This window comes from Terrabacter ginsenosidimutans (assembly GCF_039539425.1).
GTDB lineage: Bacteria > Actinomycetota > Actinomycetes > Actinomycetales > Dermatophilaceae > Terrabacter > Terrabacter ginsenosidimutans.
Window position 1 is genome coordinate 279,991 of the sequence record NZ_BAABDC010000003.1, and the last position, 113,519, is coordinate 393,509.

The window sequence follows — 113,519 nt, forward strand, 5'->3', positions numbered from 1 at the left end:
TGGGCCCTCGACGAGGAGCTCGACACGCTCCTGCAGGCGGCGATCCTGCAGCGCCCGGGCTTCACGCTCCGCGGCGGCACCAACGAGATCCTGCGCGGCGTCATCGCCCGCGGCCTGGGGATGCGCTGATGACCGACCGACCCGACCAACACGAGCCCCGGCAGCCTCACGAGCTCGCCGCGCCGACGACCCCGGACCCTGACCTCGTCGACGTGCTCACCGGTCTCTTCGCCGACTACCGCGCGACGCGCTCGACGCCCACGGCCGTCGTCGACCTCGACCGCAGCCTCTGGCGGCGGCTCGAGGACCTCGGGCTGACGCGCCTGACCGGCAGCGAGTCCTCCGGCGGCAGCGGAGGCGGGTGGGTCGACGCGGCAGCGCTGCTCGGGCTCGCGGCTGCGGCCGCCGCACCGGTGCCACTCGCCGAGCACGACGTGCTCGGCGGATGGCTGCTCGAGGCCGCCGACCTGCCCAACGACGGTGGCCTTCGGACCGTGTGCCGTCCCGACCCGTCGGGGGTCGCCCTCAACGTCACGTGGGCCCGGGAGGCGAGCAGCATCGTGGCGCTGTGGGAGGACCGTGACCAGTGGCGCGTCGCCGACGTGCCCGTCGGTCGCGTGGCCATCGAGGAGCGCCGCAACCTCGCCGGGGAGCCTTGCGACACCGTCGAGTTCGACCTCGACGACCTCGAGACCGGCACCGTCGTCGCGCACGAGATCGGCGAGCAGTTCCACCTGCGCGGTGCGCTCGCCCGGTCCGCGCAGGTCGTCGGCGCCATGGAGCGCGTCGTCGAGGTCGTCCTCGAGCACGTGCGCGCGCGCGAGCAGTTCGGCCGACCGATCGGCCGCTTCCAGGCCGTGCAGCACCTGGTCGCGGACATCGCGTCCGAGACCGCGCTGGCCCGCGCCGCCACCGACGCCGCCGTCGCCCGGGCCGCCGCCTCCGACTGGCAGGACCCGGGCATGCTCTTCGCCGTCGGGGTTGCCAAGTCCTGCGTCGGGCACGCCGCGTCGGTCGTCGTCCGCGGCTCGCACCAGGCGCTCGGCGCGATCGGCACGACGCTCGAGCACGAGCTGCACACCCTGACCAAGCCGATCCTCGCCCGCCGCAGCGAGTACGGCTCGCTCCAGGACTGGGACGAGACCCTCACGGCGCTCGCGTCGTCCGCAGGTCGCGACCGACTCTGGACCCTCATCACCACCGGCCGCGCCAAACCCAGGAGGTCCGACGCATGACGGGCATGTCCGAGATCCGCTACGACGTGACCGACGGCGTCGCGCTCATCACCCTCGATGCCCCCGAGCGCCGCAACGCCCTGTCGGTCGAGATGTCGCGCGAGCTCATCGACGCCGCGCGCACGGCCGAGGCGGACGACCGGGTCGGCGCCGTCGTCGTCACCGGCGGCGCGCACTTCTGCGCCGGCGCTGTCCGCAGCGTCCTCGCCGACACGGGCCGGGACCCCGTCGAGGACGAGGCCTACCGCAACCTCGAGACCGTCTATGCCGCCTTCACGACGATCGGCTCGATCGCCGTGCCGACCGTGGCCGCCGTCCGCGGCGCCGCCGTCGGCGCTGGCCTCAACCTGGCCCTCGCCACCGACCTGCGCATCGTGTCGCGCACGGCTCGGCTGCTCCCAGGCTTCGCCCAGATCGGCATCCACCCCGGCGGGGGCCACTTCACCCTGATCAACCGGGTCGCCGGGCGGGAGGCCGCCGCAGCCCTCGGGCTCTTCGGCGACGAGGTCGACGGCGAACGGGCCGTCTCGCTGGGACTGGCCTGGGCGGCCTACGACGACGCCGCCGTACAGGACGAGGCGATGGCGATCGCCGGACGCGTCGCGAGGGACCCCGCGCTCGCCCGCCGGACGGTCGCGAGCTTCCGCCGCGAGACCGCTCCCGGGGGCCTGCCGTGGGACGTGTCCGTCGAGCTCGAACGGTCCCCGCAGATGTGGTCGCTGCGCCGCAGACACGAGGCGTGAGGCCCGCCTCACAACCGTTCCGGCATTTCGGCTTCGTGGGGGTCGTGGTGCAAGGATGGGGAAGTTGCCCGTCCTCGACCGCGAAGGAGCACCTGTGCTGGCGTCCTACCGACCTCTCTTCGAGGTACCGGGGGCACGCGTCTTCATCGTCGGGGGGCTGATCGCCCGCACGGCAGGTTCGATGTTCGCGGTGTCCGTGGTCGCGATGGTCGCGGCACGCACCGGCTCCTACGCTCTGGCCGGCGCCGTCGTGGCCGTCGGCATGGTGTCCCTGGCACTCTTCGCGCCGATCCTCGGCCGCCTCGTCGACCGCTACGGCCAGCGCCGCATCGCCATCCCGTTCTTCCTGTGGTCCGGCTTCTGGGCGGTCATGACCCTGCTCACGTCGCTACGTGGCTGGCCCTCGTGGCTGCTCTTCATCACCTTCCCGATGTGCGGCGCCATCCCGAACCTGGGCACGATGGCCCGCGCGCGGTGGTCGCACATCTTCGCCGACGACGCGAAGAACCTGCATGCGGCCATGTCGTTCGAGCAGGTCATGGAGGAGGTCACCTTCGTCATCGGCCCGGTCCTCGCGATCTGGCTGTCGACCACCCTCTTCCCCGAGGCCGGCTTCGCCTTCGCGACCGTCGCCTACACGGTCGGCGTCCTCGTCTTCATCTCGGCCCGCTCGACGGAGCCCCCCGTCGTCCCGCACCACGAGCGCCCGACTGCGCACGCGTACACCGTGCCGGGGCTGGTCCCGCTCGCCTTCATCATGGTGATGACGGGCGCGATCTTCGGCGTCAACGAGGTCGTGACGCTCGCCGTCTCCCAGGACCTGGGCGCGCCGAGTGCTGCGGGCGCCATCCTCGCGTTGTATGCCGTGGGGTCGGCCACCGCGGGTCTGATCTTCGGCCACGTGTCCCACGGCCGCAGCCTCGTCAAGCTCCTCGTCGCCGGCACGCTTGGAATGGCGGTGCTCGAGATCCCGGTCCTCTTCGCCGGCAACCTGTGGGTCCTCGCCGGCCTCATGCTGGTGGCCGGGATGGCGACCGCGCCGACCCTCATCACGACGATGAACCTCATCGAGCGCATCGTCCCCAAGGCCCAGCTCAACGAGGGCATGACGATCGTGCTGACCGGCATCATCGTCGGCGTCGCGGCCGGCTCCGCCGTCTCGGGTGTCGTCGTCGACCACGTCGGGGCCCAGCACGGCTACTGGGTGGCCATCATCGCCGGCAGCTTCGCCTTCGTCATGGCGCTCGGCACCCGCGCGTTCCTGACGCGCCGCGAGCTGCACGACCTCCGCTGACCGGCCCGCAGCCTTCGCCCACGGGATGGAACGGCGGATGGTGCTGCCCCCGGTGGGGTGATCCCCACACCGGACGCAGCACCATCCGCCGCACCATCTGCCACCCCAGCTGAGGGCCTGAACGCCGAGACCCCGCAACGGCCGGGTGGGCTGGGACGCGAGCACACGGCATACGAAAGGGCCACCTCCCGTGACGAGAGGTGGCCCTTCGACGGTGGTGCGCGACGGTCAGTGAGCGGCGGGGGCCACCACGACGTCCTCGTCCTTCGCCGCCGCCTGACCTGGCTTGGGGCCCAGGTCGATGTTCGGCAGGAAGAGCGTGGCGATGAATGCGAGCACGAGCACGCCGGCGGCGACGATGAAGACGACCGACATCGCGTCGGAGAAGCCGACGAGGAACGGCTTGGCGAGCGCCGGGTCGAGCTGGTTGATGAACGAGCTGTCCGACAGTGCCGCGCCGCCGACGCCCGCACCCGAGCCGCCGGACTGCTGCGCGGCCTGGAGCTGCTCGATGAACGCCTTGTTGGCGGCCGGGTCGCCGCCGGTCGGGTTGCGCAGGGCTGCCTGGAACGCCGGGGTCGGGGCGATCGCCGCGAACGCCTCGGAGATCTTCGTGCCGGCCTGCGAGAAGAGGATCGACAGGAAGACGGCCGTGCCGAGCGTGCCGCCGATCTGGCGCGTGAAGGTCGCGGACGACGTGGCCACGCCCATGTCGCGGCGGTCGACGGCGTTCTGCACGGCGAGGGTCAACGGCTGGAAGTTGAAGCCGAGGCCGATGCCGAAGAAGAACATCACGATCATCGTCTTCCAGAGCGGGGTGTCCGCGCCGACGAAGTGGAAGGCGAAGAGCGACAGGACGAGGATCGCCGCGCCCATGATCGGGAAGTGGCGGTAGCGCCCGGTCCGGGAGATGAGCTGACCGGAGACGATCGAGCCGGCCATGATCCCGAGGGTCATCGGGAGCAGCTGGAGGCCTGCCTGCGTCGGCGTCGAGCCCTTGACGATCTGCAGGTAGAGCGGGATCGCGGCGAGACCGCCGAACATGCCCATGCCGATGAAGACCGAGGCGACCGACGACGACGCGACGGTGCGGTTCGTGAAGAGGCGCAGCGGGATGAGCGCCTCCTCACCCATGGAACGCTCGACGAGGAAGAAGGCGACGAGACCGGCGAGGCCGATGGCGTAGCAGGTGATGGAGGTCGGCGAGCCCCAGCCCCACGCGCGGCCCTGCTCGGCCACGATGAGCAGCGGCACGAGGGCGACCGAGAGGCTCAGGGCACCCCAGTAGTCGATGCGGTGGTCGAGACGTGTGTGCCTCAGGTGCAGGGTGCGCGTCACGACGATGAGCGCGGCGACGGCGATCGGCACGTTGACGAGGAAGACCCAGCGCCAGCCGGTGACGCCGAGGAGCGTCTCCTGGCCGGCGAAGAAGCCACCGATGACCGGGCCGAGCACGCTCGAGGTGCCGAAGACGGCGAGGAAGTAGCCCTGGTACTTCGCGCGCTCACGCGGCGGCACGATGTCGCCGATGATGGCGAGGGCGAGCGAGAAGAGGCCGCCGGCGCCGATGCCCTGGACGGCGCGGAAGGCCGCGAGCGACGGGATCGACCACGACAGCGTGCAGAGCATCGAGCCGATCGTGAAGATCGTGATGGCGAAGATGAAGAGCTTCTTGCGGCCGTAGATGTCGCCGAGCTTGCCGTAGAGCGGCGTCGTGATCGTCGCGGTGATGAGGTAGGCCGTCGTGACCCACGCCTGGCCGGCGAGGTCGTTGAGGTCATCGGCGATGACGCGCATGGCGCTCGCGACGATGGTCTGGTCGAGCGCGGCGAGGAACATCCCCATCATGAGCCCGACGAGGATGGTCACGATCTCCTTGTGGGAGAGCACCGGTCGCGCGTCGGGGCCTGCACCGGCTGGTGCGTCCGCGGTCGCGTCGACGCGTGGCGGCTCGGCGGTGGTGTCGGACATGTCAGTCTTCTTTCTGCGTCTGGTGTCTGGAGTCGAAGGGCATGGGGGGCGTCGGCGCACCGCGGGCCCGGAGGTTGGCGTCGAGCGCGTCGCCGAGCTCGCGCAGGCGGTCGACGAACTGCGTGGTCTCGGGGCCGTCCCACTCGGAGAGGAGCCCCTGGAACCACGCGGCGCGGCTCGCCTGGATGCGCCCGACGGCGTCGTGGCCGTGGTCGGTGAGGGAGACGACCCACGCGCGTCCGTCGCTGGGGTCTGCGCTCTTCTCGAGCAGCCCGCTCGTGACGAGCGAGCTGACCTGGCGGCTCACGGTCGAGACGTCGTTGTGGAGCGTCGTGGCGACGTCGGAGATGCGCACGGTGCCCGCGCCGGCGACGACGAAGAGCACGGGGTATGCCGTGACGTCCACGCCGTCCTCGAGGCGGGGTGCGCTGTGCTTGGCCGCGACGAGCAGCTTCTGGACGCGCAGCAGCCCGAGGAAGACGGCGTTCGCCTCGTCCTCGCTGACTGCCATGGATGCTCCTCGTTCGCGGGTAGTTGCTTGCAGCATGCAAGTATCTTTCGGAGAGCGCGTCACGTCAACTCACCTGTCCAACGTTTGTGCAATGTGGGACGATGTCGCCATCAGGGCGGCTCGTGTGGTTGTCTGTGGTCGCGCCTCGGGGGAGGTGTGAGGTTGACTGATGCGTCCGGACCGTCCAGCAGGGTGCGGGGCCCGGGTGTGCGATGCAGAGTGCAGGAGTGCCATGACGAGCGACGTTCCGATCGACCCGACGGTCAACGACGCCTTCCGACAGATGTCGGCGCTGATCTATGCCGGCGCCGACTCGGGCTCCATCCACCAGTCGCTCGTCGAGGCCGCCAGGCGGCTCGTCGAGGGCTGTGACCGGGCCTCACTGCTGGTGCGCACCCGCGACCGCTTCGTGACGGCCGCCAGCACCGACGACATCGCCCGCCGGATCGACCAGATCGAGCTCGAGATCGGTGAGGGTCCCTGTGTCGACGCCATCGTGTCCGAGGCCTACCAGCACGATGCCGACCTCACCGACGCCAAGACCCCGTGGCCGCGCTTCACCGAGCGCATCGTGGCGGAGACGCCGGTGCGCTCGGCCATCGGCTACCGCCTGCTCCTCGACGGCGACAAGGTCGGGGCCCTCAACCTCTTCTCCGACACCCCCGGCGGACTGACGTCCAAGTCGGCCGACGTCGGCGCCGTCATCGCCTCGTTCGCCTCGGTCGCGCTGATGGCGATCCGGGCTCGCGAGGAGGCCGCCACGCTGCGCCAGGGCCTGCAGAGCAACCGCGAGATCGGCAAGGCCGTGGGCTTGCTCATGGCCGCGCACCACATCAGCGGCCAGGAGGCGTTCGAGCTGCTCCGGAGCACCTCGCAGGAGCTCAACATGAAGCTGACCAAGGTCGCCTCGCAGGTCATCGAGGGCCAGGAGTCGCAGTTCAGCGCGTCGAGCTGAGCACCCGCGAGCGACGAGGGTCCCGAACGACGAGGGTCCCGAACGACGAGTGGTCCCGACCCGCCTTGCGGGCGTCGGGACCACTCGGATCAACGGCGGGTGGGTCAGGCCGAGGCCATGCCCTCCGCTGACAGCTGACGTCGCAGCTCGTCGAGGGTGCGCCGCAGGAGGCGGCTGACCTGCATCGCACTCAGGCCCATGGACTCGGCGATCTCGGCCTGGGTCATGTCGCCGCCGAACCTCAGCTGCACCAGTTGCTGGTCGCGAGCGGGCAGCCGCTCCAGCGCGGTGCGCACGACGATGCCCTCGTCCAGCGCCGGGTCGGAGCTGGAGTCGCCACGGGCGTCGAGCAGGTCGAGCACGGGCCGTCCGCCGTCCGCCGTCGTCGAGTCCAGCGAAGCCGGGCGGAGGTTGGTCGCCGCCACCTGGGCCTCCCTCACGGACTCGAGCGAGATGTCGAGCTCGGAGGCCAGCTCGCCGGCATCCGGGTCGTGGCCGAGCCGCTGCTCCAGCCGTGACCTGGTGTCGGTGACGAGCTGCCGGCGCTCCTGCAGCTCCCGAGGGGGCCGCACGAGCCAGCCGTGGTCACGGAAGTGACGGCGGAGCTCACCGGTGATGGTGGGTGTGGCATACGCGCCGAACTCGGTCGGCTTGGACAGGTCGAACCGCTTGATGGCCTTGAGCAGTGCCAGGAAGGCCACCTGCTCGAGGTCCTCGCGGTCGAGGCCCTTGCCCGAGTAACGGTGGGCGAGGGAGCGTGCGAGCGGCATGTGCAGCTTCGTCACGGTCTCGAGAGCCGAGGTGCGCTCGGACTCCGAGTCCGAGGTGCGAAGGGTATGGATGAACTCTCTGGTTCGCGCATCCTTGCGCGGACCCACGGATGGGTCAGTCATTTCAACTCCGATGGATCGGATCCCCGATGCGGCGCTGGCTTGACCGACTCCTTATGACGCTAGGGCGTTGGGCCCATATACACAAGGCGGGTTATGGCGCCGTACGACCCGGTTTGGGTGTATACGCAGGCGCGATCCGCACCGACCCCGTGGCGATTCCCGGAGCGGTCCGACGGGTCGTCTCCGAGCTCGTGCGGCGTCAGTGCGTCACGACGACGAGGGCCTCGAGCACCTTGCGCGCGATCTCCTCGTCCCCCGTCACGGAGTAGTGGATCTCGTCGACCGAACGGCGTCCCGCGGCCCGGCGCGTCAAGGCGTCCGTCGTCAGGTGGATCGACGTGACGTCGAGCTGCTCCTCACCCTCGGGTCGGTCGTTGCCACTGAAAAGGGCCTCGCCGTAAGGGCGCCCGTCCTCACCGGTGACGATGCGAACGCCGCCGCGCGCCACGACGGGACCACTCACGTCGAGCACGACGGCGTGCCCGGCGCCGATGCCGGCGACTCGTGAGGCGATGCGGGGGAGGGCCGCGAGGATGTCGGCGGTGAACACGGCGGCGCTCGCGGAGTCGAGGTTGCCGGGGCGGTCGAGCGCGGCGCGCAGGTCCTGCTCATGGACCCAGGCGTCGACGATGCGGCGGTGCAGGTGCTCGCCGAACGTCGTGTCGGGTCCGAAGAAACCACCGATGACCGTGTCGATGTCGGCGTCGGACGCCCGCAGCTCGGCGACCCGCTGCGGGTGGAACTCGGCCAGCTCGGCCACGACGTCACGCCCGGTCAGGCCCCGCCGGGCCTCGACGTCCACCTCGACGAACCGGGCGAAGTCGCTGTGGACGTGCGGGTAGTCGGGCACCTCGACCTTCGGCCGTGGGAGGCCGGCGAAGGACTTCTCGGCTCCGACGACGTGGGCGATCTGGTCCTTCACCGTCCATCCGGGGCACTCGGTCTGGATCTCGAAGTCCTCGTCACGGCAGGAGTACCCGAGGTCGATGATCGACTGCACGGAGTGGTCGAACGCGTCGATCAGTCCGGTGCGGTCGTCGGGGGCGGCCGGGTGCATGGGCATGTCATCAGAGTACTTACCCTTGAGGCATGCCAACCCTCGAGCGAGACGGTCTCACCGGTCTGCGGACCGGTTCGGGCCCCTCGGGTCGGCCCTCTGCCTCCCTGGTGGTGGCCGGTGTCGTCACGATCGGACTCGTGGCCAGCGTGCTCGCCGCCCGCTACACCGGCGCGGCAGACCCCTTGCCCGGAGGGCTGACCGATGCGGGCCCGGTGGTGCGGTGGTCGCTGCCGCTCGTCCGGGTGGTCCACGACGTCGCAGCCTCCCTGACCATCGGGTCGCTCCTGCTCGCGGCGACCATGATCCCCGGACGCAGCCCGGCCGAGAGCGCCGCGCTCGACGAGCCGCGCCGCGCTGCCGCCTTCCGTGTCGCGACGGCGGCGGCGTTCGTCTGGGCGGTCGCGGGCGCCGTGGGGGTCGTCTTCACCTTCGCCGACGCCGCCGGACTGCCGCTCACCGATCCCGACTTCGGCAACCAGCTGATGGGCTCGGTCTGGTCCATCGAGACCCTCCGGGTGGGGCTCATCAGCACCGTGGCGGCGTTCGTCGTCGCCTCCGTGGCCGCGGTTGGTCGCTCCCGCGCGGTGGCGCTCGCCCTCACGGCCGTCTCGGCCTTCGGTCTGCTCGTCCTCGGCCTGGCCGGCCACGCGGGCGGCTCTGCCGACCACGAGACGGCCGTCAACGCCATCGCCGCGCACCTGTTGAGCGCGGCCGTCTGGGTCGGTGGGCTGCTCGCCCTCGTGGTGCTGCGCCGACCCCTCGGGGACGCGCTCGGCGTCGTCGCCCGGCGCTACTCCTCCGTCGCCCTCTGGTGCTTCGTCACTCTCGGCGTCTCCGGCGTCATGACGGCGACGACCCGTCTCGGTTCGTGGTCGGACCTCGCCACCCCGTACGGCGTGCTCGTGCTCGTCAAGGTGCTGGCCTTCACCGCGCTGGGAGTGGCCGGCGTCTGGCACCGCCGGGTGACCCTGGACCGCATCGACGCCGTCACGGGCGACGTGCGAGGTCGGCTCTTCGTCCGCCTCGCGGTGGTCGAGACCATGGTCATGGGGCTCGCGTTCGGGGTCGCTACGGCGCTGGCCCGCAGCGAGCCGCCCGTGCCCGAGACCGTGTCCGACCCCAGCCCGGCCCTGTCGCTGACCGGCTATCCCGCTCCGGCGGCACCGACGGCCCTGTCCTGGCTCACCGCCTGGCGCGTCGAGTGGCTCTTCCTGGCGACGGGCCTGCTCGCGGTCGGTCTCTACGTCGCAGGGGTGGTGCGGCTGCGGAGGCGGGGTGACGCGTGGTCCGTGCTGCGCACGCTCAGCTGGGTCGCGGGCTGGCTGCTGTTCCTCTACGCCACCAACGGGGTGCTCGGCATCTACGGCCGGGTCGCCTTCTCGTGGCACATGACGTTGCACATGGTCGAGGCGATGGTCGTCCCGATCTTCCTCGTCCTGGGAGCCCCGGTGACGCTGGCGCTGCGCACGGTGCGGCCACGCTCGGACGGCACTCTCGGTCCGCGGGAGATGCTTCTCGCGCTGGTCCACTCCCGGTTCCTGGCCGTGGTCGGCAACCCCGTCTTCGCCGCGGTGTTCTTCTTCATGAGCCTCGTCGTCTTCTACTGGACCGGCCTCTTCCAGCTGGCCCTGGAGACGCACACGGGGCACCTGCTCATGACGGCGCACTTCGTCCTCGCCGGCTACCTCTTCGCCTGGGTGCTCGTCGGTGTCGACCCGGGGCCGAAACGGTGGAGCCCGGCGCTGCGCCTCGTCGTGCTCTTCGCGACGATCTCCTTCCACGCCTTCTTCGGTGTCGCGATGATCAGCGGCACGACTCTCCTCGGCGGTGACTTCTTCCCGACGATCGACATCCCGTGGGTCACCGACCCGCTCGCCGACCAACGTTACGGCGGCGGCGTCGCGTGGGCCATCGGAGAGCTGCCGAGCCTCGTGCTCGCCCTGACGGTCGCCCTGCAGTGGTTCCGAACGGACAGTGCGGAGTCGGTGCGGCAGGACCGCCGTGCCGACCGTGACGGCGATGCCGAGCTCACGGCATACAACGAGCGGCTCGCCGCCCTCGCGAAGCGCGACGGGAACTCCTCCCGCTGATCGGCACCACCTACTACCCGTTGTAGGATTGGTGGCGGAGGAGGGGACATGCCGCAGCGAATGCCGAACCCCCAGTGCCCGATTCGGATCGGCGAGCCGTGCACGTTGTGCTTCCCGGGAGCACGCGGACCGCACGACTGCGGCCTCGTCTACCTCGTCCAGAGCGATCCGGAGCAACGGGAGGAGCTCGCGGCCCGGCGCCGCGAACACCTCGTGACCCGGGTCCGCTGACCCGGGCGTGGCCCCGGCCTACCCCCTGGGGTCGGGGCCACGCCCGCGGTCGGTCATGTGAGAGTTGGGTCATGAAGGTTGCCCTCATCCAGCTTGCCTACGGCGACGACGAGTCGGTCGCCGACCGCACCGCCCGCGTCACCGAGCTCGTGCGCGCCCAGGCCGGCCACGACCTCGTCGTCCTCCCCGAGCTCTGGGCGGCAGGCGGCTTCGACTACACCGCGTGGGACGAGCGGGCCGAGGCCGTCGACGGACCCGTCGCTCAGGCGCTCGCCGCCGCGGCTCGCGACGCCCGCGTCACCCTGCACGGCGGGTCGATCGTCGAGCGCGCCGAGCCCACCGAGCCCCACGGCCGTGGACTCTGGAACACGAGCCTCGTCTTCTCGCCCGAGGGCGAGCTCGTCGCGAGCTACCGCAAGATCCACCGCTTCGGCTTCGGCGAGGGCGAGCCCAGCCTCATGGACGCCGGTGAGGACCTCGTCGTCGTCGACGTGCCCGTCGCAGCCGGCGGCAGCGTCCCGGTCGGCCTCTCCACGTGCTACGACCTGCGCTTCCCCGAGCTCTACCGGCGCCTGCTCGACCGCGGCGCCGAGGTCTTCGTCATCCCCGCGGCCTGGCCGCGCAAGCGGGTGGCGCACTGGACCCTGCTCGGACAGGCTCGAGCGGTCGAGGACCAGTGCGTCGTGCTCCAGTGCAACACCGCGGGCACGCACGCTCGCCACGAGATGGGTGGCCACTCGCAGGTCGTCGACGCCACCGGGAAGGTTCTGGCCGCTGCCGGCCTTGACGAGAAGGTGCTGAGCATCGACATCGACACCGCGGCGACGCCGGAGTGGCGCCGCACCTTCCCCGTGCTGACCGACCGGAGGCTCCCGTGAGCGCGGGCGTCGACAGCGGCTCGCTGCGTTCCCGCGTCAGGGTCCGCGCCCCCGAGCTCGTCGGACGTGGCTGGCTCAACACCGGTGGCCGGTCCTTGTCGCTCGCCGACCTACGGGGACGCGTCGTCGTCCTCGACTTCTGGACGTTCTGCTGTGTGAACTGCCTTCACGTCCTCGACGAGCTGCGCCCGGTCGAGGCGCAGTTCCCCGAGGCACTGACGATCATCGGCGTGCACTCGCCCAAGTTCGAGCACGAGGCCGACGCCGACGCGTTGGTTGCCGCCGTCGAGCGGTATGCCGTCCAGCACCCCGTGCTCGACGACCCCGAGCTCGTGACGTGGAAGGCGTATGCCGCCCGCGCCTGGCCCACGCTCGTCGTCCTCGACCCCGAGGGTTACGTCGTCGCCTCGATGTCGGGCGAGGGGCACGGCCCCGGCCTCGCCTCGCTCGTCTCCGAGCTCATCGAGGAGCACGAGGCGAAGGGCACGCTCCAGCCCGGTGACGACCCCTACGTCCCGCCGCCGGCCCCCGACACGGCGCTGCGCTTCCCGGGCAAGGCCGTCGCCCTGCCGGACGGCTCCTTCGTCGTCAGCGACACAGCCGACCACGAGGTCGTGCACCTCGAGGACGACCTGCTGACCGAGCGCGCCCGCTGGGGTGGCGAGGGGGTCCTCAACGAGCCGCAGGGCGTCCTGCTCGCGACCCCCGAGGTCACGCAGCGGCTCGGGGTCGACCTGCTCGTCGCTGACTCCGTCAACCACCAGGTCAAGGGAATCCGCTTCTCGGATGGCTCGATCCACGTCGTGGCGGGCACCGGTGCGCAGCTGCGTGAGCGCTCGGGCGGCGGCCCGGCCCTCGAGCAGGCACTGTCGACGCCGTGGGACCTCGCCTGGCTCGGCGACCGGCTCGTCATCGCCATGGCCGGCACCCACCAGCTGTGGGCCTGGACGCCGGGCGAGACCCTGACGGACGGTCGTGTCGAGGTCATCGGCGGCACCTCCAACGAGGGGCTCGTCGACGGTCCGGCGCCTGAGGCGTGGTTCGCCCAGCCGTCCGGACTGGCGACCTCGGCCTCAGGTGACCGCGTCTGGGTCGCCGACTCGGAGACGTCTGCCCTGCGCTCCCTGACGACGACGGCCGACGGCGGGCTCATCGTCGAGACGCACGTCGGGACCGGCCTCTTCGACTTCGGCCACCGCGACGGTGACGCCGCCGAGGCGCTGCTCCAGCACCCCCTGGGCGTCACCGAGCTGCCCGACGGCTCGGTCGCGGTCAGCGACACCTACAACGGCGCGGTCCGCCGCTACGACCCGGCGACGGGCCAGGTCACGACCCTCGCGCAGGGCCTCGCCGAGCCCAGCGACGCCGTCGTGGAGCGGGACTCCCAGACCGGGGAGGTGCGCCTCGTCGTCGTCGAGTCGGCCGCCCACCGCCTCACGCGCGTCGCCCTGCCCGACGCCGCCCAGCGCGTCGACGGGCCCGCCCACCGGACCCAGCGGCCGCCGACGCCGCTTCCCGCCGGCGAGGTCGCGCTCGAGGTCACCTTCGTGCCGCCGAGCGGCCAGAAGCTCGACTTCCGCTGGGGCGACCCGACCCGGCTCGACGTGTCAGCCACCCCCGATGCGCTCCTCGTCTCCGGGGCCGGTCGTGCCGAGGGCCTGACCCGCACACTCGTGCTGCGCGACGGCATCGGGTCGGGCACGCTGCACATCTCGGTGCAGGCCGCGGCGTGCGACGGCGACCCCGAGACCGGCGAGGTGCCCGAGCACGCGGCCTGCCACCTGTTCCAGCAGGACTGGGGCATCCCGGTCACCCTCGACGCCACCGCCGATGCGACACTGACTCTCGACCTGAGGGGGGTCCAGGCCGGCGATTGACCGGCCGACGACGAGCGGACAGACCGAAGGACGAGGCGGCAGACGTGGCACGACAGACATCCGGTGGCGGCGGCCGCTCGGTCCTCTCGGCGGTGTGCGGGCTGCTCGCCATCGTGCTCCTGCCCCTGTCGCTCGTCGGCTTCTGGGCCTCGGTGCTGCTGACCCGCACCGACGTCTTCGTCGAGGAGCTGCGGCCCGTCGTCACCAAGCCGCAGGTGCAGGAGGCCCTCACCGACGGCATCGTCCAGGGCGTCCTCGGCGCGGTCGACCTGCGCCCCGCGATCGAGAAGGCGCTCGAGGCGCCGATCCGCACGCAGGCGGCCGCGCTCGTCGCGAGCCCGCAGGTCACGGCTGCCTGGACCACCGGCATCCGCGCGCTCCACACCCAGTTCATCGCCGTCATGGAGGGTCGAGCAGACACGCAGCTCGACGACCAGGGGCGGGTCTCCGTGCGCCTCACCATCCCCGTCCCGGCGCTCACCTCCACGCTCGAGCAGGTCGGCGTGCCGAACGCCGGCTCGATCGCCCCCGTCGTGACGATCCCGCTCGTCAAGGCGGCCGATCTGCAGAAGGCGCAGGCGGCATACCGGATCGCCGACGCCTGGGCGCCCGTCGTCGTGGCTGTCCTCGCCCTGCTGTCCATCGCGCTCGCCCGGCGCTGGCGCGCCGCGGCCACCCTCGTCGGCATCGGCTGGATCGTGACGGCCCTGGCGCTCGCCCTCGTCGTCATGGTGTCGCGCGAGCCGCTCATGCGACGCGTCGACCCGGAGGTGGCGCGCACCATCGCCGACGCCGCCTACGGACTTGCGGCACGCAACCTCTACTACGAGATCGCGATCGCGGTCGGGGCGGGCGTCGTCCTGCTCCTCGTCTCGGTCGTCACGCTCGCGTTCGGTCGGCGACGCACCCGCTGAGCCACCCGCCGGCTGCACCACTCGTGGGCGTTCGACGGCCTGCGGGTATGTGCCCCGCAGGTACGCGCCCAGAGCGTGCCCCCAGCCAAGGAGACCTCATGGGTATCGGACTCGGGATCTTCCTGCTCGTCGTCGGAGCGATCTTCTACTTCACCAACATCGACTCCAGCGTCCTCAACATGAGCAGCAGCACGGGCAACACGATCGGGATCATCCTCATGGTCGCCGGTGCACTCGCGATCATCCTCGCGCTCGTCCTCAACGCCCAGCGCGCCCGCACGCAGCACACGGTCGTCACCGAGCGCCGCGGGGCGCCCGATGTCGTCGAGCGTCGTGTCGACGGCGACGAGGTCGTCGAGCGCCGCGTCGAGCATCGCGACGAGACCCTCTAGACCGTCGAAGGGCCGCGAACCGGGCTCTCAACCGTCGAAAGGCCACGAACCGGACTCCGGCTCGTGGCCTTTCGACGTCTGGGGCGGGGAGCACGTCGCAGCACGTGAACCCTTGCGCGGGGAAGGCAGCCTGAGCAGGAGAACTCACCTGCCCGGGCGCCGTTCGTGCTTCGATGAGATGTGAGCCGGACCCGCCCTGAGGTGACGCCCCGCAGCGCGTCGGAGATCGCCGCTGCGACGCCCGCCGACCGGGACCGCTGGGTCGACGCCCTGCGCGTGGGCTCGCTCCTCGTCGTGATCCTGGGCCACTGGCTCATGGTCGCCATCACGCCGGACGGCCGGATCACCAACGCGCTCACCGTCGTGCCGTCGCTGCAGCCGCTGACCTGGGTGCTGCAGGTCATGCCGCTCTTCTTCCTCGTCGGTGGCGTCGCCCATGCGCACACGCTCGAGTCGCTCGAACGTCGCCGGCCGCAGGCCAGGGGGAGGTATGCCGCGTTCTTCCGCGCGCGGGCCGAGCGCCTGCTGCGGCCCACCCTCGCCTTCCTCGCGGTGTGGGTCGCCCTCGGTGTCGTCGCCGACCTGTCGGGTCTGACGTCGCGGCCCGGCGACGCCGGTCGTCTGGCCCGCGACGCGCTCGTCATGGTCCCGCAGCTGTTGTGGTTCGTCGGGATCTACCTCGGCGCGTGCGCCTTCGCCCCGCTGATGCGTGACCTGCACCGACGGTGGGGCCTCCGCGTCGTGCTGGCGCTCGTCGTGCTGGCCTGCCTCGTCGATGCCGTGCGCTTCGGCGGTGGCCCGGAGCTGGTCGGAAACCTCAACTTCGCGCTCGTGTGGTTGGCCTTGCACCAGCTCGGGTTCGCCTGGCGCGACGGGCTGCTCACGACCGGGCGCGGATGGGTGATGGCAGTGGTGGGCTTCGGCGCGATGGGACTGGCCATCACCTTCGGCCCCTACCCGACGTCGATGGTGGGCCTGCCCGGCGAGGCCGTCTCGAACATGGCGCCCCCGACGGCAGCCCTGCTCGCCCAGGGCCTTGGCATCTGCGGCCTCGCCGTCGTGCTGCGGCCCGTCATGGCGCGGGTGCTCGCGAGGCCGGGGGCGTGGCGAACGGTCGTCGTGGCCGGTCCGTATGCCATGACCGCCTTCCTCTGGCACCTCACCGCCCTGATGACGGTCCTGCTGGCGATGCGCGGTCTCGGGATCGGCCAGCCGCCCGTGGCGTCGTGGGCGTGGTGGCTGACCCGTCCGCTGCTCTTCGCGGTGCTCGCCGCCGTGACAGCGGTTCTCGTCGCCGTCTTCGTCAGGTTCGACCGGGGCCCCCGCGTGGCAGCTGCTGCCGTCGACGAGCAGCGGCGCTGGGTCGATCCCGTCGCCGCCGTGTCGGCCGCGGTGCTCTTCTTCGGGATCCTCATCATCTCGATCGTCGGCGTCGACGTGCTGGGCAACCGTCCCGTCTTCTTCCTCGTCGGGGACGTGACGCCCGTCGTCGGCTTCGCGGTCCTCGCTGCCGGGCTGCTCCTCCTGCGCACCACCCGCCCGCGCCGCAACACACCGAGCAGTCGTCAACCCCTGCGGTTGTAGCCGGCGCGGATGGCCACTGCTCGGTGTGTTGCGGAGGGGTGGGAAAAGTCGATGGCACGACGTCGACACCAGGCCCTACCGTCGAGCCATGGAGACGACGCTCATCGACGTGCACGACGACCGCGTGTGCGCCCGCGCCTACGACGTCATCATCGCGAGCAAGGGCCACGAGCGGCCGTGGAACGAGCCGCCGTCACTGGCGGAGACCCTCGTCGAGTGGCGTCACGTCGACAAGGCCGAGCCGATGGAGATGTGGGGCGCCCTCGACGGCGACCTGCTCGTCGGGGTCGCGACCCTCTGGCTCCCGATGGAGGACAACACGTCGATGGCGTGGTTCGACGTCCAGGTCGACCCGGCCCACCGCGGTCGCGGCGCCGGCGCGATCCTGCTCGAGCGCGTCGTCGACCGGGCCCGGGAGGAGGGGCGCACCACGATGGTGGTCGACTTCCTCGTGCCGGCGGACTCCGACGGCCACGGCTACCGCCGGTTCGCCGAGCGGCATGGCTTCCAGCTGAGCAACACCGAGATCATCCGCCACCTCGAGCTGCCCGTGGCCGACGAGGCGCTCGACCGGCACGCCGAGCACGGGCGCGTGAGGTGGGAGAGCGACTACCGCCTCGAGACCCACGTCGGTGGCGTGCCCGCGCGCCTGCAGGAGTCGCTCTGCGCGGTCATGAACCAGCTCGCCGTCGACGCCCCAACGGGCGACATCGAGTTCGAGGAGGAGTCGCTGACGCCGGCCCGCTACGAGGACTACCTCGAGCTCTTCCGGCAGCAGGGCCGCGTCCGTCTGACGACCGTCGCGGTACACCGCTCGACGGACGCCGTCGTCGCCTACTCCGACCTGATGCTGCCCTCGGGCGCGCCCGGGGTCGCCTGGCAGTGGGGCACGCTCGTGCACCGCGACCACCGGGGACACCGTCTCGGCATGGCGGTCAAGGTCGAGAACCTTCGCCGCCTGCAGACCGACCACCCGGAGCGTCGGCGCGTCGTCACGGGCAACGACGACACGAACTCGTGGATGGTCTCGATCAACGAGGACCTGGGCTTCCGGATCGTCGAGCTCTGCCCCGCCTACCACCGCTCCCTGGCCTGACGGCATACGCGAGGACGTCCTGGCGCAACGAGGAGGCGCCCGTCCCCACGATGGGGAGGGCGCCTCGTCGGGAGGGGTTGGCTCAGAAGGCCGACTCGGGCACGTCCATGAGGTCGTTGTCGGTGGCCTCGGCGATGGCGCGCTCGGCCGCGATCCTCGGCAGGACGTTCTTGGCGTAGAACGAGGCCGCCGCGACCTTGCCGCGGTAGAAGTCGGCGTCCTTGCCCGTGGCGCCGGCGTCGAGGGCCTTCTGAGCGACCTCGGCCTGGCGCAGCAGCAGCCAGCCGACGACGAGGTCGCCGGCGCCGAGGAGCAGGCGCGTCGTGTTCTGGCCGACCTTGTAGAGGTTGGCCGTGTCGCCGCCCGTGCGCGGGTCGCTCTTCATGAGGTCGCCGATCATGTGGCCGACGATGCCCTGGATGTCCTCGAGCGCCCTGCCGAGCAGCTCGCGCTCGGTGTCGAGCGAGCCGCCCAGGTCCTTGGCGAACTCCTGGATCTGGCCGGCGACGTGCTGCAGGGCCTGGCCCTTGTCGCGGACGATCTTGCGGAAGAAGAAGTCGAGGCTCTGGATGGCCGTCGTGCCCTCGTAGAGCGTGTCGATCTTCGCGTCGCGGACGTACTGCTCGATCGGGTAGTCCTGCAGGAAGCCCGAGCCGCCGTAGGTCTGGAGCGACTCGGTGCCGAGCAGCACCCACGCGCGCTCGGAGCCGAGACCCTTGACGAGCGGCAGCATGAGGTCGCTGATCTTGTTGGCGAGGGCCGCGTCGGAGCCCTCTTCGAGGGGGGCTGCCGGGTTGCCGGCCTGCGCCTGGCTCACGGCGTCCTGCTGGCTGGCGGTGTAGAGCACGAGTGCACGCAGGCCCTCGGCGTACGCCTTCTGGAGCATGAGGGAGCGGCGCACGTCGGGGTGGTGCGTGATGGTGACGCGGGGGGCCGCCTTGTCGGTCATCTGCGTCAGGTCGGCGCCCTGGACGCGCTCCTTGGCGTACTCCAGCGCGTTGAGGTAGCCCGTGGAGAGAGTGGCAATCGCCTTGGTGCCGACGAACATCCGCGCGTTCTCGATGACCTTGAACATCTGCGCGATGCCGTCGTGGACGTCGCCGAGCAGCGTGCCGACGGCGGGCGCGTGCTCGCCGAAGGTCACCTCGCACGTCGTGGACACCTTGAGGCCCATCTTGTGCTCGACGTTGGTGACGTGCGCGCCGTTGCGCTCGCCGAGCTCACCGGTCTCGAGGTCGACGTGGAACTTCGGGACGATGAAGAGCGACAGGCCCTTGGTGCCGGGCCCGGCACCCTCGGGGCGGGCGAGGACGAAGTGGACGACGTTGTCGACCATGTCGGACTCGGCCGAGGTGATGAAGCGCTTGACGCCGGTGATGTGCCACGTGCCGTCGGGCTGCTGCACGGCCTTGGTGCGGCCCGCGCCGACGTCGGAGCCGGCGTCGGGCTCGGTCAGCACCATGGTCGTGTGCCACGCCTTGTCGACGATGTGCTTGGCGAGCTTCTTCTGGTCGTCGTTGCCGAGGTGCCAGAGGAGGTTGGCGAAGGAGTAGCTCGCCGTGAACATGTGGACGGCCGGGTTGGCGCCGCAGACCATCTCGGCGACGGACCAGCGCAGCGAGGCCGGGACGACCATGCCGCCGAGCTCGGCCGGGACGTCGAGGTTGCCCCAGTCGCCGTCGACGTAGGCCTTGAACGACTTCTTGAACGAGTCGGGCATCGTCACGGTCTGGCTGACCGGGTCGTAGACGGGCGGGTTGCGGTCGCTGTCGAGCAGGCTGTCGGCCAGCTCGTTCTCGGCGAGGCGCGCGACCTCGCGCAGGATGTCCTTCGCCGCGTCGACGTCGACGTCGGCGTAGATGCCCTGCCCGAGCACCTCCTGCCGGTTGAAGACCTCGAAGAGGTTGAACTCGAGGTCGCGCACGTTGCTCTTGTAGTGGCCCATCCGGGACCCTCCGCGTTCTGTCGCTCGTCGTGCGTCCGCGTTGTCGGTGCGGGCGCGCCAAGTTACTGGCCGGTCACTTCCATGATGCTACTGGCCGGTAACGACCGCAAGAGGGGGAGGTCACAGTTGCGCCACGGGGGAGAGGCGGGTGCGTGAGGGCGTATGCCGGGTGGCGCGGACCGCGCCCGACGAGCACTCCCGGCCACCCGGCATACGACCATCGGGTTGCTCGGGGACAGCAGAAGGGCCCGGTCGCGATGACCGGGCCCTTCCGACTTCTGGAGCAGGCGGCACGAATTGCACGTACGTCTTCCTTCTGGAAGAAGGCTGTTCTGCTACTGAACTACGCCTGCGAGGCGTCGCCAACCGTAGCAACAGACGGGGCCCGACGTCCAAATGCGCCGCGCCGGGTGTCAGGACCCGTCGCGCACCCGGCGGGCGAACGCCGAGGACCGCGCCCGCAGCTCCTCGACGCGGCGCTCGACGAGCGCGAGCGGATCGAGGCCGCCCTCCATGCTGTTCGGCAGCCGCCGCACGTGCGCCGAACAGCGGAAGTCGGCGTGGACGAGCGTGCCGAGGCTGTTGCCCTCGCGGCCCGCGGCGCCCGCCCGCCTGGCGACGAAGAGGGACACCTCGCTCGTCGCGAACACGTCCTCGCACCAGGCGCACATCGTGCTCGCCTTGCGCGTGCGCTCCGAGGCCCGCAGGACGAAGCCGACGGGTGCGTCGTCGACGGGGACCACGGCATACGCCCGTTGGGGGTTGCTGCGGTCGACCCAGCCGAGGACGTCGAGCGTCTCCCAGTCGAGGTTCTCGAGGTCTGGTGGGAGGCTCGCCTGCTTGGCCTCGCGTCGGGAGGTGTTGACGAAGGAGGCGCGAATCTCGTTCTCTGTCAGGGGTTTCACGGTCTGTTCCTGTCGGTCGGCATGACCGGATGGCCCGGTCAGCCAGGGTGGGGGAGATGGCGTCGGACCGTGTCCGCTGAGCAGGCCATGATGGCCCCCACCTCTCCGCGGGCCTCCCCGCCGACGATCGACCTGCTCCCGAGCGGAGCGGCGTCCATGATGCGTCGATCCGACCGGAACGGTCCACCCATTAACCGGCGGCCTGTCCCGGTCAGGCACCGTCTGCCCCGGTTCGCTCTCATTTGACGTGGCAAACATTGCCAGAATTTGTCCTACCGCGATGCTTTCGTGACCTTCTCTGTCACATTCGATGAATGTTCATCGTCCGGGGTCTCCCCCGGACGGCCCGCCGGACGCCGAATCCTGTCCACCGGTGGGGCAGCCAAGCAATGACGGACAGGAGTGGGGGACCCACCTTCGGACCGGCCTGCCGGTCCTTGGGGTGAAGCCGCATCTGCGGCCGGGCAACTTCCGCCCGAACCCGACAGCTCACCTCACAGGCGTGGGAAGGACCAACCCATGTCCGCTTCTACTTCTGCACGTCGAATTTCCTTGCAGTCCATGGCAATAGCGCCACTTGTGACCGCAGCACTGCTGGTCGGGACTGTCGGCACCTCGCCGGCCCCGACAGCCTCCGCGCCGAGTGCACCGGCAGCATCAGCCGCCTCGGCCCTCCCGGCCCGAGCGTCGGTGAACCTGGCAGCGAAACCCGTCGCCTACGTCACCCCGGCGTCCATAGCCATCCCGCGCGGGCTCAAGGCCGTCAGGATCGCGGCCGCCCAGAAGGGCAAGCCCTATCGCTGGGGCGGCGCTGGGCCGTCGTCCTTCGACTGCTCCGGGCTCGTCTACTACATCTACAAGAAGAGGCTGCACGTCTCGCTGCCGCGCACTGCCAACGCCCAGCGACTGAAGACGATGCGCATCGCCAAGGCCAGCCTCCGGCCCGGCGACCTCGTCTTCTTCATGTCCGGCGGCCGCGCCTACCACGTGGGCATCTATGCCGGCCACGGCAAGATCTGGCACTCGCCGAGGCCTGGCCAGCGCGTCCAGCTGTCGAAGCTCTGGACGTCGCGCTGGGTGGCGGGGAGGGTGCGCTGACCCTGGCGGTGGTCGACTCGGGTGTTGCGGGACGAGGGGATCCCGGCTCGATCGGACCAGGCGGGAGCGCAGGGAACGCGGTCACGACGCGGTCCCTGTGCTCCCGTTTGGCGTAGACTGGACGTATCGATTTCGAGAGACTGCAGTTGCCGATCTCCCCCGGCGCTCAGGGCTGGCAGCGTGTGGGTCAGCGCATCTCAGACCAGCTGGTCTAGCGAGCGAGGGCGTGAACCATGGGCACACGAGGCGGCATCTGCGGGACCCGCTCCAGTGATGGATGACAACCGGGGTGAGTACGGACGCGCTCACGGCGACTGGCAGTCCGACGACGCGAGCCGCGTCGACCGACTCGCCGCACTGAGCCAGATGGTCGATTGCGAGCCGCCCGCGAGGGGACACTCGCCGGGCCTCATCAGCAGCCTGAACAGCCTCTGCTCCGTGGCCGTGCGCGAGGTTCCTGCGAGCGGTGCGGGTCTGAGCCTGACAGCCGGGCAGCCGGGTGCCGGCAGCGCGGCTGCCTGGTCCGGGCACAACGCCCAACGGCTCGAGGAGCTGCAGTTCAGCCTGGGGGAGGGCCCGTGCATCGAGGCGGTCGACGTGCGCCGGCCCGCCTTCGAGCCGGACCTCACCACGACGGGGTCTCGACGCTGGCCGCTCTATGCGCCGGCGGCCTGCGACCTGGGAGCCCGCGCGGTGTTCGCGGTGCCGCTCCAGATGGGCGCGGCTCGGTTGGGGGTCCTCGACATCTACCGCGACCAACCGGGATCGCTCACCGCAAAGGCCATGCGGGATGTCTTCATCCTCGCCGAGGTGGCCCTGGCACTGCTGCTCGAGAGCCAGCGCACCCGCAACCGGGCGTCCTTCGAGAAGGGCATGAACGAGGTCGTCGCCCATCGCACGGTCATCTACCAGGCCCAGGGCAAGGTCATGGTCGCCCTCGGGATCAGCCTGCCCGAGGCGTTGTCCCGGCTCCAGGCCCACGCCTTCAGCACGGGCAGGTCGCTGGCGGACGTCGCCCAGGACGTCCTCGACGGCACGACCGTCCTGGACAAGGACCCCGGCGGGTAACGCCCGCCCGCATGTCCCCCGCCCGGCGCGGTGGGCCATTCTCGAAACCGTCGCATTGCTCTGTCGCGTATGCGTGTGCGCCGGCCGCGGAAGGCGTACGGTCGATACAGCAAGCTGCCCTGGACCCGGTGGCGACATTCTCCCGGGAGTCCATCATGGAAGCCACGCCTCGCCGTCGTCCCCCCCTCCGGCTGGCTCGCTACCATCCTCCCGGAGTCGCGGACTCGTCTGATCATCCGGACGCGGTCTCCTGGGGAACGCCGGCTGCGGCGGGGGACGGGGCGCTGCTGCTGCTGGTCATGCACGAGGACCGCGGGTCGGCGTGGGTTCTCAGCCTCTCCGGTGAGGCCGATCTCTTCACCCAGGGGCTGCTCGAGGACCAGCTGGACACGGCTCTGGCGATGGGTCGGGAGTCGCTCGTCCTCGACGTCCGGCGGCTCACCTTCTGCGACGTCGCCTGCGCCCAGAGAGTGCTGGCCGCCACCCGGACGGGCTCCGCCACGCTGCTCGGGGCGAGCGGGGAGGTCAAGCGTGTCTTCGAGCTGCTCGATGCGGATGAGACCTTGCCGCGTCGCAACGTCGGCAGCGGCATCGGTGAGGGGTGACCGCGGGCGGCGCCGCCGACGCGCATCCGCACCATGACTGGCGCGGCCGGAGCGTCCACTTACCGCGATGGGGTCCTGCCGATACACTTGGGGTAGCAAGAGGTGAGCCGTTTCCCGGTTCCTCCATCCCTGAACCCGGAGTCGTGATGTCCACCATCCCGAGCGAGCGGGTCGCTGAGACCTTCGTCGAGGTGGCAGACACCTTGGTGGACGACTTCGACCTCGTTGACTTCCTGACCATGGTGACCGAGCGTGCGGCCGAGCTGGCCGGTGCATCGGCAGCCGGCCTCATGCTGGGCGACGAACGCGGCCAGCTCCGCTTCATGGCGGCCTCCCACGAGTCGGCCCGACTCCTCGAGCTCCTTCAGCTGGAGGGTGGACAGGGACCCTGTCTCGAGTGCTTCCGGCTGGGGCGGCCGGTGTCGCACGACGACCTGGCGAGCGCCGCCGACGTCTGGCCGCTCTTCTCGGCGGAGGCCGTCAGGCTGGGGTTCCACTCCGTGCAGGCGTTCCCGTTGCGTCACCACGTCACCGTGGTCGGAGCGCTCAACACCTTCGGCCCGGAGGCGCATCGACTGGACCCCGAACGCATCCGCGTCGTGCAGGCCCTGGCCGACCTGGCAACCATCGGCATCCTCCAGGAGCGGGCCATCCGGCACGGGGAGCTGTTGGCCGAGCAACTGCAGCACGCCTTGAACAGCCGAGTCACGATCGAGCAGGCCAAGGGCGCCCTGGCACACATCAGGTCCATCGACACCGATGCCGCGTTCAACCTGATGCGAAACCACGCGCGACAGAACCACAAGCGACTGGTTGATGTCGCGCTCGCGGTGCTCGAGGAACCGACCGGCATCCCTGAGCTCACGAAGCGATGACGCTGCGCGGGTGAGACCTGCTCATCCTGCCCGTCGTGGCGCCGCGAGGTCCTGACTCAGCTGACTCAGGCGACGGGTGTACGGCGCTGGGCACCGCCCGACGGAGACAGGCCATGGCCTCGGGGCTCGCAGACGGCCCAGGAGAAGTGTCGCGACCCGACGTTGAACTCCCCTCGACTCGCGCAGGGCTCGGCGGCCGACGGCGCCAGCGCGCGTCGTCGAGCCTTCTGGGGGTCTGCGTCCTGTGGGGGCCGTGGCGCGTCGTCCTCGACGACGATGCGGATCCGTGTCCGGTGCTGCGACAGCGAGAGGTGCAGGTCCCCGGCGCCCTCCAGCACGGACCGGCGCACCATCCGGCCGATCAGCGGGGACACCCTGGGGATCATCGGGGCCAGGCCCCAGTCGAGGCAGGCACGCGTTGCTGCCGACCGGGCATCCTCGGACGCGCGCAGGGCGGGGATCAGCTCCATCGTCAGGGATGACGCGATGCCCTCGACCCACATGTGCGGCCACACGGCCGGGATCGTCGGCCCCAGTCTCAGGTAGCGGCCCATGGGGTCGTGAGCCAGCTGGTCGCGCAGGGACGAGGACTCGGCGATGACTCCGATCGGAGTGCCGGGCCACCGGTGGACGAGATCTCCCGCGGCGGCCACGGCCCGGACCGAGTCGTCGTCGGCGTCGACGGGACAGCTGATGCGGGCCATCACGCCGGTGGGCGAGAGCGCCCACTCCCGCAGGATGGCCTCACCCACCGCGCTGAAGACCGAGGATTTGACCTCCGGCACGTCGATCAGGGAGAACTGGCCGAAGCGGAGGGTCTTGATCTCACCGTCAACGGCTGACGAGTCCGGGTGCGCCATCTGCTGAGAGGCGTTCGACATTCGCGGTTCCTGTCGCGACCGGCCGGGGTCCGGGGCCGGGTTACGGGCAGCCGAGGTCCAGGGCTGACGTCGTCCATCCATGCTAGGTCGGGATCGGAGCGCGCAGGCGAGAACGGCCGTCCTCGCCAAAAGAGCCGGTCGCAGCGAGGTCCCCGGTAATCTGGAAGCGCGGTGTGAGAGGTGCCCGCGCCCTCGTCCCATCGGCGAATCTCGGTGAGGCCAAAGAGGCGACGACATGGTGTACCAGAGAGCCCTGCTCAGGACGCTGTCTCGCTCGGCCGCGGCCCTCTCTCGTGGTGCCGACGTGCCCGCCGCCCTCGAAGACCTCGTCGAGTGCACCGTCGAGCTGTTGGAAGTGGCCGGGTGCTCCGTCGTCCTGGAGGAGGCCGGCCGGCTGCAGAGTGTCGCCGCCCGGGGCCGCACTGCGATCGAGCTGGAGCGCACGCCGGAAGCGCTCCAGACCGGACCCTGCCGCGACGTGATGACACGCGGCGAGGTGGTGGCGGTCCCCGACCTCGTGGCCGCGGCGAACCGTTGGCCGCGCTTCGGTGCGACAGCGGTCGGGCTCGGCCTTCGAGCCGTCGCCTGCCTGCCCGTGCGACGGGACGAGACCACCATGGGGACCCTCGACCTGTACGACCGTTCGATGCGTGAGTGGAGCGCGGACGAGCTCGAGGTTGCCCAGGTGCTGGCCGACCTGGCGGCCGGCTTCGTCACCAACGGGGCGCGACTCCGCGAGCAGGCCCTGATGAACGAGCAGCTGCAGGGAGCACTGGCGTCGCGGGTCGTCATCGAGCAGGCAAAGGGGTTCACGGCGAACGACCTCGGCGTCGGCGTCGACGAGGCCTTCGAGGTGATGCGTCGTCACGCTCGCGCCCACCACGCATCGGTCCAGGATGTCGCGAGCGCCATCGTCAGAGCCGGGTTCCACGTGCCGAGCCCACCGGACTCCGAGCTGCCCTGACGCGGTCAGCCGCAAGCCGGGAGACCTGCCCGACCTGCGGCTCGGTATCGGAGCGAGCGACGGGAATCGAACCCGCGTATCCAGCTTGGGAAGCTGGCGCTCTACCATTGAGCTACGCTCGCACGGGCCGCCGGAGGTGCCCCGACAAGGGCACGTGAGCGGCACGCGGCGCCAGTGTAGCCGACGCCGAGCCAGTGCCCAGACCGCGACCCCAGAGGCCGAAACCGTCATGGATCTCGTCAAGCAGACCGCCTTCGTCGAGCACGTGCGTCAGCGCGGCGGAGCGAGCGCGCAGGTCGCCGTGACCCTCGAGCAGTTCTTCGACGGCAACGACTGCGAGTGGTCCATCGCGCCGAACCGGCCCGAGGACATGCCCCTGGAGACGGTGCGGCGCGTGCTGCTCGAGCTGCGCGAGCACCCGGAGGTCCACGACGTGCGGGTCGAGCTCGACGTCCTGGAGTTCCAGGACTTCCCGGACGACGAGTGGCCTTTCGCCAGTGGGGTGGCCGTCATCACGACGCTGCAGCCGGAGGAGGTCGACGCGATGACGGTCGAGGCCGATACCGAGTGCAGCGGTGGGCCGGCCGCCCAGGCGGACTGGCTCGTCGACGGTCCGGCCGTGCCCGAGGGGCACCACTACGTCGGCGTGTGGTGGGACTGATGGGCGCCTCGGACCCGAGGGCCCACATGGTCACCGGCGCGCTCGAGCAGGTCACCGATGCCCTCTGCTACCACGGGGAGGGGCCTGTCTGGTCGCCGACCTGGGGCGGCCTGCGCTGGGTCGACATGCTCGCGGGTGACGTCCTCACCCTCCGCGAGGACGGCTCCGTCGACCGGATGCACGTGGGCGACGTCGCCGCGTTCGTGCGGCCGCGCACCGACGGCGGCTGGGTGGTCGCGACCGAGCGAGGGCTGGCCCGCGCCGACGAACCACACGGCATACCGACTCCGTGGTTCGACCTCTGGGACGACCCGTCCGTCCGGATGAACGAGGGCGGTGTCGACAGCCTGGGCCGGCTGTGGGCGGGGACGATGGGCTACGACCGGGTGCCCGGCACCGCGCGCCTCTTCCGGGTCGACCCGGCAGGCTGCGTCACGGTCGTCCTCCCCGACGTGACGATCTCCAACGGGATCGACCTGTCGCCCGACCGGCGCCGTGCCTACTACGACGACACCCCGACGGGTCGCACCGACGTCTTCGACGTCGTCGACGGCGAGCTGGTCAACCGACGCCCGTTCGTCACGCACGACGTCGGGCACCCGGACGGCCTCACGGTCGACAGCGCCGGCAACGTCTGGGTCGCCCTCAACGGCGCAGGTCGCGTGCGCTGCTTCTCGCCGTCGGGCGAGATGCTCGACGAGGTCGCGCTGCCCGTGCGCCTCACGACGGCCTGCACGTTCGGCGGCGACGACCTGCGCGACCTCTACGTCACGACGTCCCGCGAGAACCTCGACGACCCCGAGCCGCAGGCCGGCGCCGTCTTCCGGGTGCGCGTCGCCGTCCCCGGACAGCGGGTGCGCGCCTTCGCCGGGTGACGAGCGGCCGACGGCCACTGGGGGCGTATGCCGTGTGCCACCAACGGCGCCCACGGCTCGCGCGGGTGGTCCGGGCGTCACACGACGCGCGGTGATGCGGTGCTCGCCGAGCGGTGACGACGCATCCCGCCCCAGTAGCCGCGGCGTGGAGCCCGGGCCTCGGTCGGGGCCGGTTCGTGCATGCGGCGTCGTTCGGCACGGCGGATCTGTTCGGCGCGAGACGAGGTCGCGAGCTCGATCATGAGCTGTGGGTTGGGGTTGAGCGAGAGCATGATTCCTCCTGATCGGGTTCGAGCTGACACCTCCACGCTCGCCGTAAGCCGGTCACGGGGAATCAGGCAAAATCCTTATCTCTGGGGCTGCTCGCGAGTGACCCGGCCGTAACCCTCCGCGGTGCCGGGACCTTCGCGACAATCGGGAACGTGGGCGCGCGCGCGATGGTCGGCAGGGACGCAGAGCTCCACGAGCTCCGGCTCCTGGCCGCGGGCGCTCGCGAAGGAGTCGGTGGTGCAGCGGTCGTGACCGGCGAGGCCGGCATCGGCAAGTCCCGCCTCATCGCGGAGTTCGCGGCAGCGGAGCGCGCAGCGGGAATGGTGGTGGTGGTCGGGCACGGGGTCGACCTGACCGGTGGGCACCTGCCCTTCGCCACCCTCTCCGAGAGCCTCCGCGACGCGCTCCGGCAGCTGGGGGTGGAGGACCTCGGGCGGCTGGCGCCGGAGGCGTGCCGCACGCTGGGCTCGCTCGTGCCCGAGCTCTCGGCGCCCTCGGAGCTCCGTCGGCACGCCGAGCGCGCCGACCTCACGCCCGCTCCCGACCGGGTCGCGGTGCTCGGCGCCGCCATCCACCTGCTCGAGGCGATGGCCGCCCGTCGCCCGGTGTGCTGGGTCGTCGAGGACGTCCAATGGGTCGACCCCCAGACCCTCGACCTCCTGCGCGTCATGGGTCCAGCCGCCGAGAGCCGGCCGCTGGTGCTTGTCACCTCCTTCCGGACGCCCGTGCTGGAACCAGAGGCCGCGGCGGTGCTCTCGGACCTCGTCTCACGTGCGAACGCGCACCCCGTTCGGCTCGTCCGGCTGGACGAGGCGAGCGCCCGCCGACAGCTGCGCCGCGTCGTGGGCGCCGAGCTCGACCCAGCCGTCGAGGACCGGATCCTCAGTCTGGGTGAGGGGCTGCCGCTGTTCGTCGAGCACCTGGCGCACGAGGCTCGGGTCGGCACCTCATCCCTGCCCGAGTCGCTGGGAGCCATCGTCGACGGTCGGCTGCGTCGCCTCGGCAGCCGGGTGACGGCGATGCTCGAGGCAGCGGCCGTCGCGGACGGTCCCGTCGCCACCACGGACCTGACCCGTGTCGTCCAGGCCCAGGCCGCCGAGGTCGATCAGGCCGTCGACGACGCGGTGACCGCGCGGGTGCTCGAGCCGACCGAGGCCGGACGGCTGAGGTTCGTCCACGCGCTGGTGAAGGAGCTGGTGGCCTCGCGCCTGCCGCCGACGCGGCGACGACGCCTCGAGCGCGCGTGGGCGGAGACACTGGAGGCGGCGAGTCCGGCAGACCTCGCGACGGTCGTGGCGGTGGCCCACCACCGGATCGCGGCGGGTGACGCCGAGGAGGCGTTGGGCGGCTTCGCTCGGGCCGCCCGGCTGGCGGCCCGCGGCGGTGACAGCCGGCTCGAGACGTCGTGCCTGCTCCGGGTCCACGAGCTCTGGGGAGCGGTGCGTGATCCGGAGGCCGCCTGCGGCATGGGCATGGTCGACCTGATCTACCACCTGTGCGTCGCGGCCGTCGCCGCCGAGCAGCGCGAGGCCGTGGCCCAGGTCGTGGCCGCGGAGTGCGAGGGCCCTCATCTGGAGCTCGATGCGATCACCCGCCTGTGGCTGACCATGCGACTCGAACAGCTCGAGGGCCGGCCACCGGGCACCGTGGGTTCCCTCCGTTCGGGGGAGCAGACGACGCGGGAACGCGCGACGCTGCTGCTGGAGGCGCCGCAGGGGCTCGTCGCCATGGACGCCCTGCAGCTCGCAGGTCGGGAGGCGCGCCGCTTCGACGGGGCCCTCGCCGCGCGGCTGCATCGCCGCGGCTGGGAGATGGCGCGGAAGGTGGGCGGCGCGCGGGCCCGGCTGCGCTCGGAGGTCTTCGTGGGCTTCGACCACCTGGCCCGCGTCGAGCCCCTCGCCGAGGCGCGACGGTTGATGTCACTGGAGGACGAGTTCGCGGAGCTGCCGTTGGCCGACTGGTCCATCGTGCTGGAGTCCGTCGTCGTGGGCCTCGTCGACGCGGGCTGCTACGAGGAGGCGACCGTTCAAGCCGAGGCGGCTCTACGGCGCCTCCAGGACCCCGCGCTCTCCCCGCGCCGCTACGCCGGCATCGCCCTCGGCCTGGCGTCCGCGCGAGTGGAGCTGGGGGACTGGGCCGAGGCCGAGCGCTGGCTCGAGGTCGTCGAGTCGTCGTACGCCCCGGCTCGCGCCGAGGCCGCGGGTCTGCGGCTGCGCATCGCGGTGCGACGGGGATCGCAGCCAGAGCTCCCGTCCTACCTGGACCGCGTGGCGCCGGACCTGGACCGAGAGCTCGATTTCGTCGGTCAGGGCCACGGGCTCGCGGACCTCGTGGCCGCGTTCTACGCCGTCGGCGACGTCGACGCCGCCCGCCGTCGGCTCGACGCCCTGAGCGGTGATCCGCGCGACTGGTGGTTCGCTGCCGTGTGGCCGGCCGTGAACGCGGCGGCACGCTTCGAGGTGGCTGCCCAGGCGCGCACGACCGATGCCGTCGGTGCCCGGCTCGTCACCCGTCTGGACGCGCTCTGTGCCCGGTTCGAGTGGGTCGCCCCGGCGGCAGATGCGTTCCGGAGCGAGCAGGCAGCCCTCCTCGCGAGGTCTCGTGGCACCGACACCGTCGAGGACTGGGTCCGGGCGGTGGAGGCCTGGGCGGGGATCGGCCGCAGCTGGGACGAGGCGGTCTGCCGGGTCCGGCTCGCCGAGACCTGCTCGCTCGCCGGCGACCGGGACCGTTCGGTCGACGAGCTCCGCCACGCGCATGCCATCGCGTGCCGTCTGGGAGCGGGGCCGCTGGAGCGGGAGGTGCAGGTGCTCGGCCGCAGCTGGGGCGTCTCCCTGCCCACGGTCGGCCGGACCGAACCCCGCTCCACCCTCACCCCGCTCACCCCGCTCACGGCGCGGGAGCGCCAGGTCCTCGAGCTGGTCGCCGACGGCTCCACGAACGACGACGTGGCGAGGATCCTCGTCATCTCGCCCAAGACCGCCAGCGTCCACGTGTCGCGGATCCTCGCCAAGCTCGGGGCGGGCAACCGCACCGAGGCCGTGGCCATCGCCCGCCGTTCCGGGCTCCTCCCCTGAGCGGCGCTCGCCGCGCTCGCGTGCCGTATGCCGTATGCCGTATGCCGTGTGCCCCGGCCGCGCGGTCAGCCGGGCTGGGTCATCCCGCCGTCCGAGGACGGCCCGAACACCGCGACGGAGCGGGCGGGCCGCGGGAGGCGGCCGGACGGCATACCCGGCTCTGCCCCGTCGAGGCCCTCGTCGGGACGGGACCCCACGCCGAGGAGGCTGCGGGTGAGCCGCTGCGCGTCCGACATCAGCTCGTCGAGCGCGAGACCGAGGTGCTCGTCCGACGGCGGCTCGTCGCTGAGGGCCGCGGCCAGGACCGCGCGCCTCACGAGCTCCTTGGCGAACGACGCGGTCGTGCCCTCGGCTCGTGCGGCGGCGGCCGAGATCGCCTCGGATCCGAAGAGGTGGCCGCCGTAGAGGCGCAGCAGCTCGCGGCGCCCCTCGGCGTCGGGCAGCGGGATCTCGGCGGCGAGGTCGACCCGACCCGGTCGCTGCGACAGGGCGACCTCGAGGTCCTCGACGCGGTTCGTCGTCAGGATGAAGGCCACGTCGGCGTCGGCGTCGAGACCGTCGAGGGCGTCGAGCACCTCGAAGAGCAGCGGCGAGGCGCCCATCGGCGCGAAGGAGCGGTCCTCGGCCACGAGGTCGCAGTCCTCGAGGACGACGATCGCCGGCTGGTGCGCGCGGGCGACCTTGGCCGCGTCGTGGATGAAGCGGAGCGAGCCGCCGCTCAGCAGCACCGCCGTCGTGCCCGGCGTCGCGGAGAGCAGGTGGCGCACGGTGTGGGTCTTGCCGGTGCCGGGAGGCCCGTAGAGCAGCACGCCCCGCTTGAGGTGCTGGCCGTGGGCGACGAGGCGCTCGCGCTGCTCGCCCATCCCGATGACATGGTGGGCCACCCGGTCGAGCACGCCGTCGGGCAGCACGACGGCGGCCGCGTCGACCGTGGGGCGCTCGATGAAGGTCACGCCGGCCAGCCCTGGTCCGTAGGGGTCCGAGCCGAACGTCACCACCTGCCCACGGATGACGCTGCGCTCGTCCATGAGCTCCTGCACCCGGGCCATGAGGGCGTCCGACACGTCGCGGTCCTGGGAGAGCACCTCGATGGTGCCGGACTCGCGGCCGAACTGCCGGTTCATGCCCTGCTGGCGCACCGCGACCGCGTGCCCCTCGAAGGCGAAGAGCCGGATGCCGGAGGTCACGACCTGCCGCTGGTCGTCCTTGCCGGGGCCAGTGGGCATCCGGTCGTAGTCGACCTGCCCGACGGCCAGGCCGCCACCGTGGACGTGCTGCACGAGGTCGCCGAGCGACATGTGGTGCCGTGCGTCCCCGGCGATGCCGATGACCGTGGCGTCCGGGTCGGCCGCCATGACCTCGGACAGGGCGATGTCGGCATCGACGAGGCGGTGGGCCGGGACCGGCGCCGCGACGACGGCGAGCAGGTGCGGCGGGGTCCCGAGGTGCTCGCGCAGGGCGTCGGACAGGCGTTGACCGCCGCCGTCACCCGGCAGCTGCTCGAGGATCCGTCGCAGCACGGTGTGGAAGTCGGCGATCAGGGCGTCGTCGGCGCGGTTCGAGGGGTCCATGACGTGACGATAGGGCGCCGGAGACGTCCGCGTGGCAGGAGTCGCGGGGCGAAATCGGTGCGGCGTTATAGCCTCGTCCCGTGCTGCTCTCCGACAAGGACATCCGGGCCGAGATCGCTGCCGGGCGGGTCGTGCTCGACCCGTGGGACCCGCAGATGGTCCAGCCGTCGAGCGTCGACGTCCGGCTGGACAAGTTCTTCCGGCTCTTCGACAACCACAAGTACCCCTACATCGACCCCGCCGCCGAGCAGCCCGACCTGACCCGGCTCGTCGAGGTCACGCCGGAGGAGGACGGTTTCGTCCTGCACCCGGGCGAGTTCGTCCTCGGCTCGACCCTCGAGACGGTGACGCTGTCGGACGACCTCGCCGCGCGTGTCGAGGGCAAGAGCTCACTCGGTCGGCTCGGGCTGTTGACCCACGCGACTGCCGGTTTCGTCGATCCCGGCTTCTCGGGCCACGTGACCCTCGAGCTGTCCAACGTCGCGACGCTGCCGATCATGCTCTACCCGGGGATGAAGATCGGGCAGCTCTGCTTCTTCAGGCTCAGCTCGCCGGCCGAGAACCCTTACGGTTCAGGCACCTACGGCTCGCACTACCAGGGTCAGCGCGGCCCCACGGCGAGCCGGTCGTTCGCCAACTTCCACCGCACCCAGGTGTGAGCGCCACTGCCGGCGACGTGGGGAGCGTCCGTGGTGACCACTCCGGAATGCCGCTCGCGTCCCTCGTCTGGGACGCCCGGCCCGCCGGTGCGACGGCAGTCGCCCTCGTCATGCACGGCGGGGCCGTCGAGGGACTGGAGCCCAACCGGGCGTGGTCCCACAACGTCGCCCGGCTCGTGCCGTTCGCCCGCGCCCTGAAGCGCGTGCCGGGCCCGCTCGCCGTCGCGCGGCTGCGGTTCCGGGTCCGCGGGTGGAACGGCCATGCCATGCCCGTCGAGGACGCCAGGTGGGCGCTGGCCCAGGTGCGGGCGGCATACCCGGGCGTCCCGATCGCGCTCGTCGGTCACTCGATGGGCGGTCGCGTGGCGATGCACGTCGGGGACGACCCCGACGTGCGGCTCGTCGTCGGCCTGGCGCCGTGGGTCGAGCCCGGTGACCCGCAGCCGGGCGCCGGCACCCGCACCGTCCTGCTCCACGGCGACCGCGACGTCATCTGCTCGCTCGCGCGCACCCGCGCGGCGGTCGAGCAGATGCAGGCCCGAGGGCTCGACGCCTCGCTCGTCCGGGTGGCACGGGCCGACCACGCGATGCTCGTGCGGGCCCGGCTCTGGACGGCGCTCGTCACCGAGATCGTCCAGTCCACCTTCGCGAGCGAGCTCGGCAGCGCGTCGGAGCCGCGCTCCGGCCCGATCGGAGCGGTCGTCGCTCGCGTCGTGCACTCCGGCGGAGTCATCATCGACATCTGACCGTGAGGTCGTGGTCCGCGGCGTGGTGGGTGCTGGCGGGTACGTTGAGGAGCATGATCCGCTTCGAGGGCGTGACCAAGCGATACGCCGATGCGTCCGGCACCGACGAGGAGCAGGGGTCGGTCGCCGTCGACGACCTGACGCTCGAGGCGCCCACGGGCAAGATCACCGTCCTCGTCGGCCCCTCGGGGTGCGGCAAGACGACGACCCTGCGCATGGTCAACCGGATGATCACCCCGACGTCCGGCACGATCTCGATCAACGGCCGCGACACGGCCTCGCTCGACGTCGCCGAGCTGCGCCGCGGCATCGGCTACGTCATCCAGCATGCCGGCCTGTTCCCGCACCGCACGGTCCTCGACAACGTCACCACCGTCCCGCGCCTGCTCGGCACCGACAGGAAGACGGCACGCGAGCGGGCCATGGAGCTCATCGAGCGCGTCGGCCTCGACCCCGCGATGGCGAGGCGCTACCCGGCTCAGCTCTCCGGCGGCCAGCAGCAGCGCGTCGGTGTGGCCCGGGCGCTCGCAGCCGACCCGCCCGTCATGCTCATGGACGAGCCCTTCTCCGCGGTCGACCCCGTCGTGCGCGAGCAGCTGCAGAACGAGTTCCTGCGCCTGCAGTCCGAGCTAGGCAAGACCATCCTCTTCGTCACCCACGACATCGACGAGGCCGTCAAGCTCGGCGACCAGGTCGCGGTCCTGCGCGTGGGCGGCGTTCTGGCACAGCTGGCCTCGCCGGCCAAGCTGCTCGCCGACCCCGTCGACGACTTCGTCGCGGGCTTCGTCGGACGTGACCGGGGCTACCGCGCGCTGTCCTTCGCGGCCGCTCCCGAGCTCTCCCTCGCCGACGAGCCGACGGTGCGCCTCGGGGCGAGTGCCGACGAGGTGCGGGCGGTCGGGACGCCGTGGGTGCTCTGTGTCGGTGACGCGGGCGAGCCCGTCGGCTGGGTTCGTGCAGCAGCCGTCGAGTCCGAGGTGACGCGCACCCTGCTGCACCGTGGCGGCACGGTCGCCTCGACCTCCGGCTCCCTGCGCGCACTGCTCGACGCCGCCCTCTCGTCGCCGAGCGGACGAGGCGTCGTGGCCGGCGACGACGGCCGGCTCGTCGGCACCATCCGGGCTGCCGAGGTGATCCCCGCGATCGAGGCCCGTCGCGACGCCGCCCCGGCCGAGGGGGCGACCGCCCGGTGACCTGGGCCCTCGACCACATCGGCGACATCCTGTCGCGTGCCGGTCAGCACGCCTGGCTCGCCGGCCTGCCGCTCGTGCTCGGCCTCGTCATCGCCGTGCCGCTGGGCTGGCTCGCCGCGCGGCAGGCGCGCCTGCGTGCGCTGCTGCTGACCACGACGGGTCTGCTCTACACGATCCCCTCACTCGCCCTCTTCATCCTGCTTCCCCCGCTGCTGGGCACGAAGATCCTCGACCCGGTCAACGTCATCGTCGCGATGACCGTCTACACCGTGGCCCTGCTGACCCGCACCGTCGCCGACGGGCTGTCGTCGGTCGACAGCTCCACGCGGCAGGCGGCGATCGCGATGGGCTACGGGCCGTTCGCACGGTTCCGCGCCGTCGACCTCCCGCTGGCCGTGCCCGTCATCGCGGCCGGTCTGCGCGTCGCCGCGGTGAGCAACGTCAGCATCGTCAGCGTGGCCTCGCTGATCGGCATCTCTCAGCTCGGCTACTTCCTCACCGACGGCTACGCCCGCTCCTTCCCGACCGAGGTGTGGGTCGGCATCGTCGCGTGCCTGCTGCTCGCGCTCGTCTTCGACCTCGTCATCCAGGTCGTGTCACGGGTGCTCACGCCCTGGACGCGGGCGGTGGCCGCATGACCCTGACGCAGATCTGGGCCTGGTTCACCGACCCCGCCAACTGGCAGGGCACCGACGGCGTGCCCAACCGCGTGCTCGAGCACCTGCTCTACACCGGCCTGACCCTGCTCATCGCGCTCGTCATCGCCGTGCCCCTCGGCGCGTGGGTCGGTCACTCCGGCCGCATGCGGTGGCTCGTCACCGGTGCCAACGCGGCCCGTGCCGTGCCGACCCTGGGGCTGCTCTTCGCGGTGTCGATGTTCGTCGGGCCGCTCATCAAGAGCGACCTCGCCTTCGTCATCCCCAGCATCACCGTGCTCGTGCTCCTCGCGATCCCGCCCCTGCTGTCGGGCACGTATGCCGGCATCGACAGTGTCGAGCCCGCCGCTCGCGACGCGGCCCGCGGGATGGGCATGACGGGCTGGCAGGTGCTGGCCAAGGTCGAGGCCCCGTGCGCGCTGCCGCTCTTCCTCAGCGGTCTGCGCAGCGCGACCCTGCAGGTCATCGCCACCGCCACCATCGCGGCCTCGGTCAGCCTCGGCGGTCTCGGCCGCTACCTCATCGACGGGCTCGCCTCGCGCGACTACGTCCAGATGGTCTGCGGGTCGATCCTCGTCGCCGTCCTGGCGCTCGTCGCCGACGGCGCCCTGGCCCTGCTCGAGAACTGGGCCGTCTCCCCGGGAATCAGTGGACGGTCCAAGCGTGTTGCCCGTTTACGCGCCCGACACTCCGACCCGCACTCTCAACCAGACTCCGTCGGTGCAGACCGCCCGGACGCCGACCCGCGGCAGGCCGCGCTCGTCGGCTCCGGCAGCACCGGCCCCGTGGAGGCGACCGCCGCCACGGGCACCCCATCCGAAAGGGATCGATCATGACACGCACGCGCTTCCTCGCCGCGGGCCTGCTGCTCGCCGCCGTCGTGCCGCTGGCCGCCTGCGGTGGCGGCAGTGACCCGCTCGCCCCGGCCACGAGCCCCGCGGCGGGTTCGACCGGCGGCTCGACCGGGGCCGCCGGCTCGGTCAAGATCGGCTCCGCCGACTTCCCCGAGGCCGCCCTGCTCGGCGAGATCTACGCCCAGGCGCTCGAGGCCCAGGGCAGGTCGGTGACCCGCCAGTTCAACATCGGCAGCCGCGAGACCTACCTCAAGGCGATCACCGGCGGCGAGGTCGACGTGCTGCCCGAGTACACCGGCTCGCTGCTCAACTACTACGACAAGAACGCCAAGGTCGTCCAGCCCGACGAGGTCTACGCCGCCCTGCAGAAGGCCGTCCCGCAGGGGCTCACGGTGCTCGACAAGTCCACCGCAGAGGACAAGAACTCCCTCGCCGTGACGAAGGAGACCGCGAACGCGTGGTCGCTCAAGGCGATCCCCGACCTCGCGGCCCACCAGGCCGACCTCACGATCGGGGCCCCGCCGGAGTTCAAGACGCGCCAGCAGGGCCTCGTCGGGCTCAAGTCGGTCTACAACATCACGCCCAAGGAGTTCCGCCCGCTGCAGAGCCAGGCGACGGTCGAGGCGCTGAAGAACGGCCAGGTCAAGGCGGCCAACATCTTCAGCACCGACCCCTCGATCGTGGCCAACGGCTTCGTGGTGCTCGAGGACCCGCAAAGCCTCTTCGGTTCGGACAACGTCGTGCCGCTCGTGCGCTCCGACAAGGCCGACAGCGTCAAGGGCGTGCTCAACACGGTCTCGGCGAAGCTCGACACCATGTCGCTCGCCGACATGGTCAAGCAGGTCGTCGTCGACAAGAGGGACGCGAGCACGGTCGCCAAGAAATGGCTCGCCAACGTGGGCCTCGCCTGACAGGGCAGGCAACCACGACGTCGGGAATGACGGCGGGTCGATAATGGTTCTCATTGCTGTCACGAAGGTCCGTGACCCGAGACCGAAGGAGCACCAATGACAAAGCGCACCGACCTGCGCCCCGTCGTCACCCTGCGTTCGACCGCCGGCACCGGTTACAGCTACGTGACGCGCAAGAACCGCCGCACCCAGCCCGACCGCCTCGTGCTGCGCAAGTTCGATCCGGTCGCGCGAGAGCACGTCGACTTCCGCGAGACCCGCTGACACCGTCAGCACTGCGGCTCCCGCCGTGAGCTGCCCAGTGGCCACGTCCGACCCCGGACGTGGCCACTGGCGTATGCCGTGTGGCGAGGACCGTCGGGGTCGCCCGGTCCGTGATCACTCGGGGCCTCAGTGCCCCGGCGCGGCGGACCCGGCGAAGCGGTCCAGTGCCTCGAGCAGGATCCGCTCGCCCTCACTGCCGGGTCCGTGCAGGTCGTCCTCGACCACGTGCAGCTCGGCGAGCGGCAGGGACCGCGCCAGCTCGTGGGCGACCCGCAGCGGTGAGGCGATGTCGAGCCGGCCCCGCACGAGCACGGCCGGGATGTCGACGATCCGGTCGAGATGCCCGGTGATGGCGTCGTCGGGCAGGAACGCGTGGTGGCCGAAGTAGTGCGTGACGAGCCGGGCGAAACCGAGCCGGAAGCGTGCATCCGCGTAGCGCGGGCTCGGGCGCACCGGCCCCGACAGCGTCGCCAGCCGGTCCTCCCAGGCGCACCAGGCGCGGGCCGCGGCGTCGGCCACCAGCGGGTCGTCGTCGAGGAGCAGCCGGTTGACGGCGAGCGGCACGTTGGCCGGGTCGGCATCCGACGGCAGGGACGCGAGCAGCTCGTCGAACTCGGCCGGGTAGACCTCACCCATCGTGCGGGTCAGCCACTCGACCTCGTGCCGGCGGGTGGTCCCGACGGCCCACAGCACGAGCGCGCGGACCTGCTCGGGGTGCTGGACGGCATACGCCAGCGAGAGCGTCGAGCCCCACGACCCACCGAAGAGGACCCACGCGTCGATGCCGAGCTGCGCGCGCAGCCGTTCGAAGTCCGCGATGAGGTCGGCGGTCGTGTTGTGCTGCAGCGCTTCCCGCGTGTCACCGGCATGCGGCCGGCTGCGACCCGCGCCACGCTGGTCCACGAGCACGACGCGGTAGCGCTCCGGGTCGCAGAACGTCGTCCACCACGGTGAGGCGCCCGAACCCGGACCGCCGTGCACGACGAGGAGCGGTGTGCCGTCGCGGCGGCCGGACATCTCCCAGTGCACCTCGTGGCCGTCCCCGGTGACGAGGGTGCCGGTCTCGAACGGCTCGTGCGCGGGATGCACAGGGGACTCCTGGTGGTCGTCGGCAGGTCAGCCGGCATGGTTCGGCCCCGGCAGCTGCTGCCGGGGCCGGATCAGGATGCCATCGCGGCGGTCAGCGGGCCAGTGTCCGGGCCTGCTTCGCGGCGGCCGTGCTGGTCGTCGAGGAGGTCGACGTCGGGCTCGGCGTGACCCAGGTGGTCGGGGTCGGGGTCGGCGCGAGCGGGGCGAAGGCGGCGACGACGTCGATGCCGTCGCGCAGGAGCCTGACGAGGCGCTCCTCGGGGTCGTCGACGCAGGCCCGCGCGATGCCGTCGACGGCCAGCGCCACGACCTTGGCGGCGTTTGCCGGTCGGACCGCGGCAGCGTTGAAACCCATGCGCGCCAAGTGGATCCGTGCCCAGCGCTCTGCCGCAGGCGATGACGCGAGAGCGGCGCGGGAGGCCTTCGACAGTTGTCCGGGGGAGTGGCCGTCCTGCTCTGCGAGGATGCCCTCGGCGTTGAGGATCGCGAGGGCCATGACGTTCTGGCGCTCCTCGGCGGAGACGGGCAGGGCTGCGCGGGCGGTGGTCAGCACGAGCGCCGTCGCCACACGCGGGTCGTCGGGGTTGAGGCCGACCACCTCGGGGATCATCGTCACCAGTCGCTGCCGGTGCGTCTCGTCGAGCATGTCGTTGACGCAGCGCGCGAGTGTGGCGAGGACGGGGTGCGTGCACTCCGGGTGGTCGCTCCAACGCTCACCGGCCAGGAACGAGGCCATCTCCATGAAACACGCGCCCTTGCGGGGACTGCGGTGGCGACCGCGTGACAGAACCGGCACGCCGTCGGGCACGAAGGGGGCTCGTCGTGACATCGTCGCTCCTCGGACTTCGGAAGGAATCTGCGCGGGTTCCTTCATGGTGCGCCTCAATCCGCCACTTGACCACCCCTTCTGTCCAACCCGGCGGGACGCGTTCGGGCTGTGGGATCGGACGCAGTCCTGTCGCCGACGGCCGGAGTGTGTGCACAATCGGCGCATGTCCGCCGACGTCCGTCCCGAGTCCGAGAGCAGCGGGGTCCGCGCCCACGTCGCCGACTCGTGGCTGCGCTCGGCGGCCGCCGGCGTGCACGTCGACACCATCGACGCCCCGATCACGCTGCCTGCCGACGCCCTGCGCGACCACCGTGAGGCGCACCCGCTCGCGCGCGTCTTCCCGCTGCTCGACGACGTGCTCGGACAGGCCGCGCGCGACTGCGACGCCGTCATGGCGGTCTCGGACGCCTCGGGGCAGCTGCTCTGGGTGTGCGGCACGCCGAGCGTGCTCCGGCGCGCCGAGTCGATCGGCTTCGTCGAGGGCAGCAACTGGGACGAGCGCCTCGCCGGCACCAACGCGCCCGGCATGGCCCTGCGCCTCGACCAGTCCGTCAACGTCGTCGGGGCCGAGCACTTCCGCCGCTCCGTGCAGCGCTGGAGCTGTGCCGCCACGACGATCCACGACCCCTCCGACCAGACCGTGCTCGGCGTCCTCGACATCACGGGCGGCGACGACATCGTGGTGCCGCAGACGATGGCGATGGTCCGGGCCGCAGCGCGGATGGCTGAGTCCGAGCTCGCCCGGGAGATGCTCGTCAGCGGTCGGGCGCCCCAGCCGGCGTCGACGACCGCGCGCGGGCTCTCGGTGCTCATGGAGTCCCTCGGCCGCAACGACACACTGCTGACCGTCGACGACGGGCGTGGGCGACGCCAGACCGTGCGCCTCAGCCCACGCCACAGCGAGATCCTGCTCCTGCTCGCCTCGGCCCCGCGCGGCCTGTCCGGGGACGAGCTCGCGGTCCTGCTCTACGAGGAGGACAGCAGCGCCTCGACGCTCCGGGTCGAGATGGGGCGCCTGCGCAGCCTGCTCGGGGAGGACCTGCTCGCGTCGCGGCCCTACCGCCTCGTCGCCGAGCTCTCCGGTGACTGGCTCGGCGTCGAGGCGCACCTCGCCGCCGGCGACGTCGCGAGCGCGATGCGGGCCTACCGCGGCCCGCTCCTGCCGCGCTCGACGGCACCGGGCGTCGTCCGCCTGCGCGAGAGCGTCGGGGGCGACCTCCGCCGGGCCGTCCTCGGCAGCGGCCGCGCCGACCTCATGTCGGCGTGGACGCGCTCGGCGTCCGGCGCCGACGACTACGAGATGTGGCAGGCGCAGGCCCGGGTGCTTGGGCCCGGCTCGCCCCTGATGCCCCTCGTCCAGAACCAGATCCACCGCCTCGACCGCGAGCTCGGCACCCCCTGACGCGGGGCCATTGATGGCCTCTCGACGGTTCCAAACGTCGAGAGGCCACGTTCGGCCCCCTTCCGAACGTCGAGAGGCCACGTTCGGCCCCCTTGCGAACGTCGAGAGGCCACGTTCGGCCCCCTTCCAAACGTCGAGAGGCCACGTTCGGCCCCCATCCGAACGTCGAGAGCCACAAACCGGGCGTATGCCGTGACGCCACCACCCGGCATACGCCACGCAACGTGGTTGCAACGTTGCGCTGCCTACGGTCTCGACAACCCCTGGGAGGGGAACCACCAAGGATGTTGGGAGATCAACCATGACCGTCTACGCACCGCCCGGGTCGCCGGACTCGCTCGTGACCGTCCTCGACCGCTACGGCCACTTCATCGGCGGCAACTGGGTCGACCCGAAGAAGGGCCTCTGGTTCGAGAACGTCTCGCCCGTCAACGGCAAGCCCTTCTGCGAGGTCGCCCGCGGCACCGAGGAGGACATCGAGGCCGCCCTCGACGCCGCTCACGCAGCCGCCCCCGCCTGGGGCCGCACGAGCCTCGGCGAGCGCTCGCTCATCCTCAACCGCATCGCGGACCGCATCGAGCAGAACCTCGAGGCGCTCGCCGTCGCCGAGACCTGGGAGAACGGCAAGGCCGTCCGTGAGACGCTCGCCGCCGACCTGCCGCTGGCCGTGGACCACTTCCGCTACTTCGCGGGCGTCCTTCGGGGACAGGAGGGTTCGAGCAGCGAGATCGACGAGAACACCGTCGCCTACCACTTCCACGAGCCGCTCGGAGTCGTCGGGCAGATCATCCCGTGGAACTTCCCGATCCTCATGGCCGTGTGGAAGCTCGCGCCGGCCCTCGCTGCCGGCAACTGCGTCGTGCTCAAGCCGGCCGAGCAGACGCCGTGGTCGATCCTCAAGGTCGTCGAGCTCGTCGGTGACCTCCTGCCCCCGGGAGTGCTCAACATCGTCAACGGCTTCGGTGTCGAGGCGGGCAAGCCGCTGGCGAGCAGCCCTCGCATCGCCAAGATCGCCTTCACCGGTGAGACGACGACCGGACGGCTCATCATGCAGTACGCGTCGCAGAACATCATCCCGGTCACCCTCGAGCTGGGCGGCAAGAGCCCCAACGTCTTCTTCGACGACGTCGCGCAGGAGCGGGATGCCTTCTACGACAAGGCACTCGAAGGCTTCACGATGTTCGCCCTCAACCAGGGTGAGGTCTGTACCTGCCCGTCGCGCGCGCTCGTGCAGGGCTCGATCTACAGCGACTTCGTGCCGGACGCCGTGGCCCGCGTCGAGAAGATCAAGCAGGGCAACCCACTCGACACCGAGACGACGATGGGTGCCCAGGCGAGCAACGACCAGCTCGAGAAGATCCTGTCCTACCTCGACATCGGGCGTCAGGAGGGCGCCAAGGTCCTCACCGGCGGTGACCGCAACGTCCTCGACGGCGACCTCGCCGAGGGCTACTACGTCGCCCCGACCGTCTTCGAGGGCAACAACTCCATGCGGATCTTCCAGGAGGAGATCTTCGGACCGGTCGTCTCTCTCACGAGCTTCGACGACGAGGCCGACGCCCTGTCGATCGCCAACGACACGCTCTACGGACTCGGTGCCGGCGTGTGGACCCGCGACGGGTCTCGCGCCTACCGGATGGGCCGTGGCATCAAGGCCGGTCGCGTCTGGACGAACTGCTACCACCAGTACCCGGCGCACGCCGCCTTCGGTGGCTACAAGCAGTCCGGCATCGGCCGCGAGAACCACAAGATGATGCTCGACCACTACCAGCAGACGAAGAACCTCCTCGTCTCCTACTCGCCCGACGCGCTCGGGTTCTTCTGAGCGGGGCGGCCCCCGTGGCCATGACACCCCCCGAGACGGTCGCACCCGGTGAGCCCTCGGCTTCCCCCAGCCGGGTCGACCTCACCGGTGAGGCGGCGGACCTGCTCCGCCGTCTCACCGGGATCCACGGTCCGCTGATGTTCCACCAGTCGGGCGGCTGCTGCGACGGCAGCTCTCCCATGTGCTTCCCGGCGGGTGACTTCATCACGAGCGAGGCCGACGTGCTCCTCGCCGATCTCGTCGTCGACGGCGTGCCTGCGCCGATCGCGTTCTGGATGTCGGTGTCGCAGTACGGGTACTGGAAGCACACCCACCTCACCGTCGACGTCGTGAAGGGTCGCGGCAGCGGCTTCTCCGTCGAGGCGCCCGAGGGTGTGCGGTTCCTCATCCGCTCGAGGTTGTTCAGCGACGAGGAGAGTGCTGCGCTGGGGCTCGCGGCCCCGAAGGTCGGGCAGGTCCCACCCGGCTGAGGACGTGGCGACACGCCGGCCTCCCGCGGGGAGGCCGGCGCATCGCGTCGTCCGTGTGAGCTGCTCGGGTGCGGTGGTTACGGCGTCACGGGGTGAAGGCGCTCACCCGCGTCGACCAGTTGCCGAGAGCCGTCCGGGCGCCCGGACCGTGGCCCGCTCCGGCACACGTGCCGAGCAGGTTGTCGCCCGTGCCGCCGGCGAAGAACGGGCCACCCCAGGCGGTGTAGTCACAGGCTCCGGCGACGTACTCGCTCGCCAGCCACACCGTGCCGCCGTCGACCGATGCGGCGCCGTAGTCGCCCCACCGGGTCCGCGGCGGGTTGCCGACCTGGGCCTTGTAGCTGGTGAAGCCGTCCGCCGTCGCGTGCCCCGCACCACCGGGGGTGACGTTCCAGGCGCCGACTCCGGTCAGAGCGTCGATCGAGGCGTAGCCGGCACTGGGGTAGGTGCTGTCGCCGGTCGCGGTGAAGGCCATGACGCCGCGGCCGCTCTGCGTGATGCCCATGGCCGGGTAGGTGAAGTCCATCCCTGCCTGGCCGAGGTAGCCGGCGAGGGCGACCTTGGGCGACAGGCTGGCACCGCCGGGCTTGACGACGTACCAGGCGATACCGGCACGGTTCGACGAGCCGGCCGTGATCGCGGTGTCGAGGGCGCCCCACAGCTTGCCGTTCGCGTACGTGACCTGCTGCATGCGGGTGTCGTTCGAGTCGGGCGTGGAGACGACCTCGCTGGAGGGAGCGCCGACGAGGAGCCGGTAGCACCCGAGCTGGCCGTTGAACAGCTCCGTCGTCGTGTCACGGAGGCAGTGCCCCTGGGGCGTGGTGACCCCGGGCGACCCGCCCGAGCCGGGCTGGTGCTGCTTAGGCGGCAGGGCGTACGTGCCCACACCAACGAGCTTGTTGGCCAGCTGGACGTTCGGGCTGGCCGTGTTGAGCGAGCCGGTGTTCGTCATCGACCACACGACGATCTGTTGCGACACGTAGTTGCCGCCGGTGCCGGCCTTCGGGTGGGTGGCCTCATCGGCAGCGTTCGAGCTGAGGAAGTACTCGGTGCCGTTGTTGCTGAGGTTGAAGGACGTCGTGCCCGGCGACTGGGCCGGCCAGACGGTGAACCCGGGCTGGGTGGAACCGGTGTCGCTCGGGGCGGCCACCATGCCGGAGGTGTCGAGGTGCTGCATGGTGACCGTGGGGGCGCCCGCAGCGAGCTGGGCCTTGGACAGGGCGTAGATCTGCGCCCCGGCGAAGCCGTTCGCGTTCCAGGGGTAGGCGTTCGTCGTCAGGTAGATGCCGTTGGCGTCCGCGCCGATGTGGGGGTAGTCGCCGAGGTACGGTCCAGGGTTGACGCCACCGGTGTTCGTGCCGTCGTTGGTCACGTCGAGCTTGTAGATGTTCCACGAGCCGACCGGGTTGGACGTCTGCGACACCGCCAGGTCGAGGTGGTTGACGTGGCTCAGTGCGCTGGTCGTCCCGACGCGGTCGAGCGTGAGGACCACGAGGAAGAACCGCTGGGTGGCGGCGTCGTAGATGCAGGTCGGGTCGGTGAGCTCCGGTCCGAAAGCTCCTGTGGCGCGGTTGATCGCGGCGGGGTAGCCGAAGACCGAGTTGAGGTCGACGGCGTGGTGGACGTCGCGCGGGAAGCCGGACACGACGTTGCTCGCGGTGTTGTCGGGCAGCTGTGACGCGCCCGTCGAGTCGTACACGTTGAAGACGTCGTTGACGGCCTCGACGACGTGGCCGCCGCCGACGCACAGCGCCTGGTCGGGCGGCTCGATGCTGAACTGGTTGCCGCCGCGCGAGTAGCGCTGCTGGTAGTGGTTCAGACCCTCGAAGCCTGTCGTGAACGTCGGGTTCGACTTGCTGCGGGTCGCGTTCGCGACCGTGACGCCGTGACCGGCCGCGTGGCCCTGGGAGAGGGTGCGGTTGACGATCTTGGTGGTGGGGTCGGCCTCCGGGGAGGACTCGTTCTCGGGAGTCTGGAACTCCGGGTTCTGACCCGCGTCACCGACGTCGTACGACCCGGTGACGGGGGTGGAGGTGCCGGTGAGCGGCACGGACGGCGAGGAGGCGTTCGCCTGGGTGGTCGGCAGCAAGAGGGCTGCGACGACGAGAGCGGGTGCCGCGAGGGCACTGGTGCGCGCGAGAGGCGCGCGGCGGAGGGCCATGGAGCATTCCTTTCGAGGTGATGCCAGGCCGGGGCGCGCCACGTCGATCGGCGGGTCTCGGTCTGGCGTGCCAGACCGGAGTGGGGCCGACCGACCTTGGGCTATCGGCGGTCGCCTGAGAGCCGGGTCGTCCTCAACGGACACTGTGTCATCGCTGTGACCCGCCCGGGGCCGGAACGCGACGACCCGTGCCCGACGGCGTATGCCGTCTGCTCAGCTCGGCGGGGCCACCGTGGCGCCGCGCTGGCCGGATCTCGCCAGGGCGTCCGCGACGAAGCCGTTCGCCTTGAGCTCCTCGACGAGGGCGTGCAGGAAGGTGACGGTCTGCGCCGATCGCGAACGGGTCGTGCCGACAGCCTGCTCGATCTGCATGAACGACTCGTCGATCACCCGCACGTCGTCGCGGCTGGCGGCGAAGGCGGTCACGGGCTCACGGATCCCGGCACCGACCTCGAGGCCCTCGGCGACGAAGACGTCGACACCCTCGTCGCCGCGCACGATGGCGGCGCGCTGGAGCGTGCGGGTCAGGTGGAGGTCGTAGGCGGAGCCCTGCTTGACCCCGACGCGTACGCCCTCCCGGTCGACGTCGGCAGCGGCTGTGAGCGGCGATTCGGTGGGCACGACGAAGACGCCCTCGATGAGGACGTACGGAGCCGTGAAGGCGACGTCGGCGGCGCGTGCCGGGTCGACGGCGAGGAAGCACAGGTCGGCCGACCCGGTGGCCATCGCATCGAAGGACTTGCGTGCGGCGTCGAAGCACGCGAACGACACCGGCACCCCCAGCCGGTCGGCGACCTCACGAGCGATGTCGACCGTGACGCCGGAAGGATCAGACGGGCTGCCTTGCGCGAGAACGGGGTTGCCGAGGTTGATCGACGCGCGGAGCGTGCCGGTGGGTGCGAGGTCACGGGCGACGGCCGTCAGGTCTGCAGTCATCGGCTCACCCTAGCGGCTGCAGGGGACCATGCGTCCCGGCCCGACGGCATACGACCGCCGGGCCGGGAGGCGCGTGGTCAGGGGTAGTCGACGACCGTGACGGGCACGTCCGGGTTGGCGATGGTCGACGAGCCGCCGACGCCGTTGACGACGTTGCGGATGCCACCCTTGCCGGTGGACGGGTCGAGGAAGATCGTCAGCAGGTCGTGCAGGCGCACGCCGGGCGTCGTGGGCACCTCGAACGCGTTGGCGGCGAAGACGTCGACACCCTGGTTGAAGAAGCTGTAGGACCCCATGCCGGTTCCCGAGAAGCTCTTCACGCCGGAGCCGACGAGCAGGGCCGGGTAGCCCTCGTGCCCCGGGCTCGACATCCACGCGGCCTGGCTCGGCGGGTCGTAGGGCAGCTCGTTCTGGAAGAACGTGACGGACCCGTGCTCACCGTTCCAGATGACTTCGGTCTTCTGGTAGTGCTCGACGAAAAGCCCTGTGGCAGTGACGTGGTCGCCATTGACGACGAGACCGGTGTCGGCGGTGTTGCTCGTCCACCCGACGCCGTTGCCGTGGTCGGCCCGCCAGGCCCAGATGTCGTCGAGCACGACGTGGTCGCTGTTGACCTCGAGGCTGACGGTGGCCTTGCCGACGTAGGGCCCACCGATGCGGAAGAAGACGTCCTGCAGCGCAGTCGGGTCTGCGGCGTCGCTCCACCCGGCACGGCTGGGGCCCTGCCCCGCGGCTGCACGCCGGGTGCCGAGCTGCAGCAGGACGGGCGAGCTGACCGGCCCGGCGTCGAAGGTGATGCCGGCGATGTCGACACCCGGCACGTCGGCGACGCTCATCGCCACCTGGCCTGTGGTGGGGGTGAGGCTGGCCAGCCCGAGGCCCAGCACGACGGTGTCGGCCCGCTTGACCCGCAGGGTCTGGTCGAGGTGGTAGACGCCCGGCGTGAGCAGCAGGTTGCGACCGCGGGCGAGCTCGCGGTTGATCGCCTGCGCCGAGTCCGACGGCCTGGCGACGAAGAAGTCACTGATGGCGACCGAGCGCCCCGGCGTCGACCCGGAGGCCCACGTCGTGCCACTCGTGTCGCGGGCGGCTGCCGGCACGAAGACGCGGTACGCGCCGGCGTCGTCGACGTACAGGTAGGGCTTCTCGCGGCTCACGGAGGTCTTGGCGACGGTCGTGTAGGGGCCGCCGCACGCGGTGGCTGCGGGGAAGCACTCGGCGGGGGCGCCCTGGGTGCCGGAGAAGACCTGGTTCCAGACGCCGTTGGACCAGCTGCCGACCGTGCTGTTGCGGGTGAAGAACTGCTGCTGCGAGCCGTTGATGACGGCCCCGTCGAAACGTGAGTCGGCGATGAAGCCGCCGCTGGCGAAGGACGGGCCGGTGCAGTAGTCCATGAGCGTCGTCTGGCCCTTGACGTGCACCCGGCGCAGCGGCGCCGCCTGCGAGACGGCCCAGAACTGCCCGCTGTAGCAGCCGAAGTCCGGGGTGGTCACGTTGATCGTCAGGTTGGACATGGAGCGCCAGAAGTTGTTGAGCGCGATGCACCCGCTCGAGCCGCACTGGTTGCGCACGTAGACCGAGCCGTTGATGACGACGTCGCCCGGGTCCTTGCCGAGGCCGGCGACCTCCGTGTAGTAGCCGACCTGGAAGTTCAGCGGCTTGTCGGCGGTGCCGTAGGTGCCGGGCTTGAAGAGGATCGCGTGCCGCTCCGGCCCCATCTCGTTGGACACCTGGGCGGTGGCGATCGCGTCCACCTTGGCCTGGATGTCGGCGGTCGACATGGACGGGTCGAGCACGAGCGTGCCCGGACCGAGGTCCGGAGCGATGCCGGCCGCAGCAGCAGCGGTGGCGGACGATGTCGTGGGCGCCGCACCGGCCCCGGCGACGGCAATGGTCGGGACGGCCGCGGTCGCGACGGCCAGGGCCGCGAGGGCCAGTCGGTGGAGCCCGCGGGCGGACCACCCGCCTCGTTCTCGTCGTTGAGTCATGAGCCCGACCTTGGCGGGTGCGGCAACCGCCGTCAAGACTCCGTGAGAGCGTTCTCACGGTGTGGCGGGGCGATCGCCGGCTCATGACCCCGAGAGGCCTCCACGGCTGCCCTCGGCGGCCTAGGCTGGCGCGAGGGACATCGATGAGTGGGGGTTGCGCCATGGTCACACGTCGGAAAGCAATGGGGCTCGGGGTCGTCGTCACCGCGGCGCTCGCAGCGATGGCCGTTCCGGCCCAGGGCGCCCAGGGCGCATCGCCGCCCTACTCGGGGACCGCCACGGGGACGGTGTTCCTGCCCAGCCCCGTGCAGGAGCTCGGCATCGAGTCCCTCACGGACCAGAAGGACGCCGACTACCCGGCCCTGGCTCCGGCCTACCACCGGCGGACCCTCACCGACCTCGACGCCTCCGGAACGCTGACCGGCGCCTACGTGCGGGTCAAGAGCTCGACAGGGCGGGCGGCGACGTCGCTCGACGGAGCCTTCCCGGCCTGGCACCGAGACAGCGACCAGTTCGAGCAGGTCATGGCCTACTACTGGGTCACGACGGCCCAGTCGTACCTCCAGCACCTGGGCTTCGGGTCGACCCTGCGCCCGGTCAACCAGCGCCAGATCCAGGCGAGGATCGACCAGTACGGCGGCGACAACTCGTTCTTCCGCGAGGACAAGGCCAACATCACGCTCGGCAAGGGCGGCGTCGACGACGCCGAGGACGCCGAGGTCATCGTGCACGAGTACGGCCACTCGGTGCAGGACGCGCAGGTCCCGGGGTTCGGGACGAACCTCGAGTCCGGGGCCATCGGCGAGGGCTTCGGCGACTACCTCGCCGTGGTCGTCACGAGCTGGGCCGCGGGTGCCCCGACCCGCACGCCGGAGGCCTGTGTCGCCGACTGGGACTCGGTCTCGTACACGAGCACCGTCCCGCACTGCCTGCGCCGGCTCGACGGGACGAAGGTGTACCCGACGGACGTCCAGGGCGAGGTCCACCGCGACGGTGAGATCTGGTCGCGGGCGCTGTGGGACATCCGCGCTGCGCTCGGCGACGTCAAGGGCACGACGACGATCATCGAGGCTCAGTTCGCCTTCGCCAAGGACACCTCCTTCCGCGACGCGGCGCTTGCCACCGTCGGGGCGGCCCAGCGGCTCTACGGCACCTCGGCGGCCAACCAGGTGACGAAGGCCTTCGCCGCCCGCGGCATCCTCTGACCCGGGCTCACCCCCGTGAGATCGAAGGCCCCCTCCTCGCGGAGGGGCCTTCGATCCCGGTCGTGCGTATGCCGTCCGGCGGGCTCAGGCGACGGGCTCAGGCGACGGGCGCCGGCTCCGGGTCGGGCTGGGGCTCCGGTGTCCGGGTCTCGGCGCTGCCCCCGTCACCGTCGCTGCGACGCACGGCGGCGAGCAGCATCTGCGCGACGTCGACGACCTCGACGGCGTCGGTGGCCTTGCCGTCCTGGATGGCGGCGTTGAGGCCGTCGGAGAGCATGACCTTGCAGAAGGGGCAGCCGACGGCGATGCGCTCGGCGCCCGTCGCGAGGGCCTCCTCGGTGCGGTTGGTGTTGATCCGCGTGCCGAGCTTCTCCTCCATCCACATGCGAGCGCCGCCGGCGCCGCAGCAGAAGGACTTCTCCTTGCTGCGCTCCATCTCGGCGTACTCGACACCGGGCAGGATCTGGAGCAGCTCGCGCGGTGGCGCGTAGACCTGGTTGTGCCGGCCGAGGTAGCACGGGTCGTGGTAGGTGACCTTCGCGCCGGTCGAGGCTGCGCCGGTCAGGGTGCCGGCCGAGGACGCGTCGCCGGGGCGGGCGACGGGAGTCAGGCGCTTCTCGCGGACGAGTCGGTTGAGCAGCTGCGTGTGGTGCAGCACCTCGTACTGTCCGCCGAGCTGGGGGTACTCGTTCTTGATGGTGTTGAAGCAGTGCGCACAGGTGACGACGATCTTCGTCGCGCCGACCTCGTTGAGGGTCTCGACGTTCTGCTGGGCGAGCATCTGGAAGAGGAACTCGTTGCCGGCGCGGCGGGCCGAGTCGCCGGTGCAGGCCTCGCCGTCACCGAGCACGGCGAAGCTGACGCCCGCCGTGTCGAGCAGCTCGGCGACGGCACGCGTCGTCTTCTTGGCGCGGTCCTCGTAGGCGCCGGCGCAGCCGACCCAGAAGAGGTAGTCGACCTCGGAGAGGTCCTCGACGTCCTGGCCGACCTGCTTGACCTCGAAGGGGAGGTCCTTGGCCCAGTCCATCCGCAGGCGCGGCGCGAGACCCCACGGGTTGCTGTTCTTCTCGAGGTTCTTGAAGAGGCCGTTGAGCTCGGCGGGGAAGGCCGACTCGATGAGGTTCTTGTAGCGGCGCATGTCGACGATGGCGTCGACGTGCTCGATGTCGACCGGGCACTGCTCGACGCAGGCGCCGCAGGTCGTGCAGGACCAGAGGACGTCCTCGTCGATGACGGCGTCGGGACCGTGCGGGTTGTAGGCCGTCAGCGGGTGACGGATGTCGTAGCCGGTCTCGCCGACGAGCTGCTCGGTGGCGACGGCGCCCTTTGTGGCGTCGCTGAAGCCCTCGGCAGAGTCGATCCCACCCTTGCGGACCTCCTCCGAGGCGAGCAGCCACGGCGACTTCGCGTACGCGTGGTCACGCAACGTCATGACGAGCAGCTTGGGGGAGAGGGGCTTGTCGGTGTTCCAGGCGGGGCACTGGCTCTGGCAGCGACCGCACTCGGTGCACGTCGTGAAGTCGAGCAGGCCCTTCCACGTGAAGTCCTCGACCTTGCCGACGCCCAGCGCCGCGTCCTCGTCGAGCTCGTCGACGTTCTCGAAGTCGAGCACCTCGCCACCCACGCGGATCGGCTGCAGCTCCCCGAGGCTCGTGCGGCCGTCGGCGTGGCGCTTGAAGAAGATGTTGAAGAAGGCGAGGAAGCGGTGCCAGGCGACACCCATCGTCGGCTGGAGGGCGATGGTGATCATCCACGCGAAGCTGATGATGATCTTGATCGCGGCGATGACGACGATGAGGTTCTCGATGGCTCCGATCGACAGGCCCGTGAAGAAGTTGCCGATCCAGCCCGTCAGCGGGAAGTGCAGCGCGGTGTCCATCCCGGTGCCGGTCTTGCGGGCGAGGGTCCACTCCAGCGCACGGAGCAGTCCGATGCAGAGCGTGACGCCGAGGATCGTCAGCTCGACGTAGTAGGCCTGCCACCACGTGGACCCGAAGAAGCGGCTGCGGCGGCCGTCCTCGCCGGCGGCCGAACGCGGGTGGTTCTTCTGCCGGATCGCCATGAGCACGAGGATCGAGATGAAGCCCGCGAAGGCGAAGAAGTCGGTGACCCACTCGTAGAGGAAGAAGTGGCCGATGACCGGCAGCACGAAGTCCGGCGCGAAGAGCTGTCCGAACGCGTTGAGGAGCGTGAAGAAGAGGACGCCGAAGCTGACCATCGTGAACCAGTGCGCGATCGCGACGACCGGCAGGCGCGACATGCGGGTGTGCCCGAGGAACTCGCGCAGCAGCGTCCGGGTGCGGGCCCCCTTGTCATCGCCGCGGTCCTCGGGCTGCCCGAGCCGGAACGTCGCGAGGAAGTGGTTGACCGTCTTGACGAGCAGGGCGACGGCGACGGCGGTGACGCCGAGGCAGACGACGACGGCGACGATCTGGAGCGCACTCATGCCGGGGAGTCTACTGACGAGTTAACAACCGCCCCGTGAATGTGACGGCCGTCGCGGCGTGACGCTCGTCCCGTTTGGCCCGGTTGCTGACGCAGGGTCTGGGGGAAACCTGAGCGTACGCCGAGAGCGGTGCCATCCTGAAAGGATCGCCCGGCGTCTCGAGGGCTGTGACGCCGTGCGGCTCACACCTTGAGGAGGTACTCACATGTTGCACATCACTCGCCGACACCTCGCCCCGGTCGCCCTCACCGCCGCGGCCGCGCTCTGCGGCGCCGCACTCGCCCCGCCGGGCGCGGCGGCGCAAGCCACCGGGCATGGCGCTGCGAGCGCATCCGCCACGGACACGACCGTCCTTCGTGAATGGAACCTGCGTGCCCAGGGCATCGCCATCGGGCTGCGCCCGAGCGCGCACGGCCAGTCCCGCGGCATGGCGATGGTGCAGGGGGCCGTCTACGACGCCGTCACGGCCATCGACCGCGGCCACACGGCATACCTGGTGGACGTCCATGCGCTCGGCGTCGAGCCGTGGGCCTCCACCGACGCCGCCATCGCGGCCGCCTCGCACGGCGTCCTGCGCGCGATCACACCGAGCGGCCTGTGGGCCGACCTCGACGCGGCACTCGCGGCCACCCTGGCAGAGATCCCGGACGGCCCTGCAGAGAACGAGGGTGTCCGGGCCGGGAGGGCCGCGGCAAGCGCGATGCTCGCCAGCCGCGTAGGCGACGGCTTCATGGCTCCCTGGACCTTCGTCATCGGAACCGGAGCGGGCGACTGGCGGCCGGCGACACCGACGGCACTCGACCCGGACCCGTGGGTGGCGCGACTGCGCCCCTTCGTCATGCGTGCATCGGACCAGTTCAGGACCCAGGGTCCGAACGACCCGACGAGTGCCGAGTACACCAAGGAGTTCAACGAGGTGAAGTCGCTGGGTGCGTTGAACAGCACCACGCGCACCGCCGACCAGACGACGGCGGCGATCTTCTGGCAGTTCGCCCCTGCGGCTCTGTGGAACGGGCTCGGCCGGGACCTCATCGTCGACCGTCGTCTCGGGACCGCGGATGCTGCCCGGCTGCTGGCGATGATCGACCTCGCCACGGCGGACGCAGCGATCGCCTGCTGGAGCGACAAGTACCGGTGGAACGCGTGGCGTCCGATCGCCGCGATCCGCGAGGCGGACACCGACGGCAACCCTGACACCGTTGCCGACCCCGGCTGGCGCTCGCTCTTCGACCCAGCCACGCCCACCTCTCCGCCCTTGGCGACCCCGGCGTTCCCGGAGCACCCTTCTGGCCATGGCTGCGTCACGGGCGCGGCGGTGAACACCGTCATGAGCTTCTTCGGGACCGACAAGATCGCCGTGGACATGCGGTCCGGTCGCTTCCCCGGTGAACCGCGGCACTTCGAGCGGCTCTCCCTCATCACCAAGGAGGTCATCGACGCGCGCGTCTGGGGTGGCATCCACTTCCGCAGCGCGGATGTCCAGGGGACCGTCATCGGCCGCAAGGTTGTGCACTGGATGGACCGCAACTACTTCCAGACCGTCAGCTGAACCGGTCAGGGGCACCGAGGAAACCGGACACGCCGAGGGGGTCGTCGCGCCAGCGGCGGCCCCCTCGGCCGCGCCGCGCCTTGGTGGCTGCGCGGCGCGCAGGTGCCGGTGCTCGCCACCCGGCATACGCCCGGGGAACGCCCCGGTGTGCGTTCGGATCGTGGGCGCCGCGTGGCGCTGGATAACGACGTGTTGGAATATGTATAACGAAGACCCGGTTGTCGATGTTGACCGGGTCACCAGACCGATTCGCCGCACCCGCCGAAAGGGCCTTCGCAATGCCGATCTACGACGACGTGACCAAGCTGATCGGCAACACGCCGCTCGTGCGCCTCAACAAGATCACCGACGGCGCCGACGCGACGGTCGCGGCCAAGCTCGAGTTCTACAACCCCGCCAGCTCGGTCAAGGACCGCATCGGCGTGGCCATCGTCGACGCGGCCGAGGCGAGCGGGGAGCTGAAGCCCGGCGGCACGATCGTGGAGGCGACCTCGGGCAACACCGGGATCGCGCTCGCCATGGTCGGCGCGGCCCGCGGCTACACGGTCGTGCTCACCATGCCCGAGTCGATGAGCAAGGAGCGCCGCGCGCTGCTGCGCGCCTTCGGTGCCGAGCTTGTCCTCACCGATCCGTCGACCGGCATGAAGGGCGCCGTCGCCAAGGCCGAGGAGATCGCCGCCGAGCGCGGTGGCGTGCTCGCGCGCCAGTTCGCCAACGTCGCGAACCCCGAGATCCACCGCAAGACGACGGCCGAGGAGATCTGGAAGGACACCGACGGCCAGGTCGACATCGTCGTGGCCGGCATCGGCACCGGAGGCACCATCACGGGCGTGGGCCAGGTGCTCAAGGCGCGCAAGCCCGGCGTGCAGATCATCGCCGTCGAGCCCGAGGAGTCCGCGATCCTCAATGGCGGCCAGCCCGGCCCCCACAAGATCCAGGGCATCGGCGCCAACTTCGTCCCCGAGATCCTCGACACCGAGGTCTACGACGAGGTCATCGACGTCAACGCCGAGACGTCCGTGAAGTGGGCCCGTCGCGCCGCCACCGAGGAGGGCCTGCTCGTCGGACTGTCGTCCGGAGCCGCACTCGCCGCCGCCGTCCAGGTCGCGCAGCGTGAGGAGAACAAGGGCAAGACGATCGTCGTCATCATCCCGTCGTTCGGCGAGCGCTACCTGTCCACCATCCTCTTCGAGGGCCTCGTCGACTGACGTCCCTCCCACCGGCATCACCACCTAGGAGTCGTGCCCATGAGCACCGCACCACAGATCGACCACGAGCCACGGCCGGCCGAGAAGCCGTTGACGCTCGTGCGCGGTGAGGGCGGCGAGGACGTGCGCGTCGTCTCCGACGAGCGTTCGTATGCCGGCCCGCTCGGCCTCGTGCGCAAGCTCGCCGACCGTGCGCTCGAGGACGTCGACGGCGCCATCGCGCGCGACCCCGCGGCGAACTCGCGGCTCGAGGTCGTCCTGACCTCGCCGGGGCTGCACGCCATCTGGGCCCACCGCGGACTGCACGCGCTGTGGAAGCGCCCCGGTGGGCGGCTGCCCGCCCGGGTGCTCGCCACGATGACGCGCTCGATCACCGGTGTCGAGATCCACCCCGCGGCCCGGCTCGGACGGCGGTTCTTCATCGACCACGGCATGGGTGTCGTCATCGGCGAGACGGCCGAGGTCGGCGACGACGTCATGCTCTACCACGGGGTCACGCTCGGCGGCCGTTCGCTGCAGCACGTCAAGCGCCACCCGACGGTCGGCAACCGCGTCACCATCGGCGCGGGCGCCCGCGTGCTCGGACCCGTCCACGTCGGGGACGACGTGCAGATCGGCGCGAACTCCGTTGTCGTCAAGGACGTTCCAGCCGGCGCGGTGGCGACCGGCATACCGGCCGTCGTCCGCTTCCCGAAGCGGGACGCCACCAACCAGTGGCTTGACCCGGCGATGTTCATCTGACCCGACCGCACCGTCGCGGCATCCTGATGTGCTCCGCACCGTCGGAGCGTCCTGGCGGAGGGCGTGGGATTCGAACCCACGATGGGCTATGAACCCATAGCGGTTTTCAAGACCGCCGCACTCGGCCACTATGCGAGCCCTCCAGTGTCCGCGGAAGTCTATCCGCGGCGCGGTCCCTCGTCCGCATCGCCCCGGGCATGAAAAAAGGGGCCCCGGAGATCCGGAGTCCCTTTTGTTCTCATGGCGCCGGCCTCGACGGTGAGACCAGACGTGCACGCGCCCTCAGAGCAGGCCGAGCCTCTCCTCGAACGTCGTGCTGGAGTTGTACTGACCGACCGGCATGGTCTTGGACGGACGGTTCATGGCCGCGAAGAACGACACGATGTACGACATCTCTGTATTCAGTTTCCTTCTTGCTGAGCCCTGACGAACGTGTCGAAGGGCTCGGTGGTCGACCGTCATTGCGGGACGATCAGGACCGGCGGACCACCCGCGACCCTGCCGGGAGCATGGCCGGGTCGCGGGCGATGTCTGCGTCACAATGGTAACAGTTCGGCAACCATGGCCGAGACGCCCGTTGACCTTTGGCGGGGGCCGTGAGATACGACAGTGTGACCAGACATTCCGGCTCGGATCCCGCGCCTGACACCGCCGAGATCCTGAGCCGGCTGGCCCCGCTCCAGCTGCCGTCGGCGAGCCCGCTCGTCCTGCGCGGCAAGCGGTTCGACGCCGCGTCACCGGCTGTCATGGCGATCGTCAACCGCACCCGAGACTCCTTCTTCAGCGGCAACCGGCATGCCGACCTCGAGTCCGCCCGCGCGGCCTTCGTCGACGCGGTCGAGCTCGGCGCCGACCTCGTCGACGTCGGAGGCGTGCGTGCCGGTCAGGAGGGCGAGGTGGTCGATGCCGAGGAGGAGATCCGCCGGGTCGTTCCCTTCCTCCAGTGGGCCCGCTCGGAGCATCCCGACGTCCTCCTCAGCCTCGACACCTGGCGGTCGGAGGTGGCCCGCGAGGCCGACGGTGTCGTCGACCTCGTCAACGACACGTGGGCCGGCCACGACCGCGAGCTCGTCCACGTCGCCGCGGGCATCGGAGCCGGCTACGTCATCTCACACACCGGCGGCCTTCCGCCCCGCACCGACCCCGTGGACGTCACCTATGGCGACGACCCGCTCGACGTCGTGAGAGACGTCGTGCGCACCCTGGCCGACGGGGCGCTCGCGGCCGAGCGGGCCGGCATACCTCGTGAGCGGATCCTCGTCGACCCGACGCTCGACTTCGGCAAGACCACCGCGCACTCGCTCGAGGTGCTGCGGCACACGGCCGACGTCGTGGCACTGAACTACCCTGTCCTGCAGGCGATGTCGCGCAAGGACTTCGTCGGGGAGTCCCTCGACCTCCCTGCCGAGGAGCGCCTCGAGGGGTCGCTTGCTGCAACGGCCGTCGCCGCCTGGCTCGGGGCCACGGTGTTCCGCGCGCACGACGTCCGCGCGACCCGCCGGGTCGTCGACATGGTGGCCACGATCAGGGGGGACCGGGCGCCGCGACTGGCCCTGCGGGGCACCCGGAGTGACGGCGCGACGAACGGCTCCTGAACGCCCAACATCTGGTGGCATCCGAGGGGCTGAACGACGGGTATTCTGCTAGGTTCGTCGCGGTTGCAGTTGCAGTTCCTCGGCGTCGAGCAGGTGCCCGTCATCCGCAATGGTGGCGGGATTTCTTGTCGACAGCGGCGGGTTCGCCCGTCGAGTGGAGTCAAAGCGGCAGCTTGGGATGCGCGAGGTGCGTCGTTCCACACGCTAGAAGAAGGAAGAGTCACCCGTATGGCACAGGGCACCGTCAAGTGGTTCAACGCTGAGAAGGGCTTTGGTTTCATCGCCCAGGACGGCGGCGGCCCCGACGTTTTCGTCCACTACTCGGCCATCCAGTCGAACGGCTACCGTTCGCTGGAAGAGGCGCAGCGAGTCGAGTTCGAGGTCACCCAGGGTCCGAAGGGCCCCCAGGCTGACGCGGTTCGTCCGCTCTGATCAGAGGGATCTGTTCACCCTTAACGAGCGACACCGCTTCACCGCACAGTCGTTTGTGCGAAGGCCCCCCGGTCTCGACCGGGGGGCCTTCGTTTGCCCTGGATGCTCAGCGCCGAGGACGGCGGGACAGCCGACGGCGTATGCCGTGCGGCGCCGTCAGCACTGCTCGTACGGGGTCGTCGTGGGGCTGGGCGTCGACGGCGTCCGTGTCTTGGTCGACGAGGGCTTGGGCGTGCTCGTCGACGGCGTGGCCGCCGGCTTGGGCGGGGCGATGGCCTTCTTGACGAGCTGGCGCACGAGGGCGTAGTCGGGGTTGCCGGAGTAGACACCCTGGGTGGACGTGAGGGCGACGCTCGTGATCTTGGCCTTCTGCACCCGCTCGACGAGCTGCACGAAGGCAGGGAGGGACCTGGCCTGGATGTCGGTGTAGATCCGCTGCTTGAGGATCTTGGCGATCTCCGGGTAGCGCGACACCATCGAGGCGGGGTTGACCTGCTGCACGATGGCCTGCACGACGCAGCGCTGGCGCATCTGGCGGTGGGTGTCGTCGTCGGCCGCGCGGGTCCTGGCGTACCAGAGGGCGTGGTAGCCGTCGAGGTGCTGGCGACCCGGCTCGAAGTAGCCCTTGACGCCGAAGATGCGCCCGGAGGCGTCGTGCTGACCGCCGACCGTCAGCTTCGTGCCGTTGCCGCTCAGCTTGACGTTGACATCGAGTCCGCCCATGGCGTCGATGAGCTGCTGGAAGCCGTAGAGGTCGACGATGACCATCTGGTTCATCTGCAGGCCGAGGATCTCCTGCACCGCTCCGCGGATCTCCTGGCGGCCGGGCACCGAGCCTGCGGGGTAGGCCCCGGGGTGGGCCTTGGCATAGGCCTCGGCCTCGACGTAGAGGTTGGTCAGCATGCACTGGCCGGTGACGCCGGGACTGTTCTGCGAGCAGGTCGACTCCGGTTCGCCGAAGTGGCCCGACGGGTAGCGCGCGCGCAGCGGGCTGTTGGGTGCCAGGGGCGCGTAGAGCAGGTTGCGCGGCATCGAGATGAGAGCGGTGCGACCCGTCTTCGTGTCGATGCTGGCCACGATCATCGAGTCGGTGCGGATGCCCGTGCGGTCGGCGCCGGCATCCGAGCCGAGCAGCAGGATGTTGACCCGGGCCTGGTTGGCCCAGGGGTCGTCCCCCTCGGTGGTGACGTTGACTCCCGATCCCGCCGGGCCGCCTCCCGAGGCGGTGCTGCCGAAGACCTGGTTCACGGTGTCGGTCGTGATGAAGGTGTACTCGGCCACCTTGAACGTGGAGCCGGCGACGAGGAAGACGAGGACCGTCGTCAGTGCGGCCAGGGTGCGCGTGCGGGTGCGGTCCAGCCGCGTGGGACGGGACTGGACCGCAGTGAGGATGATCGAGCCGCACCAGAGGATCCCGATGACGACGAAGCCGACTGCGACCCCCTGCAGCAGCGACGGGCGCGCGACGAGGGACAGTGCGGCGTTGGTGATGCCGTCGCGCAGCACGACGTAGGCGATGACGACCCCGGTCAGCAGGAACAGCGTCAGGACCGCCCATCCGAGACGCCGGCTGCGCGTCTGGGTCAGACCTGCACCGGGTATGACCGTGCCGAGCGCGGTGAGGCCGAGCGAGCGACGGAAACCGGCCTTGAGCTGACGTCGGAGGGTCTCTCGACCGCTGGGCGCATCGTCGCGGCGTGGTCGCGGCGCGGTGGCGTCGGTCATACGATCCTCTCGGGCAGGGCAGTCGTCACCTGTCGTCCTGGGTGGGCAACCCTGCCATTGTGCACGGTGATCCTAGGAACTACCTCATCGCGCGTCGACAGTCACATGGGCGTGCCGATCAGGACCCGGTTTGGGTTGCGGTCCGCGGGCCGGTAGCCTGTGTCCGCCCGTGCATCCGGCGTCGCTTCAGCGGCCTCGTGCCCGGGCACGGAGGCGTCGCATAGTGGCCTAGTGCGCCCGCCTGCTAAGCGGGTTGAGGATAAAACCTCTCGCGGGTTCAAATCCCGCCGCCTCCGCCAACGAAGAAGGACCCCCGACACGCTTTTTCGTCGGGGGTCCTTCTTCGTTATCGAACGCGTGGGGCTCGTCAGCGACGGTGTCCCGCCGCCGACCTGAGCTGGGGGGGGGGCGACCAAACGTGGCCTCTCGACGGTCCAGAGGGGGCCAGACGTGGCCTCTCGACGGTTCAGAGGGGCCAGACGTGGCCTCTCGACGGTTCAGAGGGGCCAGTCGTGGCCTCTCGACGGTTCAGGGGGCGGCGTCCTCACGGCGTCGGCGGCGGCGCTGGGTCAGCGGGAGCACGAGCCACAGGGCGATCGCGAGCAGGGTCAGCCCGCCGCCGATCCACAGGGCGGTCGTGTGCGAGAGCAGGACGTCGAGCACGAGCACGACGCCACCGATGATGCCGACGACGAGGAACAGCAGCCCCGTGCCGATCAACGTGTCGGTGTGCCGGACGACGAAGTCCTTGAGCCCCTCACGGAACAGCATGCGGTGCATCGCGACGGGAGTCATGAAGACGAGCGTGCTGATCGCGATGGACACGAGTGTGACGACGTAGATGTCGCGCTGCAGGTCGGTCAGCGTCGTGAAGCGCTGCTGGAACGGGATGGTCAGCAGGAACGCGAAGAGGATCTGCACGCCGGCCTGGGCGATCCGCAGCTCCTGGAGCTGCTCGTTGAAGTTGCGGTCGAGTCGCTGGGCCTCGCTCTCGTCACGGGTGTAGCCGTCTGGGTCGCTCATGTCCCTCATGTACCCCACTCACGGGGCGGCGGGACACGAGCGCGTGGGCCCGGTGCCGGCGACACGGCATACGTCCTCGGGTGACGACTCGACCCATGACGGAGGGCCCGGCACCGTGAGGTGCCGGGCCCTGCATCACGTCGTCCGCCGCCCGCCGGCCAGCAGGCGGTGGACCGACCTCAGTGACCGCTGACGCGGGCCTTGAGACCGTCGAACTCGGCCCACAGCTCCGCGGGGAGCTGGTCGCCGAACTTCTCGAACCACTCCTGGATGAGGGGCAGCTCCTTCTCCCAGTCGGCCGCGTCGACCTTGAGGGCCTTGGCGACCTGCTCGGGCGTCATGTCGAGCCCGTCGACGTCGAGTGAGCTCCCGGTCGGCACGAACCCGATCGGGGTCTCCACGGCCTCGGCGTTGCCCTCGAGGCGCTCGATGACCCACTTGAGGACGCGGCTGTTCTCGCCGAACCCGGGCCAGAGGAACGAGCCGTCCTCGTCGTCGCGGCGGAACCAGTTGACCCCGAAGATGCGGGGGAGCTTGGAGGCGTCCGCGCTCTTGCCGATCTCGAGCCAGTGGTTCATGTAGTCGCCGGCGTGGTACCCGATGAAGGGCAGCATCGCCATCGGGTCGCGGCGGACGACCCCGACGGCACCGGTCGCGGCAGCGGTGGTCTCCGAGGAGAGCGTCGCGCCGATGAAGGTGCCGTGCTGCCAGTCGCGCGACTCGTAGACGAGCGGCACGGTCGACTTCCGGCGCCCCCCGAAGAGGATCGCGTCGATCGGCACGCCGTCGGGGCTGTCGTACTCGGGGGCCGCGATGGGGCACTGCGCGATCGGGGTGCAGAAGCGGCTGTTCGGGTGGGCGGCCTTCGTGCCCGCCTCGCCGTCGGCGGGCGTCCAGCTGTTGCCGAGCCAGTCGGTGAGGTGGGCCGGCGGCTCGTCCGTCATGCCCTCCCACCAGACGTCGCCGTCGTCCGTGAGGGCGACGTTGGTGAAGACCGAGTTGCCGAGCCCGACGGTCGCCATCGCGTTCGGGTTGGTCGAGTGACCCGTGCCGGGGGCCACGCCGAAGAGACCCGCCTCCGGGTTCACGGCGTAGAGACGGCCGTCCTCGCCGAACCGCATCCAGGCGATGTCGTCGCCGACCATCTCGGCCTTCCAGCCGGGGACGGTGGGCGTGATCATCGCGAGGTTCGTCTTGCCACAGGCCGAGGGGAAGGCCGCCGCGACGTAGTGGACCGAGCCCTTGGGCGAGGTGAGCTTGAGGATGAGCATGTGCTCGGCCATCCACCCCTCGTCGCGGGCGATCGCCGAGGCGATGCGCAGGGCGTAGCACTTCTTGCCGAGCAGGGCGTTGCCGCCGTAGCCGGAGCCGTAGCTCCAGATGGTCCGCTCCTCGGGGAAGTGGACGATGTACTTCGTGTCCGAGCACGGCCACTTCACGTCGTCCTGGCCCTCGGCCAGCGGGGCGCCGACGGAGTGGAGCGCCGGCACGAAGTCGGCGTCCGTCTTCTCGATGGCCCGCAGGACCGTGGTGCCGCAACGGGCCATGACGAGCATCGAGACGGCGACGTAGGCCGAGTCGGTGATCTCGACGCCGAACATCGGCTCCTTGGCATCGATGTGACCCATGACGAACGGGATGACGTACATCGTGCGGCCCTGCATGCTGCCGCGGTAGAGGTCCGTCATGATGGCCTTCATCTGCGCCGGGGCCATCCAGTTGTTGGTGGGCCCGGCGTCCTTCTCCTCGGCGGAGCAGATGTAGGTCCGGTCCTCGACGCGGGCGACGTCGGTCGGGTCGCTCGCGCAGTAGAAGGAGTTCGGCTTCTTGCTCTCGTCGAGTCGCACGAAGGTGCCGGACTCGACGAGCTGGTCGGTCAGCTCTGTCCACTCCTCGGAGGAGCCGGTGATCCAGCGGATGTCGCGCGGCTGCGTCAGCTCGGCGACCTGCTCGACCCAGGCGGACAGTCCCGCGTGCGTCGTGTGTGTCTGTTTCTCGTGGGTCGTGGTCAACTCGGGGCCCATCCCTTCGCGCGCGGTGCCGCCCGGCACCACGTCGTGCCGGTGTGAAGCTGTTCCCACGTGGATCCTGGGCAGACCCGGATCGGGCTGCAGGTGTCCACATGCTGAACAGATGACGTGATGACTTCAAGGTACGCGCCGCCGGGAGCGCCTTTGGCCCCAAGTGGGGCGACGGCCGGTGAGACGGCTCACACCCTGTCGGCGCCGCAAGAAATCCGACGACTCGTTGTCGGTTTCTTGCAGGAATTTCAGTACTCATCCGTAGGGCCGAGGGGTCGATTTCGTGGATGCGGACCCGAGGCGCTAGGGTAACTTTTCGTTCCTCCCCGTGAGGAACGACGCACCCGTAGCTCAACGGATAGAGCATCTGACTACGGATCAGAAGGTTTGGGGTTCGAATCCCTACGGGTGCACTCTGTGTTGAGACAGAACACCACACCCCGGCCGGGTCACCGGCCGGGGTGTCGTGCTTTCTCCGCAGGTCCCGGGGCATGGTGCGGGGAGGGTCCGACCGGTTCCAGGACTCATCCCGAGAAGGTGATGAGCGTTCCGTCTGGCTGCCGCATCGTCGGGGGATCACGGGCGTGGCAGGCCCGCCCTCGACGGCGGGGCCGCCCTGCCAGGCGGAAGGATGTGGACGATGGCCGACGTCAAGCTGGAGCGCAAGGAGTCGCTGTCCCGGGAGGAGGCGGCCCAGTGGCTCTCGGTGCTGTCCAAGGGTTTCGCCCGCGGGGGTGAGGTCACCCTGCCGGTGGGGGCCGCAACGGTCGAGCTGCACCTGCCCGACCGGGTGCGTGCGGAGTTCGAGGTCAAGGTCGACGGCGACGAGGTGGAGATCGAGCTCGAGTTCACCTGGTCCACGGCTCGGCGCATGGGTGACCAGGCGCCTTCGGTGTCGAGTGACGACCCCGGACCCGAATGACGGGGAGCGGGCGCCGCGCCTGGTGGGCACGTCTGGCGCTCGTCCTCGCGGCCCTCGCCCTCGGCGGGCTCGTCGCGGTGGCCGCGACCCGCGCCCTGTGGCTGTTCCTCGTGGCCGCGCTGGCGGTGGTCGTCTTCGTCGCAGCGGGGTACTCGTTCCTGGCCGTGCGGGGCTGGCGGCGCACCGTCTGCCTCGTCGTCCTCCTGGCGATCCCGACGGGGCTGGTCGTGCTGCTCGCGTCGAACGACCTGGTGCTCCCACTGCTCGCCTGCGCGGGCGTGTCCGGCCTTGCGGTAGGTGCGAGCCGGGTCGCGCTCACCCCCGAGGCCGGCGCGGAGAGCATGCCCGAGCGGGTCGTCCCGCCGCCGCGCCACCCGTTCATCGTGATGAACCCCCGCTCGGGCGGCGGGAAGGTTGCCCGGTTCGACCTGCGGGCCAAGGCGGAGGCCCTCGGCGCGGAGGTGGTCATGCTTGACGGGCCCGAGATGGTCGACGTCGCCGAGCTCGCCCGAGAGGCGGTGGCCCGTGGGGCAGACCTGCTGGGCGCGGCCGGCGGCGACGGCACGCAGGCCCTGGTCGCCGGGGTGGCCGCCGATCTCGACGTGCCGATGGTGGTCATCAGCGCAGGCACCCGAAACCACTTCGCGCTCGACCTCGGTCTCGACCGGGAAGACCCGTCGAGCTGTCTCGCGGCGCTGGGTGAGGACGCGGTGGAGCTGCGTATCGACCTCGGGGTGATCGGTGGCCGGGCGTTCGTCAACAACGCCTCCTTCGGCGCCTACGCCGTCGTCGTGCAGACCCCGGGGTACCGCGAGGACAAGACGCGCACCACCCTCGACGTGCTGCCGGACCTGCTGAGCGGCGCCAAGGGCCCGCGTCTGCGGGTGGACGTCGGCGGCCTCGTCGCGCAGCACCCGCAGGCGGTGCTGGTCAGCGACAACCCCTACGGGATCGGGGACCTGGCCGGGCTGGGCCGGCGGCCCCGCCTCGACACCGGGCGGCTGGGCGTCGTCTGGGTGACCGCCGGGAGCGCGCGACAGGCCGTCGGGATGCTGCGGGGCGCCACTCGGCACGGCCTGGTCGCCGTCACGGCCCCCGAGGTCGTGATCTCCTCCGAAGCCCCGGAGATCCCCGTGGGGATCGACGGCGAGGCGCTCGTCGTCCCCACCCCGGTCCGGTGCACCGTCCGGCCGAGGGCGCTGCGGGTGCGCGTCCCGCGAGACCGGCCCGGCGTGCCACCCCGGCGCCCGACGTGGAGCTGGGTCGAGCTGGTGCACCTCGCGTCCTTCTCGCGGACGGGGTCCCTGTCGTGATTGAGCTTCCCGAGCGTCTGCGCCAGGCCGGCCACGAGGTCCTCGACCTGGACCGCGCCGTCTACGCAGCCGTGCACGCCACACCGACGCCGCAGATCGACCTCGCGCTGGCCCGGATCTCGCGGGCGGCCGACCGGTCGCTCCTCTGGATGGGCGTCGCGGCGGCGCTCGCGGTGTCAGGGCGACGACGACGTCGGGCCGCGCTGGTGGGCGTGGCGGCCATCGGGGCCACGTCGGCGACCGTCAACCTCGTGGTGAAGCCGGGCCCGAAGCGCGGTCGCCCCTCGATCGAGGGCTCGGTCCGCACGCACGGAGTCCGCATGCCCGGCTCGCACTCGTGGCCGTCGGGCCACACCGCCTCGGCCTTCGCGTTCTCGACGGCAGTGGGAGCCGGGGTGCCCGAGCTGGACACGGCCCTGCGGCTCGCGGCCACCGCCGTCGCCTACTCACGGGTGCACACCGGTGTCCACTATCCCGGGGACGTCATGGCCGGCGCCCTGATCGGCGCGGGGATCGGTTCGTTGACCCATCACGTGGCCCGCCGCATCAAGCCGTCGCCGGTCGACGAGGGCGGCGCGGGCGGCGGACGTGGAGGTCCCGGAGAAATCGAGTGAGGACGGCGTGGTTCATCCCGTGGGGGTGACGTGGCGCTGCGGGGCGGACATCACGATGGGGACGTGACGACGACGCCCACTCGAACCGGGGCCGGCATGGTGCTCGCCCTCCTGGCCTCCGGCCAGTTCGTGATGACCCTCGACAGCTCGGTCATGAACGTCTCGATGGCGGTGGTCGCCAGTGACCTCGGCACGACGATCAGCGGCATCCAGACGGCCATCACTCTCTACACCCTCGTCATGGCGACGATGATGATCACGGGCGGGAAGGTCGGCACGATCATGGGCCGGCGCCGGGCTTTCGGCGTCGGTCTCGTCATCTACGCGGCAGGGTCGCTCACCACCGCGATCGCCCCCAACCTGGCCGTCCTGCTGCTCGGGTGGTCCCTGCTCGAGGGCCTCGGGGCCTCGCTCATCATGCCGGCGATCGTGGCCCTCGTCGCTGCGAACTTCCCCGCGGAGCGACGAGCCGCTGCGTACGGCCTCGTCGCGGCGGCCGGAGCCATGGCGGTCGCCGCGGGACCGCTCATCGGCGGCGCCGTCACGACGTTCGCGTCATGGCGCTACGTCTTCGCGGGCGAGGTCGTCATCGTCCTCGTCATCCTCGCCTTCCTGCGCAAGATGGCCGACGTGCCGCCGTCGCCGGCCCGGATCGACTACGTCGGGTCATTGATGTCGGTGGTCGGACTCGGGTCGATCGTCTACGGCGTGCTGCGGACGAGCGAGTGGGGCTGGGTCGCGCCCAAGCCGGGCGCCCCCGCCATCTTCGGCGCGTCCCCGTCGATCTGGCTCATCGTGCTGGGCTTGCTCGTGGTCTTCGCCTTCATGCGTTGGGAGAACCGTCTCGTCCGGCTCGGCGGTGAGCCGCTGCTGCGACCCGCGCTGCTGCGCAACCGCGGCCTGGTCGGTGGCCTGGCGATGTTCTTCTCGCAGTACATCGTGCAGGCCGGCATCTTCTTCGCGGTGCCACTCTTCCTCTCGGTCGTCCTGGAGCTCGACTCGCTCCAGACGGGGCTGCGCATCCTTCCGCTCTCCTTCGCCCTGCTGGTGTCGGCGGCCGGCATCCCCAAGGCCTGGCCGAAGGCCAACCCGAGGCGCGTCGTACGCCTCGGCCTGCTCTCGGTGCTCGCAGGGGTCCTGGTGCTCGTCGGCGGCATGGACCCGGGCGCCAACGCCGGTGTGGTCGCGATCCCCATGCTGCTCATCGGCCTCGGGCTCGGCGCACTGTCGTCACAGCTCGGCAGCGTCACCGTCTCGTCGGTGCCGGACTCCGAGAGCGCGGAGGTCGGTGGCCTGCAGAACACCGGCACCAACCTCGGGGCCTCGCTCGGCACCGCCCTCGTCGGGTCCGTGCTGCTGGCGACCCTGACGGCGTCGGTCGTCACCGGCATCCAGACCAACCCGGACGTGCCCGCCGAGGTCAAGTCGAAGGCGTCGACCCAGATCATCGGTGGGGTGCCGTTCATCTCCGACAAGCAGCTGAACGAGGCCCTCGCCGCGGCGGGTGTCAGCGGGGAGCAGGCGGACGCGATCGTCCAGGTCAACGCGGACGCCCGCCTGGACGCCTTGAGCAACGCCTTCGGGGTGACGGCGCTGCTCACGGTCGGCGCACTCTTCTTCACCGGTCGCCTGCCACGACGCGCACCGGGCAGCGAGGGGCCCCCCGACGACGAGGACGACGACGTGACCGGACGGGACACGGACGAGGAGTCCGCCGCCGACCAGGGGCCGACGGCAGCGCGCGAGCGAGGGCGGAGCTGACGTCGTGGCAGCGCTGGCCGAGCGCTGGACGCTGATCGACGGCGTCAAGGTCTTCTACCGGGAGTCAGCCGGCGGTCCGGGTGCGGCGCCGATGATGCATCTGCACGGCTTCGGGCTGTCCGGCCGCTACCTGCTCCCCACAGCCGAACGCCTGGCGGGGGAGTTCCACACCCTTGTGCCCGACCTGCCCGGCTTCGGCCGCAGCGGCAAGCCGCGCGAACCACTCGACGTGCCCGAGCTCGCCCATGCCGCGGCGGCGTTCCTCGACGACCGGGGCATCGACAGGGTCACGCTCGTCGGCAACTCGATGGGGTGCGCCGTCATCTGCGAGTTCGCGCACCACTACCCGGAGCGACTCGAGCGGGCCGTGCTCGTCGCGCCCGCGGGTGGGCTCCACAACCAGCCGCTGCACCGAGCCGTCCGGCAGCTGGCCCGCGACGGCATCCGGGAACCCGTGCAGCTCCTGCCGGTGGCCGTTCCCGACTACCTCAGGTTCGGCGTGCCCAGCACCGTGCGCATGTTCAGGGCGCTGACGCGCTACCCGGCGCTCGAGCGCCTGCTGGCGCTGCGCATCCCCACGCTCGTCGTGGTCGGGAGCGCCGACCCCTTGATGCCCGAGCCGCCCCGGATCCAGCAGATCGCCGGGCAGACCGACAACCACGTGCTGCTCGTGGTGATCCACGGCGCCGCCCACGCCATCAACTTCAGCCATCCCGGTGAGCTCGCGAACGTCACCCGCCAGTTCATGGCCGACCAGCCGATCCGCGACGACCCTGACTCGCCGGGCGACGCGCGCGCCTACGAGATCCACCGCGGCGTCAACCTGCCTCCCCTGACCACGACCGACGGGCCGGTCTGACCCCGACGGCGCCGACACCGTGATGTGAGTTCGCTCCACTTCCGGTCGGTCGCCTTGTGCGCGGTGGCTCCTCGGAGTTGGGTGTGGATGAGACCGTCCACCGCCCCACGCCCGGAGGCCACCGATGACCGCCGCACCGTCCCTCACCCTCGACCCGACCCTCTCGCACACCCGTGGTGAGACCGACACGCCGCTGCTCGAGATGACGATCGGCGACAACTTCGACGCGACCGCCGAGCGGTTCGGTGAGCGTGAGGCGCTCGTGGACGTCGCGCAGGGCAGGCGATGGACGTATGCCGAGCTGCGGGCCGACGTCGACCGGCTGGCTCGCGCGCTGCTGGCCGTCGGGGTCGAGACCGGCGACCGGGTCGGCATCTGGGCGCCCAACTGCTCCGAGTGGACGCTCGTGCAGTACGCGACGGCCAAGATCGGCGCGATCCTCGTGAACATCAACCCCAGCTACCGGTCGCACGAGCTGCAGTACGTCCTGAACCAGGCCGGCATCCGCTTCCTCTTCGGTGTCGAGCAGTTCAGGACGAGCAACTACGCCGAGATGGTCGAGGAGGTCCGGTCCGAGTGCCCGGCGCTCGAGCAGTGGACCTACTTCGGCACCGAGGGGTGGCAGGCCACCCTCGACCAGGCCGAGCGCGTCAGCGCGAGCGAGCTCCACGGCATACAGGCGGGACTGAAGAACACCGACCCGATCAACATCCAGTACACCTCGGGGACCACGGGATTCCCCAAGGGCGCGACGCTCAGCCACCGCAACATCCTCAACAACGGCTACTTCGTCGGCGAGCTCTGCGACTACACCGAGGCCGACCGCGTCTGCATCCCGGTGCCCTTCTACCACTGCTTCGGCATGGTCATGGGCAACCTGGCATGCACCACCCACGGCGCCTGCATGGTCATCCCGGCGCCGGGCTTCGACCCCGCCGCGACCCTGCGGGCCACTCAGGACGAGAAGGTCACCTCGCTCTACGGCGTGCCGACCATGTTCATCGCCGAGTGGAACCTGCCGGACTTCGACTCCTACGACCTGTCGAGCGTCCGCACCGGGATCATGGCCGGATCTCCTTGTCCCGCAGAGCTGATGAAGAAGCTCATCGCCGCAGGCATCGAGGAGATGACGATCTGCTACGGCATGACCGAGACGTCGCCGGTGTCGACGCAGAACCGCACCGACGACACCTTCGACCAGAAGGTCGGCACCGTCGGGCGGGTCGGGCCGCACCTCGAGATCAAGATCGTGGATCCCCTGACGGGAGAGACGGTTCCGCGCGGCACAGCCGGTGAGTTCATGACCAAGGGCTACTCGGTCATGCTGGGCTACTGGGAGCAGCCCGACAAGACGGCCGAAGCCATCGAGGACGGCTGGATGCACACCGGTGACATCGGCGTCATGCACGACGACGGCTACGTCGAGATCACCGGCCGCATCAAGGACATGGTCATCCGTGGCGGCGAGAACGTCTACCCCCGCGAGATCGAGGAGTTCCTCTACACCCACCCCGACATCCTCGATGCCCAGGTCATCGGGGTGCCGGACGAGAAGTACGGTGAGGAGCTCTGTGCGTGGGTGCGGATGAAGGACGGCGCGACGCCGCTGACGGCCGAGTCGCTGCGCGAGTTCTGCACCGGGCAGCTCGCGCACTACAAGATCCCGCGCTACGTCGAGATCGTCGACGAGTTCCCGATGACCGTCACCGGCAAGATCCGCAAGGTCGAGATGCGCGAGACCACCGCCAAGAAGCTCGGCCTCGGCTGACCTCGGTCGTCGGGGCGGGCGGGTGTCGACGGCTGCGACGAGGACCGCCACGAGGACCGCGACGACGACTGCGGCGGCGTGCTTGGTGCCGCGGGAGTGCTCCAGCGCAGTAGGTTTCGGGGGACGTGGTCGCGAGGACCCGTAATCCGTGAGGGGAATGGCATGTCCGACACAGGCAAGACGGTTCTGTGGATCGTGGTGGCGATCGTCGTCATTGCAGTGATCATCTGGTTGTTCGTCTCGGCAGGGCGCCGGCGCGAGGTCGAGGCCCGACGTTTCGAGGCGGGCGAGCTCCGTGCAAAGGTCGAGGAGCGTCGCCCCGAGGTGCAGAACAGCGAGGACCGCGCGTCGGTCACCGCAGCGATGGCAGCCGACGCGCGCGCCGAGGCCGAGCGTCGGGCCGCGGAGGCCGAACGGCAGGCCGCGGAGGCGCGTCGCCTCGAAGAGCAGGCGCAGCAGCACCGCGCCACCGCCGAGTCCGCCCGCGTCGAGCACGCGGGACTCCAGCGGGAGGCCGACCGCGTCGACCCCGACGTCCCCACGGACGACGAGGGCTTCCGGGTCGACGATGACGGCAACCGCCTGCCGGGCCAGGAGCCGCCGCGCCCGACCGGCGCCGGCTCCGGCGCCTTGGTCGGCGCCACAGGGGTGGCCGGCGCTGCCGCCGTCGGTGCCGCGGCGTTCACGAACGACGACGACGAGGACGACCTCGCCGACGCCGAGAACCCCTTTGCGCCGGCCGCGGGCGAGACGACGGACGCACGGACGGACACCGCGACGGACACGGGGACGGCCACGGGGACGGACACGGCGACGTCGACTCACGGGACCGACCTCGCCAGCGAGCAGGACCGCGAGATCGACGCGGCTGAGGCCGAGGAGTCCTCCTACGCGTCGGAGGAGCCCGAGGTCGTCGAGCCGGCCGTCGACGCGTCCTCCGCCGAGGACGACGCCGCTGCCACTCCTGCCACCCCTGCGACGGAGGACGCGACCGCGCAGGACTCAGTGGGTACTGGGAGTGCACCGGATCGTTTTCCTGACGAAAGGTCCACGGCGATGAACGACACCGACGGCACCACCGACACGAGCGCCGACACAAGCGCCGACACGAGCACCGACACGGGCACCGAGACCGAGACCGGCACCGACGGCGCGGCGGACGTGCCCGCGCCGCCCGTGGCCGACGCGGACGAGCCGAAGCAGGTCGAGGTGCCGGCTCTGGCCGAGCGCGGCGACGTGCTCGCCGACGGCGGCACCCCCGCCGGAGACCCCGGCGACCACCGTGGTCAGGCCTGGGCGACCACGCCGGGTGACCGCGGCCTCGACGACGGGGCCGGCGCCGACGACCCCGCCGACGAGGGCCTCGACGTCGACATGGCCCCGCACTCCCACGAGAGCGACGAGGACGAGGAGCTGGCCGAGCCGGCGAGCGACGACGTCACCGACGGCCCGACCTCCGAGGCGACCGGTGATTCGACCGATGACTCGACTGGCGGCGTGACCGACACGGCGTGGACCGACGCCCCCGACCGCACGGATGCGGCGGACGACGACCGTGCCGGGCAGGCAGATCAGGCCGACGAGCCGGCCGACGAGCAGGCCGACGCGGCTGCGCCCTCGGACACCGCGTGGTCCGTGGATGACCCGGAACCCGACGCTGCTGACGTCTCTGACGCCTCTGACGGGTCGGTCTCGTCCGACGAGCAGCCTGCAGCGGGTCGGCGGATGTCCGGCTTCGACGAGGTCGTCGACGGCGGCTTCGGGATCGGCTCTGCAGCGCCGATCGCCGACGGCGCCCAGCCGCTCGGCCACGCCGTCAAGGGCAAGCGTGAGGGCACGATCTTCGTCGGCCCGGACGACGCCGGCTATGACGATGTCGAGCCCGACGTGTGGTTCTACAACGAGGAGGCGGCTCGCCGCGCGGGCTTCCGCCGCGAGGGGGAGTGACCACGCCCTGACGGGGATGTCACCGCAAGCGGTTGTGGCCACGTACACGGTGTGTACGTGGCCACTCCCGACTCCGGACCCGTCCGGCCCCCGGCCATCTCGAGCACGGCGGCCCTCGGACGTGCCCCGGCACGAGGCATACGACGCCCTCGGTCGGCCCTGGGCCGAAACCGTGGCGCGGACACGCTGCGCACACAAATAGACTGGCCGGCATGGTTTCCCCGCTCGTCGCGCTCACGCCCAAGGTCCAGTCCGCGATCGCCGCCGCCCTCGGTGACGACTTCCGCGAGGCCGACCCCGTGCTGCGTCCGTCGCAGTTCGCCGACGTGCAGGTCAATGCGGCTCTGGCCCTCGCCAAGAAGGTCGGCCTGCCGCCGCGCGAGGTCGCTGCCAAGATCGTCGACGCCCTCGACCTCGACGGCGTGTGCGACTCCGTGGAGGTGAGCGGCCCCGGGTTCATCAACCTGACGTTCTCCAGCGCCTGGATCGCCGGGCTGCTGCAGGACGTCGAGACCGACGAGCGCGTCGGTGTCGCTCTCCAGCCGACGCAGAACATCCCCATCGACTACTCAGCCCCCAACGTCGCCAAGGAGATGCACGTCGGTCACCTGCGCACGACCGTCGTCGGCGACTCGATCGCCCGCACCCTGGAGCACCTGGGGCACAACGTCATCCGGCAGAACCACATCGGCGACTGGGGCACGCCCTTCGGCATGCTCATCGAGCACCTGCTCGACGTCGGCGAGGGATCGGAGGAGGCGGGCCTGCTCGTCACCGACCCCAACGCGTTCTACCAAGCCGCCCGGGTCAAGTTCGACACCGCCGAGAAGGCCGAACCGGCCGGCAGCGCAGGCGACTTCAACGTGCGGGCTCGCTCGCGCGTCGTCCTCCTCCAGGCCGGCGACACCGAGACCCTTCGGCTCTGGAACGAGCTCGTCGACCTGTCCAAGGTCTACTTCAACAAGCTCTACTCGACCCTGGGCGTGACGCTGACCGACCTGCACCTCGCTGGTGAGTCGATGTACAACGACGCCCTCCCCGGCATCTGCGAGGAGCTCGAGTCCCGCGGGATCGCCGAGGTGTCCGACGGGGCGCTGTGCGTCTTCCTCGACGGCTACACCGGCCGCGAGGGCAAGCCGGTGCCGCTCATCATCCGCAAGTCCGACGGTGGATACGGCTATGCCACAACGGATCTCGCGACGATCAAGTACCGCGTGCACGACCTCGGCGCCCATCGGGTGCTCTACGTCATCGGCGCGCCGCAGTCGCTGCACCTCAACATGGTCTGGGACACCGCCCGCAAGGCCGGGTGGCTTCCCGACGACGTCGTGCCGGTCCACGTGCAGATCGGCAACGTGCTCGGCGAGGACCGCAAGATCCTCAAGACACGGTCTGGCGCGCCGCTGCGCCTCATGGCGCTGCTCGAGGAGGCCGTCGACAAGGCGCGCACCGTCATCGACGAGACGCGGCCCGACCTCGACGACCCGTTGCGCGCGACGATCGCCCGTCAGGTCGGCATCGGTGCCGTGAAGTATGCCGACCTGTCCGTCGCGCACGACAGCGAGTACGTCTTCGACCTCGACCGCATGGTCGCGCTCACCGGCAACACGGGCCCCTACCTCCAGTACGTCGTGGCCCGCATCCGGTCGATCTTCCGCCAGGTCGGCCTCGACCCGGCGGCCCAGCACGCCTCGATCTCGCTCGGCGAGCAGCACGAGCGCGCCCTCGCCATGCACCTGCTCGGGTTCGGCGATGTCGTGGCCGAGGTGGGCGACACCTACGAGCCGCACCGGCTGGCGGGCTACCTCTTCGAGCTGGCCCAGGCGTTCTCGGCCTTCTACGAGAACTGCCCCGTGCTCAAGGCCGAGCGCGACGAGCTCAAGGAGTCGCGCCTGACCCTGTGCGCCCTCGTCTTCCGCGTCATGACGACGGGCCTGGACCTGCTCGGCCTGGAGTCCCCCGAGCAGATGTGACCCGTCGCCGACGGGTCCACGGGGGAGCGGGTGGGTGTGCTCGGCGTGTTCGGCGACAACGGTCCTGTGAGCACATCGGGTGCAGTACGTTGCGGGCGCACATCTCGTCCACAGGGGAGAACATCCATGACCCAGCCCGCAGCACCTCACGAACCTCAGGCGCCGACCGGCGCACCGCCGATCGCCACCGAAGCGCCGACTCCTCTCTCGCCGCCGGTGCCTCAGGTCCCTCAGGCACCTCAGGGCCCCGGCTCCCCGAGCATGTCGGCGCCACAAGGCATCCCGGTCGCGCCCACCGAGGTCGGCCTGACCGCCAACGGCAAGATCGTCGCGGTGCAACCGTGGCGGCAGTCCACCGCGGTGCTCGCGGTGATCGCCCAGACCTTCTTCGTCCTCGCCGCCCTCGCGAACCTCTACCTCGCCTGGTCCGACGTGCGGATCAAAGGTCTGCTGAACGACGAGGACTTCTCCGCGGTCGTCCGTGCGGCCGAGACCGCCGACGGTCTCTACGTGCCGATCCTCGTCCTCGCCGGCGCAGCCGGCATCTCGCTGCTCGTCTGGCTCCGCCGGGTCTGGACCTCAGACCGCTCGGACCACAGCCTCTACACCCGGGGCACCGGGATGGCGATCGGCGGCTGGTTCATCCCGTTCGCCAACTTCGTCCTGGGGCCGCTCGCCCTGCGTGACCTGCTCTGGGGCACCGAGCACGCGAGCCCGCTGGCCCGGCCCGGGCGTCCCACCGCGACCCCGCGTCTCGTCACCGCGCTGTGGGCCGTCATCGCCGTCAACGTGGTCCTCGGCATGCTGAGCCGCGGGGGACAGAGCGGTCTGGAGCGGCCGGAGTCGATGGACGCCCTGGTCACCTCGCTCCAGACGGCCCTCACCTACGAAGCGCTGGGTGGTGTCGGCGGCGCCGTCGGTGGCGTCGTCGTCATCCTCACGATCCGCAAGGTGATGACCTACACGCGCCGGTGAGTAGTCACATCTCCACCATTGCCCGGTCCGGCCGCAATGGAGGACAGTCGAATCCATGACCGTCACGAGCGACTGGGACTTCAGCGGCCTCAAGGCCACCTACGTCAACTGCACCCTCAAGAAGAGCCCCGAGGTGAGCCACACCCAGGGCCTCGTCGACGCCAGCGCGGCCATCATGCGCGAGCACGGCGTCACGGTCGAGGAGATCCGCCTCGTCGACCATGACGTCGCGACCGGCGTCTACCCGGACATGCGTGAGCACGGCTGGGAGAGCGACGCCTGGCCTGACCTCTATCCCGGCATCCTCGAGAGCCAGATCCTCGTCGTCGCCGGCCCCATCTGGCTCGGTGACAACTCCAGCGTCACGAAGCGCCTCATCGAACGCATCTACTCGCTGAGCGGCATGCTCAACGACCAGGGGCAGTACCTCTTCTACGGCAGGGTGGCCGGCTGCCTCATCACCGGCAACGAGGACGGCATCAAGCACTGCGCCCAGAACGTGCTCTACAGCCTCCAGCACGTCGGCTACACCATCCCGCCGAACGCCGACGCCGGCTGGATCGGCGAGGCCGGCCCCGGACCGAGCTATCTCGACCCGGGCAGCGGCGGCCCCGAGAACGACTTCACCAACCGCAACACGACCTTCATGACGTGGAACCTCATGCACCTCGGGAGGATGCTCCACGACGCGGGGGGTGTGCCGGCATTCGGCAACATGCGCTCCGCCTGGAACGCGGGGGAGCACTTCGGCTGGCACAACCCGGAGTACCGCTGACCCGTCGAACGTCGCACAGTCACCCTGTGTGGATGATGCCGCGGGGGCGCGGCCGGTCGGACGATGGCGGTGAGCACACCCGTCTGGGTCGGTGCCCTACGAGAAAGGTCGCCCTCACATGTCGTTTTGGGACATCGTCTGGTTCATGATCATCTTCTTCGCGTTCGCGACGTACCTCATGGTGCTGTTCTCGATCGTGGCCGACCTCTTCCGCGACCCCGAGGTCTCGGGCGGCATGAAGGCGGTCTGGGTCATCTGCCTGGTCTTCTTCACCTTCATCACGGCCGTCGTCTACCTCATCGTCCGTGGGCGTGGCATGAACGAGCGGGCCGCGAAGAAGTACGCGGAGGCACGCCAGGCGCAGGACGAGTACGTCCGCTCGGTCGCGAGCGCGGGGTCCTCGGCGCCAGAGCAGATCTCCAAGGCCAAGGAGCTGCTCGACTCCGGAGCCATCACCGCCGACGAGTTCGCCTCCATCAAGGCGAAGGCGCTTGCCTGAACACAGCGAAAGGCCGTGGAGCAAGCCCCAGTGAGTGTCCTCCCGGAGGCGTCGGCCGCCCCGGCCGAGCGCGTCCGGGAGGTCCGATCGCGTATGCCGCTCGCGTCGTATGCGCACCTCGACCCTTGGGTGTGCGGGACCTCGTCGCCGTCCTCGAGGACCGGGGCCGAACACGCCTCGGGGAGCTGCTGCCCGTCCGGTACGGCGGATGCTCTCCTCGGCCGAACGTCATCACGTCTTCGACCTGAGCGACTTCGACGAGACGCGGCCAGTCTCGCGATCGCCGGGCGTGCAAACGGTCTGCGCCGCAAGCGGCGTTCTGACGGGGTCCCTGGCTGGACGCGGAAGCTCCTGGGCCCTGGATCGTCCGTACGCGGGCGCGAGGCGGCTCAGACCCCGTGCATCCGCGCGACCAGGTCCTGGTAGCGCGCCACGACGTCGGCGTGCGCCTGCTCGTCCCCCGGCCGGACGGCATACTCCGAGTCGATCTCGAGGGCCCACGTCGGCGGGTCCTGCTCCCCGGACAGAGCCCATGCGGCCTGACGCGCGGCGCCGACGCCGACGTACTCCGCGGGGGCCGGCACGACGACCGGGGCGCGGAAGAGACCCGGCGCGATCTCGCGGACTGCGAGCGAGGCCGCTGCGCCGCCGATGAGCAGGATGCGCCCGACCTCGACGCCCTTGTCGCGCAGTGCATCCACGCCCGCGACGAGGTTGCACAGCATCCCCTCGACGGCGCACCGTGCGAAGTTCTCTGGCGATGCGTTGGAACGGGTCAGCCCGCTCAGGGTGCCGCTGGCGTCAGGTAGGTCAGGGGTGCGCTCGCCGTCCAGGTAGGGCAGCAGGCTCAGGCCCCCGGCGCCCGGGCTTGCCTTCAGGGCAAGGCGGTCGAGCTCGGTCAGGTCCACGCCGAGCATCGACGCGGCCGCGGTGAGCACGCGTGCGGCGTTGAGGGTGCACATGAGGGGGAGGTGGTGTCCCGTCGCGTCGGCGAAGCCTGCGATGGCGCCGGTCTCGTCGCGGATCGCCGAGTCGTGCGGGGTGAACACCGTGCCGCTCGTGCCGAGGGAGACCACCACGTCGCCGGGCTGGAGCGTCAGGCCGAGTGCGGCGCCCATGTTGTCACCGGTGCCCGCCGCGACGAGCAGGCCGCCCTCGGTGCGTCCGGCAGGCTGCGCCGGGGCGAGCACCTCCGGGACCTCGATGACCCGGCCGAAGGCACGCTCGAGGAGGTCGAGGCGGTAGTCGTCGTCGGCAGCAGACCAGTAGCCGGTGCCGGAAGCGTCTCCCCGGTCGGTGCTCCAGCGGTCGAAACCGTTGCCCTGCTGCAGGATCCGGCCGGTCAGCCAGTCATGGGGCAGCACGACTCGAGCCACGCGCGCGGCGTTCTCGGGCTCGTGCTCGGCCAGCCAGCGCAGCTTGGTCACCGTGAAGCTCGCGACCGGCACGAGGCCGACCGCGTCGACCCACGCGCCGACTCCGCCGAGCTCAGCCGTGAGGTCCCGGGCCGCGGCGGCGCTGCGGGTGTCGTTCCACAGCAGGGCGTCCCGCACGACGGTGTCGTCCTCGTCGAGCGTGACCATGCCGTGCTGCTGGCCGCCCACGGCGACGGCGGACACCCCGTCGAGGATGCCGCTGCCGCTCGCCTGCTCGAAGGCGTCCCACCACCGGTCTGGATGCACCTCGGTGCCGTCCGGGTGCGGAGCCCTCGCCGTGCGCACCACCCGTCCCGTCTCGGCGTCGCAGACGACGACCTTGGTCGACTGCGTCGAGCTGTCGACGCCGGCGACGAGCGTCCGGCCGTCGGTCACGTCGTCACCCTGGTGTTCCATGCCTGAAGCGTCTCCCGGGCGCCCTTCTCGTGCAAGGCCGAAAGTGCGTCCGTGAACACCGCAGTGAACCGCTCGTCGTCGACGAGGCCACCGAAGAGATCACGGTCGCGCAGGAACGCGAGTGGGTCGTCCCCCTGTCTCGCGGCTGCGGACATGACCTTGTGCTTGATCCGGTCGACGACCTCGATGGGCTCGCCCTGCTCGTCGACGCCCTCGGCATAGCGCGCCCAGGAGGCGACGACGAGGGCCGACCGGTCGATCTCGCCGCCCGCCTCGAGGTTGCGGTTGATGACGGGAACGAGCCACTTCGGGATGCGGTCCGAGCTCTCGGCGCAGAGCCGGGCGAGGGTGTCTCGCACCTCGGGGTTGGCGAAGCGTTCGATGAGCTCGTGGCGGTAGGCGTCGAGGTCGACGCCCGGCACCTCGGGCAGGGTCGGGCTTCCCTCGCGCTCCATGTAGCCGAGCAGGAAGTCGACGAAGAGCGGGTCCTGGCACACCTCGTGGGCATAGCGGTAGCCGGAGAGGTAACCGAGGTAGCACAGGGCCTGGTGGCTCGCGTTGAGCAGCCGCAGCTTCATCAGCTCGTAGGGGACGACGTCCTCGACCAGCTGGACGCCCGCCTCCTCGAAGGGCGGCCGGCCGTCGGTGAAGTGGTCCTCGAGGACCCACTGCGTGAACGGCTCGCAGACGACGGGCCAGCCGTCCTGCACTCCGAACTCGTCGGCCAGCCGCTCGACGTCCTCGCGCGCAGTGACCGGGGTGATCCGGTCGACCATGCAGTTGGGGAACGAGACGTGCTCGTCCATCCAGTCCGCCAGCGACGGGTCCTGGAGCCTTGCGAAGGCCGTCATCATCTTGCGCGCCACGTCTCCGTTGCCGGGCAGGTTGTCGCACGACATGACGGTGAACGGCTTCTCGCCGGATGCCCTGCGCGCGGCCAGCCCCGCGATGACGTAGCCGAAGACGGTCCGCGGCACGGCTCCGGGCTCGAGGTCGGCCCGGATCGCGGGGTCGTCGGCATCGAACTCACCGGTCACCTGGTTGACGACGTAGCCACCCTCGGTGATCGTCAGCGAGACGATGCGCGTGCGCGGGTCGGCCAGGCGGTCGACGACGGCCTGCGGGTCGTCCGGCGCGAACATCATCTCGACGATGCTGCCGACGACCCGCGCCTCGCGGTGACCGTCCGGGTGCTTCACGACGAGTGTGTAGAGGCCGTCCTGCGCGGTCAGCGTGTCGACGATGCGCCGGTCGTGGGGCAGGGCCCCGACTCCGCAGATGCCCCAGTCGAGCGCGAGGCCGTGGTTCATGAGGCGGTCGACGTACATCGCCTGGTGGGCGCGGTGGAAGCCGCCCACCCCGAAGTGCACGATGCTCGCCGTGACCTGCGAGCGATCGTAGGCCGGCACGCCCACCTCAGGCGGGAGGGCGGCATACGTGCTCTGCGACAACTGGATCGGGGTCGATGACGGCGGCGCAGGCGTGGTGGTCATGGGTCCTCTTCGTGATCTCGAAGGTACGGCGGGACGGCCCGGGCGATCATGCGGAGTCGCCGCGCCGAGGGGTGGTGGCGAACCTGTCAGTGGGTCTCGGAGAGGCTCCACATCGTCCAGAGCTCGGTGCGCATCCGTCGAGGCTGTCGCAGGGTGTACCCGACGGCCTGGGCGATGTCGTCCGGCTCCATGAAGTCCCCCTGGGACGGGTCGCGGTCGCCGAAGCGGCCGTCCGCCGCCGCGAAGGGCGTGTTGACTCCCGCGGGCGCGATCGTCGTGGTGCGGATCCCCTCGGTGCGCAGCTCGCGGTCCAGGGCGTAGCCGAGGTTGATCTGCGCGGCCTTGGTCGCGGCGTAGACCGCCTCCTTGCCGCCACCGATCAGCAGGCCGGCGACCGAGCCGATGATGACCAGGTCACCGCCGTCGCCCTGGGCGCGGAACTGGCGCACCGCTGCCCGGGCCAGCCACACGGTCCCCTTGACGTTGACATCGACCATGAGGGACACCTCGTCCGCCGAGTAGTCGAGCACCCCGCCGTAGAAGCCGACGGCGGCGTTGGCCACGACCGAGTCGACCCGCCCGAAGGCCTCCACGCCCGCAGCGACGAGGGCGTCCGCAGTGGACTCCTGGCTGACGTCGCCGATGCTGACCACGAGGCGGTCCTCGTCCCACTCGTCGCGCAGCCGCGTGAGGGCGTCGGCCCTGAGGTCGCCCGCCACGACCCGGCCGCCGGCGTCGAGCACGAGCCGGGCGATGGCGCCCCCGATCGCGCCCCCGGCCCCGGTGACGACGACGACCGTGTCCTCCAGGCTTCGTCCGCGGTCCACCACGCGGGTGCCGGCTGCGACCGCGGCTCCCTCGACCGCCTCGACGGCCTCGACGGCCGGTGCGGGCACGGCAGCGCGGGTCACTTGATCGCTCCCATCGACAGGCCGCGGACGAGCTGCTTCTGGGCGACCCAGCCGGCGATGATGACGGGAAGTGCGGCGATGGTTGCGGCCGCCGACAGGACGGCGAGGAACTGGCCGCGGCCGTCGACGAAGCTGCCGAGGAACGGCGGGGTGGTGCGGGCCGCCGAGCTCGTCAGCAGCAGCGCGAGGAAGTACTCGTTCCAGGCGAAGATGAAGCTGATCAGCGCCGCGGCGGCGACCCCCGGGAGCACGAGCGGCAGGACGATCCGCACGATCTCGCGGAACATTCCTGCCCCGTCCACCCGGGCCGCCTCGATGATCTCGAACGGGACCTCGAGGAAGAACGATCGCATCATCCACACCGTCACCGGCAGGTTCATCGCGCCGTAGACGATCGCGAGGACGTAGATGTTGTCGAGCAGCCCGACCGTCTTGAAGATCATGAAGAGCGGCAGGACGATCGCGGCGAGCGGCATGAACCGGGTCGAGATGAAGAACGACAGCGAGTTCTCGACGTTCTTGACGCGGCGGATCGACAGCGCGTAGGCGGCCGGGATCGCGAGGAGCACCGAGATGATCGTCGACGTCAGCGCCGCGGTCAGCGAGTTCTGCAGGTAGCCGGCCATCCCGCGGTCCATGGCGAGCTGGTAGCCCTCGGTGACGGGCTTGAAGAAGAACGTCGGGTTTACGGACGACGCGAGCGACTCCGGCTTGAACCCGTTGAGGACCATCCACAGCACGGGGAAGAAGAAGACGAGGACGAGGATCCACGTCGCGAGGGTCGTGAGCGCCCCCTTGGCCGATCTGGTCGAGCCGTTCATCGACTTCCTCCTGCCATGAAGACCTTGAAGACGCTCTTGAGCGCGATGGTCGCGACGATGATCGTGAGGATGACGGTCACGACGCCGTATGCCGCTGCCTGCCCGACGTCGAGCCCGATGAAGGCCCGCTCGTAGAGGAGGTACGCGAGGGTCTTCGTGCCGCCGGTCCCCTTGGTGAGGATCGCGATGGGGTCGAAGACCTGGAGGATGATGACCGAGCCGAGCAGCACGCCGATCTCGACGTACATGCGCAGGTGGGGCAACGTGATCCACGTGAACGTCCGCCACGCGCCGGCTCCGTCGACCTGGGCGGCCTCGAGGATTCCCTTGTCCTGGCCCTGCAGCCCGGCCAGGAGGATCAGCATCATGAACGGCGTGAACTGCCAGGTGAGCACGATGACGACCGTGGCCATCGGGTGCTCGGTGCTCCACGCCACGACCGGCAGGTGCAGCGACCGGAAGAGCCAGTTGAGCATCCCGATGTTCGTGTCGAACATCGAGTACTTCCAGATGAGCGAGGCCGCCGCCGGCATGATGAGGAAGGGCGTGATCATCAGGGTCCGGGCCAGCGCCCGGCCGCGGAAGTTGCGGTCGAGCAGCATCGCGAAGAGCAGCCCGAAGAGCAGCGCCAGGACGACCGAGAAGGCCGTGATGAGGACGGTGGCGACGATCGAGGGCCACAGGTCACCGGAGGTCAGGGCGCTCGTGTAGTTGTCGAACCCCGCGAAGGCGCGGTCGTTCGGGTAGAGCAGGTTCCACTTCGTCAGCGAGAACCCGATCGTGGTGAGGAACGGGATCTGGGTCAGCAGGATGAGGAAGATGACGGCGGGCAGGAGCAGGCCGCGGTTGCGCCACAGCTCCTTGTGCTGCACGCGCCGCTTGTCCGTCGCGGTGGCGGCCCGGACGTCCTCGAGCTCGGATGGTTGTGGGGTGGCTGTGGTGGTGGTCATGTCGGCACTCCCTCGTGCGACTGCGGGGTGGGGAAGGTGGGGTGGTGCCGGGTCCGGGGCGTGCCGGACCCGGCACCACGTGTCACCTGTTCGTCAACGGGACGTCACTTCTTGTGCTTGTCGCCGGCTGCCTGGGCGATGGTCTGGCACTTGCCGAGCGCGTCGTCGATCGTGCCGCGGTTGGCGAGGTAGTCCGCGACCAGCTGTGCGCACTGGTTGCCGACGTCCTGGAACTCGGGGATCGAGACGTACTGGATGCCGACCCAGGGCTGCGGGTTCACGCCCGGCTGCTTCGGGTTGACCGAGCTCATGACGTCGAGCGTGATCGGCGCGTAGGCCTTCGCGGCGTCCTTGTACTCCGGGATCGAGTAGGTCGAGGTCCGCGAGCCGGGCGGGACGTTGGACCAGCCGATCTTGTTGCCGACGAGCTTGATGTAGTCCTTGCTCGTGGCCCACTTGACGAACTTGACGGCGGCGTCCTTCTGCTTCGTCGACGTCGGGATGGCGAGGTTCCAGCTCCAGAGCCAGCCGGACTCCTTCGTCTTGTTCACCGGCATGTGGGCGTAGCCCATCTTGCCCTTCACCGGTGAGTCGGCGGCCTCGAGCATCGAGGCGGCCACCGAGGCGTCGGCCCACATCGCGGCCTTGCCCTCCTTGAGAGCGGTCAGGCACTCGTTGAAGCTGTAGGACACGGGGTCCTTCTCACCGGAGTCGTCGAGCATCTTCTTGTAGAAGCCGACGGCCTCCTTCCACTCCGGGGTGTCGACCGTGGCCTTCCAGTTGCTGTCGTACCAGTTGCCCCCGAAGGTCTGGACGACGGTGGTCAGCGGGGCGAAGAGGTCGCCCCAGCCCGGCTTGCCGCGCATGCAGATGCCGGCCATGTCGGGGGTGTTGACCTTCTTGGCCGCGTCCGCCACCTGCTGCCAGGTCGGGTTCTGCGGGATCGTGACGCCGGCCTTGTCCAGGATCTCCTTGTTGTACATGAGGATCGAGGACTCGCCGTAGAACGGGACGGCGAAGAGCTTGCCGTTGTAGGTGTTGACGTCGCGCACCGGCGGGAGCAGGTCGTTGACGTCGTACGACGCGTCGGACTGCAGCTCCGGGGTGAGGTCGACGAGCCAGCCGTTGGCACCCCACTGGGGGGTCTCGTAGGCGCCGATCGTGACGATGTCGTACTGGCCGGCGCCGCTCGCGACGTCAGCCGTCACGGCGGCGCGGAGGTCGCCCTCCTCCATGACCTGGAAGTTGACCGTGACGCCGGGGTTCGCCTTCTCGTACTCGGTCTTGAGCTTCTCCATGTCCTTCATCTGGCCGTTGTTCACCGTGGCCACCTTGAGGGTGACGGCGCCGCCGGCCCCGCCGGTCGACCCGCCGCCGGACTGCACGGCGCCGGACGAACAGGCCGTCACCGTCATGGCGACTGCCACCGCGCCCGTCCCCAGCGCGAGCATGCGCTTGTTCGCAAGCATTCCTAACTCCTTTGGTAGGCATCTGTCGTTCCGGCCCGAGGCCGCCGATCACCGGTGAGGCAGGCACACCGCCCGGATGGCGTCCGCAAGCAGTTCTTGACTGGAACTTGCCCGTACGGTATTGACGCGACGACGACGTCAACAAGCACCATGAGCCCTCTGTCGTTGATACGATTTTGCGAGGGAGAGGTGCCGGGACGGCTTTTCCGGTCCGCTCTCCAGCACGAGCGGTGACGATGAGGTCCCGGCCCCGACGAAGGACAAGATGGTTTCGTATCGATCCGGCGGGACTTCTGGACGTGGAACGACCCACGTGCCCGAGGGGAATACCAGCGCGCCGTCTTCGTCCGCCTTGCAGCTGGGCGCACCGATGCGCCGGGAGGTCATCCCGCCGCACCCGCAGGCGTCCGTGCGCGTCCTGACCCACGACTTCCCGAGCGAGATCTGCGGGTGGGGCTACCACCCCGAGTACGAGATCCACCTCATCACCAAGACGCGTGGCAGCTTCATCGCCGGCGACCACATCGGCACGTTCGCGCCGGGTCACGTCAGCATGATGGGTCCGAACCTCCCGCACGACTGGGTCAGCGACCTCGCGGACGGTCAGGTGGCCGTGGACCGTGACGCCGTCATCCAGTTCAGCGACGAGTGGGTCCGCGCGGCGACGGAGCACCTGCCCGAGCTCGCCGAGGTGTCCGAGCTGCTGCACCGGTCGACGCGGGGGCTGGTGTTCTCGGGCGCGACTGCGTGGCGGGCAGCCGAGACGATCCTCGCCTGCGTGCACAGTCACGGTGTCGAGCAGCTCGGCCACCTCTTCAAGCTCCTCGCGCTGTTCGCGCACGCCCCGACCGACGAGTACGAGCTCGTGGCGAGCGAATGGGTGGGACGACCGACGGACCGGGCCTCGCGGGACGCGGGCGAGGCCGGACTGAGCTACATCCTCGACAACCTGACCGGTGACGTCCGGCTGTCGACGGCCGCGAGGCTGGCGTTCATGTCCGAGCCGACGTTCTCCAAGTACTTCAAGACGGCCACCGGCATGACGTTCTCCAACATGGTCAAGAAGTTGCGGATCGCCTATGCCCGCCGCCTTCTCGACACGACCGAGCACTCGGTGGCCCAGGTCGCCGAGATGAGCGGCTACCACAACATGGCCAACTTCAACCGGCAGTTCCTCGCCGAGGTGGGCACCACCCCGAGTGCCTACCGCAGGCTGGAGTCCGACCAGAAGCCGCCGCCCGAGCTGTTCAGCCTGGGTCGGCGGGCGCCCTCGCCCTGACCGCCGCCGGCGCTGCCGCCGCGCACGGGCTGGCTCGCAGCCTCCGGATGCCCACGATCAGAGACGTTCCGGTCCGGACGCGTGTCATTTGTGTGACGTGCCCGGCAGAGCCGCCGCTACCAGCGGGTCGTGCCCTAGGTTCGTGAACCAGTGCCCACAGCCCTCCGCGCGAAGGAGCCCAGCGTGCAGATCGGTGTCCCCCGAGAGACCCGTGCCCGTGAGACACGCGTCGCCGCGACGCCCAGGACCGTCGAGCAGCTCGTCGCCCTCGGCTACGAGGTCGCCGTCGAGAGCGGAGCGGGAGCGGGCGCCAGCTTCTCGGACGAGGCGTATGCCGCAGCTGGCGCTCGCGTGGTCACCGCCGACGAGGCATGGGGCTCGGCCGTCGTGCACAAGGTCAATGCCCCATCTGACGACGAGATCTCGCGGCTGCGACCGGGCACCGTCCTCGTCTCGCTCATGGCGCCGGCGATCAGCCCGGACCTCGTGGAGAAGCTCCGCGCGGCCGAGGTCACCGCGATGGCGATGGATGCCGTCCCCCGCATCAGCCGCGCGCAGTCGCTCGACGTCCTCTCCTCGATGGCCAACATCGCCGGCTACCGCGCGGTCGTCGAGGCTGCCCACGAGTTCGGCTCGTTCTTCACCGGTCAGGTCACGGCCGCCGGGAAGGTGCCTCCCGCCAAGGTGCTCGTGGCGGGGGCGGGGGTGGCAGGGCTGTCCGCGATCGGCACGGCGCGCTCGCTCGGTGCCATCGTCCGCGCGACCGATGCGCGCGTCGAGGTGGCCGAGCAGGTCGAGTCGATGGGCGCCGACTTCCTCGCCGTGCAGATGCCCGAGGTGGACGCGGCCGCGGCCTCGAGCGACGGCTACGCCAAGGAGATGGGGGAGGAGTACAACCGGCGCGCCGCCGAGCTGTATGCCGCCCAGGCCCCTGACGTCGACATCATCATCACGACGGCGCTCATCCCGGGACGTCCTGCGCCACGGCTCATCACCGGCGAAATGGTCGCCTCGATGAAGCCGGGCTCGGTCATCGTCGACATGGCCGCGGCCAACGGCGGCAACGTCGAGGGCTCGGTTGCCGACGAGATGGTCGTGAGCGACAACGGGGTGCGGATCATCGGCTACACCGACCTCGCGGCCCGGTTGCCGACCCAGGCCTCGCAGCTCTACGGCACCAACCTCGTCAACCTCATGAAGCTGCTCACGCCGGGCAAGGGCGGCCAGCTCGTCCTCGACTTCGACGACGTCGTGCAGCGCAACATGACCGTTGCGCGCGACGGCGAGCTGCTGTGGCCACCGCCGGCGATCCAGGTGAGCGCGGCGCCGCTCGCGCAGTCGCCGGCGGGCAAGCAGGTCACCAAAGAGCCTGAGCCGCCGAAGGATCCGCGCCGAAGGTATGCCGGCATGGCGATCGGTGCCGTGGTCTTCGCAGCGATCGCGGCCGTCTCACCGGCGAGCTTCCTGGGCCACTTCACCGTGTTCGCGCTCGCGGTCGTCATCGGCTACTACGTCATCGGCAACGTCCACCACGCCCTGCACACGCCGCTCATGTCGGTGACCAACGCGATCAGCGGCATCATCGTCGTCGGCGCCCTGCTCCAGCTCGGGTCGGCCCGGACGTCGCCGAGCTCACAGCTCGTCATCCTCGTCCTCGCCTTCGTCGCCACGCTGATCGCGAGCATCAACATCTTCGGTGGCTTCACCGTGACCCGCCGCATGCTGACGATGTTCAGGAAGGGCTGAACCATGACCGACGTCAGCACGTCACTCATCCAGGCGGCATACATCGTCGCGGCTCTTCTCTTCATCATGTCGCTCGCCGGCCTGTCGAGGCACGAGACTGCCCGCGACGGCAACGTGCTCGGCATGGTCGGCATGGGCATCGCCCTCGTCGCCACCCTGTGGCTCTCCCTGCGGGATGCCCCGTGGGGCAACGTGATCGCCGTCGCCGTCGCCATGGCGATCGGCGCCGCGATCGGCATCTGGCGCGCCCGTCGCGTCGAGATGACGGGCATGCCCGAGCTGATCGCGATGCTCCACTCGTTCGTCGGCGCCGCCGCGGTCCTCGTGGGGCTCAACACGTTCCTGGCCTCCGAGGGAATCGGTGACTCGGTCCACCTCGTCGAGATCTTCCTCGGCGTCTTCATCGGCGCGGTGACGTTCACCGGCTCGATCGTGGCGTTCCTCAAGCTCTCGGCCCGCATCTCGAGCAAGCCGCTCATGCTGCCGGCCCGCCACTGGCTCAACCTCGCCGCACTCCTCGTGTCGGCGGGGCTGCTGGTGTGGTTCGTCGCGGCTCACTCGATCGTGCCGCTGCTCGTCATGACGGCGATCGCCCTCGCCTTCGGATGGCACCTCGTCGCCTCGATCGGGGGCGGCGACATGCCCGTCGTGGTGTCGATGCTCAACAGCTACTCGGGCTGGGCGGCGGCCGCGGCCGGCTTCATGCTCGGCAACGACCTGCTCATCGTGACGGGCGCCCTCGTCGGCTCGTCCGGTGCCTACCTCTCCTACATCATGTGCCAGGCCATGAACCGGTCGTTCGTCTCGGTCATCGCCGGCGGGTTCGGCTCCGATGGGGCCGTGTCCGACGCCGACGTCGACTACGGCGAGCACCGCGAGACCAACGCTGCCGAGGTCGCCGAGCTGCTCGAGAACGCCACGTCCGTGGTCATCACCCCCGGCTACGGCATGGCCGTCGCGCAGGCGCAGTACCCGGTCGCCGAGCTGACGTCGAAGCTGCGCGAGCGCGGCGTCGACGTCCGGTTCGGCATCCACCCGGTCGCCGGCCGGCTGCCCGGCCACATGAACGTGCTGCTCGCCGAGGCGAGGGTGCCCTACGACATCGTCCTCGAGATGGACGAGATCAACGACGACTTCCCCAACACCGACGTCGTGCTCGTCATCGGCGCCAACGACACGGTCAACCCGGCCGCCGCCGAGGACCCGACCTCACCGATCGCCGGCATGCCGGTGCTGAAGGTGTGGAACGCGAAGGACGTCGTCGTGTTCAAGCGCTCGATGAACGCGGGCTACGCCGGCGTCCAGAATCCGCTCTTCTTCCGCGACAACTCCGCCATGCTCTTCGGCGACGCCAAGGAGCGCGTCGAGGACATCATCAAGGCTCTCTGAGAAAGCTCCCGCGGACGGGAGCCCAGCCAGCGACTCGTAACCTGCTCCGTTTTCGGGAGCAGGTTACGAGTCGCGCGGGGATTGGTGCGGGAGCTGGTCTATCGGCACTTGCTCCGCTTTGGGGAGCAGGTTCCGAGTCGGGCGGGTATTGGTGCGGGAGCTGGTCTATCGGCACTTGCTCCGGTTTGGGGAGCAGGTTCCGAGTCGGGGGAGTGTCACCGGTGGCTGCCAGCATCTCCGGCACGAGGAGGCGGTGGCCATGAGTGAGCCGGTGCGGGCGGAGTCAGCTGACGCGAGCGAGGCGGGCGAGGTCTTCGACGGCGCGCGCTACATCGTCCGTGCGAGGAGGCTGGCGGACCTTAGCCAGCGAGAGCTGGCGGAGGAGGTCGGCCTGTCGAGGGCCACTGTCGGACGGCTCGAGTCCGGAGCCAGCAGAGTGGACACCGCGACGTTGTCGGTCATCCTGGGACGTGCGGGCCTTCGCCTCACCGTCGTCGACCGCGACGGGCGCGAGGTGGGGCCGGTTCCGTCCGACGTCCTGCGCGACAACGCGGACCGGCGTTTCCCGGGTCACCTCGACGTCCGGCCGCCCCAGGATGCACCCTCCGACCGGGTCCACCCGCGCCGTGGCGTGCGAGAGGCGCGTGGCTGGTTCGAGCAGCGCCCGTCCAGGGCCGCCCGCCGCGGTCGCGCAGGCGTGCCCGCCGACCACCCGACCGTCAGCGGTCTTCGCGAGGACCGTCGGGCTGCCTACTGGCGAGGGGTGGCGTCTGCCGAGACCCGTCGCGCGGCGGAGCCCCAGCCGGAGTGCTCGTGCTTCGACGACTGCTTCGAGCGCGCCTGCCTGACCGACTGTCCTTGCCAGTGCGAGCCGGACCACCGGTCCGTCCTCGGGTCCCTCCACTTGCTGCAACCGCCGAGCGGCGAGTAGACCCCGCCCGAAGCCGACAGCCCGCCCGTGACGTCACGGGCGGGCTGTCGGCAATGGCGTGGTGGGTCAGCGTTCGCTGAGGACCTCCGGTGCGCCTCGGCTGCCTTCCTCCTCCTCGCCCGTCGCCAGCTTGCTGTGGTGGCGCGAGTAGGAGAAGTAGATGAGGAAGCCCAGGGCCATCCACACGACGAAGCGGATCCACGTCTCGATCGAGAGGTTGAGCACGAGGTAGAAGCACGCGGCCGCCGACAGCCACGGCACGAACGGGTTGCCCGGGACCTTGAACGAGCGCTTCAGGTCGGGGCGGCGCTTGCGCAGGATCGGGACGGCGAGCGAGACGAGCATGAACGCCGTCAGCGTGCCGATGTTGACCATCTCCTCGAGCTTGCCGATCGGCGTGAGCGAGGCGATGAGGGCGACGACGCCACCGATGATGAGGGTCAGCTTGACCGGCGTTCCCGTCTTCGGGTTGGTGCGGCCGAGCGTCGCCGGGATGAGGTGGTCGCGGCTCATGGCAAACGTGACGCGCGTGGCGCCGATGATGAGCGTCATGACGACCGTCGTGAGGCCGGCCACGGCTCCTGCCGAGATGAGGGTCGCGAAGCCGTCCTTGCCGACGTGGGTGAAGGCGGTCGCGAGCGCTGCCTTGGGGTCGATCTCCTTAAAGTTCTGCATGCCCGTGATGACCAGCGTGACGGCGACGTAGAGCACCGTGCAGATCACGAGCGACCCGATGATGCCGCGGGGAAGGTCGCGCTGAGGGTTCCTCGCCTCCTCGGCCGTCGTCGCGACGACGTCGAACCCGATGTAGGCGAAGAACACGATCGCCGCGCCGGCCATGATGCCCATGACGCCGTAGGTCGCAGGGGTCATGCCGGTCAGGACCTGGAGCAGGGGTGTCGCCAGGCCCTCGGCGGCCTTGCCGGGCTGCGACGGCGGGATGAACGGCGACCAGTTGTCGCGGTTGATGAACTGGATGCCGGCGAAGATGACGAACAGCACGATGAACAGCTTGACGCCGACGAGCACCAGGTTGACGCGCATCGACTCCTTGATCCCCTTGGCGATGAGCAGGGTCAGGGCCGCGATGAGCAGGAACGCCGGCAGGTCGAAGTGCGAACCAGGCCCTAATGGCTCTGGCCAGGTGATCCCCAGCTGGCCCAGCAGGGTGACGAAGTACTGCGACCACCCCTGGGCCACCACGCTCGCGCCGAGCATGAGCTCCAGCAGCAGGTCCCAGCCGATGATCCAGGCGACGAGCTCACCGAGGGTCGCGTAGGAGAAGGTGTAGGCCGACCCCGAGATGGGCACCGTGGAGGCGAACTCCGCGTAGCAGACGGCGGCCAGACCGCAGACGATGGCGCCGACGACGAACGACAGCGCGATCGACGGTCCCGCATAGTCCTTCGCGGCCCGCCCGGTCAGCGTGAAGATACCGGCGCCGATGATGACGCCGACGCCGAAGACGATGAGGTCGAGCGCGCTCAGGGTCCTCTTCAGCTGGTGGTCGGCTTCCTCTGCCGAGGCCATCGAGGCCTCGATGGACTTGGTGCGAAAGACACTCATGCTGACCTCCGAGCAGGTCGGTGATGGGATCACCACAAACTAGCGGTGAGCGCGTCCGGCGGCGAGCCCTGGCGGGACACCGTCGGCCGCGAACCGTCGACGGGTGCCGCGGCTCTCAGAGTGGTACCCCGCCGGCCCCGGTCCCTGTCAGCAGGGCCCGAGCAGTGGTCAGCCGTCCGAGCGTGGCCAGATCGGGCCGGTGTCGGCGCCGCGGCGCCGGCGCTTCAGGTCGTCGCTCTCGTAGACGGTCTCGGGGCGCTCGGCCGGCCGATGGATCGGCATCGCGCGCGAGTAGGAGTCCAGCCGATCTTGGATCGGGTTGTGCGTGCGGGGCACGTCGGGATAGTCCGTGCTCGCAGCACGCGCGACCGATCCCTCGCCGGGCGTCGGGGCTTCGGGCGGACCCGGGTCTGCGGGAAACTCCTCGATCTCCTCGAAGTCCTCGTCGCCCGGGGGCGGAACGATGTGGAAGATCTCGGCACAGATGTTGCGGTACGTCTGGTCGGGGTCGGGCACCCACTTGATCTCGCGGAGGGCCTGGTCCTGGCCCGCGCTCTCGAGGACGAACTTGCCGTAGCCGAGGAACTGGCCGGGGATGGAGCGGACGTAGCTCATGTCGGTGACCTTGAGCAGCGGCATCATCGCGACCTTGTGCGAGATGAGGCCGTAGCGCAGCAGGAGACGCTTGTCCGTGGCCACGAACCAGTTGTGGCTCCAGTCGAGCAGGCACCAGAGCATCCGCGCGAGCAGCGCGAAGAAGATCCACCAGAAGATGGTGCCCAGCGCCTGGGTCGACTTCGTGACGTTGGAGTCGACCCACACGGCGGCGACGAAACCCAGGGTGGTCGTCGCGACCGGTTCGGCGAGCTTGGCCCAGTGGGCACGCACCGCCGTGACGAGCCGCTCGCCCGGGAGCAGGATCGGCGTCAGCCCCTTCGGGACCTCGCTGCTCCGGAGGAAGGCCATGGACTCAGTGTGCGCGCATCAGCGGTTGAGCAGGGAGCTGAAGAACCGCAGGATCGCGTTGAAGCCGTCGACGAGGACCCCCCAGAGGTTGCTGACGATGTCGGCAGCCTTGTCGGGGGACGTGAAGACGGCGTAGACGAAGAACGCGAGCACGACGATCAGGATGATCTTCTTGGCCTTGGCGCCCATGGTGTGTAGCTCCTTGGAGGGAAGGTGTCGGGGCTGCCCTGACAGCCTCCCGGCACAGAGGTGTGTCCAGTGTGCCGTACGGGGCTGGTGTGGTGTGGCACGCCTCCCGCGTGTCGGTCGGCCGCCTGCCCTCGCGCCGCTATCCTCCTCGCGTGTCGCGAACGCCAGAGTATGCCGCCGCGCTGCGCACCGCTCTGAGGCGCGCGGTGGGCGGGGTCGACGAACGTGAGCTGACGCGGGCGACCGAGGCCCTCGTCGCGCGGTACCGCTCGGTGGCGCCGGCCTCCGCGCCCATCCTCGCCTCCCGCGTGCACGTCGCGGCGTATGCCGCCTACCGGATGCCGGCCACGCATGCCGCCCTGTCGCGCGTGCTCGGCGCCGTCGCCGCGCATGGCCTCGACCCCCGCTCGATGCTCGACTTCGGCGGTGGCACCGGTGCTGCGGCGTGGGCAGCTGCCAGCGTCTTCGAGGCGCTCGAGTCGGTCACCGTGCTGGACCAGGTCGAGGACGCGCTGGCCCTGGGGCGCGAGCTCGTCATCGATGCGCCGTCCCCGGTCCTGGCCCGCGCGAGGTTCCAGCGGGCCCGCGCCGGCGCGTGGCCCGAGGTCCGGGCCGACCTCGTGACCGTGTCGTACGTCCTCAGCGAGCTCGACGAGCGGCAGCAGGACGCGCTCGTGGCCGATGCGATGCAGCGTGGACAGGCCGTCGTCGTCGTCGAGCCCGGCACCCCCGACGGCTACACCCGGGTGCTCCGCGTCCGCACGGCGCTCATCGCCGCCGGTTGGACCCTGCTCGGACCGTGCCCGCACGCGGCGGACTGCCCTCTGACCAAGGGTGACTGGTGCCACTTCGCGGCCCGCGTCAACAGGAGCGCGGAGCATCGACGGCTCAAGGGCGCCGAGCTGTCCTACGAGGACGAGAAGTTCTCGTGGGTCGCGGCCGTCGCCCCGGGTGGCGCCGAACTGCCTGCGGCAGAGACGCTCTCGGCTCGCATCCTCCGCCACCCGTTGAAGCGCAGGGGATTCGTCGAGTTCCAGGTGTGCCGTCCGGACGGCAGCGCGGGCCGAGAGGTCGTCTCGAAGAAGGCCGGCGAGCGCTATCGGAGGGCGCGCGACGCGGAGTGGGGCGACGAGCTGCCGTGACCACACGGCATACGCGACGAAACGGGTGCGCTCAGACGACGCCGTAGAGGCGGTCGCCGGCGTCGCCGAGACCGGGGACGATGTAGCCCTTCTCGTTGAGCTTCTCGTCGATGGTGCCGAGCACGACCTTGACGGGGATGTCGCTGTCGGCGAGCTCGTCCTCGAGGTGCTTGATGCCCTCGGGGGCGGCGAGCAGGCAGACGGCCGTGATGTCGCGGGCGCCCTTGGCGGTGAGGTAGTCGATCGCCATGACGAGCGTGCCACCGGTGGCGAGCATCGGGTCGAGGATGAACACCTGGCGGCCGGTCAGGTCGTCGGGCAGGCGGTTCGCGTAGGTCGAGACCTCGAGGGTCTCCTCGTTGCGGATCATCCCGAGGAAGCCGACCTCGGCGCTCGGGAGCAGCTTGACCATGCCGTCGAGCATGCCGAGACCCGCGCGCAGGATGGGCACGATGATCGGCTTCGGGTTGCTCAGCTTGATGCCGGTGGTCGGTGCGACCGGCGTCTCGATCTCGAACGGCTCGACACGGACGTCGCGGGTGGCCTCGTAGGCGAGGAGCGTCACGAGCTCCTCGGCGAGGCGTCGGAAGGTGGGGCTGTCGGTCCGCTTGTCGCGCAGGTAGGTCAGCTTGTGGGCGATGAGCGGGTGGTCTGCGACATGGACGTCCATGGGTGGAAACTTAGCGCGTGGCGAAGAGATCCGAGACCCCCGGCAGGGGCTCCGTCCCTGCACCCGAGACGTATGCCGCCTGGGTGGGCCAGGCGCTCGACCTGGCCGCCGCGACCGCGGAGGCCGAGGACGTGCCGGTGGGCGCGCTCGTCGTCGACCCGGACGGACGCGTGGTCGGTCGCGGGCGCAACGTCCGCGAGGAGCTGGGCGACCCGACCGGGCACGCCGAGGTCGTCGCGTTGCGGGAGGCGGCGCACGTGCTGGGTTCGTGGCGGCTCGACGGCTGCACCCTCGTGGTGACCCTGGAGCCGTGCGTCATGTGCGCCGGCGCGGCGATGGCGGCCCGGGTCGAGCGGATCGTGTTCGGTGCCTGGGACCCCAAGGCGGGGGCGTGCGGGTCGGTGTGGGACCTGACCCGGGACCCCCTCGCGACGCACGTCGTGGACGTCGTCGGGGGAGTGCGCGCCGAGGAGTCGGCAGCCCTCCTGGTCGATTTCTTCGAGGGACGCAGGCTCCGGTAAGGTCTCTCCCGGTGGCGTGTCCGAGCGGCCTAAGGAGCACGCCTCGAAAGCGTGTGTGGGGGTAACTCCACCGTGGGTTCAAATCCCACCGCCACCGCCAGACGAAGAAGGACCCGACGCGCTTGCCGTCGGGTCCTTCCTCTTTTCGTCGAACGCAGAGGCCTCGGGCAGGGAGCCCGTTCCCGCCCTCGGAGCTGACCGGCTACATCAGGCTCGCGTGAGGAACGCCCGTACCGCTGCCATGACCTCGGCGGGGTTCTCGTCCTGCGGGTTGTGGCCGGCCTCGTCGACGAGCACGAGCTCGGCGTGGGGGATCCCGTCCACGAGCTCGCGTTGGCACTCCGGAGGGAAGACGAAGTCCTCACGCCCGGCGACGACCAGGGTCGGGGCCGTGATCTCACCGAGTCGGGACACCACCGACCAGCCGGGCAGCAGGGAGCGCGCTGCGAACAGGTACGGCTCGGCGCGGATCCGCGAACGCCAGCCGCCCTCGGCCAGCTCGCGCACCATCCCGATGAAGCCGTGGTTGGGCATGTAGGCGCTGCTGATCCGCCAGAAGATGGGGAGGTACTCGCGCGGCTCGAACTCGCCGCTGAACCAGCGCCGGACCAGCTCCACCTTGGCAGCGCTGAAGCCCCGCTCCGACATGACCCGAGGGGCGTTCTCCCGGGCCCAGCGCGCGTCGGCACCGGTGTCGACGAGCACGAGCCGTGACACGTGCTGTGGCTGGCGGAGGGCGTACTCGAGGGCGACGTGCCCGCCGAAGGAGTGACCCAGCACGGCCCACCGGTCGAAGCCGAGGTGCTCACGCAGGGCCTCGGCGTCGGCCGTGAGGTTCTCCCACGTCATCGACGACGCGGGAGGCCCGGTCGAGCGCCCGTTGCACCGGTGGTCGTAGAAGACCAGCGTGTGCTGGTCGGCCAGTCTCCTGAAGGCGCCCATGGTCCACAGGTCGGCGCTCGGGCCGCCGTGCATGAGAACGAGCGGATCGCCGTGCCCGACGACGTCGACGTAGAGCGACACGTCCCGGAGCGGGACGTGCCTCGGCCAGTCCCTCGCGTGCGCACGGCGGGACGGCACGGCTCAGGACCCCTCGGGCGGAACGTGCGCGGGGAACGGGTTCCGGCTGGAGGCCCGGCCGGAGCCCCGACCGGAGCCCCGACCGGAGCGGCGAGGCCCCGCGATGCCGGCGGCGAGGACCCCCGCGGCCAGGGCCCCCGCGGCCAGGCGGCGGGGGTTGCGCAGGTCGGGACGCCGCTCGAACGCCATGAGGTCGAGCCAGAGGGTGCGGGCACGACGACCGGCGTCCGCCGTGGCGAAGACGACCGGCAGCGTGCCCATGCCCAGCTCCGAGAAGTCGACCCGGAAGGCGTAGGGGTCCTTCGGGTCGTCGGAGTGGAGCGGCATGCCCCTGCGCAGGGCCGGGACGGGGGTGAGCGGCTTGAGGACCAGCCGGTGACCGTCGACGACGACCTCGGCGCCGGCGCCCATGAGCGCCCGGGCGAAGAGGTTCGTCACCGGGCCGGGCGCTGGGGAGTACCAGCCGCACAGCTCGGCCCAGACGTCAGGTCGGGGCGCGACGTCGTGACGCAGCCGGTCCTCGGGCAGGTCCAGGAGCGTCCGGATCACGGCACTGCAGACCTCCGTCGGGGCTCCCTGCCCGCTCAGGCCTCCCGTGTTGGCCAGGGCCACGACCCCCAGCCCGGCGCTCGGCTCCAGCGTCAGCGCGGCAAGGAAGCCGGACACGACACCGCTCTTCCCGACGGTGCGGTGGCCGTCCTCGACGCCCAGGTCGAAGCCGAGGCCCATGCCGGGCAGCCGAGGGTCGGGTCGGAACTGCGGGGAGAACATCTCCGCGACGGTCGACGCCTCCAGGATCCGTCCGCCGGCGCCGGCTCCCTGGTGCAGCAGGCACTCCACGTAGCGGGCCAGGTCGGTCGAGGTCGAGTAGAGGCTCCCGCCGCCGGGCGTCGGCACCGGTCGGTCGGGCGCCGGCACGAGCCCGCGGGACCGCACGAGGTAGCCCGTCGCGAGCGCGGACCGGACCCGTGCGGACCGGACGAGGTCGGTGTCCCACATCCCGAGGGGGTCGAAGACGTGCTCGCGCAGGTAGTCGGCGAGGAGCTGTCCGGAGACGTCCTCGACGACCTGCCCGAGCGCGGCGAAGCCGTGGTTGCTGTAGACCCACTTGGTGCCGGGCTGGACCTCCTGCGGCAGCCCGCCGCGGTAGTACTCGCCGAGGGGCAGCAGTCGACGGGCTTCCACGCCCGCGCCCGAGACGGGGTGGAGCAGGTCGGACCACCGTCGCCAGTAGCCGACCCCGGCGGTGTGGGTGAGCAGATGGCGCAGGCTCGCCGGCCGCAGACCTGGTCGCGTCGGGCGCAGCCGGAAGGTCGAGAGGTAGTCGTTGGCGGGTGCGTCGAGGTCGACCCGCCCCTGCTCCCACAGCTGCATCACCGCCACCGCGGTGAAGGTCTTGGTGAGCGAGCCGACGCGGAAGACGGTGTCCGGCGTGATGGGCGCCGCGCTCGTCACGTCGCTGACACCGTGGTCGTGGAACCACGTCGGCTCGCCGTCGCGGACCACGGCGACCGCCAGACCCGCGGTCGGCCAGCGGTCGAGGACCCGCACGACGTCGCGGCGCAGCGCGAGCTCGGGACTGTCCATGGGCTCAGCGTGCGAAGCGGGGGAGGGCGTCACAAGGGCCGTTGGTCCCTGTTCGAGCACGGCGTGACGGCTGGATGCTGGCTTCAGGAGGTTGTGGTGTGCCGATCGAGAGGCTGAGCTCCGAGGATCGGATGCTCCTGCTCTCCGACAAGGCCTGGCCGCAGGACGTCGGGGTCGTCGTCATCCTCGAGGGTGGCCGTCTTGTCGACGAGGAGGGTCGTCCGTCGGTCGAGGCTGCCAGGGAGGCCGTCGCTCGCGGGCTCCCCGGGCTCCCGCGGTTGCGGCAGGTGCTGCGGGTGCCGCCTCGTGGGCTCGGCGGCCCGTTCTGGGTCGATGCACCTGACTTCGACCTCGCCCAGCACGTCCGTCTGGGACCCCCGATCGAACCGGGCGGCGAGGGTGCCCTCCTGGCCGCGGTCGAGGACATCCGGAGCCGCCGCCTCGACCTGGGTCGGCCCCTGTGGGAGATGTGGCTGCTCCCCGGCCTCGATGCCGGTCGCGTGGCCATGTTCGTGCGCATGCACCACGTCGTGGCGGACGGAGTCGCGGGAATCGCGAGTCTGGCTGCCCTGCTGCGCGCGTCGGCCGGTGCCGGCGCTCCGGCAGGCCGTGCCCGGATCCCGGCACCGGAGCCGACTCGTCGGGAGCTGCTCACCGAGACCTGGTCCCGTCACGTGCACGAGGCGGGTCGCGGCATCGCCACGCTCCGCCATCCGCGTGCGGGCATGCGGGCCGCGGGAGGCGCCTGGCGCGCGGTACGTGGGCTGGTCGGCGGCGAGCCGGGACCGGTGACGAGCCTCAAGGGACTGGTCGGTCCGCATCGTCGGCTGGCGCTCGTGCGCGTTCCCCTGCGCGAGGTGGAGGACGTGGCCCATGCCGATGGGGCCACCGTCAACGACGTGCTCCTGGCGATGATCGCCGGTGGCGTGCGTGCCCTCCTGACCAGTCGGGGGGAGCAGCTCGACCAGCTGACCCTCCCGATCCTCGTCCCGGTCTCCCTGCGCCGGGGGGCTGACGACACGGGGCCGGGCAACCGGATCTCCCAGATGAAGATCCAGCTCCCCGTCGGTGAGCCGGGCGCGCGTGAGCGGCTTCGTCTGGTCACCGCGGCGACGTCCGGCGCGAAGGCGATGCGCCATCCCTCGCTCAGTCTGGTGTTCCGGAACAGGGTCCTCAGCGCGATCATGCTCCGGCTCGTGATCCGTCAGCGCATCCACCTGCTGAGCGCCGACATCGTCGGACCGAGGGAGCCACTGTCCTTTGCCGGCGCCACGGTCCTCGACGCGTTCCCGTTGATCAACCTCCTGGGCAACATCACTCTGGGCGTGGGTGCGCTGTCCTACGCGGGCCGGTTCGACGTCCTCGCCGTGGCGGACGCCGACCTCTTCCCCGACCTCGACGTCTTCGCCGCCGGCGCCGAGCAGGAGATCCGCGACCTCGCCGCCCGCACCGACCGACAGCCAGCACCAGCACGGGCACCGCGGCGGTGAGGTCACGTCCGCTGGGACCGGACGAGACGGCATACGAAAGCCCGTGGAGCCCGAGTCGGGCACGGCGGGTCTCGGAAGCGTGGCCCACTGGCAGGATGTGCGCCATGACCACGGACGTCCCGCTCAGCGTGCGCACCCCCTCACCGCTGGGCGAGTTCCTGCGCACCCGCCGCAAGCAGCTCGCGCCCGAGGAGGTCGGCATCAAGCGCGCCAAGGGTCGGCGCCGGGTCGGCCTCAGCCGCACCGAGGTCGCCGAGCTGGCGAACATCTCCGTGGCGTACTACGACCTCATCGAGCGGGGCCGCGACCTGCGCCCGAGCACGAGCGTCCTCGACGGTCTCGCCCGCGCGCTCAAGCTCGATGCGGACGGCCGCTCGCACCTGCACGCGCTCGCCACCGGGGCGCCCTCCCGCCGACCGCAGCCCCACGAGGAGCTCACCGAGGAGCTCGAGGAGCTGCTCGACTCGCTCGACCCCAACCCCGCCTACGTCGTGGGCGCGCGCTGGGACGTCCTCGGGGCCAACCACACGGCGTGCCAGCTCTTCACCGACTGGGAGAGCAAGCGGACCAAGCGCGAGCGCAACCTGCTGTGGTTCTACTGCTGCGACCCGGCTGCCCGCAGCCTCTTCGTCGACTGGGAGCAGGAGGCCGCCGACCAGCTCGCGCTCTTCCGCGAGGCGTATGCGCGCCACCCCGACGACCCGTCGTTCAAGCGCGTCCTCGACGAGATCTTCAAGGCGAACCCGGCGACCGTCGAGTGGTGGGAGCGGCACGACACCGACCCGACCCGCGGCCGCACCAAGCGGATCCGCCTCGACACCGGTCAGGTGATCCAGCTGCGCCAGCTCGTGCTGCAGGTGCTCGACGAGCCCGACATCCGCGTCATCAGCTACTTCGCCGACGTCGACGGGGACCTCGACGACATCGAGTTCGACGCGTAGGTCGTCGCGGACGTATGCCGCATGGCTGCGCCCGCGGGGCTCAGCGCTTGCGGGTGCCGAAGATGCTGCGGGTGATCTCGCGCCCGATGACGGTGCCGGCCGAGCGGAGCATGGACTTGAAGGCCGAGCTGCCGGCGACCTGCTCGATGATGCTCGGCTCCTCCTTGGCGGGCCGCTTCGGGGTGGCAGCGGGCGCCGCAGGCGCGGGAGCGGGAGCGGCGGCAGCCGGCGCCGCAGGGGCCGCCTGGAGGCGGGCCGCGAGCATCTCGTAGGCGGACTCGCGGTCGACGACGGCGGCATACTTCGTCTTGATCTGCGACGCGCCGATGACGGCGTCCATGGTCGCCTGGGGCGAGGGGTCCATGAGCGAGTTCGGGGCCTTCATCCGGGTCCAGGCGACGGGGGTCGGCACGCCCTTGTCGGACAGGACCGTGACGACGGCCTCGCCGATGCCCAGGCTCGTCAGGAGCTTCTCCATGTCGTAGGCCGTGTGCGGGTAGGTCGCGATGGCCTGCTTGAGCGCCTTCGCGTCGTCGGGGGTGAAGGCTCGCAGGGCGTGCTGCACGCGGTTGCCGAGCTGGGCGAGCACGCCGGGCGGCACGTCCTTGGGCGACTGCGTCACGAAGAAGACGCCGATGCCCTTGGAACGGATGAGCCGCACCGTCTGCTCGATGGCCTGCAGGAACGCCTTGCTCGCGTCGTTGAAGAGCAGGTGCGCCTCGTCGAAGAAGAAGACGAGCTTCGGCTTGTCGAGGTCGCCCTCCTCGGGCAGGTCGTGGAAGAGGTCCGCGAGCATCCACATGAGGAAGGTCGAGAAGAGCTGCGGGCGGTCCTGGACCTGGGGCAGCTCGAGGCAGGAGATGATCCCCTTGCCGTCGGCGGCCGTGCGCAGCAGGTCGCTCGTCTCGAACTCGGGCTCGCCGAAGAAGTCGCCCGCGCCCTGGTCCTCGAAGGTGATGAGGTTGCGCAGGATGACGCCGGCCGTCGCGCTCGAGAGACCACCGAGGTCCTTGAGGTCGGCCTTGCCCTCGTCGGACGTCAGGTGCGTGATGACGGCACGCAGGTCCTTGAGGTCGAGCAGGGCCAGGCCGTTCTTGTCGGCGTAGTGGAAGATCAGCCCGAGGCTGCTCTCCTGCGTGTCGTTGAGGCCGAGGACCTTGCTGAGCAGGGTGGGTCCGAAGCTGGTGATCGTGGCGCGGATCGAGATCCCGTCGCCCTTGTCGCCGAGCGCGAAGAACTCGGTGGGGTATGCCGTCGCCGCCCACGGCATGCCGACGTCCGCCGCGCGGCCGGTGATCTTGTCGCCGCCCTCGCCCGGTGTCGCGAGGCCGGACAGGTCGCCCTTCATGTCGGCGAGGAAGACCGGGACGCCCTGCTCGGAGAGCTGCTCGGCCATGAGCTGGAGCGTCTTCGTCTTGCCGGTGCCCGTCGCGCCGGCGACGAGGCCGTGCCGGTTGAGCACGCTGAGCGGAATCTGTACCGGGGCGTCCGCGTGGGCCTGGCCGTCGACGACCGCCGCACCCAGCCTGAGCACGCCCCCGTCGAAGGCGTAGCCGGCCCGGATCTCGTCGATCTGGCTGCTGTCGCCCGTGCCGGGCGCTCCTGAGGCTGCAGTCTCGGTCACGCTTCGCACTCTAGTGGCCGGACCTTCACCTTCGATGTCTATGCTGCGGGGGTGATTTTCAAGGCCGTCGGCGACTCGCGCCCGTACCCCGACCATGGACTAGAGACGACCAAGGACTGGTCGAACGTCCCGCCTCGGGTGGTGCAGCTCGGCGAGCTCATCACGACCAAGAGCACGCTCGACCTGCGCGGCCTGCTCGCGGACGACTCGACGTTCTACGGCGACCTCTTCCCGCACTGTGTCGAATGGGAGGGCGAGCTCTATCTCGAGGACGGCCTGCACCGGGCACTTCGCGCCGCGCTGCAGCAGCGTCCTGTTCTTCACGCCCGAGTCCTCGTACTCTCCTGACACGAGGCCGCCCGACCATCGGGGGCGACGGACGAGGGAGCGTGGATGTCGCAGGTCGTTGACGAGGACGATCGGACCTACCGGGTGCGTCGTCAGCGCCGGTCGACGATCGTCATCGTGGTCGTCCTGCTCAGTCTGGCCGGTGCGTTCTACTACGCGTCGACCTACTTCCGCGACACGACGCCGACCCCGGGGCCGTGCACGACGGAGGTGCCGGTCGCTCCGCTCACCCCGGAGGACGTGAGCCTCAACGTCTACAACTCGACGTCGCGCAAGGGCCTGGCCGCTTCTGTCGCCAAGACGGCGACCGACCGCGGGTTCAAGGTCAAGGCGATCGGCAACGACCCGAAGAACGCGACGATCAAGCAGGTCGCCCAGGTCCGCTTCGGCCCCGAGGGCGCCGACTCGGCCAAGCTCGTCAAGAGCCACGTGCCGCAGGCCGTCCTCGTCAACGACAAGCGCAAGGGCGACACCGTCGACCTCGTCGTGGGCAACGCGTGGAAGAGCTTCGGCAAGGTCCCCGTCGTCCCGACGCCCACCCAGACGCTGCGCCAGTGCCCGACGACCACGGTCGGCTCCTGACCGGAGCGTGAGCATGCCGTCCGGCGCGGACCGCGCCGGACGGCATACCTCCTCGGCTGCTGGGCAGCCGGTCGCCTAGGGCGAGGGGTCAGCCGACCGAGGCGGCCGCCTTGACGAACTCGTTGGTGTAGGTCTTGGCCAGGTCGATGCTCTTGCCCTGGACCTTCGGGTTGAACTCGCCCAGCACGGCGAGGCAGGTCTTGGGCCCGTCCTCGGGCATCAGGCCCGTGGGGTTGAAGATCCCCTTCTCGCTGTCGAGCGCCTTGATGTAGGCGTCCTTGCCGACGCCCTTGTAGTAGGCGGCGGGCATCTTGTCGGCGATGGCGGCGCCGTCGTGCTGCTGGATCCAGGCGAGCGTCGAGACGTAGGCGTCGACGAGCTTCTGGACGGTCGGCTTGTTGTTGTTGACCCAGTCGGTCTGCATGTAGAGCGAGGTGGCCGGGTAGGTGCCGCCGAGCGCGGCCTTGGAGCCCGCGGCTGTGCGCATGTCGAGCAGGATGAACGCCGTGCCGTCTGAGACTGCCTGCGAGACAGTGGGTTCCGTCGTCATGCCGCAGTCGATCGCCTTCTGCTTCATCGCGGCGATGAACGTCTGCCCCGCGCCGACACCGCGGCGGGTCTCCTGGGAGGGGTCGACGCCGTTCTTCTTGCTGAGGTACTGCGTCAGGAAGTCGGTCGAGGAGCCGGTGTCGGTGATGCCGAGCGAGCGACCCTTGAAGTCGGCCGGGCTCTTGACGGCGCCCTTGAGGTCGCTGCGGCACAGCTCGACCTCACCGGGGATCTGGAGCATCGAGACGACCGCCTCGGACGACTTGCCCTGCGCCTGCAGCGCGATGTTGTGGTCGTAGAAGCCTCCGACGCCCTGCACCTGGCCGGCGAGCATGTTCTGCGTCGCGTCGCCGCCCGCGGGCTCGTCGACGAGGTTGACGTTGACGCCGATCTTGTCGTAGTAGCCGAGCTGCTTGGCGAGCATGAAGGGCAGGTAGATCTGCTTGCTCATGCCGCCGACCATGATCGTCACGGTGGGGGCGCTCTTGTCGACGGTTCCAGCGCTCGTCGGCGCTCCGGAGGCGTTGTTGGCGCAGGCCGCCATGATGGTCGCGGCGAGGAAGGCGGCGCCGGCGGCACCGATGCGCTTGGTGTTCATGGAACTCTCCTTTGAGTCTGGTGCTGCGGTGGTTTGTGGGGTGCTGTTGTCGTGCGGCGGCGAGCCGCGGCGCTGCTGCTACTCGACGGCAGCACCTCCGTGGGACTGCGGGGGCCGCCAGCGCAGCAGGCGCCGCTCGAGCAGGGTGATGAGCGCCTCTGCCGTCAGGGCGATGACGGCCACGAGGACCATGCCGGCGAGCACCCCGTTCATGTCGAAGTTGTTCTGCGACGAGCGGATGAGCAGGCCGAGGCCCTCGTTGGCGCCGAGGATCTCGCCGACGAGCGCTCCGATGAGCGCGAAGCCGAAGCTGATGTGCAGGCTCGCGAGGATCCACGTGAACGCCGAGGGGAGCACGACGTCGCGGGTCACCTGCCACCGCGAGGCGCCGAGCAGGCGGGCGTTGGCGATGAGGTTGCGGTCGACCTCACGGGCGCCCTGGAAGGCGTTGAAGAAGACCCCGAAGAAGACGAGGACGACCGCGAGGATCACCTTGGACTGGATCCCGAAGCCGAAGGCGACGGTGAAGATCGAGCCCAGGATGATGCGGGGGATCGAGTTCGCCGCCTTGAGGAAGGGTGCGAACAGCTCGGACAGCAGCCGCACCCGTCCGAGGGCGATGCCGCAGACGACGCCGAGGATCGAGCCGATGACGAAGCCGAGCACGGCCTCCTCGAGCGTGACGACGACCTGGGCGCCGAGCGAGCCCTGGCTCGTGCCGACGGTGAACCAGTCGACGAGGGTCGACCAGACGCCCTTCGGCTCGCCCCAGAAGAAGGGGTCGACGATCCTGGCGCGCACGCAGACCTGCCACGTGACGAGCAGGACGACGACGATGGCGAGCCGGGCGACGGCGAGCACGGCACGCCGGCGCCGGGCGCGAGAGCGCTGGGAGAGGCCGGCCGCCGGGACGGCGGGTGGGAGCTCGGTGGCCCGGTCCGTGAGGGCCACGTCGTCCTGGGTGGGGGTGTCGATCATGACGCCACCTCTGCCATGCGGGTGGTGCGGGCGTAGGCCTCGGCGACCTCGGCGCGCAGCGCCTCCCAGATCTGCTCGTAGAGGCGGGTGAAACGGGGGTCGAAGCGGATCTCCTGGACGACCCGCGGGCGCGGCAGGTCGATCTCGAACTCGGCCTTGACCGTGCCGGGGCCGGCGGTGAGGACGACGACCTTGTCGGCGAGGGCGATGGCCTCCTCGAGGTCGTGCGTGACGAAGACGACGGCCGGCTTGGTCTGGTCCCAGAGGTGGAGCAGCTCGGTCGACATGATGGCCCGGGTCTGCACGTCGAGCGCGCTGAACGGCTCGTCCATGAGCAGGATGCGAGGCTGGTTGATGAGCGACTGCGCCAGCGCGACGCGCTTGCGCATGCCGCCCGAGAGCTGGTGCGGGTAGCGGTCCTCGAAGCCGCTGAGGCCGACGCGGCGCAGCCAGTCCCGGCCCAGTGCCGCGGCCTCGGACCGGCTCGCCCCGCGGTAGACGGGTCCCGCCGCGACGTTGTCGAGGACGGACCTCCACGGGAAGACGGCGTCCTGCTGGAAGACGAAGCCCGTGCTCGTGTCGATGCCGCGGACCTGCTCGCCGTGGACGAAAGCCTCTCCGCGAGAGGGTCGCTCGAGCCCGGAGATCAGGGTGAGCGTCGTGGACTTGCCGCACCCGGTGGGTCCGACGACGGCGCAGAACTGGCCGTCCTCGACCGTCAGCGACAGGTTCTCGATGGCGGTGTAGGTGCCGCCGTCCGCCGTGGCGAACTTCTTGGTGACGTTGCGTAGCTCGATGGCAGGCATGTGGCCCCGCCCTTTCTCCTCGTTGAGTGGCGTCACCGTAGGAGCGGGCCGGCCCGCGCCGGAATGCTTGTGATCGTTCGACGTGATAGCCGCGATAGAGATGGTTTTGTGCAATCTGCTCAGCCATGCTGGTTTCGACGCCGACGAGGGCGCCGAACGGGCCGAGCGGAGGAGCCGTATGCCGTCACTGGTCAGGACGCTGGCCGCACGGATCCTGCTGGCCGTCCTGGGGATCGTCGTCGTGACGCTCGCCGTCGGCTTCGCGCTCTTCGCTCGCCTGACGTCACAGACCGCGGACGTGCGCGCCACCGAGCAGGCCCGCGGGATCGCGGTGACGCTCGGTCGGGTGCCGCAGGTCGCCCAGGAGGTCGTGGACGGTGACCCGTCCCACGTCCTGCCGGCCCTCGGGTCGCAGGTCCGGGCCTCGACGGGTGCCTCGTACGTCGTCATCATCGACCGCACCGGCCTGCGCTACTCCCATCCCAACCCGGCGCTCATCGGGCAGCGCATCGAGGAGCCCGTCGTGGCCCTCGACGGCCAGGTGCACACGGGCATCGACGAGGGCAGCCTCGGGCGCTCGGCGAACGCCCGGGCCCCGATCCTCGACGCCTCCGGGCGCAGCGTCGGTGAGGTGTCGGTCGGCATCCTCGAGTCCGAGGTCGGGGTGCGGCTCAACGCCCAGGTCCTCGACATCGCGCTCTACGCGGCCATCGCCCTGGCCCTCGGGGTCGCCGCCTCGCTGCTGCTGGCCCGCGCCATCAAGCGGGTCACCTTCGGGGTGGAGCCGGCCGAGATCGTCGCGCTCATGCAGGAGCGCGAGGCGATGCTGCACGGCATCCGCGAAGGGGTGCTGGCGGTGGACGCCAAGGGCGCCATCAACGTGCTCAACGACGAGGCGCGGCGGCTGCTCGGGATCGCGTCGACGGGTCTGGGGGCGCGCGTCGAGGACGTCGTCCCGGCGGGCCGCCTGCGCCGCATCATCACCGGCGACCTCGAGGGCACCGACCTCGTCGCCGTCACGGACGAGCACCTCCTCGTGCTCAACCGGATGCCCGTGCTCGTCGGGGGCCGCAACGCAGGCTGGGTCGTCACGATCCGCGACCGCACCGAGCTCGAGGCGCTGGTGCGCCAGCTCGACTCGATGGAGAGCCTGTCCACCGCGCTGCGGGCCCAGGAGCACGAGTTCAGCAACCGGCTGCACGTGCTGTCGGTCCTGCTCGAGCTCGGCGAGGTCGAGGAGGCGACCCGCTACAGCCGTGAGCTGCAGGCCGAGACCGCCATGGCCAGCGAGGAGATCCGGGCACGCATCGGCTCACCGGTCATCGCCGCGCTGCTGCTCGCCAAGATGACGGTGGCGGCCGAGCGCGACGTCGTCGTGCGCCTCGACCCCGGCAGCCGGCTCGCGGCCGGCGGCGACGACGACCTGCCGGTCGTCACGGTGCTCGGAAACCTCATCGACAACGCCGTCGACGCGGTCGCCGACGACCCCGCCACGGCAGGGCGGCACCCCCGCGGCGACGTGGTCGTGCGGGTCGAGCGCGCCGAGGACGCCCTCGAGCTGACGGTCACCGACACCGGACCCGGCATCCCCGACGAGCGGCTCACGGACGTCTTCCTCGACGGCTACTCGACCAAGGAGCCCCGAGGAGCCATGCGGCGAGGGGTGGGCCTGGCCCTCGTCCACCGGCTCGTGACGCGCGCCGGCGGCACGATCGCGGCGAGCTCGCCGGGTGGCGCGAGGTTCGAGGTCCGCCTGCCGGTCCGGGTCCACGAAGGAGTGTCATGATCCGCGTCCTCGTCGTCGACGACGACTACCACGTCGCGCACGCGCACGCGCTGAGCGTCGCCCGGGTGCCCGGGTTCGAGGTCGTCGGTGAGGCCCACACCGGCGCCGAGGCGCGCGAGCTCGTCACGTCGGCGGTGCCCGACCTGCTGCTGCTCGACATGTACCTGCCCGACTTCAGCGGCCTCGACCTCGTGCGACAGGTCGCGGCGTCGGGCGAGCGGGTGCCGGACTTCCTGCTCGTCACGGCGGCGCGGGACATCGAGTCGGTGCGCACCGCGATGCAGCTCGGTGCGTTCTACTACCTCGTCAAGCCGTTCACCTTCGCCGCTCTGCGCGAGCAGCTGGAGGGCTACCGGGCCTGGGCCGAGCGGATCGACCGTGCGCCGGAGGCCGACCAGCACGTCGTCGACGCCCTCTACAGCCTCCGCGGCGCGCCGCCGCGCCGGGCCGCGGCGACCCGGACCCTGCAGCCCACGATGGCCAGAGTGCTGCAGATCGTCGTCGCCGCGCCCGCGCCGATCGGGGCCGCGGAGGTCGCCGAGATCCTCGGGGCCAGCCGGCCGACCGCGCAGCGCTACCTCGCCGGTCTCGTCGACAAGCAGCTGCTGGACCTCGACCTCACCTACGGGGCCACCGGGCGACCCGAGCACCGCTACCTCCCGCGCCGCGGCTGAGCGGCCACCAGGGACGAGGTATGCCGTCCGGCACGGACCGCGCCGGACGGCATACCTCCTCGTGTGGCTCGGTCAGGAGGCGTAGGGGACGCGCTCCCACGACAGCACGTGCTCGGCGCCCGGCCGGTTGACGGTCACCTCGAGGAAGTCCTTGTTGTTGCTCGAGCCGTCGACCGTGACGCGCGTGAGGTGGTCGGCCGATCCCTGCACGTCGTAGAAGTCGAGCCACCTCGACCCCGCCGCCAGCGGCTTGTCGGAGTTGTAGACGTGGCTGTCACCGTTGAAGAGGTAGACCTCGCCGTCGAACGAGCCCGACTGCGCGACGAGCTCGCGCACCAGCGGCTGGAAGGCCGAGTCGTCGGCCCAAGACACGGCATACGTCGGGTCGAACATGTCCGCCTGGAGGAAGAGGGCAACCGCCCGGTCGTGGCGCTGGCGTGCGTCGGTGAAGGCCGAACGGACCTGTGCCACAGCACTGTCCATGCGCGCCTTCTCCTCCGCGGCCTGCTCCGGGGTCGGGGTGCTGTGACCCAGCTCGGGCCAGGGGAGCAGGCCGTTGTTGCTCCCGACGACGTGGAGGGTCGCGATGTCGACGCCCTGACGGCGGAAGGACACGTTCTCGGGGAAGCCTGCGGCCGCCTGGGAGGAGACGGTCATGTCGGCGCCGAGCGTGTGGCCCGGGCGGGTGAAGAACGTCGACCGGATGGCGGCGAGGCGCTCGAGCGGGTTGAAGGTGCCGTTGTTGGTGCGGTGGCAGTCAGTCCACTCGTTGTCGCCCGGGGTGTAGACCAGCGGCATCGTGAAGCGGTCGAACTGGGTGCGGATCATCGAGAAGTACTCGTTGGTGCACTGCGACGAGCCGTTCTTGATGTCGCCGACGTGGATGGTGAACGACAGGTCGGGGGTCGCGTTGATCTGGTCGACCCACGCCGGGAAGGCCGCGACCTGGGCGTCGCCGTAGGGCGCGTCGCCGATGACGGCGAAGCGGTAGTGGCCCTCCTTCGACTGGCCGGAGGCGTCCGTGGCCGACGTGGCCGACGCGGCGGACGTGGCGGACGTGGCGGACGCGCCGGCTGCGGTCGGGAGGATGACGAGTGCGGCAGCGACGGCCGCGAGGGCTGGGGTGCGAGAGAGATGCATGGATGTCGTTCTCCCGCATCGGGGCCCAACGGCGCCACCACGAAACGGTGAACGTCAGGTGTCGAGACGGACCAGCGTGGCGACCATGAGGGCCTTGATCGTGTGCATGCGGTTCTCGGCCTGGTCGAAGACGACCGAGGCGTCGGACTCGAAGACGTCGTCGGTGACCTCGAGCTCCTTGAGGCCGAACTGCTCGTGCACGTCCTTGCCGACCTGCGTCTCGAGGTCGTGGAAGGCTGGGAGGCAGTGCATGAACTTGACGCGCGGATTCCCTGTCAGCGCAAGGAGATCGGCGTTGACCTGGTAGGGGCCGAGCAGCTCGATGCGCTCCGCCCACACCTCCTTGGGCTCACCCATCGACACCCACACGTCGGTGTGCACGAAGTCGACGCCGCGCACGCCCTCGGCCACGTCCTCGGTGAGCGTGACGCGTGCACCGGTCTCGGCGGCATACTTCCGCGCGACGGCGACGACGTCGTCGGCGGGCCACAGCGACCGCGGGGCCACGATGCGCACGTCCATGCCGAGGATGGCGCCCGTGACGAGCAGCGAGTTGCCCATGTTGAAGCGGGCGTCGCCGACGTAGGCGTAGGCGATCTGCTCGTCGGGCTTGCCCGCGTGCTCGCGCATCGTGAGGGCGTCGCAGAGGGACTGCGTCGGGTGCCAGTCGTCCGTGAGGCCGTTCCAGACGGGCACGCCCGCGAACGCGCCCAGCGTCTCGATGACGTCGTGCCCGGCGCCGCGGTACTCGATGCCGTCGTAGAAGCGGCCGAGCACGCGCGCGGTGTCCTTGGCCGACTCCTTGTGGCCCATCTGCGAACCGATCGGGTCGAGGTAGGTCGTGCTCGCCCCCTGGTCGGCCGCGGCCACCTCGAAGGCGCAGCGGGTTCGGGTCGAGGTCTTCGCGAAGAGCAGGGCGATGTTCTTGCCCGCCAGGCGTCGCTCCTCGCGTCCCTCCCGCTTGGCGGCCTTGAGCTCGGCGGCGAGGTCGAGCAGCGCCCGGAACTCGTCGGGCGTCAGGTCGATCTCCTTGAGCAGGTTGCGGCGGTGCAGTGCGGCGAGCGACATGGACGTGATGGTTTCAGGCATCGTCGCCGTGCGGCAATCCGGTCTCAGGTCGTCGGGTTGCGTCGGTGCAGGCCGAGCCGCCACCGCACCTGCTCGACGAGCGCGCGGAGCTGGAGCGGCACGAGCACGCGAGGCCCCTCGCCGACGCAGAAGACGATGTCGTCGAAGCGGTGGATGCCGGGCCGGTGCGCCACGGTGCGGAAGGCGTCCCGGGCGGCGCGCAGCTGCTCGACGGTCATGAACGGCGACGGCTCGTCGGGCTGGTAGCGCGCTCCGAGCGGGTAGTCGTGTCCGGGTCGCCGGGTCATCTCGACGTGGCAGCCGAGGACGTGCCGGACGCCGCGCTGCTCGGCGAACGTGACGAGCCGGTCGAGGGTGTCGAGGAGGGCGGCGGCGTCCTCGACGTAGATGCGGCCGGGATAGACGGTGTCGCCGGTGTGCAGCAGCCCGGTCATCGGGTCGTGCAGGGCGATCGAGGCGCGGTGGTGGCCCGGGATGCCGAAGACCTCGAGGACGCGGCCACCGAGGTCGAGCGTCACGACCTCGGCGGGCCAGTCGGTGATGCCGAAGTGGGCGACGACCTCGGCGTGGTCGCGACCGACGACCGCGGTGTTCGGACGGCCGGCGAAGGCGGCGTCACCGGCGAGGTGGTCGCCGTGGCCGTGCGTGTGGGCGACGACGAGCTCGTATGCCGTGTCGTCCGTTCGGGCGGTCGTGCGGCCCTCGAGGAGACGGTCGACGGTGCGCCGCAGCTCCGAGCCGTCGACGGCACCGGTGTCGAGCAGGAGGGCGCGGTCCTCGCCGAGGAGCAGCAGGATGAACGGCGCCTCGTAGGTCAGGTCCTTGCTCTGCCGGATGAGGACGGTGCCGGGCGCCAGGTGGTGCACCTGCAACGGCGGGTCAGCGAGACGTCTCGGCGACGGGGAGCCGTGGATCCAGTGGACGTCGGTGTCGAGCGGGACCAGGTCGGGAGACGCCATGCGGGTGAGTGTGCTCCGGCCCGGGGCGGCGTGCACGCCGATTTCTTGTGTGGGGTCCGCCTCCGGTAGCCTGCGCGACGGAGGATTCGCATAGTGGCCTAGTGCGCACGATTGGAAATCGTGTTGGGATAAAACCCTCGGGGGTTCAAATCCCCCATCCTCCGCCACATGACAGCGGCCCCCATCGCGCACAGCGCGGTGGGGGCCGCTGCCGTTGGCGGAACCTCGGGACTCGGGAGCGGGGAGCGGGCGCGGGGCCGCTCGCCGCGAGGAAAAGCGGACGACGGCTGTCGGTGGAGGGCGGCAGACTGCACCGGTGAGCTCGACCAGCCCTGCCCCCGCCCGACCACGGCTGTCCTCGTTCTGGCACGACCTGCCGCGCGAGGGCAAGCTGCTCATCTCGACCGTCGTCTTCCAGTCGATCGGCACCGGCCTCGTCCTGCCGTTCATGGTCGTCTACCTCCACGAGGTGCGCGGCATCTCGCTCGAGACGGTCGGGCTGCTGCTGGCCCTGCAGGCCGGCGTCGGCATCGTCCTCGTCACGCCGGCCGGTGCCCTCATCGACCGGATCGGGCCCCGCCGCGTCTATGCGAGCAGCCTCGTCGCGCTGCTCGTCGCCGACGTCCTGCTGGCGCTGGCGACGTCGACCGGCCAGGCGGCAGCGGCCCTCGTGCTCATGGGCTACGGCTTCGGCATCGTGTGGCCGGCGTCGAGCGCGCTCATCGGCAACCTCATCCCCACCGAGCAGCGGCAGCGCTACTTCGGGATCAACTTCACGCTGCTCAACCTCGGCATCGGCATCGGCGGCATCGTCGGTGGCCGCTTCGTCGACGTCTCGCGGCCGGGCACGTTCGTGACGATCTACCTGCTCGACGCGCTCAGCTACCTTCCGGGCCTGTTCATCCTGCTCGTCGCACTGCGCCGTGCCCGCGACCGGGTGCAGCGTCCCGCCGACGCCGAGTCCGCCACGGTCTCCTACCTCGCCCTGCTGCGTGACCCCCGGCTGCGGGCGCTGCTGCTCCTCGTCGCGGTCGCGGCGCTCGTCAGCTACCCCCAGCTCAACGCGGGGATGCCGGCCTACGCGCGGGCGGAGGGGCAGGTCTCGACCGAGGGGCTGGGCTACGCCTTCGCGGCCAACACCGTCGTCATCGTCGTGCTGCAGCTCTTCGTCCTGCAGCGCATCGAGGGCCGGCGCCGTACGCGCGTCACCGTCGTCATGGCCCTCACCTGGATGGTGGACTGGTCCCTGCTCGGGGCCACCTCGCTCGTGCCCGGCACCGTCACTGCGACCATCCTGCTGGCCGCGTGCGCCGGCGTCTTCGGTCTCGGCGAGACGATGCTCCAGCCGACGAGTGCCGCGATGGTCAACGACCTCGCGCCCGACCACCTGCGCGGCCGCTACAACGCGCTCAGCTCGCTCATGTTCTCGGTGGCCTTCGTCGTCGGACCGGTCGTCTCGAGCCTGCTCATCGGCCGCGGCCTGGGCCTGGTCTACGTCGGGTTCCTCATCGGCGGGTGCGCGGTGCTCGCCGTGATCGCGCTCGTCGTCGAGCGGCGTCTGCCGCCCTACGTCAACGGGGTGCGCGAGGTCGAGCCGGTGGCCGTGGCGGCTCCGGCAGCGACGGACGGGGCGATTTCCGGCTGACGTCGGCTCCGGCATACACTTGCCGTCGGCACCCCGCGTGGTGGTACCTCTCCGAACTCCCCCAGGGCAGGAATGCAGCAAGGGTAGGAGAGCTCTTCCAGGTACGCGGGGTGTCCCTTTTCCCGGTTGTCCCCGGTTGTCCTGCAGGGGTGAGCGCGTCAGCGCGGGGGAGCGGTGGTCGTACCGACACGCAGCTCAACCGGCTGGGTGACGCTTCGGGGTCGGGTGCCGTCGAGCCGCTTGCGGACGAGCGTGCCGAGGATGCGGCCCTTCTCGCGGCCGTGCTGGTCCATCGTCGTCAGGCGGTGCGGGAGCCACGGCAGGTCGACGCCGTCGAAGCCGGTGACGCTGAGGTCCTCCGGCACGCGCAGACCGAGCTCCTCCGCGGCGAGGATGACGCCCGCCGCGATGACGTCCGACTGGGCCACGACGGCGGTGGGCCGCCCCCGGTCCGGCACGTCGAGCAGGGCGCGGCCCGCGATGGTGCCGCCCTCGAACGACGACCCGTCGCCCGTCTGGACAGCGGGCGCGTCCGGCCCGAACACGTCGCGGAACCCGAGCAGCCGGCCGACGCTGGGCGCGTGCGCCTCCCGGGGATCCACCTCGCTGTCCGGCACGGGACCCGCCACGCTCGTGGGGAGCATCGGCATGGCGACGTGCGCCACGCGTCGGTGGCCGAGCGAGCGGACGTGCTCGGCGATGACGGCCCCGGCCGCCCGCTCGTCGACCCGCACCTGGGTGATGCGCCGGTCGCTCGGCACGCCGGTGCTGAACATCGGTATGCCGCGCGCAGCGAGATGCTCGACGGCAGGGTTCTCGCCGGGCCCGCAGAGCGAGAACACGACGGCGTCGAGAGCGAGGGGAGCCAGCTGCGGCACGACGGAATCACCTGAGCCACTGGGCTGCCCGATGAGGAGCATGCCGGTGGGAACGGCCTCGAGCACCTCGGCCAGGCCGTCGAGCACGGCGATGGCGAACGGGTCCCGGAAGGCCATGCGCAGGCGACCCTCGACGAGGACGCCGATCGCCCCGGAGCGGCCCTGGCGCAGCGAGGAGGCGAGCGGGTTCGGCCCGGTGAAGCCGAGCTCGGCCGCAGCCGCCCTGACGCGCTCGCCCGTGGCCTCGGCGACAGGACCCTTGCCGCTGAAGACGAGGGAGGCCGTCGACACCGAGACTCCCGCGCGCTCGGCGACGTCTCGGAGGGTCGGACGGGCTTGACCTCGGGCAACCATGGGAGGCATGCTATCGAAACGTTTCGACTCGAATCGATTCGAAGCGCTTCCCGAACCATCATCGATCGATCATCCGGTCGCGCTCGGGTGGGGCCGCCGCACGGACCGTGTGTCGCCGGGCCCTGCCCTCGCGGCGGTCGTCCCTGAGAGGCTTGTGTCATGTCCGTCGTCAGCGCTCCGCCGGCCACCACCGTCCGTGCGGCCCGCACCGCCGTCTTCGCGGCCTTCGCCATCAACGGGGCGGCCTTCGCGGCGTTCGCCTCGAGGGTGCCGGACATCAAGCACGCACTGGGCCTCTCGGCCGGGGCTCTCGGGCTGACCCTGCTGGCAGCCTCCCTGGGCTCCGTCGTCGGTCTGCCGCTCTCCGGCTGGATCGTCCACCGCCTCGGTGCGGCGCGCACCCTCATGGGCGCCGCGATCATCCAGAGTGTCGGGCTCGTCGGGGTGGGCATCGGCGTCGACGTCGCCGGCAACCGAGCGGTCGTCATGGGCGGTCTCGTGCTGGTCGGCATCGGCACCGGCGTCTTCGACGTGGCGATGAACCTCGAGGGCGCCGAGGTCGAGCGCTTCCTCGGCCGGGCGATCATGCCCCACTTCCATGCAGCCTTCAGCGGTGGCACGGTCGTCAGCGCACTCATCGGCGCCGGCCTGTCCTTCCTGCACGTCCCGGTCGCCGCCCACCT

Annotated in this window: 100 protein-coding genes, 7 tRNA genes, 1 other RNA gene and 1 riboswitch (2 of these 109 only partly in view); of the genes, 67 read left to right on the forward strand and 41 right to left on the reverse strand. The window is 70.5% G+C overall.

The features are described from left to right. The 4 genes from ABD831_RS11610 to ABD831_RS11625 form a co-directional block, all read left to right on the forward strand. Positions 1–129, forward strand: partial view of an acyl-CoA dehydrogenase family protein gene (locus ABD831_RS11610; RefSeq protein WP_344946236.1) — the 3' end only. The gene continues 1,020 nt to the left of window position 1, outside the view; the window shows 129 of its 1,149 coding nt (coding positions 1,021–1,149); the start codon falls outside the window, past its left edge; it ends in the stop codon at positions 127–129. After that, positions 129–1,235, forward strand: coding sequence for an acyl-CoA dehydrogenase family protein (locus ABD831_RS11615; protein WP_344946239.1), 1,107 nt, complete (start codon positions 129–131; stop codon positions 1,233–1,235). The genes ABD831_RS11610 and ABD831_RS11615 overlap by 1 nt, the downstream gene beginning before the upstream one ends. Further along, positions 1,232–1,978: an enoyl-CoA hydratase-related protein gene (locus tag ABD831_RS11620; protein ID WP_344946242.1), complete on the forward strand. Its 747-nt coding sequence runs from the start codon at positions 1,232–1,234 to the stop codon at positions 1,976–1,978. Before ABD831_RS11615 ends, ABD831_RS11620 begins: the two co-directional genes overlap by 4 nt. 64 nt (positions 1,979–2,042) lie before the next feature. Then, positions 2,043–3,272, forward strand: coding sequence for an MFS transporter (locus tag ABD831_RS11625; protein ID WP_344946245.1), 1,230 nt, complete (start codon positions 2,043–2,045; stop codon positions 3,270–3,272). Between the two features lie 228 nt (positions 3,273–3,500). On the opposite strand, the gene ABD831_RS11630 is transcribed toward ABD831_RS11625, so the two are convergent. Together ABD831_RS11630 and ABD831_RS11635 are read right to left on the reverse strand one after the other, a co-directional pair. Next, positions 3,501–5,243, reverse strand: a complete 1,743-nt coding sequence (locus ABD831_RS11630) for a DHA2 family efflux MFS transporter permease subunit (protein WP_142179315.1) — start codon at positions 5,241–5,243, stop codon at positions 3,501–3,503. A 1-nt stretch (position 5,244) separates the two neighbouring features. Beyond that, complete coding sequence (locus ABD831_RS11635) at positions 5,245–5,754, reverse strand: MarR family winged helix-turn-helix transcriptional regulator (RefSeq protein WP_344946248.1); 510 nt, start codon at positions 5,752–5,754, stop codon at positions 5,245–5,247. 232 nt (positions 5,755–5,986) lie between these two features. On the opposite strand from ABD831_RS11635, the gene ABD831_RS11640 reads away from it, so the two are divergent. After that, positions 5,987–6,709: an ANTAR domain-containing protein gene (locus ABD831_RS11640; protein WP_344946252.1), complete on the forward strand. Its 723-nt coding sequence runs from the start codon at positions 5,987–5,989 to the stop codon at positions 6,707–6,709. A gap of 104 nt (positions 6,710–6,813) precedes the next feature. On the opposite strand, the gene ABD831_RS11645 is transcribed toward ABD831_RS11640, so the two are convergent. Together ABD831_RS11645 and ABD831_RS11650 are read right to left on the reverse strand one after the other, a co-directional pair. Next, the gene (locus ABD831_RS11645) at positions 6,814–7,602 is read right to left on the reverse strand and encodes a sigma-70 family RNA polymerase sigma factor (RefSeq protein WP_344946255.1); all 789 of its coding nucleotides are present in this window, start codon (positions 7,600–7,602) and stop codon (positions 6,814–6,816) included. A 199-nt stretch (positions 7,603–7,801) separates the two neighbouring features. Beyond that, positions 7,802–8,665, reverse strand: coding sequence for a maleylpyruvate isomerase family mycothiol-dependent enzyme (locus ABD831_RS11650; RefSeq protein ID WP_344946258.1), 864 nt, complete (start codon positions 8,663–8,665; stop codon positions 7,802–7,804). A 26-nt stretch (positions 8,666–8,691) separates the two neighbouring features. On the opposite strand from ABD831_RS11650, the gene ABD831_RS11655 reads away from it, so the two are divergent. The 8 genes from ABD831_RS11655 to ABD831_RS11690 all read left to right on the forward strand — a co-directional run bounded on the left by ABD831_RS11655 (position 8,692) and on the right by ABD831_RS11690 (position 17,724). Further along, on the forward strand, positions 8,692–10,752 hold the full coding sequence (locus ABD831_RS11655) for a bifunctional copper resistance protein CopD/cytochrome c oxidase assembly protein (RefSeq protein ID WP_344946261.1): 2,061 nt from the start codon (positions 8,692–8,694) through the stop codon (positions 10,750–10,752). A 48-nt stretch (positions 10,753–10,800) separates the two neighbouring features. Next, a complete protein-coding gene (locus ABD831_RS11660) occupies positions 10,801–10,983 on the forward strand; it encodes a DUF6767 domain-containing protein (protein ID WP_344946265.1) in 183 nt (60 codons plus the stop codon). 71 nt (positions 10,984–11,054) lie between these two features. Beyond that, complete coding sequence (locus ABD831_RS11665) at positions 11,055–11,861, forward strand: carbon-nitrogen family hydrolase (RefSeq protein WP_344946268.1); 807 nt, start codon at positions 11,055–11,057, stop codon at positions 11,859–11,861. Next, positions 11,858–13,738, forward strand: a complete 1,881-nt coding sequence (locus ABD831_RS11670) for an NHL domain-containing thioredoxin family protein (RefSeq protein WP_344946271.1) — start codon at positions 11,858–11,860, stop codon at positions 13,736–13,738. Before ABD831_RS11665 ends, ABD831_RS11670 begins: the two co-directional genes overlap by 4 nt. 44 nt (positions 13,739–13,782) lie before the next feature. Further along, positions 13,783–14,652 (forward strand): hypothetical protein, encoded by an 870-nt coding sequence (locus tag ABD831_RS11675; protein WP_344946274.1) that lies wholly within the window; start codon positions 13,783–13,785, stop codon positions 14,650–14,652. A gap of 98 nt (positions 14,653–14,750) precedes the next feature. Further along, the gene (locus ABD831_RS11680) at positions 14,751–15,044 is read left to right on the forward strand and encodes a DUF6458 family protein (RefSeq protein WP_142179295.1); all 294 of its coding nucleotides are present in this window, start codon (positions 14,751–14,753) and stop codon (positions 15,042–15,044) included. 201 nt (positions 15,045–15,245) lie between these two features. Next, positions 15,246–16,628 (forward strand): acyltransferase family protein, encoded by a 1,383-nt coding sequence (locus tag ABD831_RS11685; protein WP_344946278.1) that lies wholly within the window; start codon positions 15,246–15,248, stop codon positions 16,626–16,628. 88 nt (positions 16,629–16,716) lie between these two features. Then, a complete protein-coding gene (locus tag ABD831_RS11690; RefSeq protein ID WP_344946281.1) occupies positions 16,717–17,724 on the forward strand; it encodes a GNAT family N-acetyltransferase in 1,008 nt (335 codons plus the stop codon). 82 nt (positions 17,725–17,806) lie between these two features. Here ABD831_RS11690 and ABD831_RS11695 read toward each other — a convergent pair whose 3' ends face one another. From ABD831_RS11695 to ABD831_RS11705, 3 genes are all read right to left on the reverse strand, one after another. After that, positions 17,807–19,669 carry an acyl-CoA dehydrogenase gene (locus tag ABD831_RS11695; protein WP_344946284.1) on the reverse strand — a complete coding sequence of 621 codons (1,863 nt, stop codon included), beginning with the start codon at positions 19,667–19,669 and terminating at the stop codon, positions 17,807–17,809. A gap of 279 nt (positions 19,670–19,948) precedes the next feature. Further along, a tRNA-Gly gene (locus ABD831_RS11700) sits at positions 19,949–20,022 on the reverse strand. A 60-nt stretch (positions 20,023–20,082) separates the two neighbouring features. Then, positions 20,083–20,574: an FBP domain-containing protein gene (locus ABD831_RS11705; RefSeq protein WP_344946288.1), complete on the reverse strand. Its 492-nt coding sequence runs from the start codon at positions 20,572–20,574 to the stop codon at positions 20,083–20,085. Positions 20,575–20,928: 354 nt separating this feature from the next. Further along, positions 20,929–21,086, forward strand: a riboswitch (cyclic di-AMP (ydaO/yuaA leader). Between the two features lie 178 nt (positions 21,087–21,264). On the opposite strand from ABD831_RS11705, the gene ABD831_RS11710 reads away from it, so the two are divergent. The 4 genes from ABD831_RS11710 to ABD831_RS11725 all read left to right on the forward strand — a co-directional run bounded on the left by ABD831_RS11710 (position 21,265) and on the right by ABD831_RS11725 (position 24,220). After that, positions 21,265–21,672, forward strand: a complete 408-nt coding sequence (locus ABD831_RS11710; protein ID WP_344946291.1) for a C40 family peptidase — start codon at positions 21,265–21,267, stop codon at positions 21,670–21,672. Positions 21,673–21,945: 273 nt separating this feature from the next. After that, positions 21,946–22,740: a GAF and ANTAR domain-containing protein gene (locus tag ABD831_RS11715; protein ID WP_344946294.1), complete on the forward strand. Its 795-nt coding sequence runs from the start codon at positions 21,946–21,948 to the stop codon at positions 22,738–22,740. Positions 22,741–23,039: 299 nt separating this feature from the next. After that, positions 23,040–23,345 carry an STAS domain-containing protein gene (locus ABD831_RS11720; RefSeq protein WP_344946297.1) on the forward strand — a complete coding sequence of 102 codons (306 nt, stop codon included), beginning with the start codon at positions 23,040–23,042 and terminating at the stop codon, positions 23,343–23,345. Next, complete coding sequence (locus ABD831_RS11725) at positions 23,342–24,220, forward strand: GAF domain-containing protein (RefSeq protein ID WP_344946300.1); 879 nt, start codon at positions 23,342–23,344, stop codon at positions 24,218–24,220. Before ABD831_RS11720 ends, ABD831_RS11725 begins: the two co-directional genes overlap by 4 nt. A 65-nt stretch (positions 24,221–24,285) precedes the next feature. Here ABD831_RS11725 and ABD831_RS11730 read toward each other — a convergent pair whose 3' ends face one another. Next, complete coding sequence (locus ABD831_RS11730) at positions 24,286–25,101, reverse strand: hypothetical protein (protein ID WP_344946303.1); 816 nt, start codon at positions 25,099–25,101, stop codon at positions 24,286–24,288. A gap of 235 nt (positions 25,102–25,336) precedes the next feature. Here ABD831_RS11730 and ABD831_RS11735 point away from each other — a divergent pair, with 235 nt between their 5' ends. After that, positions 25,337–26,065, forward strand: a complete 729-nt coding sequence (locus tag ABD831_RS11735; protein ID WP_344946306.1) for a GAF and ANTAR domain-containing protein — start codon at positions 25,337–25,339, stop codon at positions 26,063–26,065. Positions 26,066–26,116: 51 nt separating this feature from the next. On the opposite strand, the gene ABD831_RS11740 is transcribed toward ABD831_RS11735, so the two are convergent. Continuing rightward, positions 26,117–26,187: transfer RNA gene (locus ABD831_RS11740), tRNA-Gly, on the reverse strand. 107 nt (positions 26,188–26,294) lie between these two features. On the opposite strand from ABD831_RS11740, the gene ABD831_RS11745 reads away from it, so the two are divergent. Both ABD831_RS11745 and ABD831_RS11750 read left to right on the forward strand, forming a co-directional pair. After that, the gene (locus ABD831_RS11745) at positions 26,295–26,726 is read left to right on the forward strand and encodes a hypothetical protein (protein ID WP_142179284.1); all 432 of its coding nucleotides are present in this window, start codon (positions 26,295–26,297) and stop codon (positions 26,724–26,726) included. Further along, positions 26,726–27,601: an SMP-30/gluconolactonase/LRE family protein gene (locus ABD831_RS11750; RefSeq protein ID WP_344946310.1), complete on the forward strand. Its 876-nt coding sequence runs from the start codon at positions 26,726–26,728 to the stop codon at positions 27,599–27,601. Before ABD831_RS11745 ends, ABD831_RS11750 begins: the two co-directional genes overlap by 1 nt. A gap of 77 nt (positions 27,602–27,678) precedes the next feature. Here ABD831_RS11750 and ABD831_RS11755 read toward each other — a convergent pair whose 3' ends face one another. Continuing rightward, positions 27,679–27,873 carry a hypothetical protein gene (locus ABD831_RS11755; protein ID WP_344946313.1) on the reverse strand — a complete coding sequence of 65 codons (195 nt, stop codon included), beginning with the start codon at positions 27,871–27,873 and terminating at the stop codon, positions 27,679–27,681. A gap of 150 nt (positions 27,874–28,023) precedes the next feature. Between ABD831_RS11755 and ABD831_RS11760 the strand changes: the two genes are divergently transcribed. Then, a complete protein-coding gene (locus ABD831_RS11760) occupies positions 28,024–30,948 on the forward strand; it encodes a helix-turn-helix transcriptional regulator (RefSeq protein WP_344946316.1) in 2,925 nt (974 codons plus the stop codon). A gap of 65 nt (positions 30,949–31,013) precedes the next feature. On the opposite strand, the gene ABD831_RS11765 is transcribed toward ABD831_RS11760, so the two are convergent. Further along, on the reverse strand, positions 31,014–32,519 hold the full coding sequence (locus tag ABD831_RS11765; RefSeq protein WP_344946319.1) for an AAA family ATPase: 1,506 nt from the start codon (positions 32,517–32,519) through the stop codon (positions 31,014–31,016). Between the two features lie 80 nt (positions 32,520–32,599). Here ABD831_RS11765 and dcd point away from each other — a divergent pair, with 80 nt between their 5' ends. The 7 genes from dcd to rpmG all read left to right on the forward strand — a co-directional run bounded on the left by dcd (position 32,600) and on the right by rpmG (position 37,802). Beyond that, entirely contained in the window at positions 32,600–33,178 is a 579-nt protein-coding gene (dcd, locus tag ABD831_RS11770) for a dCTP deaminase (protein WP_344946322.1), read from the forward strand. Positions 33,179–33,225: 47 nt separating this feature from the next. Next, complete coding sequence (locus ABD831_RS11775; RefSeq protein WP_344946325.1) at positions 33,226–33,924, forward strand: alpha/beta fold hydrolase; 699 nt, start codon at positions 33,226–33,228, stop codon at positions 33,922–33,924. A 53-nt stretch (positions 33,925–33,977) separates the two neighbouring features. Then, complete coding sequence (locus ABD831_RS11780; protein WP_344946328.1) at positions 33,978–35,117, forward strand: ABC transporter ATP-binding protein; 1,140 nt, start codon at positions 33,978–33,980, stop codon at positions 35,115–35,117. Continuing rightward, complete coding sequence (locus tag ABD831_RS11785; protein ID WP_344946330.1) at positions 35,114–35,755, forward strand: ABC transporter permease; 642 nt, start codon at positions 35,114–35,116, stop codon at positions 35,753–35,755. The genes ABD831_RS11780 and ABD831_RS11785 overlap by 4 nt, the downstream gene beginning before the upstream one ends. Further along, complete coding sequence (locus ABD831_RS11790) at positions 35,752–36,609, forward strand: ABC transporter permease (RefSeq protein ID WP_344946333.1); 858 nt, start codon at positions 35,752–35,754, stop codon at positions 36,607–36,609. Before ABD831_RS11785 ends, ABD831_RS11790 begins: the two co-directional genes overlap by 4 nt. Next, entirely contained in the window at positions 36,606–37,538 is a 933-nt protein-coding gene (locus tag ABD831_RS11795) for a glycine betaine ABC transporter substrate-binding protein (RefSeq protein WP_142179278.1), read from the forward strand. The genes ABD831_RS11790 and ABD831_RS11795 overlap by 4 nt, the downstream gene beginning before the upstream one ends. Positions 37,539–37,634: 96 nt before the next feature. Further along, positions 37,635–37,802 (forward strand): 50S ribosomal protein L33, encoded by a 168-nt coding sequence (rpmG, locus tag ABD831_RS11800; protein WP_142179277.1) that lies wholly within the window; start codon positions 37,635–37,637, stop codon positions 37,800–37,802. 126 nt (positions 37,803–37,928) lie between these two features. On the opposite strand, the gene pip is transcribed toward rpmG, so the two are convergent. Both pip and ABD831_RS11810 read right to left on the reverse strand, forming a co-directional pair. After that, positions 37,929–38,891: a prolyl aminopeptidase gene (gene pip, locus ABD831_RS11805; RefSeq protein WP_344946339.1), complete on the reverse strand. Its 963-nt coding sequence runs from the start codon at positions 38,889–38,891 to the stop codon at positions 37,929–37,931. 91 nt (positions 38,892–38,982) lie between these two features. After that, positions 38,983–39,720 carry a hypothetical protein gene (locus tag ABD831_RS11810; protein ID WP_344946342.1) on the reverse strand — a complete coding sequence of 246 codons (738 nt, stop codon included), beginning with the start codon at positions 39,718–39,720 and terminating at the stop codon, positions 38,983–38,985. A 163-nt stretch (positions 39,721–39,883) separates the two neighbouring features. Between ABD831_RS11810 and ABD831_RS11815 the strand changes: the two genes are divergently transcribed. From ABD831_RS11815 to ABD831_RS11825, 3 genes are all read left to right on the forward strand, one after another. Continuing rightward, positions 39,884–41,122, forward strand: coding sequence for a helix-turn-helix domain-containing protein (locus ABD831_RS11815; RefSeq protein WP_344946345.1), 1,239 nt, complete (start codon positions 39,884–39,886; stop codon positions 41,120–41,122). A gap of 301 nt (positions 41,123–41,423) precedes the next feature. Further along, complete coding sequence (exaC, locus tag ABD831_RS11820; RefSeq protein WP_344946348.1) at positions 41,424–42,947, forward strand: acetaldehyde dehydrogenase ExaC; 1,524 nt, start codon at positions 41,424–41,426, stop codon at positions 42,945–42,947. A 20-nt stretch (positions 42,948–42,967) separates the two neighbouring features. Further along, positions 42,968–43,417 carry a DUF779 domain-containing protein gene (locus ABD831_RS11825; protein ID WP_344946917.1) on the forward strand — a complete coding sequence of 150 codons (450 nt, stop codon included), beginning with the start codon at positions 42,968–42,970 and terminating at the stop codon, positions 43,415–43,417. A gap of 85 nt (positions 43,418–43,502) precedes the next feature. Here the strand turns inward: ABD831_RS11825 and ABD831_RS11830 are convergent, their stop codons facing one another. The 3 genes from ABD831_RS11830 to ABD831_RS11840 form a co-directional block, all read right to left on the reverse strand. Next, entirely contained in the window at positions 43,503–45,578 is a 2,076-nt protein-coding gene (locus ABD831_RS11830; RefSeq protein WP_344946351.1) for a hypothetical protein, read from the reverse strand. A 213-nt stretch (positions 45,579–45,791) separates the two neighbouring features. Next, positions 45,792–46,514, reverse strand: a complete 723-nt coding sequence (locus ABD831_RS11835) for a transporter substrate-binding domain-containing protein (protein WP_344946354.1) — start codon at positions 46,512–46,514, stop codon at positions 45,792–45,794. A 77-nt stretch (positions 46,515–46,591) separates the two neighbouring features. Further along, positions 46,592–48,502 carry a glycosyl hydrolase family 28-related protein gene (locus ABD831_RS11840; RefSeq protein ID WP_344946357.1) on the reverse strand — a complete coding sequence of 637 codons (1,911 nt, stop codon included), beginning with the start codon at positions 48,500–48,502 and terminating at the stop codon, positions 46,592–46,594. 161 nt (positions 48,503–48,663) lie between these two features. Here ABD831_RS11840 and ABD831_RS11845 point away from each other — a divergent pair, with 161 nt between their 5' ends. Beyond that, a complete protein-coding gene (locus tag ABD831_RS11845; protein WP_344946359.1) occupies positions 48,664–49,707 on the forward strand; it encodes a M36 family metallopeptidase in 1,044 nt (347 codons plus the stop codon). A 97-nt stretch (positions 49,708–49,804) separates the two neighbouring features. Here ABD831_RS11845 and ABD831_RS11850 read toward each other — a convergent pair whose 3' ends face one another. Beyond that, complete coding sequence (locus ABD831_RS11850; protein ID WP_344946362.1) at positions 49,805–52,153, reverse strand: heterodisulfide reductase-related iron-sulfur binding cluster; 2,349 nt, start codon at positions 52,151–52,153, stop codon at positions 49,805–49,807. A 205-nt stretch (positions 52,154–52,358) separates the two neighbouring features. Here ABD831_RS11850 and ABD831_RS11855 point away from each other — a divergent pair, with 205 nt between their 5' ends. The 3 genes from ABD831_RS11855 to epsC all read left to right on the forward strand — a co-directional run bounded on the left by ABD831_RS11855 (position 52,359) and on the right by epsC (position 55,651). After that, complete coding sequence (locus ABD831_RS11855; RefSeq protein WP_344946365.1) at positions 52,359–53,702, forward strand: vanadium-dependent haloperoxidase; 1,344 nt, start codon at positions 52,359–52,361, stop codon at positions 53,700–53,702. A 278-nt stretch (positions 53,703–53,980) separates the two neighbouring features. Beyond that, complete coding sequence (gene cysK, locus ABD831_RS11860; RefSeq protein WP_344946368.1) at positions 53,981–54,910, forward strand: cysteine synthase A; 930 nt, start codon at positions 53,981–53,983, stop codon at positions 54,908–54,910. A gap of 39 nt (positions 54,911–54,949) precedes the next feature. Further along, entirely contained in the window at positions 54,950–55,651 is a 702-nt protein-coding gene (gene epsC / locus ABD831_RS11865) for a serine O-acetyltransferase EpsC (RefSeq protein ID WP_344946371.1), read from the forward strand. 52 nt (positions 55,652–55,703) lie between these two features. On the opposite strand, the gene ABD831_RS11870 is transcribed toward epsC, so the two are convergent. Beyond that, positions 55,704–55,794: transfer RNA gene (locus ABD831_RS11870), tRNA-Ser, on the reverse strand. Between the two features lie 516 nt (positions 55,795–56,310). On the opposite strand from ABD831_RS11870, the gene folP reads away from it, so the two are divergent. After that, positions 56,311–57,246, forward strand: a complete 936-nt coding sequence (folP, locus tag ABD831_RS11875; protein WP_425582818.1) for a dihydropteroate synthase — start codon at positions 56,311–56,313, stop codon at positions 57,244–57,246. Between the two features lie 228 nt (positions 57,247–57,474). Continuing rightward, a complete protein-coding gene (locus tag ABD831_RS11880; protein WP_030200907.1) occupies positions 57,475–57,678 on the forward strand; it encodes a cold-shock protein in 204 nt (67 codons plus the stop codon). A gap of 156 nt (positions 57,679–57,834) precedes the next feature. Here the strand turns inward: ABD831_RS11880 and ABD831_RS11885 are convergent, their stop codons facing one another. Further along, on the reverse strand, positions 57,835–59,403 hold the full coding sequence (locus ABD831_RS11885) for an LCP family protein (RefSeq protein ID WP_344946383.1): 1,569 nt from the start codon (positions 59,401–59,403) through the stop codon (positions 57,835–57,837). Between the two features lie 209 nt (positions 59,404–59,612). Between ABD831_RS11885 and ABD831_RS11890 the strand changes: the two genes are divergently transcribed. Further along, positions 59,613–59,702 (forward strand) — tRNA-Ser (locus ABD831_RS11890). 229 nt (positions 59,703–59,931) lie between these two features. Here ABD831_RS11890 and ABD831_RS11895 read toward each other — a convergent pair. Beyond that, positions 59,932–60,426: a DUF6328 family protein gene (locus ABD831_RS11895; RefSeq protein WP_344946386.1), complete on the reverse strand. Its 495-nt coding sequence runs from the start codon at positions 60,424–60,426 to the stop codon at positions 59,932–59,934. Positions 60,427–60,605: 179 nt separating this feature from the next. Then, the gene (locus tag ABD831_RS11900) at positions 60,606–62,450 is read right to left on the reverse strand and encodes a phosphoenolpyruvate carboxykinase (GTP) (RefSeq protein ID WP_344946920.1); all 1,845 of its coding nucleotides are present in this window, start codon (positions 62,448–62,450) and stop codon (positions 60,606–60,608) included. Between the two features lie 337 nt (positions 62,451–62,787). Here ABD831_RS11900 and ABD831_RS11905 point away from each other — a divergent pair. The 12 genes from ABD831_RS11905 (at position 62,788) to ABD831_RS11960 (ending at position 75,853) form a co-directional block, all read left to right on the forward strand. Then, positions 62,788–62,860 (forward strand) — tRNA-Arg (locus ABD831_RS11905). Between the two features lie 227 nt (positions 62,861–63,087). Then, positions 63,088–63,369 carry an amphi-Trp domain-containing protein gene (locus ABD831_RS11910; protein ID WP_344946389.1) on the forward strand — a complete coding sequence of 94 codons (282 nt, stop codon included), beginning with the start codon at positions 63,088–63,090 and terminating at the stop codon, positions 63,367–63,369. Beyond that, complete coding sequence (locus ABD831_RS11915; RefSeq protein WP_344946392.1) at positions 63,366–64,682, forward strand: diacylglycerol/lipid kinase family protein; 1,317 nt, start codon at positions 63,366–63,368, stop codon at positions 64,680–64,682. The genes ABD831_RS11910 and ABD831_RS11915 overlap by 4 nt, the downstream gene beginning before the upstream one ends. Further along, entirely contained in the window at positions 64,679–65,296 is a 618-nt protein-coding gene (locus ABD831_RS11920) for a phosphatase PAP2 family protein (protein ID WP_344946395.1), read from the forward strand. The genes ABD831_RS11915 and ABD831_RS11920 overlap by 4 nt, the downstream gene beginning before the upstream one ends. 63 nt (positions 65,297–65,359) lie before the next feature. After that, a complete protein-coding gene (locus ABD831_RS11925; RefSeq protein ID WP_344946398.1) occupies positions 65,360–67,057 on the forward strand; it encodes an MFS transporter in 1,698 nt (565 codons plus the stop codon). 4 nt (positions 67,058–67,061) lie between these two features. Continuing rightward, on the forward strand, positions 67,062–67,916 hold the full coding sequence (locus tag ABD831_RS11930; protein ID WP_344946401.1) for an alpha/beta fold hydrolase: 855 nt from the start codon (positions 67,062–67,064) through the stop codon (positions 67,914–67,916). 124 nt (positions 67,917–68,040) lie between these two features. Further along, complete coding sequence (locus ABD831_RS11935) at positions 68,041–69,684, forward strand: AMP-binding protein (RefSeq protein WP_344946404.1); 1,644 nt, start codon at positions 68,041–68,043, stop codon at positions 69,682–69,684. 162 nt (positions 69,685–69,846) lie between these two features. Then, positions 69,847–71,631 (forward strand): sunset domain-containing protein, encoded by a 1,785-nt coding sequence (locus ABD831_RS11940; protein WP_344946407.1) that lies wholly within the window; start codon positions 69,847–69,849, stop codon positions 71,629–71,631. Between the two features lie 212 nt (positions 71,632–71,843). Further along, positions 71,844–73,604, forward strand: a complete 1,761-nt coding sequence (gene argS / locus ABD831_RS11945) for an arginine--tRNA ligase (RefSeq protein ID WP_344946410.1) — start codon at positions 71,844–71,846, stop codon at positions 73,602–73,604. Between the two features lie 261 nt (positions 73,605–73,865). Continuing rightward, entirely contained in the window at positions 73,866–74,579 is a 714-nt protein-coding gene (locus tag ABD831_RS11950) for a DUF4328 domain-containing protein (RefSeq protein ID WP_344946414.1), read from the forward strand. 55 nt (positions 74,580–74,634) lie between these two features. Next, entirely contained in the window at positions 74,635–75,354 is a 720-nt protein-coding gene (locus ABD831_RS11955) for a flavodoxin family protein (RefSeq protein ID WP_344946417.1), read from the forward strand. 118 nt (positions 75,355–75,472) lie between these two features. Beyond that, the gene (locus ABD831_RS11960; RefSeq protein ID WP_344946420.1) at positions 75,473–75,853 is read left to right on the forward strand and encodes an SHOCT domain-containing protein; all 381 of its coding nucleotides are present in this window, start codon (positions 75,473–75,475) and stop codon (positions 75,851–75,853) included. 389 nt (positions 75,854–76,242) lie between these two features. Here the strand turns inward: ABD831_RS11960 and xylB are convergent, their stop codons facing one another. The 6 genes from xylB to ABD831_RS11990 form a co-directional block, all read right to left on the reverse strand. Further along, positions 76,243–77,685: a xylulokinase gene (xylB, locus tag ABD831_RS11965; protein WP_344946423.1), complete on the reverse strand. Its 1,443-nt coding sequence runs from the start codon at positions 77,683–77,685 to the stop codon at positions 76,243–76,245. Next, on the reverse strand, positions 77,661–79,178 hold the full coding sequence (locus ABD831_RS11970; protein ID WP_344946425.1) for a mannitol dehydrogenase family protein: 1,518 nt from the start codon (positions 79,176–79,178) through the stop codon (positions 77,661–77,663). The genes xylB and ABD831_RS11970 overlap by 25 nt, the downstream gene beginning before the upstream one ends. 86 nt (positions 79,179–79,264) lie before the next feature. Then, entirely contained in the window at positions 79,265–80,089 is an 825-nt protein-coding gene (locus ABD831_RS11975; RefSeq protein WP_344946428.1) for an SDR family oxidoreductase, read from the reverse strand. After that, positions 80,086–80,910 (reverse strand): ABC transporter permease subunit, encoded by an 825-nt coding sequence (locus ABD831_RS11980; protein ID WP_142179254.1) that lies wholly within the window; start codon positions 80,908–80,910, stop codon positions 80,086–80,088. Before ABD831_RS11980 ends, ABD831_RS11975 begins: the two co-directional genes overlap by 4 nt. Next, entirely contained in the window at positions 80,907–81,860 is a 954-nt protein-coding gene (locus tag ABD831_RS11985; RefSeq protein WP_344946431.1) for a carbohydrate ABC transporter permease, read from the reverse strand. Before ABD831_RS11985 ends, ABD831_RS11980 begins: the two co-directional genes overlap by 4 nt. Positions 81,861–81,964: 104 nt before the next feature. Beyond that, complete coding sequence (locus ABD831_RS11990; protein WP_344946434.1) at positions 81,965–83,329, reverse strand: ABC transporter substrate-binding protein; 1,365 nt, start codon at positions 83,327–83,329, stop codon at positions 81,965–81,967. Between the two features lie 370 nt (positions 83,330–83,699). Between ABD831_RS11990 and ABD831_RS11995 the strand changes: the two genes are divergently transcribed. The 4 genes from ABD831_RS11995 to ABD831_RS12010 all read left to right on the forward strand — a co-directional run bounded on the left by ABD831_RS11995 (position 83,700) and on the right by ABD831_RS12010 (position 88,674). Then, entirely contained in the window at positions 83,700–84,608 is a 909-nt protein-coding gene (locus ABD831_RS11995; RefSeq protein WP_344946437.1) for a helix-turn-helix domain-containing protein, read from the forward strand. A 183-nt stretch (positions 84,609–84,791) separates the two neighbouring features. Further along, a complete protein-coding gene (locus tag ABD831_RS12000) occupies positions 84,792–86,354 on the forward strand; it encodes a Re/Si-specific NAD(P)(+) transhydrogenase subunit alpha (RefSeq protein ID WP_344946440.1) in 1,563 nt (520 codons plus the stop codon). Positions 86,355–86,357: 3 nt separating this feature from the next. Then, the gene (pntB, locus tag ABD831_RS12005; RefSeq protein WP_344946443.1) at positions 86,358–87,743 is read left to right on the forward strand and encodes a Re/Si-specific NAD(P)(+) transhydrogenase subunit beta; all 1,386 of its coding nucleotides are present in this window, start codon (positions 86,358–86,360) and stop codon (positions 87,741–87,743) included. 259 nt (positions 87,744–88,002) lie between these two features. Beyond that, complete coding sequence (locus ABD831_RS12010; RefSeq protein ID WP_344946447.1) at positions 88,003–88,674, forward strand: helix-turn-helix domain-containing protein; 672 nt, start codon at positions 88,003–88,005, stop codon at positions 88,672–88,674. 66 nt (positions 88,675–88,740) lie between these two features. Here ABD831_RS12010 and ABD831_RS12015 read toward each other — a convergent pair whose 3' ends face one another. From ABD831_RS12015 to ABD831_RS12025, 3 genes are all read right to left on the reverse strand, one after another. Then, positions 88,741–90,240 carry an amino acid permease gene (locus tag ABD831_RS12015; protein WP_344946450.1) on the reverse strand — a complete coding sequence of 500 codons (1,500 nt, stop codon included), beginning with the start codon at positions 90,238–90,240 and terminating at the stop codon, positions 88,741–88,743. 168 nt (positions 90,241–90,408) lie between these two features. Then, a complete protein-coding gene (locus ABD831_RS12020; protein ID WP_344946453.1) occupies positions 90,409–91,206 on the reverse strand; it encodes a PH domain-containing protein in 798 nt (265 codons plus the stop codon). A gap of 18 nt (positions 91,207–91,224) precedes the next feature. Next, positions 91,225–91,395 carry a hypothetical protein gene (locus ABD831_RS12025; RefSeq protein ID WP_185744804.1) on the reverse strand — a complete coding sequence of 57 codons (171 nt, stop codon included), beginning with the start codon at positions 91,393–91,395 and terminating at the stop codon, positions 91,225–91,227. Between the two features lie 152 nt (positions 91,396–91,547). On the opposite strand from ABD831_RS12025, the gene ABD831_RS12030 reads away from it, so the two are divergent. Continuing rightward, positions 91,548–92,537, forward strand: a complete 990-nt coding sequence (locus ABD831_RS12030; protein WP_344946456.1) for a small ribosomal subunit Rsm22 family protein — start codon at positions 91,548–91,550, stop codon at positions 92,535–92,537. Positions 92,538–92,568: 31 nt separating this feature from the next. Here ABD831_RS12030 and upp read toward each other — a convergent pair whose 3' ends face one another. Next, positions 92,569–93,207, reverse strand: a complete 639-nt coding sequence (gene upp, locus ABD831_RS12035) for a uracil phosphoribosyltransferase (protein ID WP_142179244.1) — start codon at positions 93,205–93,207, stop codon at positions 92,569–92,571. 17 nt (positions 93,208–93,224) lie between these two features. Here upp and ABD831_RS12040 point away from each other — a divergent pair, with 17 nt between their 5' ends. Together ABD831_RS12040 and ABD831_RS12045 are read left to right on the forward strand one after the other, a co-directional pair. Further along, positions 93,225–93,728 (forward strand): nucleoside deaminase, encoded by a 504-nt coding sequence (locus ABD831_RS12040; RefSeq protein WP_344946460.1) that lies wholly within the window; start codon positions 93,225–93,227, stop codon positions 93,726–93,728. A gap of 10 nt (positions 93,729–93,738) precedes the next feature. After that, positions 93,739–93,828: transfer RNA gene (locus tag ABD831_RS12045), tRNA-Ser, on the forward strand. Between the two features lie 107 nt (positions 93,829–93,935). On the opposite strand, the gene ABD831_RS12050 is transcribed toward ABD831_RS12045, so the two are convergent. Both ABD831_RS12050 and ABD831_RS12055 read right to left on the reverse strand, forming a co-directional pair. Continuing rightward, positions 93,936–94,751 (reverse strand): alpha/beta fold hydrolase, encoded by an 816-nt coding sequence (locus ABD831_RS12050; protein WP_344946463.1) that lies wholly within the window; start codon positions 94,749–94,751, stop codon positions 93,936–93,938. 60 nt (positions 94,752–94,811) lie between these two features. Beyond that, positions 94,812–96,395, reverse strand: a complete 1,584-nt coding sequence (locus ABD831_RS12055) for a serine hydrolase domain-containing protein (RefSeq protein ID WP_344946467.1) — start codon at positions 96,393–96,395, stop codon at positions 94,812–94,814. Between the two features lie 98 nt (positions 96,396–96,493). Here ABD831_RS12055 and ABD831_RS12060 point away from each other — a divergent pair, with 98 nt between their 5' ends. Together ABD831_RS12060 and ABD831_RS12065 are read left to right on the forward strand one after the other, a co-directional pair. Beyond that, positions 96,494–97,885: a wax ester/triacylglycerol synthase domain-containing protein gene (locus tag ABD831_RS12060; RefSeq protein WP_344946470.1), complete on the forward strand. Its 1,392-nt coding sequence runs from the start codon at positions 96,494–96,496 to the stop codon at positions 97,883–97,885. Positions 97,886–97,989: 104 nt separating this feature from the next. Beyond that, positions 97,990–98,826, forward strand: coding sequence for a helix-turn-helix domain-containing protein (locus ABD831_RS12065; RefSeq protein WP_344946474.1), 837 nt, complete (start codon positions 97,990–97,992; stop codon positions 98,824–98,826). Between the two features lie 40 nt (positions 98,827–98,866). Here ABD831_RS12065 and ABD831_RS12070 read toward each other — a convergent pair whose 3' ends face one another. Beyond that, on the reverse strand, positions 98,867–100,450 hold the full coding sequence (locus ABD831_RS12070; protein ID WP_344946477.1) for a helicase HerA-like domain-containing protein: 1,584 nt from the start codon (positions 100,448–100,450) through the stop codon (positions 98,867–98,869). Positions 100,451–100,501: 51 nt separating this feature from the next. On the opposite strand from ABD831_RS12070, the gene ABD831_RS12075 reads away from it, so the two are divergent. Together ABD831_RS12075 and ABD831_RS12080 are read left to right on the forward strand one after the other, a co-directional pair. After that, positions 100,502–100,798: a type II toxin-antitoxin system VapB family antitoxin gene (locus ABD831_RS12075; RefSeq protein WP_020145941.1), complete on the forward strand. Its 297-nt coding sequence runs from the start codon at positions 100,502–100,504 to the stop codon at positions 100,796–100,798. Positions 100,799–100,843: 45 nt separating this feature from the next. Continuing rightward, on the forward strand, positions 100,844–101,380 hold the full coding sequence (locus ABD831_RS12080) for a LytR C-terminal domain-containing protein (RefSeq protein ID WP_344946481.1): 537 nt from the start codon (positions 100,844–100,846) through the stop codon (positions 101,378–101,380). A gap of 88 nt (positions 101,381–101,468) precedes the next feature. Here the strand turns inward: ABD831_RS12080 and ABD831_RS12085 are convergent, their stop codons facing one another. From ABD831_RS12085 to ABD831_RS12095, 3 genes are all read right to left on the reverse strand, one after another. Next, a complete protein-coding gene (locus tag ABD831_RS12085) occupies positions 101,469–102,527 on the reverse strand; it encodes an ABC transporter substrate-binding protein (protein ID WP_344946484.1) in 1,059 nt (352 codons plus the stop codon). 78 nt (positions 102,528–102,605) lie between these two features. Beyond that, positions 102,606–103,505, reverse strand: coding sequence for an ABC transporter permease (locus ABD831_RS12090; RefSeq protein ID WP_344946487.1), 900 nt, complete (start codon positions 103,503–103,505; stop codon positions 102,606–102,608). Then, positions 103,502–104,311: an ABC transporter ATP-binding protein gene (locus ABD831_RS12095; protein ID WP_344946490.1), complete on the reverse strand. Its 810-nt coding sequence runs from the start codon at positions 104,309–104,311 to the stop codon at positions 103,502–103,504. The genes ABD831_RS12090 and ABD831_RS12095 overlap by 4 nt, the downstream gene beginning before the upstream one ends. 100 nt (positions 104,312–104,411) lie before the next feature. Here ABD831_RS12095 and ABD831_RS12100 point away from each other — a divergent pair, with 100 nt between their 5' ends. Both ABD831_RS12100 and ABD831_RS12105 read left to right on the forward strand, forming a co-directional pair. After that, positions 104,412–106,097 carry an ATP-binding protein gene (locus ABD831_RS12100; protein WP_344946493.1) on the forward strand — a complete coding sequence of 562 codons (1,686 nt, stop codon included), beginning with the start codon at positions 104,412–104,414 and terminating at the stop codon, positions 106,095–106,097. Further along, positions 106,094–106,771 carry a response regulator gene (locus tag ABD831_RS12105; protein ID WP_344946497.1) on the forward strand — a complete coding sequence of 226 codons (678 nt, stop codon included), beginning with the start codon at positions 106,094–106,096 and terminating at the stop codon, positions 106,769–106,771. Before ABD831_RS12100 ends, ABD831_RS12105 begins: the two co-directional genes overlap by 4 nt. A 72-nt stretch (positions 106,772–106,843) precedes the next feature. Here the strand turns inward: ABD831_RS12105 and ABD831_RS12110 are convergent, their stop codons facing one another. From ABD831_RS12110 to ABD831_RS12120, 3 genes are read right to left on the reverse strand one after another with little or no spacing between them, the layout of a single operon-like run. Beyond that, complete coding sequence (locus tag ABD831_RS12110; RefSeq protein WP_344946500.1) at positions 106,844–107,911, reverse strand: metallophosphoesterase; 1,068 nt, start codon at positions 107,909–107,911, stop codon at positions 106,844–106,846. Between the two features lie 54 nt (positions 107,912–107,965). Next, the gene (argF, locus tag ABD831_RS12115) at positions 107,966–108,979 is read right to left on the reverse strand and encodes an ornithine carbamoyltransferase (RefSeq protein ID WP_344946503.1); all 1,014 of its coding nucleotides are present in this window, start codon (positions 108,977–108,979) and stop codon (positions 107,966–107,968) included. 44 nt (positions 108,980–109,023) lie between these two features. Further along, on the reverse strand, positions 109,024–109,959 hold the full coding sequence (locus tag ABD831_RS12120) for an MBL fold metallo-hydrolase (protein WP_344946506.1): 936 nt from the start codon (positions 109,957–109,959) through the stop codon (positions 109,024–109,026). 79 nt (positions 109,960–110,038) lie between these two features. Between ABD831_RS12120 and ABD831_RS12125 the strand changes: the two genes are divergently transcribed. From ABD831_RS12125 to ffs, 3 genes are all read left to right on the forward strand, one after another. Beyond that, positions 110,039–110,126: transfer RNA gene (locus tag ABD831_RS12125), tRNA-Ser, on the forward strand. A gap of 149 nt (positions 110,127–110,275) precedes the next feature. Further along, positions 110,276–111,604, forward strand: coding sequence for an MFS transporter (locus tag ABD831_RS12130; protein WP_344946509.1), 1,329 nt, complete (start codon positions 110,276–110,278; stop codon positions 111,602–111,604). 24 nt (positions 111,605–111,628) lie between these two features. Further along, positions 111,629–111,725, forward strand: an RNA gene (gene ffs / locus ABD831_RS12135) — signal recognition particle sRNA small type. Between the two features lie 37 nt (positions 111,726–111,762). Here ffs and ABD831_RS12140 read toward each other — a convergent pair. Next, entirely contained in the window at positions 111,763–112,836 is a 1,074-nt protein-coding gene (locus ABD831_RS12140) for a LacI family DNA-binding transcriptional regulator (RefSeq protein ID WP_344946512.1), read from the reverse strand. A gap of 159 nt (positions 112,837–112,995) precedes the next feature. Between ABD831_RS12140 and ABD831_RS12145 the strand changes: the two genes are divergently transcribed. Further along, positions 112,996–113,519, forward strand: partial view of an MFS transporter gene (locus tag ABD831_RS12145; protein ID WP_344946515.1) — the beginning only. 691 nt of this gene lie beyond the right edge of the window; the window shows 524 of its 1,215 coding nt (coding positions 1–524); the start codon lies at positions 112,996–112,998; the stop codon falls past the right edge of the window.

Excerpts from the sequence above, each read along its gene's own strand:
- ABD831_RS11615 (WP_344946239.1), top strand. The coding sequence starts at position 129 with ATGACCGACCGACCCGACCAACACGAGCCCCGGCAGCCTCACGAGCTC.
- ABD831_RS11620 (WP_344946242.1), top strand. The coding sequence starts at position 1,232 with ATGACGGGCATGTCCGAGATCCGCTACGACGTGACCGACGGCGTCGCG.
- ABD831_RS11630 (WP_142179315.1), bottom strand. The coding sequence starts at position 5,243 with ATGTCCGACACCACCGCCGAGCCGCCACGCGTCGACGCGACCGCGGAC.
- ABD831_RS11635 (WP_344946248.1), bottom strand. The coding sequence starts at position 5,754 with ATGGCAGTCAGCGAGGACGAGGCGAACGCCGTCTTCCTCGGGCTGCTG.
- ABD831_RS11640 (WP_344946252.1), top strand. The coding sequence starts at position 5,987 with ATGACGAGCGACGTTCCGATCGACCCGACGGTCAACGACGCCTTCCGA.
- ABD831_RS11645 (WP_344946255.1), bottom strand. The coding sequence starts at position 7,602 with ATGACTGACCCATCCGTGGGTCCGCGCAAGGATGCGCGAACCAGAGAG.
- ABD831_RS11650 (WP_344946258.1), bottom strand. The coding sequence starts at position 8,665 with ATGCCCATGCACCCGGCCGCCCCCGACGACCGCACCGGACTGATCGAC.
- ABD831_RS11655 (WP_344946261.1), top strand. The coding sequence starts at position 8,692 with ATGCCAACCCTCGAGCGAGACGGTCTCACCGGTCTGCGGACCGGTTCG.
- ABD831_RS11660 (WP_344946265.1), top strand. The coding sequence starts at position 10,801 with ATGCCGCAGCGAATGCCGAACCCCCAGTGCCCGATTCGGATCGGCGAG.
- ABD831_RS11665 (WP_344946268.1), top strand. The coding sequence starts at position 11,055 with ATGAAGGTTGCCCTCATCCAGCTTGCCTACGGCGACGACGAGTCGGTC.
- ABD831_RS11680 (WP_142179295.1), top strand. The coding sequence starts at position 14,751 with ATGGGTATCGGACTCGGGATCTTCCTGCTCGTCGTCGGAGCGATCTTC.
- ABD831_RS11690 (WP_344946281.1), top strand. The coding sequence starts at position 16,717 with ATGGAGACGACGCTCATCGACGTGCACGACGACCGCGTGTGCGCCCGC.
- ABD831_RS11695 (WP_344946284.1), bottom strand. The coding sequence starts at position 19,669 with ATGGGCCACTACAAGAGCAACGTGCGCGACCTCGAGTTCAACCTCTTC.
- ABD831_RS11715 (WP_344946294.1), top strand. The coding sequence starts at position 21,946 with ATGGATGACAACCGGGGTGAGTACGGACGCGCTCACGGCGACTGGCAG.
- ABD831_RS11720 (WP_344946297.1), top strand. The coding sequence starts at position 23,040 with ATGCACGAGGACCGCGGGTCGGCGTGGGTTCTCAGCCTCTCCGGTGAG.
- ABD831_RS11730 (WP_344946303.1), bottom strand. The coding sequence starts at position 25,101 with ATGTCGAACGCCTCTCAGCAGATGGCGCACCCGGACTCGTCAGCCGTT.
- ABD831_RS11735 (WP_344946306.1), top strand. The coding sequence starts at position 25,337 with ATGGTGTACCAGAGAGCCCTGCTCAGGACGCTGTCTCGCTCGGCCGCG.
- ABD831_RS11745 (WP_142179284.1), top strand. The coding sequence starts at position 26,295 with ATGGATCTCGTCAAGCAGACCGCCTTCGTCGAGCACGTGCGTCAGCGC.
- ABD831_RS11750 (WP_344946310.1), top strand. The coding sequence starts at position 26,726 with ATGGGCGCCTCGGACCCGAGGGCCCACATGGTCACCGGCGCGCTCGAG.
- ABD831_RS11755 (WP_344946313.1), bottom strand. The coding sequence starts at position 27,873 with ATGCTCTCGCTCAACCCCAACCCACAGCTCATGATCGAGCTCGCGACC.
- ABD831_RS11765 (WP_344946319.1), bottom strand. The coding sequence starts at position 32,519 with ATGGACCCCTCGAACCGCGCCGACGACGCCCTGATCGCCGACTTCCAC.
- ABD831_RS11775 (WP_344946325.1), top strand. The coding sequence starts at position 33,226 with ATGCCGCTCGCGTCCCTCGTCTGGGACGCCCGGCCCGCCGGTGCGACG.
- ABD831_RS11780 (WP_344946328.1), top strand. The coding sequence starts at position 33,978 with ATGATCCGCTTCGAGGGCGTGACCAAGCGATACGCCGATGCGTCCGGC.
- ABD831_RS11790 (WP_344946333.1), top strand. The coding sequence starts at position 35,752 with ATGACCCTGACGCAGATCTGGGCCTGGTTCACCGACCCCGCCAACTGG.
- ABD831_RS11795 (WP_142179278.1), top strand. The coding sequence starts at position 36,606 with ATGACACGCACGCGCTTCCTCGCCGCGGGCCTGCTGCTCGCCGCCGTC.
- rpmG (WP_142179277.1), top strand. The coding sequence starts at position 37,635 with ATGACAAAGCGCACCGACCTGCGCCCCGTCGTCACCCTGCGTTCGACC.
- ABD831_RS11810 (WP_344946342.1), bottom strand. The coding sequence starts at position 39,720 with ATGTCACGACGAGCCCCCTTCGTGCCCGACGGCGTGCCGGTTCTGTCA.
- ABD831_RS11815 (WP_344946345.1), top strand. The coding sequence starts at position 39,884 with ATGTCCGCCGACGTCCGTCCCGAGTCCGAGAGCAGCGGGGTCCGCGCC.
- exaC (WP_344946348.1), top strand. The coding sequence starts at position 41,424 with ATGACCGTCTACGCACCGCCCGGGTCGCCGGACTCGCTCGTGACCGTC.
- ABD831_RS11825 (WP_344946917.1), top strand. The coding sequence starts at position 42,968 with ATGACACCCCCCGAGACGGTCGCACCCGGTGAGCCCTCGGCTTCCCCC.
- ABD831_RS11830 (WP_344946351.1), bottom strand. The coding sequence starts at position 45,578 with ATGGCCCTCCGCCGCGCGCCTCTCGCGCGCACCAGTGCCCTCGCGGCA.
- ABD831_RS11835 (WP_344946354.1), bottom strand. The coding sequence starts at position 46,514 with ATGACTGCAGACCTGACGGCCGTCGCCCGTGACCTCGCACCCACCGGC.
- ABD831_RS11840 (WP_344946357.1), bottom strand. The coding sequence starts at position 48,502 with ATGACTCAACGACGAGAACGAGGCGGGTGGTCCGCCCGCGGGCTCCAC.
- ABD831_RS11845 (WP_344946359.1), top strand. The coding sequence starts at position 48,664 with ATGGTCACACGTCGGAAAGCAATGGGGCTCGGGGTCGTCGTCACCGCG.
- ABD831_RS11850 (WP_344946362.1), bottom strand. The coding sequence starts at position 52,153 with ATGAGTGCGCTCCAGATCGTCGCCGTCGTCGTCTGCCTCGGCGTCACC.
- ABD831_RS11855 (WP_344946365.1), top strand. The coding sequence starts at position 52,359 with ATGTTGCACATCACTCGCCGACACCTCGCCCCGGTCGCCCTCACCGCC.
- cysK (WP_344946368.1), top strand. The coding sequence starts at position 53,981 with ATGCCGATCTACGACGACGTGACCAAGCTGATCGGCAACACGCCGCTC.
- epsC (WP_344946371.1), top strand. The coding sequence starts at position 54,950 with ATGAGCACCGCACCACAGATCGACCACGAGCCACGGCCGGCCGAGAAG.
- ABD831_RS11880 (WP_030200907.1), top strand. The coding sequence starts at position 57,475 with ATGGCACAGGGCACCGTCAAGTGGTTCAACGCTGAGAAGGGCTTTGGT.
- ABD831_RS11885 (WP_344946383.1), bottom strand. The coding sequence starts at position 59,403 with ATGACCGACGCCACCGCGCCGCGACCACGCCGCGACGATGCGCCCAGC.
- ABD831_RS11895 (WP_344946386.1), bottom strand. The coding sequence starts at position 60,426 with ATGAGCGACCCAGACGGCTACACCCGTGACGAGAGCGAGGCCCAGCGA.
- ABD831_RS11900 (WP_344946920.1), bottom strand. The coding sequence starts at position 62,450 with ATGGGCCCCGAGTTGACCACGACCCACGAGAAACAGACACACACGACG.
- ABD831_RS11910 (WP_344946389.1), top strand. The coding sequence starts at position 63,088 with ATGGCCGACGTCAAGCTGGAGCGCAAGGAGTCGCTGTCCCGGGAGGAG.
- ABD831_RS11915 (WP_344946392.1), top strand. The coding sequence starts at position 63,366 with ATGACGGGGAGCGGGCGCCGCGCCTGGTGGGCACGTCTGGCGCTCGTC.
- ABD831_RS11935 (WP_344946404.1), top strand. The coding sequence starts at position 68,041 with ATGACCGCCGCACCGTCCCTCACCCTCGACCCGACCCTCTCGCACACC.
- ABD831_RS11940 (WP_344946407.1), top strand. The coding sequence starts at position 69,847 with ATGTCCGACACAGGCAAGACGGTTCTGTGGATCGTGGTGGCGATCGTC.
- argS (WP_344946410.1), top strand. The coding sequence starts at position 71,844 with ATGGTTTCCCCGCTCGTCGCGCTCACGCCCAAGGTCCAGTCCGCGATC.
- ABD831_RS11950 (WP_344946414.1), top strand. The coding sequence starts at position 73,866 with ATGTCGGCGCCACAAGGCATCCCGGTCGCGCCCACCGAGGTCGGCCTG.
- ABD831_RS11955 (WP_344946417.1), top strand. The coding sequence starts at position 74,635 with ATGACCGTCACGAGCGACTGGGACTTCAGCGGCCTCAAGGCCACCTAC.
- ABD831_RS11960 (WP_344946420.1), top strand. The coding sequence starts at position 75,473 with ATGTCGTTTTGGGACATCGTCTGGTTCATGATCATCTTCTTCGCGTTC.
- xylB (WP_344946423.1), bottom strand. The coding sequence starts at position 77,685 with ATGGAACACCAGGGTGACGACGTGACCGACGGCCGGACGCTCGTCGCC.
- ABD831_RS11970 (WP_344946425.1), bottom strand. The coding sequence starts at position 79,178 with ATGACCACCACGCCTGCGCCGCCGTCATCGACCCCGATCCAGTTGTCG.
- ABD831_RS11980 (WP_142179254.1), bottom strand. The coding sequence starts at position 80,910 with ATGAACGGCTCGACCAGATCGGCCAAGGGGGCGCTCACGACCCTCGCG.
- ABD831_RS11985 (WP_344946431.1), bottom strand. The coding sequence starts at position 81,860 with ATGACCACCACCACAGCCACCCCACAACCATCCGAGCTCGAGGACGTC.
- ABD831_RS11990 (WP_344946434.1), bottom strand. The coding sequence starts at position 83,329 with ATGCTTGCGAACAAGCGCATGCTCGCGCTGGGGACGGGCGCGGTGGCA.
- ABD831_RS11995 (WP_344946437.1), top strand. The coding sequence starts at position 83,700 with ATGCGCCGGGAGGTCATCCCGCCGCACCCGCAGGCGTCCGTGCGCGTC.
- pntB (WP_344946443.1), top strand. The coding sequence starts at position 86,358 with ATGACCGACGTCAGCACGTCACTCATCCAGGCGGCATACATCGTCGCG.
- ABD831_RS12010 (WP_344946447.1), top strand. The coding sequence starts at position 88,003 with ATGAGTGAGCCGGTGCGGGCGGAGTCAGCTGACGCGAGCGAGGCGGGC.
- ABD831_RS12015 (WP_344946450.1), bottom strand. The coding sequence starts at position 90,240 with ATGAGTGTCTTTCGCACCAAGTCCATCGAGGCCTCGATGGCCTCGGCA.
- ABD831_RS12020 (WP_344946453.1), bottom strand. The coding sequence starts at position 91,206 with ATGGCCTTCCTCCGGAGCAGCGAGGTCCCGAAGGGGCTGACGCCGATC.
- ABD831_RS12025 (WP_185744804.1), bottom strand. The coding sequence starts at position 91,395 with ATGGGCGCCAAGGCCAAGAAGATCATCCTGATCGTCGTGCTCGCGTTC.
- upp (WP_142179244.1), bottom strand. The coding sequence starts at position 93,207 with ATGGACGTCCATGTCGCAGACCACCCGCTCATCGCCCACAAGCTGACC.
- ABD831_RS12055 (WP_344946467.1), bottom strand. The coding sequence starts at position 96,395 with ATGGACAGTCCCGAGCTCGCGCTGCGCCGCGACGTCGTGCGGGTCCTC.
- ABD831_RS12065 (WP_344946474.1), top strand. The coding sequence starts at position 97,990 with ATGACCACGGACGTCCCGCTCAGCGTGCGCACCCCCTCACCGCTGGGC.
- ABD831_RS12080 (WP_344946481.1), top strand. The coding sequence starts at position 100,844 with ATGTCGCAGGTCGTTGACGAGGACGATCGGACCTACCGGGTGCGTCGT.
- ABD831_RS12085 (WP_344946484.1), bottom strand. The coding sequence starts at position 102,527 with ATGAACACCAAGCGCATCGGTGCCGCCGGCGCCGCCTTCCTCGCCGCG.
- ABD831_RS12090 (WP_344946487.1), bottom strand. The coding sequence starts at position 103,505 with ATGATCGACACCCCCACCCAGGACGACGTGGCCCTCACGGACCGGGCC.
- ABD831_RS12095 (WP_344946490.1), bottom strand. The coding sequence starts at position 104,311 with ATGCCTGCCATCGAGCTACGCAACGTCACCAAGAAGTTCGCCACGGCG.
- ABD831_RS12100 (WP_344946493.1), top strand. The coding sequence starts at position 104,412 with ATGGTTTTGTGCAATCTGCTCAGCCATGCTGGTTTCGACGCCGACGAG.
- ABD831_RS12105 (WP_344946497.1), top strand. The coding sequence starts at position 106,094 with ATGATCCGCGTCCTCGTCGTCGACGACGACTACCACGTCGCGCACGCG.
- ABD831_RS12110 (WP_344946500.1), bottom strand. The coding sequence starts at position 107,911 with ATGCATCTCTCTCGCACCCCAGCCCTCGCGGCCGTCGCTGCCGCACTC.
- argF (WP_344946503.1), bottom strand. The coding sequence starts at position 108,979 with ATGTCGCTCGCCGCACTGCACCGCCGCAACCTGCTCAAGGAGATCGAC.
- ABD831_RS12120 (WP_344946506.1), bottom strand. The coding sequence starts at position 109,959 with ATGGCGTCTCCCGACCTGGTCCCGCTCGACACCGACGTCCACTGGATC.
- ABD831_RS12140 (WP_344946512.1), bottom strand. The coding sequence starts at position 112,836 with ATGGTTGCCCGAGGTCAAGCCCGTCCGACCCTCCGAGACGTCGCCGAG.